This window comes from Roseateles subflavus (genome assembly GCF_030285365.1).
Lineage (GTDB): Bacteria > Pseudomonadota > Gammaproteobacteria > Burkholderiales > Burkholderiaceae_C > Roseateles_B > Roseateles_B subflavus.
The window spans coordinates 338,302-452,583 of the sequence record NZ_JASVDS010000002.1 but is presented as its reverse complement, the minus strand read 5'-3'; the positions used below and the strand labels follow the sequence as shown (position 1 = coordinate 452,583).

Genomic DNA, 114,282 nt, shown 5'->3' with positions numbered 1-114,282 from the left:
GAAGGCCAGGCCGCCGGCACGGTAGTGCAGGTCGTGGGCCGATAGGCGGGCATCGGCGCGGTTCAGACCGTAGGTCCACAGGGCCAGCACGCCCTGCGACGGCAGCTCGGCCGCCAGCGCGGCCCCCTGCGGATCGTCCACGTTGATCACCGCCGCCTGCAGGCCGCTCCAGCCGAAGAGCTCGCGCTTGGCCTCCCAGTAGGCGGCCATGGTGCCGTGGTAGTCGAGGTGGTCCTGCGTGAAGTTGGTGAACAGGGCCACGCGGACCTGCGTGCCGTCCAGGCGGTGTTCCTTGATGCCGATGGACGAGGCCTCGATGGCGCAGGCGCCGAAGCCCTCGTCGCGCATGCGGGCGAAGGCCTGCTGCAGCATCACGGGGTCCGGGGTGGTCAGGCCGGTGTACTCGATGGCCGCGGCCTGCGCGGTGCCGGGAATGGGCGGCACGCCCACGCCCAGGGTGCCGATGACGCCGCAGCGCTGGCCCAGCAGGGTCAGGGCTTGCGCGGTCCACCAGGCCGTGGAGGTCTTGCCGTTGGTGCCGGTCGTGGCGACCACCGGCAGCGTCTGGCTCGGCTGGCCGTAGTACTGCGCGGCGATGGCGCCGGTGCGGCTCTTCAGGCCGGGCAGCGAGGCCACGCGGGCGTCCACGAAGCCGAAGGCCTCGACGCCGTCGTCCTCCACGAGGCAGGTCGCGGCGCCGGCGGCCAGCGCGGCGGCCACGTAGGCACGGCCGTCACGCGCGTAGCCGGGCCAGGCGATGAAGGCGTCGCCGGGCTGCACGAGGCGGCTGTCGGTGCGCAGCGCGCCCGTGGTCCATTCCTGGAGCCAGCGGGCGGCAGCCTCGGGGGATTTGAGTCGGGTCAGCATGGCTCAGAAACTTTCTTCCACGGCCTCGAGCTTCTGGCTCGCGACGATCTGTGTCTTGACGTCCAGGTCCGGCGGCACGCCCATCAGGCGCAGGGTCTGGGCCACGACCTGGCTGAAGACCGGGGCGGCCACGGCCCCCCCGAAATAGACGCCGTTGCTCGGCTCGTCCACCATCACCGCGACCACGATGCGCGGCTTGCTGATGGGGGCCAGGCCGACGAACCAGGAGCGGTACTTGTGGCCGGCGTAGCCCTTGCCTTCCTGCTTGTGCGCAGTGCCGGACTTGCCGCCGATGCTGTAGCCCGGAACCATCGCCGCCGGGGCCGTGCCACCGGGCGCAGCCGCGGTCTGCAGCATGGCGCGCACCTGCTGGGCGATCTCGGGGCGGAAGACGCGCAGGCCGCTCACGGGCTCGCTGCTGGGGCGCTTCATGATGGTCACGGGGATGACCTCGCCGTCGCGGGCGAAGGTGGTGTAGGCGCGGGCCAGCTGGAACAGCGAGGCCGAGAGGCCGTAGCCGTAGCTCATGGTGGCCTGCTCGATGGGACGCCAGCTCTTGTAGGGCCGCAGCTTGCCGGTCATCGCGCCGGGGAACTCCAGCTGCGGACGCTGGCCCAGGCCGATGGCCGTGAACATCTCGTGCATCTCGCGCGCGGGCATCTGCATGGCGATCTTGGCCGTGCCGACGTTGCTCGACTTCTGGATCACCTGCGCGACGGTGAGGTCGCCGTAGGGGTGCACGTCGGTCGGCGACCAGCCGGCGATCATCACGGCGCCACGAGCGGTGTTGATGACGGTGTCCGGGCGCACGCGGCCGGTCTCCAGGGCCAGGCCGATGGTGAAGGGCTTCATCGTCGAGCCGGGCTCGAAGACATCGGTCAGCGCGCGGTTGCGCAGCTGCTCGCCCAGCAGGTTCTGGCGGTCGCCGGGGTTGTAGCTGGGCCAGTTGGCCAGGGCCAGGACCTCGCCGGTCTGCACGTCCAGCACCACCACCGAGCCGGCCTTGGCGCGGTGCTCGGCCACGGCGTCGCGGATGCGCTGGTAGGCGAAGAACTGCACCTTGGCGTCGATGGAGAGCTGGATGTCCCGGCCATTGCTGGCGGGCACGCGCTCACCCATGTCCTCGACCACGCGGCCCAGGCGGTCCTTCACCACGGCCCGGCTGCCGTCGCGGCCCTGCAGGTCCTTCTGGAAGGCCAGCTCGATGCCCTCCTGGCCCCGCTCTTCCAGGTTGGTGAAGCCCACGATGTGCGCGGCGGACTCGCCTTCCGGGTACTGGCGCTTGTACTCGCGGTCCTGGAAGACGCCCTTGAGGTTGAGCGCCTTGATCTTCGCGGCGGTGTCGTCGTCGGCCTGGCGGCGCAGGAAGACGAAGCGGTTCGACGGATCCAGGCGCTTGTCCAGCTCCTGCGGGCTGACCTTGAGGATGCGGGCGAGCTCGCGGCGCTTCTCGGGGTCGGTGTCGACGTCCTTGGGGAAGGCCCAGATGGAGGGCACGGCCACGCTGGAGGCCAGCACCTGGCCGCTGCGGTCCTTGATCTGGCCGCGGCTGGCGGGCAGCTCCAGCGTGTGGGCGTAGCGGGCCTCGCCCTGGCGCTGGAAGAAGTCCTGGGCGATCAGCTGCACGTAGACGGCACGGCCCAGCAGGCCGGCGAAGGCCAGGCCCACGAGCGCGACGATGAAGCGCGAGCGCCACGGCGGCGTCTTGGCCGCCAGCAGCGGGCTGGTGGCGTAGTTGACGCCGCGTGGGCTCAGCGCATTGCCGCCCGTGCGCTTGCCGCTCATGGCTGCACTCCGGCGGCGGCCGAGGCGGCACGCCCGCCCAGCTCGACCGTCTGGGTGATGGCGGGCGAGACGGCGCGCATCTTCAGGCGCTCGCGGGCGACCTGCTCGACACGCAGGTTCGTGGCCTGCGCATGACGCTCGGCCAGCAGGCGCTGGTGGTCGGCCTCGAGCTTGCGGCCCTCGTTCTGGGAGCGGTCGACCTCGGTGAAGAGGCGGCGCGCCTCATAGCTGCTGCGCACCAGGTAGTAGCCCGAAACCATCACCGCAGCCAACAGCACCAGCGTGATGCGAGACCACATCAGCGGCCTCCCTTGCGCTTGCCGGACTTGGGTGCCGCCGCCGGTGCCTCGACCAGCGGCGCATCGGTGCGCTCGGCGACCCGCAGGATGGCGGAGCGCGAGCGCGGATTGGCGCGGACCTCGGCCTCGCTGGGCTTGATGCGGCCCAGGGCCTTGAGCGCCAGCGGCTTGGGCGCGGCGAACATGGCGCGGCGGTCGACGACGTCCTTGCTGTGCTGGGCGATGAAGTTCTTGACGATGCGATCTTCCAGCGAATGGAAGCTGATCACCGCCAGGCGACCGCCCGGGCGCAGCAGGCGCAGGGCCGAGCTCAGCCCCTGCTCGAGCTCCTCAAGCTCGGCGTTGACGAGTATCCGTAGAGCCTGAAATGTGCGCGTTGCAGGGTCCTGGCCCGGTTCGCGGGTTTTGACCGCACCAGCCACGACTTTGGAAAGCTCGGCGGTTGTTCGAACAGGGCTCCCGCCTTCCCGGCGAGCCACAAGCGCCTTTGCAATCGGGAGAGCAAACCGTTCTTCGCCATAGTCGCGTATCACCTCAGCAATCTGGCGCTCGTCGGCACGGGCCAGGAAATCCGCGGCACTCTCGCCGCGGGTCGTGTCCATGCGCATGTCCAGCGGGCCGTCGAAACGGAAGCTGAACCCGCGCTCGGGGTTGTCGATCTGCGGGCTGGAGACGCCCAGGTCAAGCATCAGGCCGTCGATGGCGTGCACGCCGATGCGGTCCAGCTCGTCGGCCATCTGCGCGAAAGGCGCGTGGCAGATGCAAAAACGCGGGTCCTCGACCCGCGTCTCGCCTGAGGTGGCGGCCGCGATGGCCTCGGGGTCCCGGTCGATGGCGATGAGCCTGCCCTGCGGCCCCAGCCGGCTCAGCAGCAGGCGCGAGTGCCCGCCGCGGCCGAAGGTGCCGTCCACATAGACGCCGTCCGGCCGGTGCAGCACGCCTTCCACGGTCTCGTGCAGCAGCACGGTGGTGTGGGTGAACGGGGCGGGGGAAGTGGTGGCGCTCATATCAGAAGCTGAAGTCCTTGAGCGCGTCCGGCAGCTCGGACTGCATGACCTGGGCTTCGTGCGCGGCATAGGCCGCGGCGTCCCAGAGCTCGAAATGGCTGCCCATGCCCAGCAGCATCACGTCCTTCTGGAGGCTGGCGCTGGCACGGAGTTCAGGGGCGATCAGCACGCGGGCGGCGCTGTCGATCTCGACGTCCTGGGCGTTGCCCAGGAAGACACGCTTCCAGCCGGCCGCCGACATGGGCAGCGCAGCGATGCGGTCACGGAAGGTTTCCCAGGCAGGACGGGGGAAGACCATCAGGCAGCCCTCGGGGTGCTTGGTGACGGTCAGCTGGCCATTGCACAGGCCCTGCAGCAGCTCGCGGTGGCGTGTAGGGACGGTCAAGCGCCCCTTGGCGTCCATCGCCAAGGCACTCGCCCCTTGAAACACGTAATTCGCCACAGCGACCCACAATCTGACAATTTCTCCCACTTTACTAACCGACTTTCGGAAGGTCAAGGAAAATCGGAGAAAAGTTCAATGAAATCAATCACTTACAGTTGATTTCATCACTCGGCGCTGGAAAAAAAGTCGTTCAAAAATAAGGACTTGCGAATCGCAGTAAAAGTGCTGGATGAACTGCGGACGCCCGGATCGGGGACTTTCCCGCAGTCGCCCCGGCCCGCCACCCCCGGGGCCCGGCCGCGGTCAAACGCTGCCCTTACACTCGCGCCAGCCCCTTACGCAAACGCTTTCATACCGCTTCGCCATGGCTCGACCTCCCGCATCGCCCTCGGCCCGCAAGGCCGGCCCCGTCACGCTCGGCATGGTGGCCGAGGCCAGCGGCGTGTCGCCCAGCACGGTCTCGCGCATCCTCAATGGCACGGCCGTGGTGAGCGCGGAGAAGAAGGCCGCCGTGGACCGGGCCATCGCCGAGCTGGGCTTCGTGCCCAACCCCATCGCCCGGGGCCTCGCGGGCGGGCGCACGATGAGCATCGGCGTGATCACGCAGTTCATCGACAGCCCCTTCTTCGGCGTCGCCATGCGCGGGATCGAGGAAACGCTCAGCGAGGCGCACTACAGCGCCCTCTTCGTCAGCGGCCACTGGGACGTCGAAGTGGAGCAGCGCTGCATCGACACCCTGATGGGCCGCCGCGTGGACGGCATGATCATCCTCAACGGGCGCGTCGGCGACGCCGCCCTGCGGCAGCTGGCCAAGCAGGTGCCGACCGTCGTCACGGGGCGCAGCATCAAGGCCCCGAACGTCTACGCCATGGACTATGACCACCGCGAGGGCGCGCGCCTGGCCACCCAGCACCTGATCGCCCGCGGTCACCGGGACATCGCCCACATCGGCGGCGATCAGAGCCACTCCGACGCGCGCGAGCGCCTGGCCGGCTACCAGACGGCCCTGGAGGCGGCCGGCATTCCCTTCCGTCCGGCGCTGGTGGAGTGCGGCAACTATCTGGAGGAAGGCGGCCGGCAGGCCGCCGAGCGCCTGCTGGCCAGCCCGCAGCGCTTCACCGCCCTCTTCGCGGCGAACGACCAGATGGCCATGGGCGCCGCCGTGGCGCTGCACAAGGCCGGCCTGCGCGTCCCGCAGGACGTCTCGCTGGTCGGCTTCGACGACCTGGCCCTGGCCATGCACATGACGCCGCCGCTCACCACGGTGCACCAGGCCAGCCTGGAGCTGGGCCGCCTCACCGCCCAGGCCCTGCTCGAGATGCTCGCCGGCGGCAAGCCCACGCTGAAGCTGCCCGAGCCGCGCCTCGTGGAGCGCGACTCCGTGGCCGCCGTGGCACGCAGCATCGGCCGCTGAGCCGGCGCCGGCCCCACCACGGGCCCCGGCGGTGAATTCGCCGCCAGAAATCGGTTTCATCTCCCCCCTGATGGCGCACGCCGACCCGCTGTTGCTTTGCTGCAGGGCAGCAGCGCCGTATTAGGGTGATGCCTAGGTCACATCGCTTGGCGGCTGGCGCTACTATTTGAAAGCGCTTTCAGTGCTGCAGGGTGAGAAGCGCCCCTGCCGCCACACCTAAAACCACAGGAGACAGCCCCATGACCCGCGATCCGCGCCGCCGACACCCCCTCCCCTTGAGCCGGCTGGCCGCAGCCTGCGCCGTTCTCATCGCCCCGACCCTGCACGCCCAGCAGGCCGATCCTGCCCGGAAGGACGACAGCGCCAAGCTGGACGTCGTCGTGGTCACCGGCATCCGCAAGAGCCTGGACAGCTCCCTGGACCTGAAGCGCAAGGCGCAGGGCGTGGTGGACGGCATCGTGGCCGAGGACATCGGCAAGTTCCCTGACACCAACCTGGCCGAGTCGATGCAGCGCATCGCCGGCGTGTCCATCGACCGCGCCAATGGCGAGGGCTCGCGCGTGACGGTGCGGGGCGTGGGCCCCGACTTCAATCTGGTGCTGCTCAACGGCCGCCAGATGCCGGCCGCCAACCTGGCGGACACCACCGCCTCCAACGCCCGTTCCTTCGACTTCGCCAACCTCGCCTCCGAAGGCGTGGCGGCCCTCGAGGTGTACAAGACCGGCCGTTCGGAGAACCCGACCGGCGGCATCGGCGCCACCATCAACATCAAGACGGCCCGGCCGCTGGACAACCCCAAGACGATCGCCAGCCTGGGCGCCAAGCTGGTCAGCGACGCCTCCAACCAGCGCCTGCCGGGCCTGATCGCGGGCGCGCAGACCACGCCGGAGCTGTCGGGCATCTACAGCCAGGTCTTCGCGGACGGCACCTTCGGCATCGCCCTCACCGGCAGCCTGCAGAAGCGCAACTCGGGCTACAACCAGGCCGGCGTGGCCGCGGGCTGGTACTCCAAGCCCGGCAACATCGCCAACGCCAACGACTGGACGGCCCTGCCCCTGCCCACCGAGCCCGGCGCCAGCAAGATCACCAACCGGCCCAAGCTGACGGACCTGTACGAGGTGCCGCAGAACCTCATGTACAGCATGAACGGCATCGAGCGCACCCGCACCAACGGGCAGCTGGTGCTGCAGTACCGTCCGATGAAGGACCTGACGCTGACGCTGGACAAGACCTATTCCGAGAACAAGATCCACACCAAGCGCAGCGAGCTCTCGGCCTGGTTCAACTTCGCCTACGACAAGACCACCTGGGCGGACGGCCCCATCGCCTCGCCGCTGATCTTCTCGGAGCTCTACACCAACGGCCCGGCCGATGTGGCCATGGGCGGCGCCTACTTCGGCACCAAGAACAAGAACGACTCCACCGGCTTCAATACCGTCTGGCGGGCCTCGGACCGCCTGAAGATGGAGTTCGACGCGCACCATTCCGTGGCCACCGCCGGCGCGGACAGCCCCTACGGCACGAACAACGCGCTGGGCGTGTCCATGCAGAACCGCGCCAGCGACCGCGTGGACTTCTCGAACAAGTTCCCGGTGCTGGGCATCGGCCTCTCCGGCAACCCGGCGGACAGCGCCAGCCTGATGCAGGTCACCGGCTCGTCCTTCCGCAATGCCTACATGCGCAACGCGATCGACCAGGCGCAGGTCAAGGGCAGGTACACCCTGTCGGACGCCTCCAACCTGGACTTCGGCGTGGGTCTGACCAAGGTGAACAACCGCACCGCCTTCGCCAACGTCCAGCAGAACGACTGGGGCGGCCACAACAAGCCTTCTGACTACGCCGACAGCCTCTGGCAGGCCGACACCATCCAGCCCTACTTCGGCCGCGCCATGGGTTCGGCGGACCGCTCGGCCATGGTGAACAACTTCTTCGTCTGGGACTTCAACGCCGTGCGTGACGCCGCCGTGAAGGCCGATGGCAGCGACAAGTGGTTCAAGTCCTCGGACAACTTCGACGACGACCGCCGCACCCAGGAGCGCAGCACCAGCGCCTTTGTGCAGTACAGCACCGACTTCGACTGGGGCGTGCCGATGGGCGTGGCCCTGGGCCTGCGCTACGAGCGCACCAAGGTCGACTCCCAGGCCCTGGTGCCCATCGCCACGGGCATCCAGTGGGTCTCCGCCAACGAGTTCGCCATCCTGAAGGGCGCGCCGGGCTTCACGAGCCTCTCCGGCAAGTACAGCTACCTGCTGCCCAGCATCGACTGGGAGGCCGAGCTGAGCAGCCAGTGGAAGGTGCGCGCCAGCTTCGGCGAGTCCATCGGCCGCCCGGGCTGGGACAAGATCCAGGGCGGGCAGACGCTCAACGAGTACCGCGCCGCCGGCGGTTCCGGCAACCAGGGCAATCCGGGCCTGAAGCCGCTGCTGTCCAAGAACCTGGACCTCTCGGCCGAGTACTACTACGCCAAGAGCAGCTACGCCGCGATCGGCATCTTCCGCAAGAACATCAGCAACTACATCGGCACCAGCGTGGTCCCGATGACGCCGTTCAGCCTGACCTCGCCCATCAACGGGGCGCTGTTCAAGGAAGCGGCCGCCTCCTGCGGCGGCGCGGACCTGACCTGCGTGCGCAACTACCTGCTGAACACGTACAACGGCCGCAACGGCATCGTGAAGACCGGCGTGGACGGCTCGGGCAATGCGGTCGGCACGATCGCGGGGCAGGCGGGCGATCCGGCGGCCGTGTTCAACATCAGCGTGCCGACGAACCAGCGCAGCGACCACATCAACGGCGTGGAGCTCAATGTGCAGCACGCCTTCGGCCGCAGCGGCTTCGGCATGGCGGCCAACTACACCTATGTGCGCTCGGGCCTGAAGTTCCAGAACGACGACCTGAAGGACCAGAACGCGCTGGTGGGCCTCAGCAACTCCGCCAACCTGGTGGGCTTCTACGAGGACGACCGCTACAGCGTGCGCATGGCCTACAACTGGCGCGGCGAGTTCCTCAACAGCACCAATGCGGCGGTGAACGGCGGCTCCGGCCCCTCGTACACCGAACCCTACGGCCAGTGGGACCTCAGCGTGGGCTTCAAGTACAGCCCGCAGCTGAGCTTCCAGTTCGAGGCGATCAACCTGAACGACGGCGTGATCCGCACGCACGGCCGCACGAACCTCGAAGTGCAGTCGGTGACGCAGACCGGCCGCCGCTTCATGGTCGGCGCGCGCTACACGTTCTGAGCGCCCCGGTGAGCGGGGCTGCCCCACGGCGGCCCCCTCGCTCAGGGATCCTGCCCATCCCGGCGGGATCCCGGTCTCTCTACCATCGGCCCAGCCCGACCCGAACACCCCCATGCGCCCCGCCCTGCTCGACAACATCAGCCACCAGGCCCTGCACCTGGACCCCGCGCCGTCAGCGGCCTTCGGCGACGACCTGGCCGCCGTGCCCACGGTCCCGGCGGAGTTCCGCCTGCTGCAGGGCTGCTTCCCCATCGTCTTCCAGGCCGGCAGCGGCGAGCTGCCCTTCCAGCCCGTGGCGCTGATGAGCCTCAGCGGCGCCGGCAATCTCTTTCTCGGTCCCGAGGGCTGGGAGGCGCCGCACCTGCCCTGGGCGATGGAGCGCCAGCCCCTGATGGTGGGCCGCGACGCCACGCAATGGGTCGTGCACATCGACCTCGACAGCCCCCGCCTGAGCGAGCGCGGCGGCGAGCCCCTCTTCCTGCCCCAGGGCGGCCTCTCGCCGCTGCTGGAGCGCCGCATCGGCGTGCTGCAGGCCCTGCACGACGGGCTGCAGACGCTGCCCGCCTTCATCGCGCGCTTGCTGCGCCTGGAGCTGCTCGAGCCGATGGCGCTCGACCTGCCCCTGCCGGCGGGCGGCACGCGCCGCATCGGCGGCTTCCATGTGATCCACGAGGAGCGCCTGGCCGCCCTGCCCGGCGACGTCGTGGCGGAGCTGCACGAGCGCGGCGAATGGCTGCCGCTGGCCATGGCCGTGGCCTCGCTGTCTCGCTTCGGCGATCTCGTGCAGCGCGAGCAGCGCCTTGGCTGAGAGGCCCGCGATGCGCGAGCTGCCCTGCCATCCCGGCCAGGTCCCGTCCGCGCTGACCGGCACCGGCCCGGACGGCGACACGCCCTGCGTGCTGCGCGGCCTGGTCTCGCACTGGCCCCTCGTGCAGGCGAGCCGCCGCAGCCCTCGTGATGCGGCTGCGCTGCTGCGTCGCCACTGGCGCGACGCCACCGTGGGCATCTACCGCCTGGCCCCGGAGACCGGCGGCCGGATCGCCTACACGCCCGATGTCCAGGGCTTCAACTTCAGCCGCGCCCTGGTGCCCTTCGGCGCCGTGCTGGACGAGCTGATGGCCGCCCTGGACGACCCGGCGCCCTCCACCGTCTACATGGGCTCGACCACCGTCGAGACCTGCCTGCCGGGACTGCTGGCGTCGCATCCGCTGGCCATCGAGGCCGAGGAGCCGCCGCTGGCAAGCCTGTGGCTGGGCAACCGCGTCACGGTGCCCGCGCACCAGGACTGGCCCCGCAACATCGCCTGCTGCGTCAGCGGCCGCCGCCGCTTCACGCTCTATCCGCCCGAGGCCGTGGGTGATCTCTACATCGGCCCGCTGGACCTCACGCCGGCCGGCCAGCCCGTCAGCCTCGTCGATGCCGCCGCGCCGGACCTGCAGCGCTTCCCGCGCTTCGCCGCCGCACAGGCCCGCGCGCAAGAGGTGACCCTCGAGGCCGGCGACGCGATCTACATCCCCAGCCAGTGGTGGCACCAGGTGGAGGCGCTGGACCCCTTCAGCGGCCTGCTCAACTACTGGTGGCGCCGCACGCCGCCCTGGCAGGACGCGCCCACGAGCGCGCTGTGGCTGGCCCTGGCCACGGTGCGCGACCTGCCGCCGGCCGAGCGCGAGGCCTGGCGCGCGCTCTTCGACCACTACGTCTTCGAGGCCGGCGAGCACACCGCCGCCCATCTGCCCCCGCCGGCGCGGGGCGCGCTCGGTCCGCTGGACGAGGCCGCCCATCGCCGCCTGCGCGCCCTGCTGCTGAACAAGCTCAATCGTTGAGCCCCCACCACCCGACGAGGCCCTGCATGACCCCCTTCCACACCTCACAGCCCGTCCGCCGCGTCGTCATCGCCGGGGGCGGCACCGCCGGCTGGATGGTCGCCGCGCTGATGGGCAAGCTGCTCGGGCGCCAGGTGCAGATCCGCCTGGTGGAGTCCGAGGAGATCGGCACTGTCGGCGTCGGCGAAGCCACGATCCCGGCCCTGCATGCCTACCACGAGCTGCTGGGCATCGACGAGGCCGAGTTCATGGCCGCCACCCAGGCCACCTTCAAGCTGGGCATCCAGTTCGAGGGCTGGAAGACGCCCGGCGAGTCCTACCTCCACGCCTTCGGTCGCACCGGCCAGGACCACTGGAGCGCCGGCTTCCAGCACTTCTGGCTCAAGGGCCAGCGTCAGGGCCTCGCCCGCCCCTACGGCGAGTACTGCCTGGAGCTGCGCGCCGCCGAGGCGCAGCGCTTCGCCCATCTGCCGCGCAATGGCCTGAACTACGCCTACCACCTCGACGCCTCGCGCTACGCCCGCTTCCTGCGCGCCATCGCGCAGCAGCACGGCGTGCAGCGCATCGAGGGCAAGATCGCCGAGGTGCTGACGCAGGGCCCCGACGGCGCCCTGAGCGCGCTGCGCATGCAGGACGGCAGCCTCGTCGAGGGCGATCTGTTCGTTGACTGCACCGGCTTCCGGTCCCTCCTGCTGGGTGAGACGCTGGGCGTGGCCTACGAGGACTGGACCCACTGGCTGCCCTGCGACCGCGCCGTGGCCGTGCAGACCGCCGCGGTGCGCGAGGCGCCGCCCTACACGCGCTCCATCGCCCATGACTTCGGCTGGCAGTGGCGCATCCCCCTGCAGCACCGCGTGGGCAACGGCCTCGTCTACAGCAGCCGCCTGCTGGACGATGCCGACGCGCCGGACGTCCTGCGCCGCCACGTGGAGGGCGAGCTGCTGATCCAGCCGCGCGTGCTGCGCTTCACGCCGGGCCAGCGCCTGCGCACCTGGGAGAAGAACTGCGTCGCCGTGGGCCTCGCGAGCGGCTTCATCGAGCCGCTGGAGTCCACCAGCATCCACCTGATCCAGCGCGCAGCCATCCGCCTGCTGCAGATGTTCCCGGCCGGCGGCATCCGGGCCTGCGACATCGAGGAGTTCAACGGCCAGACGCAGAAGGACCTGGCGCACATCCGGGACTTCATCGTCCTGCACTACCACCTCAACGCCCGCGAAGGCTCGGCGCTGTGGACGCACTGCCGCGAGATGGCGGTGCCGCCGAGCCTGCGCCATCGCCTCGACCTCTTCGCGCAGACGGGGCGCGTGTTCCGGCCGGCCGACGAGCTCTTCGCGGAGAACTCCTGGATCCAGGTGATGATGGGCCAGGGCCTGGTGCCGCAGGCCTACCACCCGGTGGCCGACCTCATGGGCGACGCCGAGCTGCGGCAGTTCCTGGGCGGCCTGCACGAGCAGGTGGCGCACACCGTGCAATCGCTGCCCGCGCACGAGGCCTACGTGCGACGCTTCTGCGCGGCGGCCCAGGCGAAGGTGGCGCAGGCCGTGGCCTGAGGCCCGCCTGCCGCCCCGCGATGCCTCCCCCGAAGCGGGTCGGCGCCATTGACATCGCCCCAGGGCTTCCCTATAGTTTGAAAGCGCTTTCACGATTCATGCACAGCAACGGCATCGATCGCGAGGCGCGGCCCTCCGGCCCACGATTCCCAGGCGCCTCGACGCGCCCAAGACAACGACGAGAGACAACGTGGATGCACAACGACGCGCCGGCCTCGGGCTGGCCCTGGGCCTGTGGGCCGGGGCCGGACGGGCCGCGGCACCGCAGCGACTGACCGTCGCCGCCTATCCCAAGCTGGACGCCATCGTCCGCGCCGCCGTGCCGGCCTGGACGGCGCGGCACCCGGGCGTGGAGGTGGAGGTCATCAGCCGCGAGATGAACGACCACCACACGGCCATGATCACGGCGCTGTCCACCGGCAGCCATCTGCCGGACCTCATGGCGCTGGAGGTCGGCTACGTGGGCCGCTTCGCCCAGGGCCGCGGGCTCTTCGACCTGCGTCAGGCGCCCTGCCAGGCGGAGCGCCTGCGCGAGCGCTTCGTGCCCTACACCTGGGGCCAGGCCAGCAACCGTCGCGGCGAGCTCGTCGCCCTGCCCTCGGACATCGGCCCCGGCACCCTGCTCTACCGCCAGGACCTGCTGGCCCGCGCCGGCTTGAAGGCCGAGGACCTCAACGGCAGCTGGGCCGGCTACGTGGCCGCCGGGCGCGAGATCCGCCGCCAGACCGGGGCCTACCTGCTGGCCCATGCACGGGACATGAAGGACATCCTGATCCGCACCGGCGTGCAGGACGGCGAGGGCCTCTACTTCAGCCAGGACAACCGCGTGCTGGTCAACACGCCGCGCTTCCAGCGGGCCTTCGAGCTGGCCCGCCAGGTGCGCGCCGAGGGGCTGGATGCCAAGGTCTACAACTGGTCCAGCGACTGGACCGAGGGCTTCCGCCGCGGGCTGATCGCGACACAGATGATCGGCGCCTGGCTCGTGGGCTTCATGGGCTCCTGGCTGGCGCCCAAGACGCGCGGCCTGTGGCGCGCGGCCCAGCTGCCCGAAGGCGCCTTCGCGGCCTACGGCGGCAGCTTCTACGCCCTGCCCGCCAAGGGCGACCCGGCGCGCCGCGCCCTGGCCTGGGACTTCATGCAAGACCTGACCCTCAACAAGACCCTGCTGCTGGACGCCTTCCAGACGCACGACATCTTCCCCGCGCTGGTCGACACCTTCGAGGACCCCTTCTTCGACGAGCCGGTGGCCTTCCTGGGCGGCCAGCGGGCCCGGCACCTGTGGCGCGAGGCCGCCCGCCGGATCACGCCCGTGGCCGTCCACCGCCAGGACGCCTTCGCCGACGAGGTCATCAACACCGAGCTGGACAAGGTGCTCACCCGCGGCAAGGACATCGCGAGCGCCCTGGGCGACGCCGAGCGCCTGCTGCAGACGAGGGCCGCCCGATGAGCCGCCTGCGCATCCGCCCGCAGCACGCGCCCTATGTGCTCCTCGTGCCCTTCCTCGTGCTGTTCGCCGTCTTCGGCCTCTTCCCACTGCTGTTCTCGCTGTGGCTGGCACTGAACCGCTGGGAACCCACCAGCGGCCTCGCGGCCATGGAGTGGGTCGGCCTGGACAACTTCGCCTTCGCGCTGAAGGACGCCTGGTTCTGGAAGTCCCTGGGCAACACCGTGTGGCTGGGCGTGGCGAGTGCGCTGCCCCAGCATCTGGTGGCCCTGCCTCTGGCCTGCGGCCTGCAGGCGCTCGGCCAGCGCTGGCGCAACGCGCTGATGGGCGCCTACTTCCTGCCCTACATCACCTCGACGGTCGCCATCGCCATCCTGTTCAGCGCCCTGTTCTCGACGGACTACGGCCTGATCAACAGCGGCCTGGCCACGCTGCGCCAGCTCCCGGGCCTCGGCCTGCTGCTGCCCGCGCAGGCCATCGACTGGCTCAACGACCCGGACCGCCTGCGCCCCGCCATCGCCCTGGTCGTGTTCTGGCGCTACGTGGGCTTCCACACCGTGCTGTACCTCGCCGCCCTGCAGACCATTCCCAAGGACCTGTACGAGGCCGCGATGATGGACGGCGCCGGCCGCTGGCAGCGCTTCCTGCACATCACCCTGCCGGGCCTGCGCAGCATGATGCTCTTCGGCTTCACGCTCTCCGTCGTGGGCAGCCTGCAGCTCTTCGAGGAGCCCTTCGTGCTGACCAACGGCCGCGGCGGCAATGACCAGGCGGGCATGAGCAGCGCGGTCTACCTCTACCGCCTGGCCTTCGACTTCAACGACTTCGGCGCCGCGGCGGCGATGTCGTGGCTGCTGTTCGCGATCCTCGCGGCGGCCACGGCGGCCCTGCACCGCGCCTTCGGAAAGGAGCGCGCGTGATGAGCCCCCGCCCCGCCCTGCCGAGCTCACGCTGGCTCGCCTACGCCCTCGTCGGGGCCGGCGCCCTGCTGATGCTGGCACCCTTCTACGTGATGTTCGTCTTCGCCACGCAGTCCCGGACGGACATCTTCAGCGTCCCCCCGCCCCTGTGGTTCGGCGACGACCTGCTCGCCAATCTGCGCCTGCTGGGCGAGCGCATCCCCTTCTGGCGCAGCGTGGGCTGGAGCCTCTACGTGGCGCTGATGTCCACGGCGCTCACGCTGCTCTTCTGCGCCATGGGCGGCTATGCCTTCGCGATGTTCGAGTTCCGCTTCAAGCGCCCGCTCTTCGCCCTGGTGCTGGGCACCATGCTGCTGCCCAGCTTCATGAGCATGATCCCCAGCTTCATGGTGATGGACCTGCTGGGCTGGATCGACGAGCCGCGGGCGCTGTACCTGCCCGGCGCGGCCAACGCCTTCGGCATCTTCCTGATGCGCCAGTACGCCCGCAGCGCCGTGCCCAAGGAGCTGATCGAGGCCGCCCGCATGGACGGCTGCGGCGAGCTGGGCATCTTCGTCCGCATCGTGCTGCCGCTGCTGAAGCCGGCCCTCGGGACGCTGGGGCTCATCGCCTTCATCGGCAGCTGGAACAACTTCGTGGGCCCGCTGATCGTGCTGCGCAGCCCCGAGCACTTCACCCTGCCGCTGGCCCTGCGCCTGCTGCAGAACCCCGTGGACACCGAGTGGGGCGCGCTCATCGCCGGTGCCGCCGTGGCCACGCTGCCCCTCATCGCCCTCTTCATGCTGGCCTCACGCCAACTCATCGCCGGCCTGACCGCCGGTGCCGTCAAGTGAGCCCGCGCCTTCCTCACCCGTTCTCCTTCCGCCGACCTGCCCCATGACCGACCCGACCACCGCCCTGCACTTCCCGCCCGACTTCGTCTGGGGCGTCTCCACCAGCGCCTTCCAGATCGAAGGCGCCGCCGATGCCGACGGCAAGGGCCCCAGCATCTGGGACACCTTCTGCCGCCAGAGCGGCGCCATCGCCGATGCCAGCGACGGCCGCGTGGCCTGCGAGCACTACCAGCGCTGGGCCGACGACCTCGACCTCATCCAGGGCCTGGGCGTCAATGCCTACCGCTTCAGCGTGAGCTGGCCCCGCGTGCAGCCCACGGGCCAGGGCGCCTGGAACGAGGCCGGCCTGGCCTTCTACGACCGCCTGGTGGACGGCATGCTCGCCCGCGGTCTGCAGCCGCACCTGACCCTCAACCACTGGGACCTGCCCCAGGCCCTGCAGGACCAGGGCGGCTGGGGCAGCCGCGAGACGGTGGACCGCTTCGTCGACTACGCCCTGGGCATCCAGCGCCGCCTGGGCGACCGCCTGGCTTCGCTGTGCACGCACAACGAGCCCTGGGTCGTGGCGGTGCTGGGCCACCAGAACGGCGTCTTCGCGCCAGGCCTCAAGGACGAGGCGCTCGCGCTGCAGGTCTCCCACCACCTGCTGCTGAGTCATGGCCGGGCCGTGAAGGCACTGCGGGCCGCGGGCGCCAGGGAGAAGCTGGGCATCGTGCTCAACCTCGCCCCCACCCACCCCGCCACGCCCTCCGCCGCCGATCGCGCCAAGGCCATCGTCGAGGACGGACGCCTGCTGCGCTGGTACATGGACCCGCTGTGCCAGGGCCGCTACCCGGTCGACATCTGGCTGGACCTGGGCGAGAAGGCGCCGAAGATGCAGGACGGCGACCTGGCCGAGATCCGCCAGCCGATCGACTTCCTCGGCGTCAACTACTACTCCCGCTCGGTGCAGAGCGCCGACAAGCCCTGGGACCCGAAGGCGGCCGGCAAGGAGGTCAACGAGATGGGCTGGGAGGTCTATCCTGAAGGCCTGACCGAGCTCCTGCTGCGCCTGCACCGCGACTACCCGCAGGTGCCCAGCCTGTGGGTGACCGAGAACGGCGGCGCCTTCCCCGACCCCTGGGTGGACGGCCGCGTGCAGGACGAGGCCCGCACGCGCTACCTGCAGCGCCACATCGCCGCCGTGCAGGCGGCACGCCAGGAGGGCGTGCCGGTCGATGCCTACATGGTCTGGAGCCTGCTGGACAACTTCGAGTGGTCCTCGGGCTATGCCAAGCGCTTCGGCATCGTGCACGTGGACTACGAGACCCAGCAGCGCACGCTCAAGGACAGCGCCCGCTGGTACCGCCAGTTCCTGGCCGCGCAAGCCAAGGGGGCCTGAGGTGGCACGACTGAGCCTGCAAGGCATCCACAAGCGCTACGGCGAGCAGGACGTCATCCGCGGCATCGACCTGGACATCGAGGACGGCGAGTTCCTCGTCTTCGTCGGCCCCTCCGGCTGCGGCAAGAGCACGACACTGCGCATGATCGCGGGCCTGGAGGACATCTCCGCGGGCTCGCTGCTGATCGACGGCCAGCGGGCCAACGAGCTGCCGCCGGCCGAACGCGGCGCGGCCATGGTGTTCCAGAGCTATGCGCTGTATCCGCACATGAGCGTGGCCGAGAACATGGGCTTCGCCCTCAAGATGGCCGGCGTTCCGAAGGCCGAGCGCGAGGCGCAGGTCCGCCGCACGGCCGAGACCCTCAAGCTGACCGAGCTGCTGGACCGCCGCCCGGCGCAGCTCTCGGGCGGCCAGCGCCAGCGCGTGGCCATCGGGCGCGCCATCGTGCGCAAGCCCAAGGTCTTCCTCTTCGACGAGCCGCTGTCCAACCTCGACGCCGCCCTGCGCCTGGAGATGCGCATCGAGCTGGCGCGCCTGCATCGGCAGCTGGGCGCGACGATGATCTACGTGACCCACGACCAGACCGAGGCCATGACGCTGGGGGACCGCATTGCCGTCTTCCACCAGGGCCGCATCGAGCAGCTGGGCACACCGCTGGCGCTGTACGAGGACCCGGCGACCGAGTTCGTGGCGAGCTTCATCGGTTCGCCGTCGATCAACTTCGTGGACCGCCCGCCCGAAGGCGCCACGCCCGCGCACCGGGCCCTGTGGTCGGGCTGGGCCCCGGCCCTGCCCGACACGGTCCGCCGCCTGGGCGTGCGCCCCGAGCACCTGCAGCTGGCGCCCGCGGGCGAGGGCGTGCCGGCCCAGCTGGAGTTTGCCGAGCACCTGGGGGATACGCACCTGCTCTATGCGCGCGTCGAGGGCCTGGAGAAGCCGCTGACGCTCAAGCGTTCCGGCGCGGCCCCGGCCCTGCAGGCGGGCGACCGCCTCGGCCTCGTCGCCTCGGCGGCACGGGTGCTGGGTTTCGACGGGCAGGGCCAGCGCGTTCGCCCCTGAACGGGCCGCGCGAGGGGCGCACACCACGCGGCATCCCTAACACGCAGGACCCATGTCCGCCCGTGACGGCCGGGGCTCGGCGATGATGGTGACCTCGCCCTCACGCCCGGACCCTTGCCCATGCGCCACCTCCCGCTCCGCCGTCATCCGCTGCTGGCCCTTGCGCGGGCGCTGCCCCTGCTGCTGGCGGCGGTGGCCGCCGCGCCCGCCCGGGCTCAGGACGGCTGCATCGGCAACTTCATCGACACCCAGCGTCGCTACCCCAGCAACGAGGCGCCGCCCTCCACCCAGGTCCAGGCCCTGCCGGAGGGCGTGCCGCTGGGTCCGGTGCGCTACCGCCCGCGCGGCACGGACACCTCCCGCACGCTGGACACCTACCTGGGCAGCTTCTGCACGACCGGCTTCCTCGTGCTGCACCAGGGGCAGCGGGTCTTCGAGCGCTACCTCCAGGGCACCGGGCCGGGCACGCGGCTGCTGTCGGCGTCGATGTCCAAGACGCTCCTGTCGCTGCTGGTGGGCATCGCCGTGTCCGAGGGCCGGCTCTCGTTGCAGGAGCGCGTCGCGGACGTGCTGCCCGACTTCAGGGACAGCGCCTTCGCAGCGGCCACGGTCGAGGACCTGCTTCGGATGAGCGCGGGCGCCGAGCTGCTGAACTCCTACGATCCCGGCGCGGCGTCCGACAACCAGGCCATCAACCCCATCCTCGAACCGCGCACCGACATGCGGGCCTACCTCCGCCAGAAGACGGCCCTGGACCCCCGGGGCAAGGTCTTCAACTACAACGGCGCGGTCAGCACCGTGCTGGGCTTCGTGCTCAGCGCGCGCACCGGCATGAGCAACACGGCATACCTCGCCCAGCGCCTGTGGGAGCCCCTGGGTGCCGAGGCGCCGGGCGGCTGGATCAAGAACCGCTGGGGCCAGGAAGGCGTGCAGGGCCAGTTCGTGGCCACGCTGCGGGACTACGCCCGCGTGGGCCTGCTCCTCATGAACCTCGGCCGTGTGGGGGACCGCCAGGTGGTGCCGCAGGCCTGGATCGAGCAGATGGTGGCCCTGCGCCCGGACAAGCCGCAGCCGGCTCAGGCGCCCTTCTACGGGCTGCATGTCTGGATCCCGCAGGCCGCGGGGGGGCGCTCCTTCGCCTGGGGCACCAACGGCCAGAACATCTTCGTGGATCCGCTGGCGAAGGTCGTCATCGTCCACACCGGCAACAGCCCCGCCGCGGAATTCAATGGCAATGCCCACCTGTTCCCCCTGCGCGACGCCATCACCGGCGCCCTGGCTGTCCGGGCGCCCTGAGCCTCCGCCGGGTGTCCTCCGCGTGCCGCCGTCCGCCGTCCGCTCTCAGGCATCAGGCATCAGCGCATCAGGCATCAGCGCATCAGCGATCAGGGTTGCTTCTGGTAGACCCGCACATGCTCGATCTCGTAGCGCAGTGGGAAGATGCCGTCGTCGACCGGGCCGCCCAGGTCGCCCCCGATGGCGAGGTTGAGGATGAGGAACTGCGGTGCATCGAAGGGCCACTGGGCGGGGCCGGTGCCGAGCTTGTCGTAGCGGGCATGCTCCACGCCATCGACGCCGAAGCGCAGGCCCTGCGGCGTCCAGAGCATCTGGTAGTCGTGGAAGGCGCTGCAGGCCGTCGGCACTTGCACGGCGCCCCCCTTGCCGTTGCCACCGGAGCCACTGCTCGTATGCACCGTGCTGAACACGTTGGTCGGATCGCGGCCGACCTGCTCCATGATGTCCAGCTCGCCCTGGGCCGGCCAGGTGCCCTCCGCCCCCAGCATCCAGATGGCGGGCCAGCTGCCGCGGCCGCAGGGGAGCTTGGCACGGATCTCGAAGAAGCCGTAGGTCCATTGGGCCGTGCCCGCGGTGAGCAGGCGCGCGGAGCTGTAGCGCTGGCCGCCCCAGTCCGGCTGGTCCGAGCGGCTCTCCAGCCGGGCCGTGATGACCAGGCGGCCGTCCCTCACCTCGCTGTTGGCCGGGCGCGCCGCGCTGTAGTACTGCAGCTCGTGGTTGAACCAGCCGCTGGCATTGCGGCCTGTGTCATAGGACCAGCGCCGGGCATCGGGCAGTCCCGGCTGGTCGAATTCGTCGGACCAGACCAGCACGTGGTCGGCGGGGCGAGCCAGGGGGCTGGGTGCGGGGGTCGGCATGGGGGTGGGGATGGGCGTCGGGACCGGTGTCGAGGGTATCGAGGGTGCCGGGGTCGGCGTGGCAGCGGGCGCGCCACCTCCCCCGCAGGCCGCCAGGGCCAGACCCGCGATGGCCGGCCAGCGTCGCAGCGCCCGGGCCGCCATTCCGGGGCGGCGGGGCGTCGGGGAGCCGGCGGGGGATTCGGGCACGCAGGCCATCGCGGCCATCGTTGCCATCGGGGCCATCGGGGCCATCGGGGCGGTCGGGGCGGTCGAGGCGGGAGGGGAAGACCGGGCGGACGGGCCGGACAGATCGGACAGATCGGCCGGGGCGAACAGCGCGGACAACGCGGCCCTGCACGCCGCGAGGAAGGGGGTCGGCAGGGGCAGGACGCGTGGGGATGCGGGCATGGCAGGTCTCCATCCGGCACGGGTGGATCCATGCCGCCATTCTGATTTGAAAGCGGTTTCATTATCGGAAAGCGATCGCATGGCGAGCTGAGTAGAAACACCAAGCCCGTTCGAACGCAGCGGCCTTGCAGCTTGAAAGCGGTTTCATAGACAATGCCCCACATCGACATGCACCGCATCAGGAGACCTTCATGAGCCAGGCCCATCCGACGCAGGCCCTCTTTCCGCGCTTGCTGGGAGACATCGGCGGCACCCACGCGCGCTTCGCCTGGATGGACAAGCCCGGTGCGCCGTTGAGCCATGTGCAGACCTACCGCTGCGCCGAGCACCCGACGCTGGGCGACGCCATCCAGCGCTACCTGAACGACCGGGACCCGGCGCGCCCCGCCGCCTGCGCCCTGGGCATCGCCAACCCGGTGACCGGGGACGAAGTGCGCATGACCAACCACCACTGGGCCTTCTCGATCACGGCGCTGCAGAAGGAGCTGGCCCTGCAGCGGCTGGAGGTCATCAACGACTTCACGGCACTGGCGCTGTCCCTGCCGAGCCTGGGCGGTGCCGACCTGCAGGACCTGGGCGGCGTGCGGCCCGCCCCCGAGGTCCTGGCTCAGCCCCAGGCCCCGCTGGCCCTGCTGGGCGCAGGCACGGGCCTGGGCGTCTCGGGCCTGATCCCGTCGGCCCAGGGGCTCGTCCCGCTGGCCGGCGAGGGCGGGCACGCCACGCTGTGCGCCATGGACGACGAGGAGGACGCCGTGCTGGCCCTGCTGCGGCGCAGCTTCGGCCATGTCTCCGCCGAGCGGGCGCTGTCGGGACCCGGCCTGCTCAACCTCTACCGCGCCAGCGCCCGGTGGCTGGGCCTGCCGGAGGCGGCGGGCATGCAGCCGGAGCAGGTGCTGCCGCGCGCGCGAGCGGGCGACGCGGTGTGCCAGCGCGCGGTGGATCTGTTCTGCCGCTTCCTCGGCAGCACCGCCGGCAATCTGGCGCTCACCCTGGGCGCGACGGGCGGCGTCTACATCGGCGGCGGCATCGCACCGCGCATGCTGCCGGAGCTGCGGGCCTCGCGCTTCCGGGAGCGCTTCGAGGGCAAGGGCCGCCTGCAGGCACTGCTGGCGCCCATCCCCTGCTTCGTGATCAGCAGCCCCACCTCCCCCGCGCTGCTGGGGGCCGCCCGGGCGCTGGACCGCCGGCACTGAGGGCGTGCCCGCCATCCCCGGTGGACGCGACTTCCGTGGAATTCCCCACGGCACTTTTGACACAAACAAGACAGCCGCCGCCTCGGAAGACGGGTTGCCCGGCGAAGCCGTGCACAATCCCCGCTGGTAGCTGGCGCCGGCCTCGCCGGGGGCGGCTGCCTGCCACCGGCCGGCGCACCGGCACCGGCCTCAGACGGCCCAGGAGTCCTTGTTGAGTCGAAAGAACACCAGCTCGCTGTTCGTGGCCCTTGCCATCGGCGTCTGCACCGGCCTGCTGCTGCCGGCGCTGATCATCGGCGGGCTGCTGATCGGGCTGCGCGAGCCGCAGGTGGCCCAGCAGACGCAGGAGCGGGACCTCCAGGCCAAGATCGACGTGCTCGCCAGCAGCCTGCCCGAGCTGCTCTGGAACCTCGACCAGGTTGCCGCCCGCGAAGTGGTGGCGGCCATCATGAAGTCCCCCGAGGTCGTCCGGGTGGCGGTGAGCGACGCCACGCAGGGCGTCCCCTTCATCGAGATGCGGCTGCCCGAGCGCCAGATGGGGCAGCTGATCAAGGGAGAGCGCGACATCTTCCGCGGCAGCACCCGCATCGGCCATCTCGAGATCGAGATCGACAATCATCTCGTGGCCGCCGCCCTCACCCGCCAGCGCTGGCTCTATGCCGCCACGGTGGGCGGCCAGCTGCTCATCTCGGTGGCCCTGGTGCTGCTGGCCCTCAACTCCCGGGTGATGCGTCCGCTGCGGGCGCTGGGCCGCTTCGCCAACGACATGGCCCAGGGCCGCTTCAGCACCGAGCTGGAAGGCGGCCGCAACGACGAGATCGGCCGCCTGGGCAAGCACCTGCAGGACATGCGCGATGCGCTGCAGCACCAGTTCGAGGCGCAGCGCCAGCTCATCGAGCGCCTGCGCGGCATGGCCGAGACGGTGCCCGGCGTGGTCTACCAGCTGCGGCGCAACCCGGACGGGCGCTTCAGCTTCGCCTATGTCAGCGAGGCGGTGAAGGACTACTTCCGCGTCCCCGCGCAGCTGCTGCTGAGCGAGGCCGAGGCCCTCTTCGAGCGCATCCACCCCGACGACCGCGAGGCCGTGCGCGAGGCGCTCACCGCCTCGGCCCGGCACCTGAGCCCCTGGCAGCAGGAGTTCCGTACCGACAACGCCGACGGCAGCGAGCGCTGGCTCTACGGCAACGCCATCGCACAGCTGGAGGACGGCGGCTCGGTGCTGTGGCACGGCTTCCTGACAGACATCTCCCGCCAGCGCCGCGACGCCCTGGAGCTGGACCGCTACCGTCACCACCTCGAGGAGCTGGTCGAGGCCCGCACCCTGGCGCTGGCCACCGCCACGCAGGCCGCCGAGGCCGCCAACCTGGCCAAGAGCGCCTTCCTGGCCAACATGAGCCATGAGATCCGCACGCCGATGAACGCGATCATCGGCCTGACCTACCTGGCCCGCCGCGACTCGACCGAACCGCAGCAGCAGGACCGGCTCAAGAAGGTGGCCGACGCCGCCGAGCACCTGCTCAGCGTGATCAACAACGTGCTGGACATCTCGAAGATCGAGGCCGGCAAGCTGCACCTGGAAGCCGGCATGTTCTCGGTCAACCAGCTGCTGGACAACATCTCCAGCATGATGGCGCAGCGGGCGGCCGAGAAGCATCTGCAGGTGCAGCAGGACGTGCCGGACGAATTGCTGGACCGCGTGCTGATGGGGGATTCGCAGCGCATCACCGAGATCCTGATCAACTTCGCCGGCAACGCCATCAAGTTCACCGACCACGGCTTCGTGCGCCTCAACGCCCGGCTGCTGCAGGAGACGCCGGACCACCTGCGACTGCGCTTCGAGGTCGCGGACAGCGGCATCGGCATCAGCGAGGAGGCGCAGGCGCGGCTGTTCCAGGACTTCGAGCAGGCCGACAGCTCCACCACGCGGCGCTATGGCGGCACGGGCCTGGGCCTGGCCATCTCCCGGCGCCTGGCCCGGCTCATGGGCGGCGAGGTCGGCGTGCAGAGCCGCCTGGGCGAGGGCAGCCTGTTCTGGCTGGAGCTGGAGCTGCCGCTGTCGGACCAGCCGCTGGCGGCCGCGGGCCTGCAGCGCGGCCAGGCGGCGCGCGAACTGCTGGCGCCCTACCAGGGCCGCCGCATCCTGCTGGCCGAGGACAACGTCGTCAATCAGGAAGTCGCCGTGGCGCTGCTGCAGAGCGCGGGCCTGGAGGTGGACGTGGCCGGCGACGGCGTCGAGGCCTGCGAGATGGTGCAGCAGGGCGACTACGGCCTCGTGCTGATGGACGTGCAGATGCCCGCCATGGACGGCCTGGATGCGACCCGCGCCATCCGCTCGACGGAGAAGGGCCGCCACCTGCCCATCCTCGCCATGACGGCCAATGCCTTTGCCGAGGAGCGCCAGCGCTGCCTGGATGCCGGCATGAACGACCACGTGGCCAAGCCCGTGGTCGCCGAGCAGCTCTTCCTGACGCTGCGCCGCTGGCTGCATGCCAGCGCGGAGTCCCGCACACCGGGCTGAGCCGCTGCCGGGCAGAGCGTTCCCGACGGGTGAGCGGCGCTCAGGCGCGCGGCGCCGGCGCCCGCCCCGTCACTGCGATTCCTTGATCAGCCGGCCGGAGCCGGGCTGCACGGGCCGGGCGTTCATGGGGTAGAGCTTGCCGAAGATGCTGAGCTGGTTGGCCGAGAGCTGCACCGGCTGGCGCATGACCATCCACAGCACGCCTTCCGAGCAGGGCGGCGTCGTCAGCGACCCCATGTAGGTGTAGTAGGCGCGGTCCTCGGGCAGGAGCTGGTTCAGGTCCATCTGGCCGGGCGCCGCGAGCGCCTCGCCCTTCTCCAGGGGCAGGTTGTTCCAGACCGTCTGCACGAGCGGCTGGTCGCGGCCGCGCTCCAGCAGCACGGCCACGACGGCCAGGCGGCCGTCCGGGTCCTTGTGCACCAGGTGGGCGACCATGTCGAACTGCCGGCCGTTGATGCGTTCCTCGCTCGGCCGGTGGAAGTGGAACTGCAGCAGCTCGTAGCGCCGGCCCATCACCTGCAGGCTGTTGCCCGGTGCGAGGTTGACCTGGATGGTGTGGCCGTTGTCCAGCACCGCGAAGCCGCTGGGCTGGTAGTCGAACTGGATCTTCTCGAGGTCCACGCGGATGCCGTCGCGGATGTCGATGGGGCTCTGGCGCTTGCCGGTGGCGCAGGTGCGGAACTCGGGCTTGAGCTCGCCCCAGCGCTCAGGGCCGCCCTCGCCGTCATAGGCCCAGTGGATCTCGCCGCCGTGGCCCTTGGCATCGGCGTGCCTGGTGGTCTTGGCGTCCGCCCGGGGCTCCCCTTTCCCCTCGGCCCTGGCCTCGCCCTTTGCCTCCGGCCGCGCGGCGGCGGGCGCGGGGTCCGGCCTGGTCGCCAGGCGTTCCGCCAGGCGCTGCCGGAGCATGCCGAGGTTCTCGCCGCTGCCCTTCTCCGCGGCGCCATCGTCCCGGACGGTCTCCTTGCCGAGGCTCTTCTCCGTCGCCGGCTTCTCGGCCCGCTCGGACTTGTCCGACTTGTCGGCCGCGGGGCGCGCCGGTGCCGGATGCGGCCAGGCCAGGCCCAGGGCGGCGGCCATCAGCCAGGCCAGGGCCGGACGCTGGAACGGCGCCAGGGAGGGTCGGGACAGGGAACGGGCTCGGTGGTGCATGGAAGGCTCCTGCGCAGGTACGGCCCCGCCCGGCGAGGGCCGGGCTCGGGTCTCTGGATGCGCCTGTCTCTACATCGGCCGGCCGGGCGCAGTCTTGAGCGCCAGGCTCGCCGCCTGGTCCGTCGGCGTCGTCAGACCTCGCGCTTGACCCACAGCCAGGCCACGAGCCCGATGCCCATCATGCTGGCCGAGGCCAGGGCCAGCGCCAGCGTCGAGTGCATCACCAGCGGCACGAGCACGCCGGCCACGAGGCCGTTCGCGGCGCTGCTGATGCAGGCCTGCAGCGACGACGCCATGCCGCGGCGCTCGGGCACCTGGTCCAGGACCATGAGCGTCACGACGGGCACCATCAGCGCCCAGCCCAGCGCGAAGAGGCCGATCACCGGCAGCGCCCACCAGGCGCTCGGCGGCAGCACGAGATTCAGCGCCACGTTCAGCACTGCCATCGCCAGCATGACGAAGAAGCCGCGCCGGATCTGCGCCCGGGGCTTGACCTTGCCGGCCAGCCGGCCGCTGAACCACGCGCCGCCCATGATCCCGCCGATGCTGAAGCAGAAGAACAGGAAGAACTGCGTGGGCGCCAGGCCGAGGTGCTCGCCCAGGAAGACCGGGGCGGCGAGCACATAGAGGAACATGCCGTTGAAGGGGATGCCGCTGGCCAGCGTCAGCAGCAGGAAGCGCCGGCTGCCGCACAGCTGCGCGTAGCCGCGCATCAGGTCCCGCGGGTGGAAGGGCTGTGCGAGGTCCCGGTGCAGGGTCTCGGGCAGCAGCCGCCAGTTCGCCACGAACAGCGCCGTCCCGACCAGCACGAGGAACCAGAAGATCGAGTGCCAGTCGGCATGCACGAAGAGGAAGCCGCCGACCATGGGCGCCACCGCTGGCGCCACGCCGAAGAAGAGCGTCACCTGCGACATCACCCGCTGCGCCTCGGAAGGCGGGAACATGTCGCGGATGATGGCCCGCGAGACCACCACGCCCGCACCGGCCGACATGCCCTGCACGGTGCGGAAGAAGATCAGCTGCCCGATGCTGCCCGAGAGCGCGCAGCCCAGGGACGCCAGCGTGAAGACCGCCGTGCCCACCAGCACCACCGGCCGCCGGCCGAAGCTGTCGGAGAGCGCGCCGTGGAAGAGATTCATCACCGCGAAGCCCAGCAGATAGGCGGACAGCGTCTGCTGCATCTGCACCGGCGTGGCATCCAGGGCCCGCGCGATGCCGGCGAAGGCCGGGAGGTAGGTGTCGATGGAGAACGGGCCCACGGTGCCCAGGCAGGCCAGCAGGACGGCCAGGGTCCAGCGCGGACCGCGCCAGAGGGCGCCGGCATCAGGATTCATCAGGAATGTGCGGTGTGCGCCCGGCCTGCGCGCAGGGGCGAGGCGGGACAGGGAAGGGAGAACCTCAGTGTAGCGGCCGGGGCCCGAATCGCCCGGTCTCCTGCCCTACACTGCGCCGCGCTTGCGTGAATCCTCAACATGCCCGAACCCTACGCCATTGGCATCATCGGACTGGGAGTCATGGGTCAGCGAATGCTGGACCGACTCCAGGGTCATCCCCGTTTCCAGCCGCTGTATGCCTGGGACCCCGATCCCGAGACGCGGGCCGCCATCCGCGCCCGCCATTCCCATCTCCACGTGCCGGACGAGCCCGAGCGGCTCCTGACGCAGCCCGGCCTGCGTGGCGTCTACATCGCCAGCCCCCCGCAGTCCCACCTCGGCTGGGCCGAGCGCGCCTTCGCGCTGGGGCTGACCGTGCTGTGCGAGAAGCCGCTGGCCGTCGACGCCGAGGCCGCGGCCCGCACACTGCAGGTCCTGCGCCAGGGCCAGCATCGCGCGGCCGTCAATTTCTCGCTCGCCTCCAGCAGCGGCCTTGCACAGCTGCAGTCCTGCTTCGGCGCGGCCTCGCGGCATCCCATGGGCGAGCTGCAGTCGGTGCAGCTCACGCTGCGCTTCGCCGAATGGCCTCGCCCCTGGCAGAAGAACGCCGGTGTGTGGCTGTCGGGGCGCGCGGAAGGCGGCTTCAGCCGGGAGGTGCTGTCGCATTTCATCTTCGTGCTGCAGCGGGTGCTGGGCGCCGCTGAGGTGGTCCACAGCGAGCTGCTCTACCCCTCGGACCCGGCGGCTGCCGAGATCGGCCTGCGGGCCCGGCTGTTCGCGGCGGGCGTGCCCATCGACATCGATGCCGCGGTGCTGGGCCAGGAGAGCGACGTCAACGAGATGCGCTGGCGGGCCCGCGGCGGCGAGATCTGCCTGAGCGACTGGTTCCGCCGCATCCGCCTGCGCAAGGATGAGGACTGGCGGGAACTCAGCGAGCGCGACCTGCGCCCGGACCTTGCCGAGGCCGATCTGCTGGAGCACTGGGGTGCCCTGCTGGACGGTCGTTCGCACGCCCTGCCCGGCTTTGCCGAGGCCCTCGCCGTGCAGCAGACCATCGAGGCGCTGCTGCAGGAGGGTCGCCGGACCGCGCACGGGCGCGCGGGCGCCGAAGTGCAGGAATAAGGGTGAAGCAGATCGATAGGCCGGATTCTGTGCAGGACCTGACCCTTGCGGGCCCGGTCCCGTGACCGCCATTCCTCTGGGCCGGACATCACTGCCCGGCTCGGTGCCACCTACCCGCCAGCTCTGCGAGCCGCATCATCGCTGGCCTACTTGGTGTTGCTGCGCGTAGAGATTGCCCGTTTCACCCAGACCGGCCCCCCGAAGGCGACCGGCCTGACTCGTCTCTGTTGCTCTGATCCTCGGCTTTCGCCGGGCAGCCGTTAGCTGCTACGCCGCTCTTTGCAGTCCGGACCTTCCTCCAGTGCCGTGTTTCCACGCTCGCACCAGCGGCGGTCTGACCTGCTTCACGGGGCGCATTATCCCCGAAGCGTGGGCCCCCCGGCCCGCGCGTCGCATCGGACCCGGGCCCCGGCCGTCGCCGCAAGGCCCGGCCAGGACGCCCGCGGGCGCAGCGGCGCCCTCACGCGAGGGCGCGGCCCCTCAGGTGCGCGGCAAGATGGCGTAGCGCGGGTCGTAGTTGAAATGGCGCGTGTAGCGCGACCACGGGCCGACCACGCGCCAGGCCGCCGCCTGGTCCGGGTGCCCATTGGCCAGCGCGATGGCCGCCACGGCGATCGCGCCATAGCCCTCCACCGTCACCTGGTACGAGCCGGCCGGACCGCTGCCAGGGAAGCCCTTGGTACTGTCCGCGGGCATGCTGGAGGGATAGTCGCCCTCAGCCAGGTAGCTGAAGCCGTCGTAGAGGTCATCCAGCGTCTGGTAGAAGGTGCCGTCCGTCTTGGTCTGCGGGAAGACATAGTCCGCGATGTGACGGGGATGGGACGAGTTCGCGATCACGATGGCCTGCCGCACCACCCAGTTCGCGAGCGGCTGCGCAGCCGTGAAGCCGAGCTCCACCGCATGGCAGACGGACAGCGTGATGAAGTTCTGCATCCACGGCGCCGTCGCGCCGCCGCCCCAGTCGTCCGGCGGCATGCCCACGGAGGCGATGAACTGGTCCCGCGTGTAGCCGCCAAAGCCGTCCCAGTAGGCCAGCGCGTTCGGCCGAGGCTGTGCCGGACCGCTGGTGAACCAGGCCTTGTAGTTGGCATTCCAGGTGGTCCGGATGGGGTGGCTGTCCAGGGTGCTCGGGATGTCGTAGAGGCCGTAGCGCTGCGCCACGGCGTCGGTGAGGCTCTGCTCCAGCAGCAGCCGCTCGGGACTGCCGTCCAGGGCCGCCCACCAGGCCCGCGCCCGGTTGCGGAACTGCCAGCCCCAGCCGCGCACCTGCACGCCGTTGATGATCAGGGCCTTGCTCGAGGCGCCGTTGGCCACCGAGTTGTAGGAGAGGCCGGGATTCACCACGAACTGCGACCACGCCGCCAGCTGCAGCAGCTTCTCGTGCCAGAAGGCCTGCCCGCTGCTGAGGTACATCCACCAGAAGACGCCGGGCGTATGGGCCACGTCATGCACCCAGCCGTCCCGCGCGCTGTCCGAAGCGCCGTCGACCTTGAAGCGATCGGCCACGGCAGCCTGCGTCCAGTAGCGGTTGCTGTCATAGAGGAAGACCGTGGGCCGACCGAGCTTGGAGAGGATGCGCCCCTGCCCCGAGGTGCTGCCGTAGATGGGCTTGAGGCTGTCGCCCTCTCGGAAGTAGAAGGCCCAGGAACCGGCCAGCTCGGCCTGGCGCTCGCAGATGGCCTGCATGGAGGCCTGGCCGGAATACATGGAGACGGTGTCCCACTTGGGCATCAGGCCGAGGTCCGGCCGACCGCCCGCGGCCGCCATCGCGATCTCCCAGTAGCCCCGTGCCCCGAGGCCCTGGGGTCGGGCGGCGTAGTCCCTGGCATAACTCGTCAGGGCCGTGGGCTCCATGACGAGGCTGCTGTCGTAGTTGGGCATGGCCTTGGTCCTGGCCAGGTAGGCCACGCCGTGCCGGAGGTTGGCGCGCGGGATGTCCGCGCCGCCCCAGTAGGCGCGGGACTGCCAGGTGCCCAGGTAGAGATTGGCCGCCTCGGACAGCCGCACCTGCGGGCTGGATTGGCCCGTGCCGAAGCTGACGATGACGGGCTTCTCGTCCTTCAGCTTGGTGACGTCCGCCACTTCGACGATGTGGCGCACGTGGTATCGGCCGATCGTGGGCCAGAACTGCACATGGAACATCGGGCGCACGGCCCGCGTGGCATTGCTGCCGCGGTCGAACGCCTTGGTCTTGTGGTCGCACAGCAGGACCGTCGTGCAGACCGGCCCCTGCGTCCAGTAGCGGCTCTGCACGCCGCCCGCGGCCGTCTCGGCGGCCAGGCCGGCGTCGGTGAGCGTGGCGAGGATCTCCCGCGCGGACACCTTCGCGGGCGCCGGGTCCGCCTGACCGAAGGCCAGCTGGATCGTCGCGTCGAAGTCGTAGCGGCTCAGCATGTCGGCAATGGGCACGGGCGTCTGGGCGCGCACCTCCTGGTTGCCGAACGAGATCGTGCGCTCGGCCGTGCCGAGGGTCGGCAGGATCACGGAGATCACGGCGAACTTCACCGATCCATCCGCATGGCGGGTCTTCACGTCCGCCTGCGAGGGCATCACCACGCCGTCAAGGAGCACCACCGGCACGCCGGGGATCTCTCCGGCCACGAACGGGCGCCCGAACTGCAGCGGGTACTGGGTCTCGCTGCCCGAGGGCAGGCTCACCTTCATCTGGTTGTCCGCTGCCGCAGGGAGGGTGCCGTCGATGCTGCTGCCGCTGCCGGGGGCCGTGGTCGGCGAGCTGCCGGGGGTCTGGGACGAGCCGGTCGAGGGCGCGGCATCACCGCCGCCGCACGCCGTCAGGTGCAAGCCACCCAGCATGCCCAACGCCGACCCCAGCAGAAACTGCCGGCGCACAACGGTCAAGTCTTGATCCTTGGAATCCTTCATCTCACGACCCTTCCAGTTCGAGCGGTACGGCGGCTGACCCCAAGGCCTGGGGCTGACTCGAGCGCGATTGTGGAACTGTCCAGCGATCAGAGGGGTAAGCACCTGTCCGCAAAGATGCCATTCTGACCGCCCCGCCTTACCCGCAGTTACTTAGAACATCTTTTCATAAGCGCGGCGCTACCATTGACGCCTTGCACAGGAGCGATCATGCCTTTCGACAACGTTTTGGCCACCATCGGCAACACCCCGCATATCCGCATCAACCGGCTGTTCGGCGAGGCCCAGGTCTGGGTGAAGTCCGAGCGCAGCAATCCGGGCGGCTCCATCAAGGACCGCATCGCGCTGTCCATGGTCGAGGACGCCGAGGCGAAGGGCCTGCTCAGGCCCGGCGCCACCATCATCGAGCCCACCTCCGGCAACACCGGCGTGGGTCTGGCCATGGTCGCGGCGGTGAAGGGCTACAAGCTGGTGCTGGTGATGCCGGACAGCATGTCCATCGAGCGCCGCCGCCTGATGCTGGCCTATGGCGCCACCTTCGACCTGACCCCGCGCGAGAAGGGCATGAAGGGCGCCATCGCCCGCGCCGAGGAACTGGCCGCCGCGACGCCCGGCGCCTGGATCCCGCAGCAGTTCAAGAACCCCGCCAACGTGGACGTCCACGTGCGCACGACGGCCCAGGAGATCTTGCGTGACTTCCCCGGCGGCCTCGACGTGCTGATCACCGGCGTCGGCACCGGCGGGCACATCAGCGGCACGGCGCAGGTGCTCAAGAAGGCCTGGCCGCAGCTGCAGGTGTTTGCCGTGGAGCCGAGCCAGTCGCCCGTCATCAGCGGCGGTTCGCCGAGCCCGCACCCGATCCAGGGCATCGGCGCCGGCTTCATCCCCGACAACCTCCACACGGCACTGCTCGACGGCGTGATCCAGGTCGAGGCCGAGGACGCCCGCGAGTACGCCCGCCGCTCGGCGCGCGAGGAAGGCCTGCTGGTGGGCATCTCCAGCGGCGCCACGCTGGCCGCCATCGCGAAGAAGCTGCCCGAGCTGCCGGCCGGCAGCCGCGTGCTGGGCTTCAACTACGACACCGGCGAGCGCTATCTCTCGGTGGACGGCTTCCTGCCGGCCTGATCGCAGCCGGCACGCGGCCTCCGCCGCCCCAAGAGAAAGGCCCCTCGCGAGGGGCCTTTCTTCATGGGCGCAAGACCTGGCCCGCCGGGCTCACTCCTCCATGCCGTCCTGGCTGGGCACCTCGTTGTCCTTGGCGGCCTGGCGCTTGAGCTGGGCCTCCAGCGGTGCCAGCGAATCCACCAGCGCCTCCACCGGCTTGGGCGAAGCGAGGCGCATCACCGGCGGCGGCAGCACGCTGAGGTAGGCCGGACCGAACCAGTACTGCTGCTCCCAGCGCTTGCCCACCATCAGGGCGAGGCTCACCACGAGCAGGCTGCCCAGGCCCGCGGCCAGCAGGCGCCGGGCCCGCGGCCACACGAACGAGGCATGCCACCACAGCAGGCCCACGAGGCCGACCGGGAAGACCAGCGCGTCCACCACCAGCAGACGCGGCCACGACAGCGCATACGCCAGCACGGGCAGGCCCATGCCCAGCAGATGCAGGGTCACGAGCACGATCAGCACCCGCCGCAGATGCGGCAGGAAGGCGAACCAGCGGTGGAAGAGCATGCTGACCAGCGCCCACACGGCGGACCACACCAGCACCAGCGCGAAGGGCGCGAGCATCGCCGGCGCGTACTGAACCCAGGGCGCGCCGGGGTCGGAGCCCAGCCACTGGTCGAGCCACAGCAGCACGGCCCACAGCAGGGCAAGACCTGGCACCAGCAGATGGCGCAGCGGGCTGCGGGCGAAGTCCGGATGCGCCAGCGGCTTCTCGGGGGCCAGCGTGCTGCGCAGCGTGCGCAGGCGCAGGCGGGTGTTGCCCAGCTGCCAGACGGTCTCGTCCGGCAGGGCCTGGGGTTCCCCGGCGGCCAGGCGGCGCGTGCCCAGCCAGCCGCCGTTGAGGCTCGGGAGCAGGCGCAGCTGCGGGCCTTCCTCGCCCCAGCTCAGCTCCGCGTGCTCGCCCGCGAGGTGGGCGTCGTCCAGCACCAGCTCGCAGGCCGGCGAACGGCCGATGCGCAGGGGCCAGCCCTGCACCTTGTGGACCGAACGCACCTGGCCGTCGCGGTCCAGGACTTCGATCACTGCGGCCTGGTCCATGCGAAGCCTTTCAGGTAGTGACGGGTGAGGGTCTGGGCATTGGCGAAGCTCACGCCCTTGGCGTCGAAGCGGCCGAGGGCGCCCTCGGTGTTCGCGTCGACCGTGGTGACGAGCACGCTGAGGTCGTGCAGCCCGGGCAGCTTGCGGTAGGCCCGCAGGCACACGACGGCGCGCAGCGGCAGGCCCTGCTGCTCCACGAAATCTTCGCGGCAGTAGGGGGCCGTGCGGTCGCGGTCGTCGCGGCCCAGACGCTCGTTGCGGAAGCTGTTGCCGTACTGGCGCGCAAAGCGCAGCGAGCCGAGCTTGCTGCCGTCATAGGCCTCGTGGGCCATGTCGAGGTAGCCCGTCTGCATGCCGCCGTTGAGGTAGATGGCGTGCTCCATGCGGCACTGCGAGCGCTGGAACTCCAGGCCCTTGGTGTCCGCGCCGGTGCCGCGGCCCCAGCAGCGCATGTATTGCTCCTGCGGCACGGGCAGCTGGTAGCGCGCATGGCCGGCATCGCGCCAGGGCTGCTTGACGAAGGCCTGCACGAGCTCGTCCTGGTAGGCCATCAGCTGCGCGGTGAGCTGGGGCCACACGGGCTTGTCGAGGGGCTTGGCGTCGCGGCTGCGGGCCAGCAGCGCGGCGGCGTACTGCCCCGGGACCAGGAAGCTCATCTGCTGAGCGAAGAACATCGCCGAGACATTGATCCCCACCACGCGGCCGTCCTCGTCCACCACCGGGCCGCCGCTCATGCCGGAGTTGATGGAGCCGGAGTAGTAGATCAGCGGGTCGAAGCTGCGCTCGACCAGGCCGTTGTAGTTGCCCTCGACGACGGCGAAGGCGACGTCGTGCGGGTTGCCCATCGAGTAGATGCGGTCCCCCTTCGACAGCGGCTGGTCCGGGGCACGGAAGCGCAGCACGCCGTCCGGCTTGAAGTCCTTGATGCGCAGCAGGGCGAGGTCGCGCCGCACGTCGATGTCGAGCAGCTCGATGGCACCGCCCTCGCCTTCCGTCGTGGCGTAGCGCAGGCGGTAGCGGTCCGGCTCGAGGGCGAACTGGCTGATCACGTGGTAGTTCGTGATGACGTGGCCCTCATCGCTCACCACGAAGGCGGAGCCCACCGAGGCCTGGCTGTCCTGGCTCTTGAGCAGCGTGCGGATCTGCATCAGCTGGCCCTTCGCGCGCTCGTACACGCGGCGCGCGACCGCAGAGACCGGCGGCGGCTTCTTGGCCTCGTCCTGCGGCGCAGAGGCGGGTGGGCGGGCGGGGGGCGCGGGCGGGGTCTGCGCCCGGACGGCCGGCACGGCGCCCAGCGCCAGGGCCAGCGCCGACGCGAACGCCAGGGCCCGGCTGCGGAGCGGGCGCTGGGGGCTTCGGGACATTGGATTCAAGGACACTCCCTTGCAGTACTTTGCCGCGATGCTAGCCGCATTGCAGGCCGGTCGACGGACGAGGCGGGCGAAACACCGCCGGGTCGGCGTAGAAGGCGGGATCGGCATTGCCGGCCCACCAGCCGGGCACGCCCAGCACCGGCAGCGGGGCAAAGGGCTTGCCGGCCCAGTCCGCCGCGCCCAGCGACAGCGGATCCCGCAGCAGCACGTGGGCGCAGATGGGCTTGCGCGGCTGCATCAGCTTCTCCATCAGCGCATGGCCGACCACCTGCAACCGGGCCTCGGCCCACAGCGGTCGCAGTGCGATGAACAGGCGGGGCCAGTCGCGCGCCCGCAGCGCCTCGCACAGCGCTGGCGGCGCCTCGAGCCAGGCACCGTTCTCGTCGAACAGCGTCAGCGCATCGCGCAGGGCGCCGCGCTGGCGCTCACCCGGGCGCACCGCAGCCGGGGCCTCGTCCAGGCCCGCCTGGTGCAGGGCGTTGAGCCGGACCTTGAGCGCCGGCCAGCGCAGCCACACGAGGCCGTTGAGCGCATCGTGCCAGTGGTCCCGCGTGGGGACGGTGGCCGTGCGGGCGATGAAGGCCTCGTAGCCCTCACCCGGCGGCAGCGCCGCCTGCGGGACGAAGCGCAAGACCTGACCCTGCAGGGCCGGCTGCCGGTCGGCCGGAAGGGCCGCGGCCAGCCGGTTGAGCGCGGCGGCCACTGTCAGGCCTGCGCGCAGATGCTGCTGCAGCGCGAGCCCGGCGACCCGGTCGTCCTGCAGCCAGGGTGCCGCCCAGTCGGGACCCGGGCCCCGGGCGCTCGGCGCGCTCAGGACCGCCTCAGACCAGCTGCCAGGCCAGGGCCTCGCCACCGCGCAGCGGCTTGAGCAGGGCATCGCCGAAGGGCACGCTCTCGGGCAGCGTCCAGGCCTGCTTGCGCAGCGTGACGGTGCCGGTGTTGCGCGGCAGGCCGTAGAAGGCCGGGCCGTTGAAGCTGGCGAAGGCCTCGAACTTGTCGAGCGCGCCCATCGCCTCGAAGGCATCGAGGTAGAGCTCCAGCGCCGAGAGCGCCGTGAAGCAGCCGGCGCCGCAGACGGAGTTCTCCTTCATCTGCGAGGCATGCGGCGCGCTGTCCGTGCCCAGGAAGAATTTCGTGCTGCCCGAGGTCGCGGCCTGGATGAGGGCCAGGCGATGCTCCTCGCGCTTGAGCACGGGCAGGCAGTAGTAGTGCGGGCGCAGGCCGCCGGTGAAGATGGCGTTGCGGTTGTAGAGCAGGTGCTGCGGCGTGAGCGTCGCGGCCACGTGCTCGTCGCTGGCCATCACGTAGGCGGCCGCTTCCTTGGTGGTGATGTGCTCGAAGACGATCTTCAGCTCAGGGAAGTCCTTGCGCAGCGGCGTCATCACGCGGTCGATGAACACGGCCTCGCGGTCGAAGACGTCGATGTCCGCATCCGTCACCTCGCCGTGCACCAGGAAGCGGATGCCCTCGCGCTGCATGGCCTCCAGGGTCTTGTAGCACTTGCGCAGGTCCGTCACGCCCGCGTCGCTGTTGGTCGTGGCGCCGGCCGGGTAGAGCTTCAGCGCGACCACGCCCGCGGCCTTGGCGGCGGCGATTTCCTCGGGCGGCGTGTTGTCCGTGAGGTAGAGCGTCATCAGCGGCTCGAAGCTCACCCCCGCCGGCACGGCGGCCAGGATGCGCTCGCGGTAGGCCGCCGCCTGCGCGGCGGTGGTCACCGGCGGACGCAGGTTCGGCATGATGATCGCGCGACCGAACTGGCGGGCCGTGTAGGGCACCACGCTCTGCATGGCGGCGCCGTCGCGCACGTGCAGATGCCAGTCGTCGGGGCGGGTGATGGTGAGTTCGGTGAGGGGGGCGGGGGTGCTCATGGGGCGGTATTGTCCCAAAAGCAGACGCCAAGGCGCAGAGAACGCGGCCGGCGTCGCCTATTTCGCCTTGAGCACGACGAGGGTCTGGTCCCCACGGACGAGATAGCGCTGCCCGGGCGTCACGTTGTACGGCACCCCTTGGATGATGACCTGGCAATCTCCCCCGCAGGCAAACTCTTCCATCCTTTCCGTGGCCACGCGCTGCGACGCGGTCTGCTTGGGTCCCTTGCTGGTGTCGACCCAGTAGGACAAGGTGAAACTCACCCGACCGCTCTGGGTCTTGATGGCAAAGCAGTCGCCGCAGAGGGAGTGGAGTTCGAATCCACCGGACACCTTCTCCTGTGCACCGGCCTGCGGCACGGCGGCAGCCATGGCCAGCACGGCGGCTCCGGTGTTCAACAAGGCCTTGGCGGCTCGTCCATTGCGTCGCTCCATCTTCGTCCCCTTGGGTGTTTCGATTGAATCACTCGCCTGGATGGGCGGACGACCGCGCGGCCGACTGATCGGTGCGCCCCAGCAGATAGCCGGCGATCGTTCCGAACAAGCCCAGCGCCGGAGAGATCTGCTCTGTCCGGTACCCGGCAGCGATCAGGAACATGGTGCCCACGACGATCAGGGTGATCGTGAACGTTCGGGTAATGATTTCGGTCTTTTCCTTGACGATGCTGCGCAGCAGCAGGAACTGGATCAGGGAAATGATGATGCCGAACATGACGATCAGGACCGACAAGCGGAACTCCCTGCTGGTCATCTGGCTCTCGATCGCGTTCTCGGAGGCCGACGCCGGCTGCGGATCCACGCCTCGGATCACCGAGGCCCGGTTGAGCGGAACGGTCCCGGATGTGTCGGGCGCGATGACATCCGACGTGGCCTTCGCGGGCGCGCCGGCCTGCGCCCACGCGAGGGAGCCCGCACTGCATGCCAACCCAAGCAGAACCAACAGTCGGATCACAGCAGCGGCAAAGTGCATCTGACGTCCTCTGGCAAACATCCACGGGCGCACCACCATCCCGCGGGCAAGACCCCTGCGCAGCGCCCAACGATGGGGTGGGCAGAGCGTAGCCGGCGCCAGGACCGGACAGAAGGGCCGTCCAGGCCCGGATACCGCACTGACACTCAGCTCGACCTCTCGCGATGCTGCGCCAGGGTCAGGTCTCGACTCGGCAGTCCGCCAGCGGCAGGATGTGGCTTTCCCATGCGCAGCCCTTCCGGTCTCCCGCCGGCACGAGCCCCCCCGCAGCGGGCATGCAGGCAGACGGCGCGCGCCTGCAGGGTGCACCGGCTTCCGCCCTGGCCGCCGTCCCCCGGCGATCCTCCTGTCCCGTGAAGGTGCGTTGCCGCCGCCAATTGAAGTTCGTATGCTGCCCGCCCAAGCCGGTGTCAGTGGGCGCGACGCCGGGCTCGCGTTTGATCCCCCATCGCGCCCCAGCCTCAGGACATCACGCCCCATGAAGCACCCGCTCCGCCTCGCGCTCGGCCTCATCCCCGCCCTGCTGCTCTGCGGCGCTGTGCTCGCGCAGCAGGCGCTGACCCCGGCACAGGCCGAGCTGCGCGCCCTCTACCAGGAGCTGGTCGAGATCAACACCACGGACTCGGTGGGCAGCTGCACCCGGGCCGTGGAGGCGATGGCGGTGCACCTGAAATCGGCGGGCTACACCGACGCCGACCTGCAGATCCTCGCGCCCCCCGGCAAGCCTCAGAAGGGCAACCTCGTGCTGAGGCTGAAGGGCAATGGCAGCAAGCGCCCCCTGCTGATGGTGGCCCACGTGGATGTGGTGGAGGCGCGCCGCGAGGACTGGACGCGCGACCCCTTCAAGCTGGTCGAGGAGGACGGCTACTTCTACGCCCGCGGCGCATCGGACAACAAGTCCAATGCCGCGGTCTACGTCGCCAACATGATGGCCTTCAAGCGTGAGCGCTGGGTGCCCAACCGCGACCTCATCCTCGCGCTGACCTGCGACGAGGAAGTCATTCCCTCCAACTACAACGGCGTCGAGTTCCTGCTGAAGCACCACCGCCCGCTGATCGACGCCGAGCTGGCCTTCGACGAAGGCGGCGGTGGCAGCCTGGACAGCCAGGGCCGGCCGGACTTCCAGGGCCTGAAGGTGGCCGAGAAGATCTACCAGACCTTCGAGATGGTGGCCACGGACCGTGGCGGCCACAGCTCCGTGCCGCGCCGTGACAACCCCATCTTCGATGTGGCCGAGGGCCTGAGCCGCCTGGCGGCCTACCCCTGGCCGGTGACGCTGACGCCTGCCACGCGGGCCTACTACGAGGGCATGGCCAGGATCGCCAAGGGCCCGGAGGCCGCGGACTACCAGGGCGTCCTGAAGGAGCCGATGGACCCCGGGGCGCTCGCGCGCCTGCAGAAGATCGACTACCAGCGCGCGATGCTCAGCAACACCTGCGGCGTGACGATGATCAATGGCGGGCATGCGCAGAACGCCCTGCCCCAGCGCGTGGTGGTGACCGTGAACTGCCGCATCCTGCCGGGTCAGAAGGTGGCCGAGGTGCAGGCCACGCTCCAGAAGCTCATGGGCGACCAGGTCAAGGTCAAGCCGGCACACGAGGCGGTCGAAGCACCGGCCTCGCCGATCCGCGCGGACCTGCTGGCCGCCTTCACCGAGGTGAACGCCGAGCTCTTCCCCGGCGTGCCGGTGCTCATCACCATGTCCGTCGCGACGCAGGATGCGCGTTTCCTCAACAAGGCCGGCATCTGGACCTACGGCCTGAGTGGCTCCTTCCGCAACTCGTCAGGCACGCACGGCTTGAATGAGCGCATGCGGGCGGCGGCGCTGTATGAGGGGTATGCGTTTGTGGGGAAGTTGGTGCGGAGGATGCAGTGAGGGGTTCTGGAGGGGGCATGCCGGATGGGTGCCTACGGCCAGGAGTGGTCGGCCGCGACTGACTGCTTCTGAGCATTTCGATGCAGCATCTCGCTATGCTTCCGGGACATCACCTTCCTGGCCCTGAAATGCAGCTCGACGCTGATGGATTTGCCCTTGTTCCGAAGCTTTTGAGCGAAACAGAGTGCAACGGCGTTGCCCAAGCTCTTTCATCCGCCGATTCGAGAGGCGTCGGTTCGAGGCGGTTGTTGGAAGAGGATTGGTGTGCTGATCTCGCGCACAAGGTCATGATTCATCCTGAGATTCGCGGGTCCCTGCCGGCCAATGCTCGGGCAGTTCAGTGCACGTTTTTTGAGAAGTCTGCTGAAAAGAATTGGCTGGTGCCGATTCACCAGGACCTGAGCATCCCCGTTGCGCGTCGGGTAGGTCACCCGGGGTTGTCGGGCTGGAGTGAAAAGGAAGGCGCGGTGTTCGTACAGCCGCCGGACACGGTCCTTCGGCAACTCCTCGCAGTTCGCGTTCACATCGACCGCTGCTCCGAGGACGATGGGCCTCTCCGACTCGTCCCAGCCTCGCATGAGCTTGGTCGTGTCGATCCCGGCCGCGCTGCGATCTTGGGGCGGAGACAAGGCATCGTCGTGCCCGCGGAGCGGGGCGATGCACTGGTCATGCGCCCCTTGGTCCTGCACGCTTCCTCAAAGTCGTCAGGTACAAGCCGACGAAGAGTGTTGCATTTCCTGTTTGGCCCTGAAGCGCTACCGTTTGACCTTGCCTGGTGAGGGCGCCGCTCTTGCGTCGCCGTTCGGCCAGGAGCGGTCATCTACGAACGACCGGATTCAGTTAGGCTGGGCGACCCGCATACAAAAGGCATGTCCGCATGTACCCAATTCCCCAGCTAGCCTTGCAGATCGAAGCAGAGTGGGCTCCCGAGCTTGGCGAGCACTTCGGCCGGCTCACTGATCAGGTGCTGGAGAAGGTCAGACCGTGGTTTGATTTCCCTGAGGGACTGCTGCGAATCGAACTGATGGATGGTTCGGCCGTGCAGTTCAATCGTGCGTTTCACATCGTCAACGAAGCCAAACGCGCAATTGCCGTGTTTACGGAACATTGCGGTCACCATGTCTTCCCGCACTACGAGGCAAAGATCTATCGGGACGGGAGACTTGTCTATGCGCAAGCGGCCTGACCAGTCGTACTGCATCACCTTGAGCGTCCGCTCTCTAGGAGCCTGCTAGCCCTATTCCATTTCCGCTCCGGGTCGTCTGCTGCCCTCCAAAAAAACCAATGCACTTCCCGCCAGCCTAGCCCTGACAGGCGCCAAAAACGCAAAAGGGCGGCCCGTCAGGACCGCCCTTCTCGATCAGCGCATAGCCCCGATCACTTCTTCGCGGCGTACTCTTCCATCGGCTTGTCATTGGGGTTCGCCCAGGCCGCCTTGGTGGCTTCATTCAGCGGCATGCCGATCTTCGCGCCTGCGGGCGGGATGGGCTGCAGGAACCACTTGTCGTAGGTCTTGGCCAGCTCGCCGGACTTGATCATGCCCTTGATGCTGTCGTCCACGGCCTTCTTGAAGGCGGGGTCGTCCTTGCGCATCATGATGGCGATGGGCTCGACGGACAGCACCTCGCCGACGATCTTGTAGTCGGCCGGGGCCTTGGAGGTGGCGATGTTCTTGGCCAGGATGGAGCCGTCCATCACGAAGGCGTCGGCGCGGCCGGACTCCAGCAGCAGGAAGCTGTCCGCGTGGTCCTTGCCGAAGACTTCCTTGAAGTCCACGCCCGTGGCGCGCTCATGCTTGCGCAGGGTCTGGACCGAGGTGGTGCCGGTGGTCGTGGCCACGTGCTTGCCGTTGAGCTGCGCGATGGAGGTGATGCCCGAGTTGGCCTTCACGGCGATGCGCACTTCCTCGACGTAGGTCGTCACGGCAAAGGCGACGTCCTTCTGGCGGGTGGCGTTGTTGGTGGTGGAGCCGCACTCCAGGTCCACATTGCCGTTCTGCACCAGCGGGATGCGGTTCTGCGAGGTCACGGGCTGGTACTTGATCTCCAGCTTGGCCAGGCCCAGCTGCTTCTTCACGTCTTCCAGCACGTGGTGGCAGACGTCGATGTGGAAGCCCACGTACTTGCCGTCGCCGATGGTGTAGGACAGGCCCGAGGACTCGCGCACGCCCATGGTGACGGCGCCGGCGTCCTTGATCTTCTTCAGCGTGTCCTCGGCATGGACGGCCGTGGCGGCCATCAGGGCCAGGCTCAGCAGCGTCAGGGTCTTCTTCATCGGGTTCACTCCTTGATGACAGGGGATGGGATGGCGCAGCCAGCGTGGCGCGCGCGTGACGAGCTTGTACCGCAAAAACAGGGACACGGCAGCGGGGCCGCGCCCAGGCCTCAGCCGGCCCGGGCGAGGTCCTGCTGCTCCTTGAGGTAGTTCCACAGGGCCAGCGCCGCCGGCTTGCTGCGCTTGGCGATGGCGGGGCGCTCGCGGTAGATGCGCAGGTCCATGCTCAGCTCGAACTGCCCCTCGGGCGCCGCCCGCACGAGGCGGCCGGACTTGAGCTCACGGGCGACCGAGCTTGCGGGCAGGAAGGCCAGGCCGTGGCCCTCGATGGCCATGGCCTTGAGGCTCTCGGCCATGTCGGTCTCGTAGAGCGCATCCAGGTTCAGCGGCGTCGGCGAGGCCTTGACGATCAGCTCCACCAGGCGGCCGAGGTAGGCGCCCGCGGCGTAGCTGAGGAAGGGGATCTTCTGGCCCGGATGCCCGGGCAGGCTGAACAGCGGCCGGCCCTGCGCATCGGAGCGGGCATAGGCGGCGAGCGTCTCGTGGCCCAGCGAGGCCATCTCGTAGCGTTCCGGGTCCAGCTGCAAGGGCTGGCTCGCGTGGTGATACACCACCAGCAGGTCGCAGTTGCCTTCGCTGAGCTGCAGCGTGGCGTCGTGCACGTTCAGGGCATTGAGCCGGCTCTTGACCGCGCCGAAGCGCTGGCGCAGCTCCATCAGCCAGTGCGGGAAGAAGCTGAAGGCGAGCGAGTGCGGCACGGCGAACTCGATCATGTCCTGGCCGGCCGACTGGTGGCTGCGCAGCATGTTGCGCGTGGCCTGCAGGTTGCCCAGCACCTCCATCGCCTGCCCGAGCAGGGTCTCGCCCGCCGCGGTGAGGCGCGTGGGGTAGGAGGAGCGATCCACCAGGTCCACGCCCGCCCAGGCCTCCAGCGCCTGGATGCGGCGCGAGAAGGCGGGCTGGGTCACGTGCCGCAGCTGGGCCGAGCGCGAGAAGCTGCGCGTCTCGGCCAGGCTGACGAAGTCTTCAAGCCATTTGGTTTCCACGGGGGCAGTGTAGCGAAGGGGTCCGGCGGTGGGCGCGGGGGGATCAATGGGCGGCCTGCTGCAGCGCCCACATGCGGGCGTAGCGGCCCTGCTGCGCCAGCAGATCGGCATGCGTGCCGCGCTCGATGATGCGGCCCTGCTCCATCACGAGGATCTCGTGGGCATCGACGATGGTGGAGAGCCGGTGCGCAATGACGAGCACCGTCTTGTTCTGCGCCGCGGCCTCCAGCTCGGCCTGGATGGCGCGCTCGTTGCTGGAGTCCAGCGCCGAGGTGGCCTCGTCGAAGATCAGGATGGGCGGGTTCTTCAGCAGCGTGCGGGCGATGGCCACGCGCTGCTTCTCGCCGCCGGAGAGCTTGAGCCCGCGCTCGCCCACGGTGGTGTCGTAGCCCTTGGGTGTGGCGGCGATGAAACCGTGGATGTGGGCCGCCTTCGCCGCCGCCTCGATCTCGGCCTGCGTGGCACCGGGCCGGCCGTAGCCGATGTTGTAGGCGACGCTGTCGTTGAAGAGCACCGTGTCCTGCGGGACGATGCCGATGGCGCGGCGCACCGAGCCCTGCTGCACGGCGCGGATGTCCTGCCCGTCAATGCGGATGCAGCCGCCGTCGACGTCGTAGAAGCGGTACAGCAGCCGCGCGAGCGTGCTCTTGCCCGAGCCGCTGGGGCCCACCACCGCGACCTTCTTGCCGGCCGGGATCTCGAAGCTGATGCCGTGCAGGATGGGCCGCTCGGGATCGTAGGCGAAGCGCACGTCCTCGAAGCGCACCGCGCCGTGCGGCACGTCCAGCGCGGGCGCATCCGGCGCATCCGCCACCTCGCGCTCGCGGGAGAGCAGCTGGAACATTTTCTCCAGGTCGGTCAGGCTCTGCTTGATCTCGCGGTAGATCACGCCCAGGAAGTTCAGCGGGATGTAGAGCTGGATCATGAAGGCGTTGACCATCACGAGGTCCCCGAGGCTCATGTGCCCTGCCACCACGCCCTGCGTGGCGCGCCACAGCATGGCCACGAGCGCGAACGCGATGATCAGCTGCTGGCCCGTGTTGAGCATGGACAGCGTGCTCTGCGACTTCAGCTGCGCACGGCGCAGCTTCTCCAGGCTCTCGTTGTAGCGGCGGGCCTCGAAGTCCTCGTTGTTGAAGTACTTGACGGTCTCGTAGTTCAGCAGCGAATCAATGGCCTTGCTGTGCGCCACCGAGTCGAGCTCGTTGAGCTGCTTGCGGAACTGCGTGCGCCACTCCGTCACGTAGACGGTGAAGGCGATGTAGATGACGAGCGCGGCGATGGTGATGAGCGCGAACACGGCATCGAACTTCACGCCCAGCAGGGCCAGCACCAGCACCACCTCGATCAGCGTGGGCAGGATGCTGTAGAGCGAGTAGGAGATCAGCGAGTGCACGGCGCGGGTGCCACGCTCGATGTCGCGCGTCATGCCGCCGGTCTGGCGCTCCAGGTGGAAGCGCAGGGAGAGGTCGTGCAGGTGCCGGAAGACCTGCAGCGAGATGGCGCGCGAGGTGCCCTCGGTGGCCTTGGCAAACACCAGTTCGCGCAGCTCGGTGAACAACGAGGTCGAGAGCCGCAGCAGGCCGTAGGCCAGCAGCAGGCCGACGGGCACCACCAGCATCGATTCCGGCGAGCCGGGCTTGAGGCTCAGGCTGTCGACCAGCTCCTTGAGCAGCAGGGGCACACCCACGTTCGCCAGCTTGGCGGCCAGCATGAAGCTGAGCGCGAGCCCCACCCGCCAGCGGTAGTGCCACAGATAGGGCATCAGCTTGGCCACCGTGCCCCAGTCCCCCGTGACGGCGGTGTTCAGCGCCGGCGCGCGGCCCGCGGACGAGCCTGCGTGCGAGGGAGAGGCAGAAGTCGTGACAGAAGGATGACGGCGCATGGTGATAGGGAGAGAATGGGCCGCATTGTCACTGTTGTCCCGATCGCCCACCATGCCCGACACCCAAAGCCCCCTGGCCCCCGCCCCCAGCGCCGCTCCCGCCCCTGATGCCCGCGTCTGGCCCCGCGAGCTGGTGCTGCGCGTGATGCCCATGCCCGCGGACGCCAACCACAACGGCGACGTGTTCGGCGGCTGGATCATGGCCCAGGTGGACATCGCCGGCTCCATCCTGCCGGCGCGCCTCTCGCGCGGCCGCATCGCCACCGTGGCGGTGAAGGAGTTCCTGTTCAAGCAGCCCGTGTCCATCGGGGACCTGCTCTCCTTCTACGCCCAGGTCGTGCGCGTGGGGCGGACCTCCGTCACCGTGCAGGTCGAGGTGATCGCCGAGCGCAACCCGGCCAGCCCGCACGTGGTCAAGGTGACCGAGGCGCAGCTGACCTACGTCGCCATCGACAAGGACGGCAAGTCGCGCCCCTTCAGCATCGAGGACTGAGCCCGCCCGCCCCATGCAGGACACGCTGCTGATCGTCGGCGGCGGCGCGCTGGGCAGCGCCGTGGCCGCCTGCCTGGCCGAGCGCCCCGACTGGCGCGGCCGCATCACCGTGCTGGAACGGGATCCCACCTATGAGCGGGCCTCGTCGGCCCGTTCGGCGGCGTCGATCCGCCAGCAGTTCTCCACGCCCCTGAACATCGCCCTCTCCCTGCACGGACTGGAGGTGCTGCGCGCCGCCGGGCCGCAGGCGGCGCTGGTCGAGCAGGGCTATCTCTATCTGATTCCGCCCACGGGCGTCGCACAGCAGGAGGCGCTGCATGCGGTCCAGCGCGCGCAAGGGGCCGACGTCGCACTGCTGAGCCCGGCCGAGCTGCAGCGCCGTTTCCCCTGGCTGGCCACGCAAGACCTGGCCCTCGGCAGCTGGGGCCGCAGCGGCGAAGGCTGGTTCGACGGCTGGGGCCTGCTGCAGTCGCTGAAGCAGCGGGCGCAGGCCGCGGGGGTGCGCTACGTCAAGGACGAGGCGATCCGCTTCGAGACGAACGGCACCGGGCAGATCACCGGTGTGTGCACGGCCGGCGGTGACCGGCTCCGGGCCGACCGCCTCGTGCTGGCCGGCGGCGCCTGGTCCGCCCCGCTGGCGGCCACGGCGGGCATCGCGCTGCCGGTGAGCGCCCGCCGGCGCAGCGTCTATGCCTTCCGCACGCCGGAGCCCGCCGCCGGCTGCCCGCTGGTCATCGACCCCTCCGGCCTGTGGTTCCGTCCCGAGGGCCCCGGGCAGTTCCTCTGCGGCGGCCCCCCGCTGGGCGACGACGCGCCGGACCTGCCGCTGGACCCGGAGGCCGACCTCTTCGAGGAACGCCTGTGGCCGGCGCTGGCCGAGCGGGTGCCAGGTTTTGCCACCCTGCGCCAGGAGCGCAGCTGGGCGGGCTACTACGAGATGAACGACATCGATCACAACGGTCTCGTCGGCCCCTGGCCCGGGCAGGAGCGGCTGCTGATGGCCTGCGGATTCTCCGGGCACGGGCTGCAGCACGCGCCGGGCATCGGGCGCGGGCTGGCCGAATGGATCGCCGCCGGGCGCTACGAGACCCTGGACCTCTCGCCGCTGGGCGCGGACCGGCTGCAGCGCGGCGAGCCCTACCGTGAGCTCAACGTGATCTGAACGTCGACACGATCACGGCAGCTCGCGGTAGGCCGCCAGCTCGCCCCGCTGCCAGGCCTGCCGCTGGGTGCCGGCAAAGCGCTGGAAGGTGGCGCAGGGCATGCGGTCCCGGGCGCCGAAGGCCCGCGCCATCCGCCGCTCGACGGCGCTGAGCTCCCGCGCCACGGCCCGCGTCTGCTCGTCCAGCGTGCCGAGCCGCTTGACGATCTCCACCGCCGCCAGCGACACCCGCAGATCCTGGGGCGATGCGATCACGGTCCGGGCCAGCGTCTGGCAGACCTGCTGCCGGGCGGGAGCCTCCATGGCGGACTTCGTGCAGTGCGACAGCAGCAGCGTCTCGAGCCGGGGGCGCGGCATGTCCATCATGAGCTTCGTGTAGATGACGCCCTGGACCGAATCGTCCAGCGCAGCGAACTCAGGCACCTCCGCCAGCCAGCCGAACGGGGACCGGGGAATCGGCAGCGCAGGCCGCTGGCTCATCTGGAAGTAGCCCTCCTCGAGCGCCCCGGCCTGATCGGCCATGTGCGCCTCATACAGCCGCGCGACCTGCGCCTCCAGCGAGCCCGGATCCCGGAACTGCCAGCCTTCCGCCGAAAGGCTGTCACAGCCGGACCCCGCCCGCCGGGCCTTCGGCACCCCGAAGCAGGCCGCGTAGGCCAGGCCGTAGACGCGGGCGTCCCGGCCCTCGACGGCCCGCTTCACCAGCGGCGACAGGGCCAGCACGTAGGCCGACTCCCCCACCCGGTCCGCCTCGTCCTGGCACCGCGCGTTCGCCGCGCAGCCGGGGACGCCCTGCTGGAACTGCCGGACCGCCATCTGCCGACGGTCCCACGCCCCGAGGAACTGCCCGAAGGCCTGCCCCAGCTCACCCTTCGCCCCCTGCAGCTGGGTCGCTGCGCGCCGCGCGGCCTCGGCGAACGCCGTGTCCAGATCCTGCGGGGCGACTTGGGCGGCCGGGTCGGCGTCCCCGCCGTCCTCCCGGGCGCACAGCAGCCCTTGCGCTGGGCGCCCCGGAGAGGACGCGGCGCTGGCGGGCGCCGGCGCCGGGGCGGCGTCGGCCACAGGGGCCACAGGGGCCAGCGGCGCCTCGCGGCTGGGCGGCGACGGGAGCGGCGCCGGCGGAGAGTCCGCCGGCGCCAGCAGCAGGGCCAGCAGCAGGGCCAGCAGCGCCACGCCGCCGGCCAGGACGGCCCGCAGCGTGCGTGCCGGCGGGCGGCGGACGGGTTCCGGGAATCCAGATGTCTTCATGGCTCAGCACCCGGCCGCCTGCAGTGGCACCCTCGGCCGTGGCGGCATGTCAAGGGCGCGGGCCGGCGGCCCGGCAGGCTCGGCGGCCGGCCAGGGGCGCAAGGCGCCGTCGCGCAGCTCGTAGCAGGTCTCCAGCAGCGCCAGCACCTGCGGCCGGTGCGTGATCACCACGACGCAGCATGGCAAGGCACGGATCCTCGCCATGATCTCCAGCTCGGTGTCCACGTCCAGGTGGCTGGTGGCCTCGTCCAGGATCAGGATGTCCGCGCGCTTGTACAGCGCCCGCGCGATGAGCAGGCGCTGCCGCTGCCCGCCGGACAGCGTGCGCGCCGACTCGCCGATCACGGTCCGGTAGCCCATGGGCATCCGGACGATGTCGTCATGGAGGGCCGCCATCCGCGCCGCCCACTCGACACGAGCGGCGTCCACGTCGGCATCGAAGAAGGCGATGTTCTCCTGGAGCGTGCCGGCCAGCAGCGTGTCGTCCTGCGTGACCGCGGCGACCTGCGTGCGCCAGGCCCGGGCCATGCCCTCGTCCATGACGACGTCGTTCAGACGGATGACGCCGTCGGTGGGCCGCACCAGCCCGAGCATCAGCCGGGCCAGCGTGGACTTGCCCGCACCGCTTGCGCCCTTGAGGCCGATGCACTGCTTCGGCGCCAGCACCAGGTCGAGATCGCGCAGCACCGGCTGCCCGTCCCGCGCATACCGGTAGCCGACGCCTTGCAGCTGGAGGCTCGCCAGCGGCGCCAGGGGAGCCCGCGTGGCCGGCCCCGGTTCGGGCGCCTCCAGCAGGATGTCGGACAGGCGCTCGCCATGCACGGCCAGCATGCGGAAGCCCAGGATGGCGTCGATCACCGCCACCAGGCGGTTGCCGAAGGTGGCCGCGTAGGCGGAGAAGGCCATGAGGAAGCCCAGCGTCATCTGCCCGGCCAGCACGGACGTCGCGCCGAAGTAGAAGATGAACAGGCCCTGCACGCCGAAGATCAGCACGACGCCGCCGTGATAGACGAGCGTGAAGTTCTCGGTCCGGAGGTCCCGGTTCTGCACCGCCTGGCGCAGGTTCTGCCAGCGGGAGATGCGGTCCGCCTCCCGGGAGAACAGCTTGATGGGCATCATCGAGCGGACGATCTCCAGAAGGAACTGGCTCTCGCGGCTGGCCAGCATCAGCCGCTCGCGCGCGGCGGCCTCGAAATAGGGGTAGGTCAGCGCCTTGAGCGCCAGGTACACGAGGATGGGGACAACGACGACGACCGACAGCGAGGGGCTCAGGCCGATCATCATCGCGAACGCCGCCGCGAGCACGACCACATCGAACAGAGAGCCCAGCGCGATGCCGGTCAGCACCGACTGGATGGTCCCGGCGCTGCCAAGCCGGCTGAGCACCTCGCCGGAGCCCCGCGCATCGAAGAAGCGCATCGGCAGCCGGACCAGGTGATTCAGGATCCGGCTCATCCAGCCCAGGGACAGCTCCTGGCTCCAGCGCATCAGCAGCCAGCCCCGCAGCAGACTGGTGGCGGTCTGTGTCAGCAGCAGCGCGGCAAAGCAGGCCGTGAGCGGCAGCAGGAGCTCCGTCGCATGGCCGCCGATGACGTCGTCGATGACGAACTTGCTGAACAGCGGGGACCCCAGCGCCAGCAGCTCCAGGATCAGCGTCAGGAACAGCAGCTGCCCGACGGCGCCCCACGCACCGGCCACCGGCCCCAGCAGCGCGAGCACCGAGGGCGGACGCGCCGCCTGGCCGCCTCGCTGGAAGGACTCGCCGGGCCACAGCTCCAGCGCCATGCCCGAGAAATGCGGCGACAGCGCCGCCAGGCTCAGGCGGCGCAGTCCGACCGCCGGATCGAAGATCGTGGCCACACGCTCGCCCCGCAAGGTCCGGGAGACCTTCAGCAGCACGACGAAGTGGCTCAGGTCCCAGTGCAGGATGCAGGGCACGCGCAGCCGGTCCAGCGCCTCCAGCGGCACGCGCAGCGGCCGGCTGGAGAGGCCGATTCCGGCGGACACCGTGATGAGCGTGGCCATGGTCAGGCCCCGAGAATGCCCGCCGGCAAGCTGGCGCAGCAGGGGCAGGCCCAGGGCCTTCCCGTGATGACTCGCGACCGTGGCGAGGCAGGCGAGACCGCACTCCCCGGTCTCTGACTGGAACACATGCTTCAAGGAAATCGCCCGTGGAAAGCGCAGGGAACAGGCCGGCGCGGGCGGGGTTCGATCCCCCGCCCCACCGGCCTCCCGAGGATCAGCGGACCACCTTCTGCAGGCGGATGCGGATGCCGTCGGTGAACAGCTCGCCGGACTTCTGCTCGAGAATCTTCTCCAGCAGCCCGCTGTCGAGATGGGCCTCCCGGTGGAGCCAGTGGGACTGGTACTTCAGCTGGCCACCCAGGGCCTTCGAGGCCTTCTTCAGGCGCTTCTCGTTGGGGGCGGTCAGCACGATCTCGTGGTCGCTCACGGACGTCAGCGCCGCGAAGTAGTAGCCCTTCTGCGCATCGCCGGTCTCGACGAACAGCAGCTGCTGCGCGCCCACCTGCCGGACGTAGGCCCGCACGGAAGGCAGGCCCTCGGCGGCCTCGGGCTGCCATTGCAGGGTCGCGAATTCGCCGTTGCTGACCTCGACGTTCAGCACCTGCGCGCGGATGCCGCCCACGTCATCCGCCTGCACCCGCCACAGGCCGGCCAGGGACGCCGACACCGGCAGCGCCTGCCCCAGCGGGGCGGGTGTGCGAGGCCCGCAGCCGGCCAGGCAGACCAGCAGCCAGCCGACCAGCATCAGACCGACGGAGCGCCAGCCCTTGAATGGAGTCACGTTCCGCATGGCATCAGCCTCCCAGCCCCTTCATGCACACACGGAAGGCCTCCTTGCGAATCTCCTCATCGCTCGGGATGAAGCCCCGGGCCACGAAGGGAATCCGGCCGTCCTTCTTGGCCCGGTTGACCTCGGCGACGGTCTCGTCCGCCACGGCATCGCAGATCTCCTTCTTCTTGGGCTGCGGCAGGTCGCGCACGCCACCGTCCCCGGCGGACGAGGAGCCGCCGCCGCCGCCCCCGCTGGTCAGGAAGAAGTAGCCCAGCGGCAGGAAGTTGCTGCTGAACTCGACCTGGTAGGTTCTGGACCCATTGATCGTGACCTTCGGCAGGCACGGCGTCACCTCGTCGCCGTCCTCGCAGTCGCCACCGCTGATGTATCGCGTGTCGTCGAAACTCAGCTCCTGCATGCCCCAGTACGTCGAATGCCTCTTGTTTTCACTGCTCATCGTCAGTCCTCCCTGTAGTGAATGGATGAAGTCCGCGGATCGGTCACGAGGACCGTCCCGCCTTGAACATGAGGGTCACACGCGCCGCGGTGCAGATCCGCGAGACCCCGCGCGCCGCGTGCAGGATGGATCCATCGAAGATCACCGCCCGCCCTGGCCGCGGCAGGACGGCATGGACGATGTCCCCCTCGGCATTGAAGAAGACCGTCTCGCCGGCCCAGTCCGGCTGCCAGCGCGGGTTCAGGTAGATGACCACCGTCTTCTGGCCCGGCGCCGGGGAGTCCACATGCGGGTAGCCCTCCACGCCGTAGGTGTGGGCGTTGGCGTAGCAGCGCAGCAGCGCATGGCCGGGCAGGCAGCGGCGCTGCACCGTGTCCCAGAGAGCCGCCACTGCCCGGAGGGCCGGGTCGGCGGCCAGCCGCTGCGTCTGGTCCTGCTGGTTGTTCTTGCGGGTCTTCAGGAAATCATGGTTCCAGTGCGAGAGCGGATTCACGCCATTCACCGAGCGCCAGCCGTAGGTCCAGCGCACATCCTCCTCGAAGAAGGTCTGCACCGCGTCGATCTGGGCCGCCTCGAACAGGTCGTCATGGCGCTGGATGGACAGCTCGTCGCCCTGGGGCAGGACGGGCACTTGGGGATCCCTGGCATTCATCGCAGCTTTCTCTTCAGCAGATCAAGGACATTCATGGCCTGCCCCGGCATCTCCACCCGGAGCTTCGACCAGGGCGGGTGCCCCGCGCACCCCGAAGGGTCGCCCGGCCCACGGCCCGCCATCAGGGCGATCACGACGCATTGCGCGTCTCCCGGCGCCTGGCCCTCGGCCAGCCCGTCACAGGCCGTGTGGCCCCCGCTCCCGCGCCGGACGGCGCCCCGGTGGATCACCCGCCCCTCGCCCACCTTGCGAAGCGAGCCGCCCTCGACCCCCGCGACCCGGGCCAGATCGCCCACCGCAACGCCCCCCGCCTCGGCGACCGGCACACGCAGGGCCACGACGCCCTGACCGTCCGCCGCCAGGCCGGACTGGTACACGGACGACTCCAGCGCCACCGGGATCCGCAGGCCCCCCAGCACCGCCGCCAATGCGCTCCAGGGGAGCAGCACGATGAGCAGCAGCCACCGCCGGGACAAGGGCTGGGTCAGGCGAAGATCGCCCGTGGCACCGGATCGGTGGGCCACTGCTTCAGGACGGTAGGCAACAGGTTCCAAGACGCTGGGAAGGCAAGTTCAATGCAAGGGACACAGGCAGGCACGGGCCGCAGGGCCTCGACGCTGCACGCGCCACAGCGGCACGGTTCAATGACCAAGGAGACCGCCGCCACGACAGGGCGCAGGGTCGGATTCAGGCAGGAGGAATGGATCAGGCCAGCATGGGGGAGTCTCGGGCATCGCGCGGACCGCGAATGCCTTGCAGTGGGACGGCTGGCTGGCAGAGGTGGCGTCCTGGAGCGCTTCAGAAGAAGCGGGACGGCCACTGGCTGGCTGGGTTAGCAATTGTCAAGAAATGGGCGCCCTTGAGCAAGGGCAGCGTCCGCTCCGCGTGCGCATAGCGGTCGGTGAGGCGCCCCAACCGGGCACGTGCAGCCACGGGGACGACGTCAGGCCTCAGGTGACCACGCCCGGCGTTCCCGGAGCAGCCGCTGGCACAGGGCCTGCGCCCAGACCTCGTAGCCTGCCGGGCCGGGGTGGAAGCCATCCTCGGCCATGTGCTGTGCCGCAGCGGCGCCGTGCAGATGGGCCGGCAAGGCCTGCAGGCCGCGGTCTCGACGGCCGATCAGATGGCGCGCGAGGCGCCGGTTCAGGCGCTGCGACTGCGCCCCCAGCATCCAGCGCAGGGGTTGGGGCAGCAGCGGGAAGGCATGCATGGGCGGCACGGCGCTGTGCAGGCTGTAGCGTACGCCGCAGCGCTCGGCGGCCATCGCATGGATGGCGTCGAGGTCCTGCAGGCAGTGGCTCGCGCGGCGCTGACCGACGACGTCGTTGACGCCCAGGGCCGTCACCAGCACGTCGGCCGGCTCCAGCGGGGCCTCGGCCAGGTGGCGGCGCGCATCGGCGCTGTCATGCCCCGTGCAGGCCACGAGCTGCCAGTGCACGCGGCCACCCAGGGCCTCGGCCAGATGAGCCGCCAGCCGCCCGGCGAGGGCCAGGTCTTGCGTGGGCGCCCCGACGCCCGCGCCGGAGGAATCGCCCACGATCAGCAGACGCAGCGCCAAGGCGCCCTGCCCGGCCTGCCCGGCGCGCGCGCCCGCGGCCTCGGGCAGCTTCAGCGCGCGGCGACGCACCTGCCGGCCCTGCCACAGCAGCACCGGCGCGAGCAGCAGCCTGGCTGCGCCGAGCATCAGTCGAACTGGGAGAAGTCGGGCTGGCGCTTCTGGAAGAAGGCCTGGAAGGCTTCCGTGGCCTCGGGGGAGCGCAGGCGGGCACCGAAGATCTCGGCCTCCGTCTTGATCGTCTCCTGCAGCTGCTCGATGCTGTGGCGGCGCATCAGGCGCTTGCTCTCGCGCACCGCGCTGGGGGCCAGGCTGTTGAAGCGCTCGGCCACGCGGCGGGCGTGGTTGACCACCTCGCCGGCGGGCAGCACGGCGTTGGCGATGCCGCATTCCACGGCGTCAGCGCCGGTGAACGGATCGCCCAGCAGCAGCTTCTCGGCCGACTTCACATGCCCCATGAGGCGCGGCACGACCAGGCTGGAACCGAACTCCGGCACCAGGCCCAGGCTCACGAAGGGCATCGCGAGGCGGGCGTCATCGGCCACGTAGACGAAGTCGCAATGCAGCAGCAGCGTGGTGCCGATGCCGATGGCCGCGCCGTTCACCGCGGCGATCACGGGCTTCTCGCAGCCCAGCAGCGCGCGCATGAACTGGAACACCGGCGCGTCCTCGTCCCGCGGCGGGCTGCCCATGAAGTCCTCGATGTCGTTGCCCGAGGTGAAGATCTGGGGCTGGCCCTGGATCAGCACGGCGCGCACGGCCTTGTCGCCGTTGGCGGCGATCAGGGCGTCGGCCATGGCCTGGTACATCGCGCGGGTCAGCGCATTCTTCTTCTCGGGGCGTGCGATCTCGAGGGTCAGCACGCCGTTGACGGTGGCGGTCTTGATGGTCACGGCTTCTCTCCAGGCAAATTCCTTGGGGGCGGATGATGCCAGAGCGGCGGGGCGGCCCTGGCGCGTCGGGAGCTCAGGCAGCGGCAGGCCGCAGGCGCTCCCAGTGGTGGGCGATGTGCATGAGGTGGGCGCGCTGGTACTCGGGCTTGCTCAGTGCACCGTAGGCGAAGTGGGGCTTGAGCGGGCCGGTCCAGGCGGCGAAGGCGTCCATGGCATCGAGCAGGCGCTGCACGCCCTGCTTGAGCGTGGCCTCGGCGTCGAGCGCGGGCGCGCCGGGGATGGGCTCGTCGCGGTCGTGGCTCATCTTGCCGCGGGCATCGAACAGCGCGAACGCCGTCTTGCCGAGCGAGGCCTGGAACCAGGCCGGCTTGGGCTGCGGGTAGCCGCTCATCGAGTACTCGATGCTCTGGGCCAGATGGACGAGCAGCTGCGGCACGGTCCAGGCGCCGTCATGGCGCATGGGATGGAAGCGCAGCTCCAGCACGGCCTTCTGCACCTCCGCCCAGGCCTGGAAGCCCTCGGGCAACCGGCCCTCGCAGGCGCTCAGGAGCCCCGTGCTCGACAGCAGGGCCGCACTCAGCAGGAGGCGGCGGGACGGTTCGGTGGCCTGGGGGTCAGGTCTTGTGTCCATGGTCAGGCTCCTTGCAGCCAGTGGCTCACGCGGGGCCAGAGCTTGGCCTCGAAGCGCGCGCGGAAGAATCCGAAATGCCCGATGCGGCGCTCGCCCACGTCCTTCGGGGCGATGCGCTGCAGCTCGGGCCGGGCGCCGGCGTAGAAGCCGTGCAGGCTCTCGGTGTTGCGGCGGGACATGAACTCGTCGTCGGTGAACGAGAGGGACAGCATCGGCAGCTGGAGCGCCGCGTACTGCCGGCGCAGCGCGTCGCCGCCCTCGCCCATCATGTAGTCCCGGTCCAGGCACCAGCGGCGCCACTGCGCCATGACGCCGCGCGGCAGGTCACCGACCTTGCGCAGGCGGCGGCCCGGGAAATAGCCGAACAGCGGCAGGCTCAGCGGCACCACCACGTACCACAGCCACCAGACATAGCGGCGCAGGCCCGCCGAGTTCTCGCGCCAGTAGCCGCTGCCGGTCCCCACGGTCACGGCCTTGGCCACGCGCTCGCGGTTGGGCAGCAGGCCGAGAATCTGGCCGCCCAGGCTGTGACCCAGCCAGTGCAGGGGCCGCTCGGGGCCCAGCAGGCGGGACAACTCGTCCACCGCCGCGGCGGCGTCCTGCTCGGCCCAGGTGCGGATGTCGGCGTCCAGGCCCTTGAGCGAATGGCGCATGCCGTCCGGCCGGGAGGCCCCCATGCCGCGGTAGTCGAAGCTCATCACGAGCCAGCCCTGCGCGGCCATCCAGCGGGCGAAGTCGGCGTAGTAGCGCTGCTCGACGCCCATGGCCGGCGCGATCAGCAGGCCGGCGCGCGCGGTGGCCGGATCGCCATAGAGATGGCCGCTCAAGGCAAAGCCGTCACGGGACTGGAAGTGCAGCATGGCGGGGCTCCTCATCGTTTCGGACCTGCAATGAAAAACGCGGCCCGCAGGCCGCGTTGCTCAGGCGTCGATCAGACGCGTTCCAGGATGCCGGCGGCACCTTGGCCGGCGCCCACGCACATCGTCACCATGCCGTACTTGCCGCCGGTGCGGCGCAGGCCGTGGATGACCGACGCGGCGCGGATGGCACCGGTGGCGCCCAGCGGGTGGCCCAGGGCGATGGCGCCGCCGTTGGGGTTGACCTTGGCGCGGTCCAGGACGATGCCCTTGCTGTCCAGGTCGTTCAGCACGGCCAGGGACTGCGCAGCGAAGGCTTCGTTCAGCTCGACCCAGTCCAGGTCGGCGGCGGTGATGCCGGCGAGCTTCAGGGCGGCGGGGATCGCCTCGATCGGGCCGATGCCCATGATCTCGGGCGGCACGCCGCGCACGGTGAAGGACACGAAGCGGGCCAGCGGGGTCAGGCCGAAGCGCTTGACGGCGGCTTCAGAAGCCACGATCAGGGCGCCGGCGCCGTCGGAGGTCTGCGAGCTGTTGCCGGCAGTGACGCTGCCCATGCCCGTGGCCTTGCCGGTCGGGTCCTTGGGGGCGGCGAACACGGGCTTGAGCTTGCCCAGGCCTTCCAGCGAGGTGTCCTTGCGGGGGCCTTCGTCGATGTCGACGAGGCGCTTCTTCAGGGTGATCTCGCCGGTGGCCAGGTTGGGCACGCGCTCGAGGATCTCGAAGGGCGTCATCTCGGCCTTGAAGTGGCCGGCCTCGATGGCGGCCAGGGCGCGGCGGTGGGACTCCAGCGCGAAGGCATCCTGGTCTTCGCGGCTGACCTTCCACTGCTGGGCGACCTTCTCGGCGGTCAGGCCCATGCCGTAGGCGATGCCGATGTTGGCGTCGCGCTCGAAGATGGCGGGGGACAGCGAGGGCTTGTTGCCGCCCATCGGGACCATGGACATGGACTCGACACCGGCGGCGATCATCACCTCGGCCTCGCCCACGCGAATGCGGTCGGCGGCCATCTGCAGGGCGGTGATGCCCGAGGCGCAGTAGCGGTTGACCGTCACACCGCCCACGGAGTTGGGCAGGCCGGCCAGCACGGCGCCGACGCGGGCGATGTTCATGCCCTGCTCGCCTTCGGGGAAGGAGCAGCCCACGATGGCGTCTTCGATGGCGGCGGGATCCAGGGTCGGGACCTGGGCCAGGGCGGCCTGCATGGCGCGCACCAGCATCTCGTCCGGACGGGTGTTCTTGTAGTAGCCGCGGCCGGACTTGCCGATGGGCAGGCGCGTGGCGGCGCAGATGTAGGCTTCTTGCACTTGCTTGGCCATGATTTCAACCTTTCAGTTCTTGGCGGGCGCTGGGGCGTTCTTGGGAACCCAGGCCCAGACAAATTCACATTCCACCGGGTTCAGCCCGGCCTCGTCGGTCACCGTCACCTGCACGCTCACCTCGCCCTTGGGCTCGGTCTGCATCAGCTGGCGCTGCTGCTCGGTCAGCACGGCGCGGGCGCTGAGGCCGCCCGTCGCGCGCTTCTTGAAGGCCACATGCATGGACTTGCACAGCGGCAGGCAGTCGTCGCGCACGTTCATGCCGACCACCATGCCCGTCGCCGTCTCGGCCAGCAGGCCCATGGCGGCGGCGTGTACGCCGCCGATGTGGTTCTGCACGGGGCGGCGGTTGGCGATGGCGATCTGCGCCACCTCGTGGTCCAGCTGCACGAAGTCCAGCTTGGCGGTGCCGGTGAACGGCACCGCACGGCGCAGCACCGCATTGCGCGCCAGGGGGCGCAGGGCGGCGGGCAGCGCGTCCAGCTTGGACAGGGTGCGGGCGAGGCGGTTGGCGCTCATGTGACGAGGCTTTCGGCGTTCTCGGTGGGGAGCGCCTTAGTTGCGAACCGGCTTGCCGGTTTGCAGCATGCCCATGATCCGCTCTTGCGTCTTGGGGTTCTCCAGCAGGGCGCAGAAGTGCTTGCGTTCCAGGGTCATCAGGTATTCCTCGTCGACCACGGTGCCGGCTTCCACTTCGCCACCGCAGACCACGTCGGCGATCAGGCTCGCCAGCAGGTAGTCGTGGTCGCTGATGAAGGCGCCGTCACGCATATTGGCCAGCTGGCCCTTGATGGTGGCGATGCCCGAACGGCCGGCCACGGGAATGCGCGACTTCAGCGGGGCGCGGTAGCCGGCGTCGAACAGCGCCTTGACCTGCGCGCTGGCCACGAACAGCAGCTCGTCCTTGTTCGGGACGATCAGGTCGGAGTCCAGCAGGAAGCCGTTCTTGCGGGCTTCGACGGCCGAGGTGGCGACCTTGGCGGTGGCCGCGGTCGTGAAACCGTCCTTCAGGAAGGCGAAGAGGTCCACGCCGGAGTTGCCGGCCGCGGCCATCTCAGCGGCACGGCGGGCGATGTAGGTCAGGCCGCCACCGCCCGGGATCAGACCCACGCCGACTTCCACCAGACCGACATACGACTCCATGTGTGCCACGCGACGGGCGCAGTGCACAGCCAGCTCGCAGCCGCCGCCCAGGGCCAGGCCGCGCATCGCGGCGACCACCGGCACTTGGGCGTAGCGCACGCGCAGCATCATGTCCTGCAGCTTCTTCTCTTCCGGGGCGATGCCCTTGGCGCCCTTGGTCATGAAGACGGGCATCAGGGACTCGAGGTTCGCGCCGGCGGAGAACACATCGTCCGGCGACCAGATCACCAGGCCCTTGTACTTGGCTTCGGCGATCTCGACGGCCTTGAGCAGGCCCTCGGTCACGGTCGGGGAGATCAGGTGCAGCTTGGCGGTGATCGAGGCGATCAGCACTTCGCCGTCCAGGCTCCAGACGCGCACTTCCTCGTTCTTGAACTCTTCCGTGCCGGCCTTCAGGGGCTCGACAGCCCCCTCGCCCACCAGGGACTCGGGGAAGGCCTGGCGCTCGTACACCGGCAGCTTGGCGCGGGGCTTGAACTTGCCTTCGGCAGCACTCCAGGAACCGTTGGCGCTGTGCACGCCACCGTTCTCGGCCACGGGGCCCTCGAACACCCAGGCGGGCAGCGGGGCGCTGGCCAGGGTCTTGCCGGCCTCGATGTCTTCCTTGATCCACTGGGCGACCTGCGTCCAGCCGGCGGCCTGCCACAGCTCGAACGGCCCCTGTTGCGAACCGAAGCCCCAGCGCATGGCGAAGTCGATCTCGCGGGCGGTGTCGGCCACGGTGGCCAGGTGCACGGCCACGTAGTGGAAGCTGTCACGCAGGATGGACCACAGGAACTGGGCCTGCGGGTTGGTGGACTCGCGCAGCAGCTTGATGCGGTCGGCTGCGGGCTTCTTCAGCATGCGGGCCACGATCTCGTCGGCCTTCTTGCCGCCGGCGACGTACTCGCCCGTGGCGAAGTCCAGGCGCTGGATGTCCTTGCCCACCTTCTTGTAGAAACCGCCGCCGGCCTTCTGGCCCAGGGCGCCCTTCTCGATCAGGCCGGCCAGCACCTTCGGGGTGGCGTAGGTCGCGTAGAAGGGGTCGTCCTTCAGGTTGTCCTGCATCGTCTTCACGACGTGGGCCATGGTGTCCAGGCCCACGACGTCGGCGGTGCGGAAGGTGCCGGAGCTGGCACGGCCGAGCTTCTTGCCGGTCAGGTCGTCGACCACGTCCACGGACAGGCCGAACTTCTCGGCCTCGATCATCGTGGCCATCATGCCGGCGATGCCGACGCGGTTGGCGACGAAGTTGGGCGTGTCATTGGCGCGCACGACGCCCTTGCCCACGGCGGTGGTGACGAAGCCTTCCAGCTGGTCGATCACTTCCGGACGGGTCGTCGGGGTGTTGATCAGCTCCACCAGGTACATGTAGCGCGGCGGGTTGAAGAAATGGATGCCGCAGAAGCGCGGCTTGATCTCTTCGGGCAGCACTTCGGAGAGCTTGGTGATGCTCAGGCCGGAGGTGTTGGACGCGACGATGGCGTGCGGGGCGATGAAGGGAGCGATCTTGGTGTACAGATCCAGCTTCCAGTCCATGCGCTCGGCGATGGCCTCGATGATGAGGTCGCAGTCCTTGAGCAGTTCCAGGTGCTCTTCGTAGTTGGCCTGCTGGATCAGCGCCGCATCTTCGGGCACGCCCAGGGGCGACGGCTTGAGCTTCTTCAGGCCGTCGACGGCCTTGGTCACGATGCCGTTCTTCGGGCCTTCCTTGGCCGGCAGGTCGAACAGCACCACGGGCACCTTGACGTTGACCAGGTGTGCAGCGATCTGCGCGCCCATCACGCCAGCGCCGAGGACGGCGACTTTGCGAACTTGGAATCGACTCACGGAATTACTCCTCTTTCAATTCAGAGATGGGCGCGCTCGCCTGAGCACGCCCGCTTGAGGCCTTACTCGACCCGGACCCAGACCTGGGTGCGGTAGAAGAAGCCGACGTAGCCACGCATTTCCAGCTTCTTGCCGCCCTCGATCGGCTTCAGCCGGGTCCGGTAGGTCTTGCCATTGTTGGGATCCAGGATCTCGCCGCCGCTCCACAGCGCCTTGTCATCGGCGTCCTGCTTGACGCCGCGGATGATCTGCAGGCCCGTCACCGGCTTGTCCTTGCGATCGTCCTTGCAGAGATCGCACTTGGAGTCCAGGTGCTTGGGGTCGAAGATCTTCTCGATGCTGCCCACCAGCACGCCGTTGCTTTCGCTGATGCGTACCAGGGACTTCTCGGTCTTGCCGTCGTCGTCGATCGTCTTCCACAGGCCGACCGGGGAGGTCTGGGCCAGTGCGGGGGCGGCAGCCAGCAGGGTGGCTGCGAAGGTGCCGACAAGGGTGGCGGCCAAGGTGCGTTGCATGGGGCGAGTCTCCTGTGTTGTTGTGACGGTCGCGCGGCGCCTCCTCGGGGCCGCGCGCCGCGGATGCTCAGCATCGCAGACGCCGGGGCGTGCTGCAATGCCGGCTCCTGGCTTCAGTCCTGCCTCAGAACAGGGCTTCGTCCATCGCCATCAGCGGCTGCAGACCGGCACGGGCGGTGCGGATCAGCGAAGCCGTCTCGGGCAGCAGCTTGGCGAAGTAGAAGCGGGCGGTGTGCAGCTTGGCGGTGTAGAACGGGTCGCCGCTGCCCTGCTTCTCCAGCGCGATCTTGGCCGCGCGGGCGAAGAAGTAGGCGAAGCACAGGTGGCCCACGACGCGCAGGTAGTCCACCGCGGCGGCACCGACTTCATCGGGGTTCTGGAAGGCCTTCATGCCGATCTCGGTGGTCAGCTTGGTGACCTTGTCGCCCAGGTCGGCCAGCGGGTTGATGAACTCCTGCATGGCTTCGCTGGTGCCCTCTTCCTCGACGAAGGTGGCGATCTTCTTGCCGAACTTCTTCAGCGTGGCGCCGTTGTTGCCCAGCACCTTGCGGCCCAGCAGGTCCAGCGACTGGATGGTGTTGGTGCCTTCGTAGATCATGTTGATCCGCGCGTCGCGCACGAACTGCTCCATGCCCCACTCGTGGATGAAGCCGTGGCCGCCGTAGACCTGCATGCAGTGCGAGGTGGCGATCCAGCCGTTGTCGGTCAGGAAGGCCTTGATGATGGGGGTCAGCAGGGCGACTTCGGCCTCGCATTCCTTGCGCTCGTCCTCATCGTCCGAGGAGAGGGCCTTGTCCAGCTGCAGCGCGACGTAGGTCGACAGCGCGCGGCCGCCTTCGGCATAGGCGCGGGCGGTCAGCAGCATCTTGCGCACATCGGGGTGCACGATGATGGGGTCGGCAGCCTTGTCCGGGGCCTTCACGCCCGACAGCGAACGCATCTGGATGCGGTCCTTGGCGTAGGTGACGGCGTTCTGGTAGGCCACTTCGGTCAGGCCCAGGGACTGGTTGCCCACGCCCAGACGGGCGGCGTTCATCATCACGAACATCGCGGCCAGGCCCTTGTTGGGCTCGCCCACCATCGTGCCGATGGCGTTCTCCAGCACCATCTGGCAGGTGGAGTTGGCGTGGATGCCCATCTTGTGCTCGAGGCCGGCGCAGAAGATGCCGTTGCGGGCGCCCAGGGTGCCATCGGCGTTCACCAGGAACTTCGGCACGATGAACAGCGAGATGCCCTTGGAACCGGCGGGTGCGTCCGGCAGGCGGGCCAGCACCAGGTGGACGATGTTCTCGGCCAGGTCGTGCTCGCCGGCCGAGATGAAGATCTTGGCGCCGGTGATCTTGTAGGTGCCGTCGGCCTGGGGCTCGGCCTTGGTGCGCAGCAGGCCGAGGTCGGTGCCGCAGTGCGGCTCGGTCAGGCACATCGTGCCGGTCCACTCGCCGCTGGTCAGCTTGGTCAGGTAGGTGGCCTTCTGCTCGGGCGTGCCGTGGGCATGCAGGGCCTCGTAGGCGCCGTGGCTCAGGCCGGGGTACATGGTCCAGGCCTGGTTGGCCGAGTTCATCATCTCGTACATGCCCTGGTTCACCAGCACCGGCAGGCCTTGGCCGCCGTAGGCCGGGTCGCAGGACAGCGCGGGCCAGCCGCCTTCCACGTACTGCTTGTAGGCTTCCTTGAAGCCCTTGGGCGGGGTGACCTCGTGCGTGGTCTTGTCCAGCTTGCAGCCCTCGGCGTCGCCGCTCAGGTTCAGCGGGGCGATGACTTCGGCGCAGAACTTGCCGCCCTCTTCCAGCACCGCGTTGATGGTGTCGGCATCGATGTCGGCGTGGGCGGGGAGCATCTTCAGCTCTTCAACCACATTCAGCATTTCGTGCATCACGAACTGCATGTCGCGCAGGGGAGGGGTATAGGTGGGCATGGTCGACTCCAGTGGGGACTTGTGGTGAGAGATCAGGCTCGCTTGCGCGAGGCGGCAACGCCGCGGGACTTGGACCCCGTTTGCGGGGCGGGTGCTGACGGGCCCTGCCCCGCGCCGGCGCGGTCGACTTGCTGACCAGCCGGCGTGATGCAGGACACGATGACGCGATCGAAGCCCTTGCCGGCGCGCTCCAGCGCACCCGGGCTGCGCATGAAGCGCGCGTCGTGGTGAAGGGACAGGATCAGGCCGTGCAGCTCGAAGAGGATCTGCAGGGCATCGGTGTCGGCGGCCAGATGGCCTTCGTCCTTGGCCAGGAGGATGGCCTTGTGCAGGGCGGCGTGCCAGGCCTTGACCATCGAGACCAGGGCATCGCGCACCGGGCCGGGACGGTCGTCGAATTCAACAGCGCCCGAGATGTAGATGCAGCCCGAATCGATTTCCACCGACACGCGGCGCACCCAGCGCTCGTACAGGGCGCGCAGGCGCGGCAGGCCGCGCGGTTCGCGGATCGCCGTGAAGAAGACTTCTTCCTCGAATTTGGCGTGATACTCGCGGACGACGGCGATCTGCAGTTCCTCGCGCGAGCCGAAATGGGCGAACACCCCGGACTTGCTCATCTTCGTCACGTCGGCCAGGGCGCCGATGGACAGGCCCTCCAGCCCCATGTGCGAGGCCAGGCCCAGGGCCGCTTCCAGAATGGCGGCGCGCGTCTGCTGCCCTTTTTGCAGGGAGCGGACGGCACGGCGCGGAGCCCGGGTCTCGGGCTTGCTGGCGGGCGTGGAGGCGGTCGGCACAGTGGTCTTTCGTGAGCGCTTGAGGCGTCAATAATAAAACGAACGATCGTTCTATTTTTGCCCAAAAGACCGCGAACTGCACAAGGCCCGCACGGGGCTTTCTAGGGGCAGGCGCCTAGAAGCGCACAGTCCGGGCCGCAAACCAAGGGTGAACCCTGATATTTGCTGCGGTGCAGCAGGCGAAACACCCCCTGCCCCGGCCCGGCGACGCCGCACCGAGGTGCCGGCAGGAGGGCGGTCAAGATGCGGGCAGGGCAAATCGCGAGCCTGCCAGTCTGCGAGGGCGGGATGACAGGGGCTTGACGGGGTCGTCCGCAGCCAACACCGCTGCCCCGAAGGGCCGCAAAGGCCCATGAATCCGGGCTTCCCGGCCCCTGACGCCTTGAGTCCCCTGGCGCACCTGCAGTACGCTGCAGACTTGGAGGTCAGCACTGTGGATGTTCTGCAACTGGATGTCTCGGGACGACCGCAAGCCTGGATCAGCACCCGGGACGCGGCCGCGATCTACGCCAACGATGGTGTCGCCTGGACCCTGGGCGAGCCGTGCCAGGTCCTGCGCGGCGGGCTGCAGCGCCGCACGGGGCTGCAGTCGCGCATCGAGGTCCACCCCATCATCGCGGTGCGCGGCGCCGTGCCCTCCCGGGCCTGGCGGCACGAGCCGGCCCTCTCCAATCCCAAGCTCTTCGCCCGTGACCGGTACCTGTGCGCCTACTGCGGCCGCGCGTTCCACCTCGACGACCTCACGCGCGAACACATCGTGCCGAGCTCCCGGGGCGGGTGCGACAGCTGGATGAACTGCATCACGGCCTGCCGCAGCTGCAACGGCCGCAAGGCGGACCGCCTGCCCGAAGAGGCGCACATGAGCCTGCTCTACCTGCCCTATGTGCCCAGCCTGCACGAGGACATGATCCTGCGCGGCCGCCGCATCCTGGTCGACCAGATGGAGTTCCTGCTGGCCAGCGTGCCGCGCAGCAGTCGCTTGCACGGGTGAGGCCCCGAGCGCGGGCCGCCATGCCGCCGATGGCGGGAGGTAGCATGCGTCGATGAGCCCTGGAAACGAAGCACGGACGCTGGAGCAACTCCTGCTGGAGGCGGCCGAGACCCTCTTTCCCGACGCCGATCCGCCGCCGAGGCTGGACCTCCATGCGAAAGACGGCAGCGGCGACACGGCGCTTCATGTCTGCCTGTGGCGTGGCGATGAGGTCGCCGCCCGTGCACTCATCGCCCATGGGGCCGACGTCAACGCCATCGGGGACATGGGTGAGACGCCCTTGCATGTGGCCATGCGCCAGGCGGGTCCCAGGACGCTGGCGGCACTGATGGCCGCAGGCTCGCGGAGGGACGTCGTCTCCGAGTTCCGACAGACCCCCCAGGATGTTGCCGTGGAAACGGGCCGCCTCGCGGTCTACGAAGAAGCCCTGGCCCTCGCGCTGGCACCGCCCCGACGCCGCCGGCCCGGCTAGCCGTTACAGAACGTACACAGAACGCACACAGGCCACCGGTGTCCGGGCAAACGGCGGCAGCTCCGGCTCGGTAAAGTTGCGTCATGCCGTCAACGCGCCAGCCCGCGCTGCGTTGCTGCGGCAGACCACTGCCGGAGAATCAAGACATGAACAAGACCTTCGCCCTTTGCGCCAGCGTGCTGGCCGTGAGCCTGCTCGGCGCCTGCGCCTCCAGCAATCCGGACGTCGTGCGCCGCAGTGACGCGCAGCGCATGTCCACCGTCATCGACGCCACCGTGCTGAGCGTGCGCCCCGTGACCGTGGACGGCAACCAGAGCGGCGCCGGCGCCGTCACCGGCGGCGTGATCGGCGCCGTTGCGGGGTCGTCGGTCGGCGGTCGCCGCGAAGGCCAGATCGTGGGCGTGCTGGGCGCCGTGGCCGGTGCCGTGGTCGGCAACGCCATCGAGCGCAATGCCACCCGCGAAGATGCCGTCGAGATCCTCGTCCAGCTGCGCAACGGCGAACGCCGCTCCGTCATCCAGGGCAAGGGCCAGGAGAACTTCCTGGCCGGCGATCCCGTCATCCTGACGACGACCGGCGGCAAGACCCGCGTGAGCCGCGCTCCCGTGGTGTCGCAGCCGGCCCACGCGCCGTCGAACTGAGGGCCGAGGGGCTGGGCCGGGGCCCCAATCGGAGGGGGCCGTGTGACGGCCCCCCCGCCTCGGGGACGCCCTTCGGGGGGGGCTGCCAGGCCGCCGGGGAGCAGCGATGCTTCGGGCCATAGCAAACGTCTGAGTCCCCGACATGCCCAGCCTCAGCCTCGACTTCTACTTCGCCCCCTACCAGGCACGCCCGAGCAGCCACCCGGAATTCCATGAGATGCCGGCCTCGCTGGACGGCCTGGAGGTGCGCGACAGCACGCTGGCGGAATGGCTCGAGGTCGGCACCGGCTTCGACGAGCTGACGCCCCTGGAAAGCCTGGACACTGACTGGCTGGACCAGCTCCCGCCGAACTGAGCGGGGCCCGCACCGCCCGCCCCCCCGCTTCCGGGACCGCCCCTTCGCCGTCGCCACGCCCGCCGCCCAGCGCCTGCCAAAGCGCCCGCCCGTGCTCGCGGCCAACGACGGCGCCCCCTGCTGGATCGACGGCGCCCGGCCTTTCGTTGGCCGTTGACGCCCTCGCGGCCCCGGCATCCCCCCGCCTCATCACATCGGCAGCGCCGCATCCGCAGGCCGCCGCACGCCGTCCTGGCGGCATTCCTAACGTCAAGAAATCTGACACTTGGCTGATCCCAAACGCCCTCGACGGGCGCAAAGCCCATGGACAGGGCCCTGGCCCGGCTTTTGCATGACGACGGCGCCGCCCTCGTCGGGGGCATGTCACAAGATGTACGACATTCAATCCACCTCACCCATGAGTTATTGAACATGAAACAAAAAGTGTTGGCGCTCATCGCCGGCCTCGCCTTCAGCGCTCTGTCCCACGCCTCCATCATCACGTTCACCGGCGGTACCGTGCATCGCCACTCGGGCGGCGATGTCGTCACCAACAACACGAGCAACTACAACGACGTGGCCCGCTACGAGGAGGCAGGCTTCCGCGTGGACTTCGTCGGTGGCAACGGCTTCGCGTCCAACATCGGGAACTACTACGGCGTCGGCAAGGACGTGATCCACGGCCACTGGGCCAGCGGTCACTTCGGTGGCCTGACCCGCATCGTGTTCACCAAGATCGACGGTTCCGCCTTCGACCTGAACTACTTCGTCCTCACTTCCAACACGGCGTTCGGCGGCGGCAGGGCGGACGGCACCGAACGCGCCTATGTGCATGCCTCGATGGATGGCGTGACCGCCAGCTACTCGCAGCTGCTGCCCAGCGAAGACTGGGGCTTCCCGGCCACACAGGTGTTCCTGGGCAACCAGTTCGACGGCATCAAGTCCTTCTGGTTTGATGTGAGCTCGCCGGTGGACTGCTTCGGCATGGACAGCTTCTACATCGACCAGCCCGCCCCCGGCGTGCCGGAACCCAGCTCCATCGCCCTGGCCGGCCTCGCCCTGCTGGCCCTTGGCGCCAAGCGCCGCCGCGCCTGAGTTCCCTGACGCCCCGATCCGTGAGAGTTCGGGGCGCCAGCCGGCGGGGCATCCTCGCCTCCCGGCCCGCACGGGCGTGTCCCGCCCGTGCGTTCGTCGGTCTCCTGCTCATGCGCTACCCTGCGCCCCATGAGCAAATCCTCCGTCGACGCCAACTACCGCTTCATCGCGGCCTACCAGGAAGTCAACGCCCGCGTGGCGCAACGCCAGCAGGTGCTGGCGCTGTACGTCAGCCTCGTGGTGAGCCTGCTGGCAGCCCTCGTGGCCCTGCGCCCGGCGCCCGGGCAGACGGCGGCTCCGATCGAATGGCTGATCCTCGGCTTCCCGGTGGCCTCGCTGTGCCTGGCCTTCCTGAATGCCAAGGCCGAACGCGCGATCACCAATCTGCGGCATTTCCTGGCGCAGCTGGAGCAGCTGGACGACGCGCACCAGCGCCTGCCCAGCTACAACACCGACCCGCACTGGTCGGCCGGCGCCAACCGCGCGCGCCGCTACCACGACTACACCGCCGCCGTGCTCGCCACCTTCGGCAACGGCGCGGGCCTGGGCGCCGCGCTGGACATCTACGGCCAGCGCCTGCAGGGCCACACCTGGGCGGTGGCCCTCGCCGGCGGCCTGGCCGGCCTGTCGCTGCTCATCCTGGTGCTCACGCCGCGGTGGAGCTACCGGCCCGCCACGGCCTGAGCGGCCTCGTCAGACGGCCGCCAGTGCCTGCGCGAGGTCACGGCGCAGATCGCCCACGTCCTCCACGCCCACGGACAGCCGCACCAGCGAATCCGTGATGCCTTGCGGCTCGCGGATCTCGCGCGGGATGGAGGCATGCGTCATGAGGGCCGGCAGCGAGATGAGGCTCTCCACCCCGCCCAGACTCTCGGCCAGGGCGAAGAGCTGCACGCGCTCCAGGAAGCGGCGGGCGCCCGCGAGGTCGGAGGCCAGGTCGATGCTGATCATGCCGCCGCCGCCTCGCGCCTGCCGCTGTGCCAGCGCATGTTGCGGGTAGGTGGGCAGGCCGGGGTAGTGCACCTGCGCGACCTGCGGCTGCTCGCTCAGCCACTGAGCCAGCTCCTGGGCGCTGGCGTTGTGCCGCTCCATGCGCAGGGCCAGGGTCTTCAGGCCGCGCAGCGCGAGAAAGCTGTCGAAAGGTCCGGCAATCGCGCCCACGGCGTTGTGCAGAAAGCCCAGCTGTTCGCGCACGGCGGCCTGGCGCGCCTCGCCGCCGACCACCACCACGCCGCCGATCACGTCGCTGTGCCCGTTGAGGTACTTGGTGGCCGAGTGCAGCACGAGGTCGAAGCCCAGTTCCAGCGGGCGCTGGGCCCAGGGGCTGGCAAAGGTGTTGTCCGCGACGGCCAGCGCACCATGCTGGCGTGCGATGGCGGCGACGGCGGCGAGATCGGTGAGTTTGAGCAGCGGGTTGCTGGGCGTCTCGATCCAGATCAGCCGGGTGTCGGGGCGCAGCGCGGCCTGCACGGCATCGGGATTGCGGGTGTCCACGTAGCTCACCTGCAGGCCGGCGCTGTGCTTGCGCACGCGTTCGAAGAGCCGGTAGCTGCCGCCGTAGAGGTCGTCGCCGGCCACGATGTGGGAGCCCGCGGGCAGGGTGTCCAGCACCGTGGCCATGGCAGCAAGCCCCGAAGCGAAGGCATAGGCCTGCGCCCCGCTCTCCAGGTCCGCCACGGCGCGCTCATAGGCCTGGCGCGTGGGGTTGTGGGTGCGGCCGTACTCGTAGCCGCTGTGCACGCCCGGGCTTTGCTGGCGGTAGGTCGAGCTGACAGAGATGGCGGGCATCACCGCACCGGTGACGGGGTCCGGCGACTGGCCGCCGTGGATGACGCGCGTGGCGAAGGCCAGGCGCTCGTCGCGTTGATCGGCTTGTCGTGCATCGTGGCTCATCACGCCACCTCCTTGCGCAGATGGTTCAAGAGGTCGAAACGGGTCACCAGGCCGTGGAAGCCGCCCTCGTCGGCGATCACCGCCACCAGGCCCTGGCGCAGCTGGGCCTGCAGCGCGGCCAGGCCGGCCGAGGGCGCGAGGGTCTGCACCTGCGGGTTCATGGCCGAGGCCACGAGGGCCGTGAAGGCCCCGCGGTCGTCCGACACCCGCGCCAGCAGGTCCGACTCGTCCAGCAGGCCCACGAGGCGGCCGGCGTCCAGCACTGGCAGCTGGGAGATGTCGGCCTGGCGCATGCGCGCGAAGGCGGTGGCCAGGGTGTCCGCCGGGCTCACGCTGACCACCGCGCCTTGCGACGCCGGTCGGGCGATGAGGTCGCGCAGATCGCCGAGGCTGGGGCGCTTGAGCAGGCCCTGGTCGAACATCCAGTGGTCGTTGTAGACCTTGGAGAGGTAGCGGGTCCCGGTGTCGCAGACGAAGGTCACCACGCGCTTGGCCTCGGTCTGGGCACGGCAGTAGCGCAGGGCGGCGGCCAGCAGCGTGCCGGTGGAGGAGCCGGCCAGGATGCCCTCGGCACGGTAGAGCTCGCGGGCCGTGGCGAAGCTCTCGGCATCGCTGATGCTGTAGGCCTGGCGCACGCGGCTGAGGTCGGAGATGGGCGGGATGAAGTCCTCGCCGATGCCTTCCACGGCCCAGGAGCCGGCCTCGCCGAAGGCGCCGGTGTCGATGTAGTCCTTGAGGATGGAGCCCTGCGGGTCCGCCAGCACCATCTCCAGGCCCGGTTGCACGCGCTGGAAGAAGCGCGACAGGCCGGTGAGCGTGCCGCCCGAGCCCACGCCACAGACGACGGCATCCACGTCATGGCCGGTCTGCTGCCAGATCTCCGGCGCCGTGGTGGTCTCATGCGCCAGCGGATTGGCCGGGTTGTTGAACTGATCCGCATACCAGGCGCCGGGGATCTCCTGCACGAGGCGGGCCGCCACATCCTGGTAGTAGGCCGGGTGGCCCTTGAGCACGTCGGAGCGGGTGATATGCACCTGGGCGCCCAGGGCTCGGAGCTGCAGCACCTTCTCGGCGGACATCTTGTCAGGCACCACCAGCGCGACCTGGTAGCCCTTGGCGCGGGCCACCAGGGCCAGACCCAGGCCGGTGTTGCCCGCGGTGGCCTCCACCACGGTGCCGCCCGGCTGCAGCAGGCCCTGGCGCTCGGCGGTCTCGATCATGGCCAGGCCGATGCGGTCCTTGATGGAGCCGCCGGGATTGTGGGACTCCAGTTTGAGGAAGAGCTGGCAGGGGCCGGTATCGAGCCGGTTGACCGGCAGCAGCGGCGTGTTGCCGATCAGGTCCAGCACGGCGGGGCGGGGCTCCAGGGGAAGTCGGGCAGTCATGGGGGTTCTCTTGTGGGCAGCGAGGGTCAGGTCTTGCCTTCGCCGGACCGGCGCTGCGGTACGGCGCCGGGGTGAGCGCGCACCTTAAGGCTCCATTCGCGACGCACGAAGCACGGAAAACGCATGAGCTTCTGCACCCGTTGCTGCAGATCCGGCAGCCCCGCGGACGCTGCTGGAAATCAAGCAAGCACATGCAAAAGCCGTCCTTGGGAAGCCAGCGGGTGATCCCTAGCATTCCCTCATTCGATCGATCCGCATCGATGCCAACAGGCCGCACCCGGCCTCTGACATACCAAGGAGTACCGCATGTCTGTCTCTCGTTCCCTGACCCGCCGCCACCTCGGCCATTCCCTGCTTGCATTGAGCGCGCTCTTCCTGGGCGTCAGCACGGCCCATGCCGACCAGCTGGCCGACATCAAGAAGAAGGGCGAGCTGGTGGTGGGCGTGCTGGGCACCGACGAGCCCAACAGCTTCATCGACCCCAAGACCCGCGAGATCGTGGGCTACGAGGTGGACCTGGCCCACGCCATCGCGGCCAGACTGGGCGTGAAGCTGAGCATCAAGCAGCTGGCCGTCGCCGCGCGCATCCCCGAGCTGCAGCAGGGCCGCGTGGACCTGCTGGCCGCCTCGCTGACGCACAACAAGGAGCGCGAGGCCGTCATCGACTTCTCGCTGACGACCTTCGTGACCGGCCAGAAGGTGCTGGTCAAGAGCAACAGCGGCATCGCCACTGTGGCGGCGCTGGCCGGCAAGAAGGTGGTCACGATCAAGGGCGGCACGCAGGAGCCCAACATCCGCAAGGCAGTGCCCAATGTCGAGGTGGTGACCTTCGAGACCGGCCCGCAGGCCTTCCAGGCCCTGCAGCAAGGCAAGGGCGTGGCCTTTGTGAATGACGAGGTCTCCCTGCTGGACCAACATGCCAAGCTGGGCGCGGCGCAGTCCCAGTACAAGATCCTGGACCAGAACCTGAACGTGGAGCCCCTGGCTCTGGGCATCAAGAAGGGCGAGACGCAGTTCAAGGCCCTGGTCGACGGCGTACTGCGTGATCTGGAGAAGAGCGGCGAGGCCGAGAAGCTCTTCGTGAAGTGGTACGGCCCCGAGACCCGGCTGAAGTTCCCCAAGCGCAGCTTCAAGATCGACAGCGACAAGGTGGAGAGCTGAGCCCCGGCGGGCTCCGCCACCTCCGCTCCTGACCGGCCTGCCTGCGCACCGGCGCGGCAGGCCGCGCCCTGTCTCCTGTCCGACCGACCATGCCTTCCCTTGATTTCAGCCTGCTGCTGCAGGGCGAGTACCTCGTCTGGCTGCGCAGCGGCTTCGAGCTGTCGCTCCTGCTCACCGGCCTCACCCTGCTGAGTGCCCTGCCCCTGGGCCTGCTCATCGCCCTGCTGCGCCAGGCACCCTGGTCCGCCTTGCGGGCACTGGGCCAGGCCTACGTCGAGATCGTGCGCAGCGTGCCGCTGCTGGTTCACCTGCTCTTCTGGTATTTCGGCGTGCCCGAGCTGCTGCCCGAGGGCCTGAAGGCCTGGCTCTACGAACACCAGATCGAGACCCTCAGTGCGTGGATGGGCCTCACCGTCTACACCGCCGCCTATGTGGCCGAGGACCTGCGCTCGGGCCTGCGCGCCGTGCCGGCCACCCAGTTCGAGGCGGCCCGCGCGCTGGGCCTGCCCTATCGGAGTGCCCTGCGCCTGGTGGTGCTGCCGCAGGCCCTGCGCATCGCCGTCGGCCCCTTGCTCTCGCAGACGCTCAACCTCTGGAAGAACACCAGCATCGCCACCGTGATCGGCACGGCCGAGCTGATGTACCAGGCCCAGCGCATGGAGACCGCCAGCTTCCGCGGCTTCGAGACCTTCGCGCTGGTGACGGTGGCCTATCTCTCGGTCTCGCTGCTGCTGACGGCGCTGGCCCATGAAGTCCAGCGCCGCTGGCCCGCCCGGAGCCTGCGCTGATGGCTGACCTGATCGACACCTACTGGCTCTACTTCCTCGTCGGCCAGTACCCGCACGGCCCGCTGGGCGGCCTGGCGCTGACCCTCATCCTGGCCTCCCTGGGCCTGCTGCTGGCCTTGCCCCTGGGCGTGGCCCTGGGGGTGGCGCGCCTGAGCCCGCGGCGCTGGCTGCGCGGGCCCGTCACGGGCCTGGTCTACGTGGTGCGCGGCACGCCCCTGCTGATGGTCGTGTTCTGGGCCTACTTCGCGCTGCCCGCAGTGACCGGCCAGAAGACGGACCAGTTCAGCACCATGCTCTGCGCCCTGGTGCTCTTCGACGCGGTCTACCTGGCCGAGATCGTCCGCTCCGGCCTGCTGGCCCTGCCGGCCGGCCAGCTGGAGGCGGCGCAGTCGCTGGGCATGAGCCGTGGCCAGGCCCTGCGCTGGGTGCTGCTGCCCCAGGCCCTGCGCCACATGCTGCCCTCGCTGGTCAGCCAGTTCGTCTCGACCATCAAGGAGACCTCGCTGGGCACCATCATCGGCCTCTCGGAACTGTCCTACATCGCCAACCAGATCAACGCCCAGGTCCTCGTCAAGCCCGTCGAGATCTACCTCACCCTGGGCGGCACCTACTTCCTCCTGTGCTTCGGCCTGACGCGCCTGGCCTATGCGCTCGAAAGGCGCCTCGCCCCATGACCCCGCCCCTCATCGAATTCCAGCAGGTGCACAAGCGCTACGGCGATCAGCCCGCGCTGGTGGACATCAACGAGCAGATCCACGCCGGCGAGGTGCTGGTGGTCTGCGGCCCCTCCGGCTCGGGCAAGAGCACGCTGATCCGCACCATCAACCGGCTGGAGCCCATCCAGTCCGGCCGCATCCTGTTGAAGGGTCAGGACGTGCACCGCCCGGGGCTGGACCTCAACGCCTTGCGCGCCGGCATCGGCTTCGTGTTCCAGCAGTTCAACCTTTTCCCGCATCTCAAGGTGCTGGAGAACTGCACGCTCGCGCCCCAGCGCCTGCTGGGGCTGGGTGCGGACGAGGCCCGCGATCGCGCCACGCAGCTGCTGCAGCGCGTGGGCCTGGGGCACAAGCTGGACGCACGGCCGGACCAGCTCTCGGGCGGCCAGCAGCAGCGCGTGGCCATCGCCCGGGCCCTGGCCATGCAGCCGCCCGTCCTGCTCTTCGACGAGCCCACCAGCGCCCTGGATCCGGAGATGGTCGGCGAGGTGCTGGCCGTCATGCAGGACCTGGCCCGCGACGGCATGACCATGGTCTGCGTGACCCACGAGATGGGCTTCGCGGCCGAGGTGGCCGACCGGCTGTGGTTCATGGACGCCGGCCGGGTGCTGGAGCGCGCCACGCCGCAGGCCTTCTTCTCTGACCCGCAGCATCCGCGGGCCCGGCAGTTCCTGCGCGAGATCCGTGCGCCGGGGATGGCCGGCCGCTAGCGTCGCAGCCCGATCAGGCGGCGCGCAACCTGAACTTGCTCACCGCCGCCAGCAGCCCGTCCGCCTGGGCCTTCAGGGACTCGGCCGCCGCGGCGGACTCCTCGACCAGCGCCGCGTTCTGCTGGGTCATGCTGTCCATCTGCACGATGGCGGTGTTCACCTCGCCCACGCTCTGCGTCTGGGCCTGCACCGTGGCGGCGATGTCGCCGATCAGCTGGCGCACGTTCTGCACGGATTGCACGACCTGATCCATGGTGCTGCCGGCCTCGCCCACCAGGTGGCCACCGCGGTCCACCTGCTCCACGGAGCTGGAGATCAGGGCCTTGATCTCGCGCGCGGCCTGGGCCGAGCGCTGGGCCAGGGTGCGGACCTCGGCCGCCACCACGGCAAAGCCCCGGCCCTGTTCGCCGGCACGGGCCGCCTCCACGGCGGCGTTCAGCGCCAGGATGTTGGTCTGGAAGGCAATGCCATCGATCACGCCGATGATGTCGCCGATCTTGCGCGAGGACGTCTGGATGCCGTTCATGGTCTCCACGACCCGGGCCACCACGCTGCCCCCTTGTGACGCCACCTCGGCGGCCGCCTGCGCCAGCTGGTGCGCCTGCTGGGCCGAGGCGGCGCTCTGGCGCACGGTCTCCGCCACCTGCTGCATGGCGGCGGAGGTCTGCTCGATGCTGGCCGCGGCCTGCTCGGTCCTGGCCGACAGATCATGCCCGCCGGTCGAGACCTCCTGGGCTGCGACAGCCACGGCGTCGGCCCCGCGCCGCACGCTGCTGACCGAGGCGTTGAGGGCCTCCTGCATGCGGGCCAGGGCGCGCAGCAGGTCGCCCAGCTCGTCGCGGCGGTCCGAGTTCACCGGCAGGCTGAGGTCGCCATCGGCAATGCGATCCGCGGTGGCCGCGGCATGGGCCAGGGGCGCGGTCAGGGAACGGGTCAGCAGCACGGCCACGAAGGCGCCCAGGAGCAGGGCCACGACAATCATCAGGCCGATGCCCCAGCGCACCGAGCGGTAGTCCTGGTGGCTGCGCTGCGAGGCCGCCGCCCCGCCGTTGGTGTTGCTCTCGGTGAGCTTGACCATGGCATCGGTGGTCGCGCGGAAGGCCTGGCGGGAATCGCCCCGGAGGTAGGCGCGTGCGTCGTCGATGCGCCCGTCCTTGAGCAGGCCCAGCAGCTGCGGCTGGCTGGCCTGGTAGCGCTGTACCGCGGCCTTCAGGGCCGCGAAAGCCTGGCGCTCCGAGTCCTCGCCCAGCGTGCTCTCGTAGGCCTGCATCAGCTTGGGCAGGACCTCCCACTGCTTGGCGATGCGGGCGGATTCGTCCTTCATGGACTTGTCATCACCGCCCAACAGCATCTGCAGCTCGGCCCGCCGCATCTGGTTCAGGGCCTCGTTGATGCCGGCCAGCTGCTGGGTGCTGGGCAGCCAGTCCTCGGCCAGGGCCGTCACGCTGTCATGGACCCGGCTCACCCGGTCCAGGGCATAGAGCCCCATGGCCAGCACCAGCGCTAGCAGCACGGCAAAACCAGCCGCCAGACGCACCCCCACACGCAGATTCGACAAACGCATCGTGAGCACTCCTTGGGGCCTCGCGGGGCCCGTCGAGAACCATGGCCGCCAGGCTTGCGCCCCCGGGGGCAGCAAGCCGCCGCCGCCCGGGGCTTCCGGGGGGCAGCCGGTGGCACCTTAACAGCAGCCCTCCGCCCTGGGAAGCCGGTGCGGCACCGGCTGTGCAAGCCAGGCGACAACGGATTTCACGCCCCGTTTCACATGCTTTGCATTTTTTCTTGGAGGACAGCACCGGCCTGCCTCGCAAAAATGAAAAACGCATAACAAGAAGGCCCGCCATGAATTTCCAGCAACTCCGTTCCGTCCGCGAAGCCCAGCGCCGCGGTTTCAATCTCACCGAGGTGGCCGCAGCGCTGCACACCTCCCAGCCCGGTGTCAGCCGCCAGATCCGGGAGCTGGAGGACGAGCTGGGCATCGAGATCTTCATGCGCGCCGGCAAGCGGCTGACGGGGCTGACGGCCCCGGGTCGCAACGTGCTGCCCATCGTCGAGCGTCTGCTGCAGGAGGCCGACAACCTGCGCCGTGCGGGGGACGACTTCGCCCGCGCCGGCCGTGGCGTGCTGCGCATCGCCGCCACCCACAGCCAGGCCCGCTACGCCCTGCCTCCGGTGGTGCGGGACTTCCGCGTGAACCACCCCGAGGTCGAGCTGACGCTGCAGCAGGGCTCGCCGCAGCAGGTCGCCCGGCTGCTGCTGGACGGCGAGGCCGACATCGGCATTGCCACCGAGGCACTCGCCCAGTACGAGGACCTCGTCGCCCTGCCCTGCTACCGCTGGACCCACACCGTCGTCACGCCCCTGAACCACCCGCTGGCCGAGGCGCAGCGCCGGGGTGAGACGCTCACGCTCGAGCGCCTCGCCGAGTACCCCATCGTCACCTACGAGACCGGCTACACCGGCCGCTCGCACATCGACCAGGCCTTCAAGGCCGCCGGCGTGCCGCTGCACGTGGTGCTGGCGGCCATGGACGCCGACGTGATCAAGACCTATGTGGAGCTGGGCCTGGGCGTGGGCATCGTCGCCGCCATCGCCTATGACGACGAGCGCGACCGCCACCTCTCGGCCATCGACGCCCGCCACCTCTTCGCGGACAACATGACCCGCCTGGCCGTCCGCCGCGACGCCTACCTGCGCGACTACGCCTACGCCTTCGTCGAGACCTTCGCGCCGCCCTGGACCCGTGAGGCGGTGCTGGAGGCGCGGGAGGGGCAGACCTCGCTCGCCGGTCTTTGAGTCCGGTCACCGGGCCCCGTCCCTGAGCCCCCGTGCAGGCCGCCGGGCACCGGCGACTTCATGAGCTGATGCAGTTTTGTTCGTTCCGGCGCCCCCGCCGCCGGCCTAAGCTGAAGCCACTCTCGCCACCCGTGCGGCCCCTCGCCCACGACGCCTGAACCCCGAACCCAGGAGCTCCCATGAGCATCACCGCCATCAATGTGCGCAACCAGTTCCGCGGCACCGTCAAGGAGATCATCGAAGGCCCCGTGGTCTCCGAGGTCGACGTGCAGACCGTGGGCGGGCAGATCGTCACCTCCGTCATCACCACCCGCTCGGTCAAGGACCTCGGCCTGACCGTGGGCAAGGAGGTGGTGGCGCTGGTCAAGTCGACCGAAGTCTCCATCGCCACCCTCTGAGGAGCCCGCCATGGCCTACCGCGCGCCCCGCCTGCTCATCATTCCCGGCCTGCACGACAGCGGCCCGGCCCACTGGCAGACCTGGCTGCAGGCGCAGTACCGCGACGCGCGCCGGGTGGTCCAGCGCGACTTCAGCCGGCCGGATCTCCCGCGCTGGGCCGACCGCATCCAGCGCACGCTCGAGAGCGCGGCCCACGAGCAGGCCGGCGGCGAATGGATCGCCGTGGCGCACAGCTTCGGCTGTCTCGCCCTGGCCCGCCACCTCGCCGACCACCCGGACTCGCCCATCCGCCAGGCGCTGTTCGTGGCGCCCGCCGAGCCCGACAAGTTCGGCCTCGCCGAATCGCTGCCGCACCACCGCCTGCACGTGCCCAGCAGCCTCATCGCCAGCCAGGACGACCCCTGGATGAGCGCCGCCAGTGCCCTGCGCTGGGCCAGCCGCTGGGGCGCCAGCTTCAGCAACCTGGGCGCGGTCGGCCACATCAACACCGAGTCGGGCTTCGGCCCCTTCCCGCTGGCCAAGCGCTGGGTGGAGGCCGCTCGGGCCCGGGCGGCGCGGGAGCACCGGCCCGCGCATGCAGGGATCCAGGAGTGGCACTTCGCCGTCTAGCCGCCGGCGCAGCCACGCCGCTCACGGGCCGGGACGGCGCCGGCCACAAGGACGGCGCGGCGCCGGGCCCACAGTCGCGCCGCATGAAGCGGCCCAGGAGCGGCAAGGCGTCACGGTCACGGACGGTCCGAGCGGGTCGCGGCGACGACACGGCCCCAAGGCCGCGACATCCAGGGAGAATCCAGCCCAGCCGGCCCGTGCGCCTCAGCGCCAAGGGCCCGGCCGCTGCCCCCTCTCCACCACGCCATGCCGCCTTCACGCCCGCCCTGCCCGCTGCGCCCGGCCGCTCGCCTGGCGACGATCGCCTGGATCGCGGGCCTCGCACTGCCGCTGCCGGCGCTTGCGGCGGGCGGCCATCACGCGGTGGACGACGCCAGCATCGCCGACCCCGGTCAATGCGCGCTCGAGGCCTGGGGCGAGCATTCGCGCGACCATCGGCTCCAGCACGCCGGTGGCGCCTGCCGTGCCGGCGCCCTCGAGCTGGGCCTCAACCTCGACCGCAGCATCAGCCCCGGCGAGGCGGCGGTGCGCAGCCTCGGGCTGCAGCTCAAGGCGGCAGGCGACCTGCAGCCGGGGCTGAGCGTCGGTGCCACCTGGACCACCACCTGGCAGAGCGGCACCCCACGCCTGGCCGGCCACACCGCCCTGCTGCTGCTCACCTGGCAGCCCCGCGACGACCTGGCCCTGCACCTGAACCTGGGCCGAGAGTTCCCCACGCAGGACCCCGCCCTGACGCGCCACGGGCTGGCGCTCGAATGGCAGCTCACGCCGCGATGGCAGGCGCTGGCCGAGCGCTGGCAGGACGCCCTCGGTCCGCAGCAACGGCTGGGACTGCGGTACACGCTCAGCGAGCGCCTCACGCTGGATCTCAGCCGGGCCCGGGGCGATCATGGCAGGCACCCGGTCTGGTGGACGCTGGGGCTGAACTGGGCACTCACGCACGGGCAGCGCTGAGCGCCGCGGCCCGTCCCCGCCGGCCGCCTCGCTCAGCCCAGCAGGCGGCGCGCGATGAGGTCCTTCATGATCTCGTTCGTGCCGCCGTAGATCTTCTGCACGCGGGCGTCGGCATACATCCGGGCGATCGGGTACTCGGCCATGTAGCCATAGCCCCCGAAGAGCTGCAGGCATTCGTCCATCACCCGGCACTGCTGCTCGGTCGTCCACCACTTGGCCATGTAGGCGGCCTCGTCGTCGAGCGTGCCGTCGAGCAGGCGCTGCACGCAGTCGTTGACGAAGCTGCGCACGACGTGGGCCAGGGTCGCGCATTCCGCCAGCTTGAAGCGCGTGTTCTGGAAGCTGGCGACGGACTGCCCGAAGGCCTGGCGCTGGCTGGTGTACTCGACGGTGAGCTCCACCGCGCGCTCGATGGTAGCGGCGGCGGGCACCGCGAGCAGCAGGCGCTCGTAGGGCAGCTGGCTCATCAGCTGGCGGAAGCCCTGCCCTTCCACGCCGCCCAGCAGATGTGAAGCCGGCACGCGCACGCCCTGGAAGGACAGCTCCGCCGTGTCGGACGCATGCTGGCCCAGCTTCTCCAGGCGCCGTCCGACGCTGAAGCCGGGCAGGTCCTGCGTCTCCAGCACGAGGAGCGACACCCCACGGCTGCCGGCCTCGCCGGTGCGCACGGCCACGACCAGCAGGTTCGCGGAGAAGCCGTTGGTGATGAAGGTCTTGGCGCCGTCCAGGACGTAGTCGTCGCCGTCCCGGCGGGCCCGCGTGCGCATCGCCTTGAGGTCGGAGCCGCAGCCCGGCTCGGTCATGGCGATGCCCGCCAGCAGCGCGCCGCTCGCCAGCCCCGGCAGCCAGCGCCGCTTCTGGGCCTCGGTCCCGTAGTCGAGGAGGTAGTGCGCCGCGATGGTGTGCACGGCCGTGTTGGCCGGCATCTCGGCCCGCGCCAGCTCGTCCTGCACGACCAGCTGGTAGGCCAGGTTCGCCCCCGCGCCGCCCCAGGCCTCGTCGAGCTCGGGCAGCAGGAAGCCGAGCGCCCCGAAGGGCTGCCAGACCTCGCGCGGGATGAAGCCCTGGCGCCGCCAGCCCTCGAGCTGCGGCGCCATCTCCGCCGTCACGTAGCGGCGCACCTGTTCGCGAAAGGCGTCGATCTGCTCGTCCATCCAGGGGTGGCGATGCAGGCGGGGCAGCAAGGAAGTGTTCATGGCGGGCGTCCGGTGAGCTCAGGGGTGTCTGGCGAGTGCGCGCACTCAGGCGGCCGAGCGGTCCGGCGCTTCGTACAGCGTGACCACGCAGGCGCCGCCGAGCCCGAGGTTGTGCTGCAGCGCCAGCCGCGCCCCCTCGACCTGCCGCGCCCCCGCCCGGCCCCGCAGCTGCTGGACGAGCTCCGTGCACTGCGCCAGCCCGGTGGCGCCGAGCGGATGGCCCTTGCTGAGCAGCCCGCCGGACGGGTTGGTGACCACACGGCCGCCGTAGGTGTTGTCGCCATCAACAACAAAGGCCTCCGCACCGCCCACGGGGCACAGGCCCAGGGCCTCGTAGGTGATGAGCTCGTTGTGCGCGAAGCAGTCGTGCAGCTCGACGACGTCCACGTCCGCCGGCCCGATGCCCGCGGCTTCGTAGACCCGGCTGGCGGCGCGGCGGGCCATGCTGAAGCCGACCAGCTCGCGCATGTCCCGGGACTCGAAGGTCTCGGGGCCGTCCGTGGTCATGGCCTGGGCGCGGATCCGCACCGCGCCGCGGAGGCCCTGCCGTGCGGCGAAGGCCTCGGAGCAGAGCAGCGCCGCGGCGGCCCCGCAGGTCGGCGGGCAGGCCATCAGGCGGGTCATCACGCCGGGCCACATCACGGGGGCGTTCAGCACGTCCTCCTCGCTGACCACCGTCCGGAAGAGCGCCAGCGGGTTGTTGGCGGCGTGCCGGCTCGCCTTGGCGCGGATCTTGGCGAAGGTGCTCAGCTGCGTGCCGAACTGCTGCATGTGCGCCAGGCCCGCGCCGCCGAAGTAGCGCAGCGCCAGCGGGATCTCGGCGTGACCGACGAGCTCGTCCGTGGTCTGGTCGAAGCGGTCGAAGGGGCTGGGGCGGTCCTTGAACACCGCGCCCAGCGCCCCGGGACTCATCTGCTCGAAGCCCAGCGCGAGCACGCACTCGGCCGCTCCGCTCTCCACCGCCTGGCGGGCCAGGAACAGCGCCGTGGAGCCGGTGGAGCAGTTGTTGTTCACGTTGATGACGGGAATGCCGCTCATCCCGACCTCGTACAGCGCACGCTGCCCGGCCGTGCTGTCGGCATAGACATAGCCCACATAGGCCTGCTGCACCTGCGCAAAGTCGAGGCCGGCGTCCTGCAACGCGAGGCGCGTGGCCTCGGCCGCCATCTGCGGATAGGGTGCGCTGGCACCGGGCTTGGTGAAGGGGATCATGCCGACCCCGGCGACAAGTACCTTGCGATTCATGGACGCGACTCCTCGGGCGATGGCGGGCCGGCGCCCCACGGGCCGGCCGCATCGCCATGCTAGACAGCGGCGCGCCCGGACCCAATGGCAAAAGGCGGCGCGGCGATGTCATTTCACCTCGCCCCGCGCGGCGAGGGGGGCCGGGCCCGGCGCTACAGTACGCCGCTGTGAATGCCCGCCCTGCCCCCCCGCCAGCCCCGGCGCTGACCGTGGGCATCGAGTTCGCGCTGAACCTGCTCTCGGGCCTGCGGCGGCGGGGCATCGACGGCAGCGAGCTGCTCCTCGAGGCCGGCATCGCCCCGGAGGCCCTGCACCAGCCGGGCGCGCGCATCGCCACGCTCCAGCTCGCCACGCTGCTGCGCACGCTGATCGAGCGCCACGACGACGAGGTGCTGGGCATGCTGTCCCGTCCCTCCAAGCGCGGCTCCTTCGCGCTGCAGGTCCGCGCCGGCATCGGAGCGTCCACGCTGGCGCAGGCCATCCGCCGCATCGCCCACGTGTTCGGGCTGCTGCACGACGACCTGAGCCTCGAGCTCATCCAGGACGCGGGGCTGAAGGGCGTCCGGCTGCAGTTCCACAACGCCGAGGTGGCCGCCAATCCGCATCTGCACGAGCTGGTGCTGCGCGTCTACTGGCGCCTGTTTGCCTGGCTCGTCGGCGGGCAGCTGCCGGTCGTGCGCTTCGACTTCGCCTACGGCCGCCCGCCCTACTCCGACGGCTACGGCCCCATCTTCCCGGCGCCCTGGCGCTTCGACATGCCGCACAGCGCGATGTGGTTCGAGGGCGAGCGCCTGCAGCTGCCCGTGTGCCGCGACGAGGCCGCCCTGCGCCGCTTCATGGCCGACGTCCCCGTGCAGGTCATCCTGCCGCGCCGCGATGCCGGCACCAGCGGCCGTGTGCGCTCGCACCTGCAGCGCACCCAGCCCCTGTGGCCCGACCTCGACCGGACCGCCGCGGCCCTGCATGTCTCCGTCAGCACCCTGCAGCGCCGCCTGGCCGCCGAGGGCAGCAGCTTTCAGGCGCTCAAGGACCAGCTGCGGCGTGAGGTCGCCATCTACCGCCTGCACACGAGCGACGTGCCCCTGAGCAAGCTCGCGGCGGAGCTCGGCTTCTCGGACACCGCGGCGTTCCAGCGGGCGTTCAAGGGCTGGACGGGGATGGCGGCCGGCGGGTATCGGCGCGCCAAGGGGTGACGCCCGGCCGCCCCTGCGCGTGAGGCTCCGGCGCGATGTCGCCGGGTGCCGTCAGTCGCTGAGGGCCGCGGTCAGCGGCGTCAGGGGCGCCGACCACGGCGCGGGCGCTGGCGCTGCGGGCGGGTCCCCCGTCTCCACATACGCCTTCACCGCCCGCAGGATGGCCTGGCCGCCGCGGGACCCCGGCGAGAGGCTGGCGCTCCGGGCATGGCCGGGACTGCTGTAGTTGATGACGCCCGGCAGGTCCCCGGTCTCGGCCAGCAGGCCCCAGTCCCTGACGCGTCGCGTGACCACGATCTCGCAGCCGCCGGCGGCCGCCTTGGGCACGAGGACCTGTCTGACGAAGTCGCGTGCCAGGGTGGACGACCGCAGCCTGCCCACCAGGTCATCGCTCAGGCCGAAGCACTCGGAGTGGTAGGGCACGAGCTCGAGGGCCGCCACCTGGCGAGCCACGGCCCGCCGGGCCGCGATCACATCCTTGCCGAACCAGTCGACCGCAGCCTTCTTGATGACGGCGCGCAGCTTGCCGCTCCACCAGGTGAAGCCATCCTGCCAGGCGTAGGCGGGATCGAGGTGCAGGAAGGGGTAGTCCCCGGCATTGCCCTCGCCCTTGAGCTGCTCCAGCAGCGCGTCGCGGTACGCCGGAATGCCCTGCGCGTGGTAGTCCGAGGGCGTCAGGCCCGGGTTCAGCAGCAGGATGACGACCCGCGCCTGCATCAGGTTCCCGACGTAGGGCTCGGGGATCAGGCTGAGGTGAAGCCGGGTGTCCTCGCCGGAGCCGAGGGCGGGATCCCGCTGGTAGGACTCCCACGAGAAACCGGCGGGAGTCATCAGCCGGTCCGGCTCCTTCTCGCGGGACAGGCTCGTGAAATCTTCCTCGAGCGTGAAGCGATCGCCCGGGCGCAGGCCACGCCGCCAGGCACAGAACAGAGGATGCAAGGGAGTCCTTTCGAGAGAGGCAGGTGCAGGGCGCGCGTCACCGGCCGCGCGGCCCGCCGCTCATCGCCAGCCCGCCGCCCTGTCTTCATGCCGTCCCGTGTCCGGCCAGCCGCTGACGACGCCCGCGCCATTCTGGGGGATGAGCCCGTGTCGCTTCAGCAGGGTTCTCACGGTGTTGCGGGTGACGCCCAGCTCGCGGGCGGTCTGGACCTGGTTGGACTGCGCATGCGCGAAGGCCGTGCGGATCAGGGCGGCCTCCACCGCTTCGTAGAGCGCCGGCCGGCCGTCGTCCAGCAGGTCGCGGAAGGCATCGGCCAGGCGCTGCAGGGCATCTGCCGCGGTCGACGCCGTCGCCAGGTCTGCGCCGCCGGCGCGCGCGTCGTGCGGGCCCGCATCGGCGGCGATCCACCCGCTGCCCACCGCGCCGGCACCCTGCCCCAGCGGACTCATGCGCAGATCGTCCAGCTCGACCTGCGCGCCGCGCGCCACGATCAGCGCGTAGTGGATGACATTCTCCAGTTCGCGGATGTTGCCCGGCCAGCTGTAGTGCACCAGCGCGGTGGCGGCCGCCGGGCTCAGGGGGACGTCGGGCCGGCCCTGGCGCTGGCAGTACTGGTGGATGAAGTGCTGCGCCAGCGGCAGGATGTCCCCGGGGCGCTGGCGCAGCGCCGGCAGCACGAGCGTGGCCACGCTCAGGCGGTAGTAGAGGTCCGCGCGGAAGTGCTGGGCCTCCACCGCGCGCGCGAGGTCGATGTTGGTGGCCGCCACCAGGCGCACGTCCAGCGGGATGGCCTTGCGGGACCCGAGGCGCACCACCTGCCGCTCCTGCAGCACCCGCAGCAGCTTGACCTGCAGCGCGAGCGGCAGGTCGCCGATCTCGTCCAGGAAGAGCGTGCCGCCATTGGCCGCCTCGAACCAGCCTGCCCGGGCGCCGGTGGCCCCCGTGTAGGCCCCGCTCTCATGGCCGAAGAGCTCGGCGTCGATGAGGGACTCGCTGAAGGCCCCGCAGTTCACGGCCACGAACGGCCCATGGCGCCCGCTGCAATGGTGCAGGTGGCGGGCGACCAGCTCCTTGCCCGTGCCGGTCTCGCCGATGATCAGCGCCGTGGCATCGCTGCAGGCCACGCGCTCGACCTGGGCGAGCAGCTGCAGCGAGGCCGGATCATGGAACACCAGGGCCTTGGCACGGATGGACAGCGGGGCCGACGGGCTTTGTGGCAGGGTCAGGACTCGCTCCATGGCATTGGCTTTCCGAAGGTGGGGATGGCAAGGCACGCACCTTACGGGCGATGGGCGCCCGTGCCAACGTCCAAATGTGTTGCCCCATATGCGGGCAGCGCCGGTTCGCGCCAGGCAAAAAAAAGCCGGCACAGGGCCGGCATCTCAAAGGAAGCGCACATCGACGCCGGCCCGACAGAGCCGGTGGCATGGGCCTCCTACCCCATGAAGTTCGGACTTCGCTGGTCCAGGAGCACCAGCGTCATGATCGAGCGCCTTTGCGATGGGTGGAACGACGCGTGTCGCGCATCGATATGTGCCCGCTGCACAAGGCCTCCCCCCCCTTCAAGGCCGTGCCGCCGAGGCCTTGTCCATGCTCGCCTGGATGTTGCGCGCCAGGTCGGTGCCGGGGGGCACCTGGTCCAGCACGCGCTGCCACAGCCGCCGGGCCTCCTGTGGCCGACCGCTCTCCAGCGCGATGCCGCCCGCCAGGGCCAGCGCCTGCAGATGATCCGGATCGGCCTGCAGCGCCTGCTGCACCAGGGCCGCGGCCTCGCCCAAGCCGGCAGCGTGGTGAGACTCGGGCCTGGGCCTGGCGCGGGCCGGGGTGCGACGAGGCGCCCTCGACCGCCCCTGCCCGGTCCGATCAGGGCATCAGCCGATACCCCACTGCCGTCTCGGTCAGGAGGTGCTTCGGGCTCGCCGGCTGCGCCTCCAGCTTCTGCCGCAGGTTGCCCATGTAGACGCGCAGGTAGTGGCTGCTGTCGGTGTGGCTGGGGCCCCAGACGGCCTTGAGCAGCTGACCATGCGTCAGGACCTTGCCCGCGTTGGCCACCAGGTGCGTCAGCAGTCGGTACTCGGTCGGCGTGAGGTGCACGGGCTGGCCGGCGCGCTGCACGCGGCGGTGCAGCAGGTCCACCTCCACTTCGCCGAAGCGGAAGACAGTCAGCGCGGCGTCCTGGGCGCGTGTGGTCGTGGCCAGTCGGCGCTGGCAGACCCGCACCCGCGCCATCAGCTCGCCGATGCCGAAAGGCTTGCTGAGGTAGTCGTCGGCGCCTGCATCGAGGGCCGCGATCTTGTCGGCCTCGTTGCTGCGCGCCGAAAGCACGATGACCGTGACGTGGGACCAGCCGCGCAGGTCGCGCAGGTAGTTCACGCCATCACCGTCCGGCAGGCCGAGGTCCAGGATCACGAGATCCGGATGCCGCGTGCCGGCGTCGATCAGCCCCTGGCGCAGGGTCTCGGCCTCATGGACGGCCCAGCCCTCGGTCTCCAGGGCCAGGCGCACGAAGCGGCGGATGCTGGGCTCGTCCTCGACGATCAGGGCAACGGGATGCGGTTCACTCATGGTTCTCAGGCAGGTCGGCTTCCATGGCCTCCAGCGAAGGCGGCGTGCCACGGGGCAGGGCTATTTTGAAGGCGGCGCCGCCCAGGGCACTGCGCTCGGCCCAGATGCGGCCGCCATGGGCCTCGACGATGGCGCGGCAGATGGCCAGGCCCAGGCCCACGCCGGGCGTGCTGGACTCCTTCTCGCCGCGGCTGAACTTGTTGAACAGGGGCTCCTCGCGGCCCGCGGGCAGGCCGGGGCCGTCGTCCTCCACGCTCAGCACGACCTCGTCCGGCTCGGGCACGGCCCCCAGCAGGATCTGCGAACCCGGCGGCGTGTACTTCACGGCGTTCTCCAGCAGGTTGCAGAGCACGCGCTCCATCAGCGCGGCGTCCAGGTGCAGCAGGGGCAGACCGGGTGGCAGGCGCATCTGCAGGCGGTGCTGGGCGAGGCTGTCGCCCAGGATCTGCAGCGAGGTGCCGACGACCTCTTCCAGCGGCTGCCATTGCCGGTTGAGGCGCAGGCTGCCGCTTTCAAGCCGCGCCATGTCCAGCAGGTTGTTGACCATGGCGCCCACCCGGCGGGACTGCTGCTGCAGGGTCAGGCTCAGCTCGCGCGCCTGGGCTGGAAGGCCGGGCAGCGTCTCCAGGGTCTGGGAGAGACCGTAGAGCACCGCCAGCGGCGTGCGCAGGTCATGCGAGAGCGCCGAGAGCAGCGAATTGCGCAGGCGCTCGGACTCGATCTGCACCAGGGCCTGCTGGGCCACCTCCACGTAATGCACGCGCTCCAGGGCCTGGCCGATGATGCGACCGCAGGTGGCCAGCTGGGCGCTCAGCTCGGGCTGCAGCACGGTGCCCAGGGCGCGGGGCCGCAGCGCCATCACGCCGCGCAGGCGCATGGGGGCTTCCAGCGGCAGGTAGTGCCAGGGGCTGCCCGGCAGGGTGTCGGTCGAAAGGCCGGCGGCCTGGCGGTGGTCCAGGGCCCAGCGGGCCGTGCCGGCATCGGGCCGGTCCGCTTCGCTCAAGGCCGCCTCGCGGGGCGAGGGTTGCAGCTGCTCGTGGAGGTCCAGGGGGTAGATCAAGACCTGACCCTGCACCTCGCGTGCCAGCGTGCGCTCGGCCACCTCCAGCACCTGCTCGGTCTGCAGGGCGCCGGCCAGGTCGCTGGTCAGCTCGAAGAGCAGGCGCGCGCGGCGCTCTCGCTCCGAGGCCACCAGGGCCTGGTAGCGCAGGCCGGCCGTGAGCTGGCCGGTCAGCAGGCCGACGGCCAGCATCACGGCGAAGGTCAGCAGGTACTGCACGTCCGAGACCGCGAAGCTCAGCTTGGGCTCGACGAAGAAGAAGTCGAACAGGCCCACGCTCAGGAAGCTGGCCAGGACCGCAGGCCCTCGGCCCTGCTTCCAACCGACCCACAGCACGGCCAGCAGGAAGACCATCACGATATTGGTCTGCGCGAAGGCCCACTGCAGCGGCCAGCAGAGCACGGCCGCCCCGATGCAGGCGGCGGCGGTGAGGCCGTAGCGGCGCCAGCGCTGCAGGGCGGGCTCCGCCTGCGCGACGGAGGCGACCGGCGGTTCAGCGCGTGCCGGCGTGCGTCGCGCAACCGTCAGCACGTCCAGGTCCGGGCTCATGGCTTCCAGGGCGCGGGCCAGCGTTTGACGGCCCAGCCCACGCTGCCAGGCTTGCTGGGGCTGGGCGCGCCCCAGCACCAGCGTGGACAGGTTGTGCCGGCGCGCATGGTCCTGCAAGGCCTGGGCGATGGACTGGGCGCTCAGCACCGAGGTCTCGGCCCCCAGCTCGTGGGCCAGGCGCACGGTGCGCAGAATGCGCTCGCGCTGCGCGTCCGGCAGGCGGCTCAGTGGCGGCGTCTCCACATAGACGGCATGCCAGCTGACGTTGAGCTGCTGCGCCAGGCGGGCCGCCTCGCGCACGACGCCATCATCCGAGGGGTCCGGGCCAATGGCGCACAGCAGCGCCGCCTCCGTCTTCCAGACCTCGCTGACGCGCTGGTTGCTGCGCCAGGCCTGCACATCGTCCTCGACCCGGTCCGCCGTGCGCCGCAGCGCCAGCTCGCGCAGGGCCATCAGATTGCCCTTGCGGAAGAAGTGCTGGGCGGCCCGCTCGGCCTGCGCCCCCATGTAGACCTTGCCGGCGGCGAGCCGCGCCAGCAGCTCGTCGGCCGGCGTGTCCACCATCACGACCTCGTGGGCCGCGTCGAAGAAGGTATCCGGCAGCGTCTCCTGCACGCGCACGCCGGTGATGCCGCCGACGATGTCGTTGAGGCTTTCCAGATGCTGGACGTTGAGCGTGGAGTAGACGCTGATGCCGTTGGCCAGCAGCTCCTCCACGTCCTGCCAGCGCTTGGGGTGGCGCGAGCCCGGCACGTTGGAGTGGGCCAGCTCGTCCACCAGCACCAGGGCGGGCTTGCGCGCGAGGGCGGCGTCCAGGTCGAACTCCGGCAGCGTCCTGCCGCGGTACTCGACGGCCTTGAGGGGCAGCTGCGGCAGCCCCTCCAGCAGGGCCTGCGTTTCGGCCCGGCCATGGGTGACGACGATGCCCGCCAGCACGTCCACGCCGTCTGCCTGCAGCTTGCGCGCGGCGGCCAGCATGGCGTAGGTCTTGCCCACGCCAGCCGAGGAGCCGAAGTAGACGCGCAGCCGGCCACGCCGGGCCTCACGGTCCTGTTGGTCGATCTGCGCGAGCAGCGCGTCGGGGTCGGGGCGTTGCTCGCTCATCAGAGCCACCCTGCGCGCCGGAAGCGCCACCACAGCAGGCCGCAGACGCTGACGATCAGCCCCAGCGCCGCCGGGTAGCCCCAGGCCCACTTGAGCTCCGGCATCTGCTCGAAGTTCATGCCCCAGATGCCCGCGAAGGCCGTGGCCACGGCAAAGATGCCGGCCCAGGCCGCCAGGCGTTTGGTGACGGCGCTGTCGTCGATGGCGACCATGGAGAGGTTGGCCTGGATGGCCGTGGCCAGGGTGTCGCGTACGGACTCGATGGCGGCGTGAATGCGCGCCAGGTGGTCCGCCACGTCGCGGAAGTACTCGGTCGTGCGGCTGCACAGCAGGGGCACGCGCCCGCCGTGCAGCTTGGACAGCATTTCCAGCATCGGGGCCACCGCACGACGCAGGCGCATCAGCCGGCGCTTGAGCTCGTAGAGGCGCTTGATGTTGTCCAGCTGCGCGCCGGGCGTGAAGATGCTCTGCTCGATCTCCTCCAGCTCGGACTCCAGCTGGTCCACGATGGGGAAGTAGCGGTCCACCACGGCATCCATCAGGGCATAGAGCACGAAGCTCGGGCCCTGCATCAACAGGTGCGGCTCGCGCTCGCAGCGCTCGCGCACGCCCAGGAAGTGCAGGCGGCTGCCGCTGCGCACCGAGATCACGAAGTTCGGCCCGCAGAACACCGCCACCTCGCCGATGCTGAGGTCCGCATCGACCCAGTCCACGAGGTGCATCACCGCGAAGACCAGATCGCCGTACTCCTCGACCTTGGGTCGCTGATGCCCATGCGTCGCGTCCTCGACGGCCAGCTCGTGCAGATGGAACAGGCGCTGAAAGGGCTGCAGCTCTTCGGCCGTGGTATCGCGCAAGGCGATCCAGACAAAGGTGTCGGGGTCCGACAGATGCCGGCCCAGCGTGGCTTCGTCGTAGGGCGAGAAGTCCTCGACCTTCACCCCTGAGCGGTAGGCGGCGCAGTTGATCAGCATGGCTGCATTGTCAGGCTGTGAGGGCCGTCCGGCGCATCGATGGGGCGTCCTTCATCCCGCGCCCGGCGTCAGAAGGTCTTGCCCACGCTGAGCACCAGCCCCGCCTTGCCGACGCGCCTTGCGTCCTGGCCTGCAGCGTTGCCCACCTGGTACAGCGCCTTCTTGGCGTCGGTGGCGATGAGGGCCGCGGTCCAGTTCAGCCCCAGCATCTCCTTGGCCAGCGAGAGCTTGAGGTCGGTGTAGGACAGATCGCCGTAGTGGCGCACCTCGGTGCGGCCCACATGGGCGCCGAGGGTCAGGCCTTGCCCCAGGTCCAGCGTGTAGTTCAGGTCCAGGTACAGCGTGCCCTTGGACGACCCGTTCGCGTCCAGGGCGCTGAAGTAGGCGTAGCCGGCGGTGTCTCCGTTCAGGCCGAAGTAGTCGGTGAGGGCGTAGGACAGCTTGCCGCTGAAGGCGCCCAGGCTCAGGCCGGCGTAGAGCTCCAGGTTGTCGTAGCGCTTGTCCGTGGCGACGCCCGGGGCGCTGTTGAGGCGCGCGCCGGGGTAGACGTAGGCCAGCGCGCCCAGGTCCAGCGTGCCCTCGCCCATCACCGGCAGCTTCACGCCGCCGTAGAGGTCCAGCTCCAGGCCCGCGCCGTTGTTGTAGCTGTTGCCGGAGACGTTGGACGCCCAGGTGCCGGCGTACCAGCCGCTCTTGTGGGCATAGTCAAAGCCGCCCTGCACGGCGGGGAGCGCCCAGGTCTGGCTGAGGCCGCGGAAGCGGTAGTCGTTGACCAGGCTCAGGTTGCCGGTGAGGCTGTGCTCGGGCGTCGCAACGGCGTCGGGGCCCTGCGCCAGGCAGGTGAGAGAGGTGGAGAGCAGAAGTGCGAAGGTCAGAGGGGAAAGCTGGTTCATGTCAGGTCAGGCGTCAGCGCGGCGGCCAGCGACGCAAGGCCGCTGGCACCGCAAGGGGTTCAGAAGAAGTGGGTTCGACGAAGGACGCGGGTGTGGGGGCTGAGTCAGCCTGCCCTGGCACGGTCCAGGGCCAGGTTGAGCTTCAGCACGTTGACGCGAGGTTCGCCCAGCACGCGCAGGTCCGTAGGCACGGTATGGGCCTCGATCAGGCGCTGCACGTCCTTGACGGACAGGCCGCGCTCACGGGCCACGCGCGGCGCCTGGTAGCGGGCCGCGGCCAGGCTGATGTGCGGGTCCAGGCCGCTGGCCGAAGCGGTGACGAGGTCCACCGGCACTTGCGCGGTGTTGCCCGGGTCCGCGGCCCGCAGCGCCTCGATGCGCGCCTGGACGGCCGCCTCCAGCGCCGGGTTCAGCGGCCCCTGGTTGGCGCCGGCCGAGTTGGCCGCGTTGTGGCTCATCGGCCCGGTCGCCGAGGGCCGGCCCCAGAAGTACTGGGGGCTGGTGAAGGACTGGCCGATCAGCTCGGAGCCGATCAGCTGCCCCTTCTCCTCGATGAGCGAGCCGTTGGCTTCCTTGGGCATCGTCACCTGGGCGATGCCCGTCACGGCCAGGGGGTAGAGCAGCCCGGTCACGGCCGACAGCAGCAGCAGGCTCACCAGGGCAGGACGCAGATGTTGTTTCATGATGGATCTCCTCAGACCAGGTGCAGGCCGACCAGGATCAGGTCGATGGCCTTGATGCCGATGAAGGGCACGACGAGGCCGCCCAGGCCGTAGATGGCAAGGTTGCGGCGCAGCAGGGCCGCGGCACCGATGGCGCGGTAGCGGACGCCCTTCAGGGCCAGGGGAATGAGGGCGATGATGATCAGCGCATTGAAGATCACCGCCGAGAGGATGGCCGAGGCCGGGCTGTGCAGCTGCATCACGTTGAGCGCCTGCAGCTGCGGGTACACGCCCACGAACATGGCCGGGATGATGGCGAAGTACTTGGCGACGTCATTCGCGATGGAGAAGGTCGTCAGCGAGCCACGTGTCATCAGCAGTTGCTTGCCCGTCTCCACGATCTCCAGCAGCTTGGTGGGATTCGAGTCCAGGTCCACCATATTGCCGGCCTCCTTGGCCGCCTGCGTGCCGCTGTTCATGGCCACGGCCACGTCGGCCTGCGCGAGTGCGGGCGCGTCGTTGGTGCCGTCGCCGGTCATGGCCACGAGCCGGCCTTCGCTCTGGTAGTCGCGGATCATCTTCAGCTTGGCCTCGGGGGTGGCCTCGGCGAGGAAGTCGTCCACGCCGGCCTCGGCAGCGATGGCCGCGGCGGTGAGCTTGTTGTCGCCGGTGATCATCACCGTCCTGATGCCCATGCGGCGCAGCTCGGCGAAGCGCTCCTTGATGCCGCCCTTGACGATGTCCTTGAGCTCGACGACGCCCAGCACGCGGGAGCCATCACTCACGATCAGGGGCGTGCTGCCGAGACGGGCCACGTCGTCCACCGCCTGCTGCACCTCGGCGGGATAGCGCGCGCCCTGCGCCTCGACATGGCGGCGGATGGCATCGGCCGCCCCCTTGCGGATGCTGCGCAAGGGGGAGCTGGCGGTCTGCAGGTCGATGCCGCTCATGCGGGTCTGGGCCGTGAAGGGCACGAAGTGGGCGCCCAGGCTGGCGAGCGCGCGCTCGCGCAGACCGTAGCGCTGCTTGGCCAGCACGACGATGCTGCGCCCTTCCGGCGTCTCGTCCGCCAGCGAGGCCAGTTGGGCGGCGTCAGCCAGTTGCATCTCGGTCACGCCAGGCGCCGGCAGGAAGCGGCTGGCCTGACGGTTGCCCAGGGTGATGGTGCCGGTCTTGTCCAGCATCAGCACATCCACATCGCCCGCGGCCTCGACGGCGCGGCCCGAGGTGGCGATGACATTGGCCTGCATCATGCGGCTCATGCCCGCCACGCCGATGGCCGAGAGCAGCGCGCCGATGGTCGTCGGGATCAGGCACACCAGCAGGGCCACCAGCGCGGTGATCGACACCACCGTGCCGCTGCCCGCGGCTTCGACGCTGAAGAGGGAGAACGGCAGCAGGGTCACGGTCACGACCAGGAAGACCAGGGTCAGCGCCACCAGCAGGATGGTCAGCGCGATCTCGTTGGGCGTCTTCTGGCGCTTGGCGCCTTCCACCATGGCGATCATGCGGTCCAGGAAGGACTCGCCCGGGTTGACCGCGATGCGCAGCACCAGCCAATCGGAGAGCACGCGGGTGCCGCCGGTCACCGAGGCGAAGTCGCCGCCGGATTCGCGGATCACCGGCGCCGACTCGCCCGTGATGGCGCTCTCGTCCACCGAGGCCACGCCCTCGATCACCTCGCCGTCCAGCGGGATCAGGTCGCCCGCCTCCACCAGCACCACATGGCCCTTGCGCAGCTCATCGGACTGGACGGGGTGCCAGGAGGAGCCGTGCTGCGGCTTCTCCAGCTTCTTGGCCCAGGCCTTGGTCTTGAGCCCGCGCAGCGAAGCGGCCTGGGCCTTGGAGCGGCCCTCGGCCATGGCCTCGGCGAAGTTGGCAAAGAGCACGGTGAACCACAGCCACAGGGCGATGGCGAGCATGAAGCCCGACCCTTCGCCGCCGGCCACGGCCGGATCGCCCAGGCTGGCGAGCCACAGCCCGGTGGTCAGCAGGCTGCCCACGTAGACCACGAACATCACCGGGTTGCGCCACTGGATGCGGGGGTCCAGCTTGGCGATGGACTGGGCCAGCGCCTGCTTCACCAGGGCCGGGTGCAGCAGGGAAGCGCTGCTCGTGGATGCAGTTGTTGCAGTAGTCGAATGGCTCATGATGATTCCTCAGGCGGTCCAGAGCATCAGCTGCTCGACGATGGGGCCCAAGGCCAGGGCAGGCACGTAGTTGAGGAGGCCGACCAGCAGCACGACGCCGATCAGCAGGGACACGAAGAGCGGGCCGTGCGTGGGCAGGGTGCCGCTGCCGGTGGGGATGCGCTTCTTGGCCGCCAGGCTGCCCGCGAGGGCCAGCACCGGCACGATGACGCCGAAGCGGCCCAGCCACATCGCGAGGCCCAGCAGGGTGTTGTAGAAGGGCGTGTTGGCCGAGAGGCCGGCGAAGGCGGAGCCGTTGTTGTTGCCGGCCGAGGTCAGCGCATAGAGGACCTCGGAGAAGCCGTGGGCGCCCGGGTTGGCGATGCCGGCCTTGCCGTCCGCCGCGAGCACCGCCAGCGCCGTGCCCATGAGCACGACCAGGGGCGTGACGAGGATGGCGATGGACACCATCTTCATCTCGTGGCTCTCGATCTTCTTGCCGAGGTACTCAGGCGTGCGGCCGATCATCAACCCGGCGATGAAGACCGCCAGGAGGGCGAAGACCAGCATGCCGTACAGCCCCGTGCCGACGCCGCCGAAGACCACCTCGCCCAGCTGCATCATCACCAGGGGGACCATGCCGCCGATGGGCGTCAGCGAGTCGTGCATGGTGTTCACGGCGCCGCAGGAGGCGGCCGTCGTGACCACGGCGAAGAGGCTGCTGGCGTTGATGCCGAAGCGCGTCTCCTTGCCTTCCATGTTGCCGCCCGACTGCTCCATCGTGAGCCGCTGGTCCACCTGCAGGGCCTGCAGGCGCGGATTGCCGGCCTGCTCAGCGGCGGTTTCGACGGCCACGCCGGCGACGAACAGCACACTCATCGCGGCCAGGATCGCCAGGCCCTGGCGCCAGTCCCCGACCAGCTGGCCGAAGCTGAAGCACAGCGCGGCGGGGATCAGGAAGATGGCCAGCATCTGCGCGAAGTTGCTCAGCGGCGTGGGGTTCTCGAAGGGATGGGCCGAGTTGGCGTTGAAGAAGCCCCCACCGTTGGTGCCCAGCATCTTGATGGCCAGCTGAGAGGCCACCGGCCCCATGGCCAGTTGCTGGGTCGAGGACTCGGCGGTCTCGGTCAGCGGCTCGCCCTTCTCGTTCTTGAGGGGCTGGCCGTCAGCGCCCAGGCGCGGGGCGTCGTAGTGATTGACCTCCAGCGTGTGGGCGTCCTGGTAGGCGTCCAGGTTCTGGATCACGCCCTGGCTCACGAAGAAGAGCGCGAAGACGAAGGACAGCGGCAGCAGCAGCCACAGCGTGATGCGGGTCAGGTCTTGCCAGACGTTGCCCACATCACCGCTGAGCTTGCGCGTGAAGCCGCGGATCAGCGCGAAGACCACGGCGATGCCGCTGGCGGCCGACAGGAAGTTCTGCACCGTCAGCGCCAGCATCTGGGTCAGGTAGCTCATGGTGGACTCGCCGCCGTAGCCCTGCCAGTTGGTGTTGGTGACGAAGCTGATGGCGGTGTTGAACGCGGAGTCCGGGCTGATGGCGCCCATGCCCTGCGGGTTCAGCGGCAGCAGGTGCTGCAGGCGCTGCAGGCCGTAGACCGCCAGCACGCCCAGCAGGCTGAAGACCAGCAGCCCGATGGCGTAGTGCCGCCAATGCATGCTTTCATCGGGCTTCACGCCAGCCAGGCGCAGCAGGCCGCCTTCGATGCGCAGCATCCAGCGCGGCAGCCGTCCCTCGGCCAGGGCCGAGAGCCAGCGCGACAGCGGCCAGGCCGCCGCCAGGAGGACGCCCAGGTAGAGCGCCAGTTGGGTCCAGGCAGAGGGGCTCATTCAGAACTCCTCTGCGCGCAGCAGCGCATAGACCAGGTAGACAAACAGCGCCGCGGCCAGCAGGCCGCTGATCCAGTACAGCGCGCTCATGGCTTCGTCTCCAGCCGATGACTGGCCAGGGCGAGGCCGGCGGCCAGCGCGAACAGCGCCAGGCTCAGGCCCAAAAACACTCCATCCATAGACACTCTCAACAGGGGGTTGTGTGATGTCAGGAGCGTAGGTGGGGGGGCGTCAAGGCGGTGTAGAAGGTCGGTCGGACGGTATCAAGACGGCGTAAAGACGCAGCGTGACGGCGCGGGCGACGGCGGTCATCCCCCTCGGTGGCGGCGTGCGTGAACCCGCCACCAGGCGAGTCGTTCACTCCTCTGGCGTCACGGCCACTGGAGCTCGCGCAAAGACTGTGCGGACCACGCGCGAAACAGCCCGGCTTCAGCCCCCGAGGCCCCCGCCGGCGCCCCCTCCAACGGCTCGCAAGCATGAATGGCGAGCAGCTGCCAAGCGAGGGGCGCCGACGCCGAACGACTGATCGCCCGCCGCCGCAGGATGGCGGCGCCGCCACAGCCGGCACTGGAGACCAGGTCCGTCAAGAAGCAGGCACGCCCCTGAAAGGACCAGGCGTAGGGCGAGGCAATGGCACCCGATCTTGCAATCGGCACGGCGTGAGGCGCGTGCGACAGGCTCTCCGGAAACCCCACCATCGAGATCACATCGCCGATGGCAATGTCCTCGCCAAAATCTGCCATGTGCGTCTCATCGAATGCGAGGATGACGGCAGCTGCTGGCAAATCCCTGCTCGCAATCGGCAACGCTGCCACAGGCGTCGGCCCGGCCTGATCATGAACCGCATGCCACAGCGGCCGCCCCTCCGACAGGAGCGGTAGTGAACAGCGCGCCCGCAGATGGGCATCGTGCGCATTCATGGCCACCTCGATATCGACGCGATCTGCCACGGGCGCCCCGCGACTCCCCGCAAACGCCGATTGCGTGCTGACGAGGAACAGCGCGTCGCCCTTCCGATAAAAGAAGGCACTGTTTCTGCAGAGGCGCTGTGGGCCCCGGAATGCCTCCAGCGGCGTCACGGCAAGCCACATGGGATCGATGGAGGCAACATCGGGCGTCGCGGGCGTCATCCGCAGACCTCGCTGCAGAACCGCATGGTGCCGGGCGACCTCGCGCTCGAATGCGGCCAGGACGATGTCTGACATCTCCGAATGCAGCATGAGCGTCCGTGCGGTTTCCGCGTGGGCATCGAATGAAGCGGACAGCCTCAGCAGCCCGGCTGCCGAGAGGGAGTCCATGACGGCAGGCAGCAAGGCATCCAATGCCACCATGCCGCCCTTCAGTTCGCAGATCCGCTCGGTGGCTTCTTGAAGGTTTTTCAAAGCACGCTCCAGACAGGCAAAAAAAAACGCGGCCGAGCCGCGCTTTCGTCGATGCAGCCAGAGGGCCTGGCCGCATCCTGGGGTGAGCGATGGTCAGCTCACGCAGCGAATGCGTGAGGCCTGCGGACCCTTCTGGCCCTGCGTCACCTCGAACTCCACGCGCTGGTTCTCGTTGAGCGTCTTGAAGCCGCCCCCCTGAATTTCCTTGAAGTGAGCAAAGAGGTCCTTGCCACCATCATCCGGCGTGATGAAGCCAAAACCCTTGCCTTCATTGAACCACTTCACAGTTCCAGTTTGAGTCGTCATTTTGATTTCCTTTTAAATTGCAAAGCACGAAATTGCACTCAGCGAAGAGACGCCAAGAAAATCTTCATGGGGATTCAACTGGGGCCCTGGCAAAAAGCCGGACCAAGTGGAAAGTCCTAAGAGCGGACGGTCTTGTGCATATCAGCGAAGCCATAGTAGCCCTAAAAGCGCGGGCTGTGCAAGTTCATTTTTTCAGCCCCATGAACCACCTGCAAAGGGGGATTCAGCTGCAGTTTCAAGCCCCCAATGGGGCACCCTCACGATAACTTGCGATTTCGTGAGGGCAGGCCATCTGCCGCATGGAAGGGCAGTGTCCCTGTCATTTTGGGCATGGCTCGCCAGTGCCTTGCCGAGGCGAATGCCCACGGCCACCAGGCGGCCCGCACCGGCACTCAGCGCCGAGTCACGGCCATGCGCAATGGAGAATTGAAACCTGGGGCTTCTGGCTTAAGGTCAGTACCGACCGCCGCCGAAGCCGCCGTTTCCATAGCCCACGTCTTGGCGTTTGCTGGCGCGGAATTCAGACGGGCCGGCCGACTTGCCTGCGCCGCGATCCTCACGCGGGCGAGCCAGGTTCACCACGATGGAACGCCCCCCCACGGAAAGGCCGTTCAGACCTGCGATGGCCGCTTGCGCACACTGGGCCGTTGCCATTTGAACAAAGCCGAAGCCTTTGGATTGACCGGTTTCCGGGTCCATCAACACTTTGGCAGAGGCAACCTCACCATACTCGCCGAAGTTGCTCTTGAGCGTCTCGTCCGTGACGGAGTAAGGGAGATTTCCGACGTAAATTTTGCTGGTCATTTGAATACCTTTTGGATGGTTGAGTCACATCATCTCGATGTGTGCGAGCAGAGTTTGAATCTGCTGACCGACCTGACAAATCGCAATGATTTGTGATCGCGCATCAGAATGCCGCAGCGGTGGGCATTGGCGTTTGAAACCACCCTTGGGTGACCGCGATGATTTTGGCGGCTTCTCGGGAAGAGAAAGTCTTGTCGAGGGCGAGCGTTCTGGGTGAGCCGTCGCCACCTTGAATCCGCCGTACCGCAACAGCGGCTCTGAAGCGGCCGCAGTCGGTTGATGGTGTCGAGGGCAAGACGACGTACTGGCCCATGGGAATGGCTGTTGAAATGGGGATCAATCCGTTGGAGAGACGCAGGCCTTGTTGACGGCCTGAGTGAGCTGCTTGGCTCAGTTGACCGAAGCTCTGCGGCCAAAGGGGCGACTGGCGTCGCACGAACCGGACTGGAGGAATCGCTCGCCGCTGAGGGGCGCGGCGCTGTCCGGTATCCGGCAAATGTACACCGGATCGGTCAAAACTGGAAATTTCCTGGATTCACGAAACCTCTGCCCATTGGAAGCGACGGCCGGCGTGCAAGCGGCGGCAACTGGCCGCGGCAACAGACCAAAGCCTGAGGCAAGTGCACATCCGCTGAGCGCGAAGAGACTCGGCTGCCGGCGCTGCCGTGCCCCCGACAGGCGAGCACCCCAGCGCCGCGCCCGGGACGAACGTAGCGGACAGGCCTCACCGCACTGGAGGAAACACCGACGCATTCCCGGTCGCAGATCCGGTCTCCCTCTGCCAGGGGACGTCCCAGGGCCGTCACGAGCAGCCGTCTCGAACGCGGCGCATCAGGCCGGATGAAGCACGACGACGGCCGGGGCCTGGCCACGGCTTCTGGACGTCATCTCGCCCGCGAGGTCGTCCGCGGGCAGACCGGGGCCAGCGCAGGATCAGTGGCGAAGCCCGGCCAGTTCAAGGTCGTTCAACTGGTAGCCCTCCCCTCGCACCGTGGTGATCAGGGCGGGATGGGTCTTGCTGCGCAAGGCGTGGACGAAGACCTCGATCGTGTTGCTGCCGAGCTCCTGTCCCCAGCGGTACATCGCCGCCTCGATCCGGTCGCGCGCCACCACGGCGCCCCTGTGGCGCACGAGCACGTGCAACAACTCGTACTCCCGCCACGTCAGGCTCAGCACCTGGTCCTGCCACACGACGCGGCGGTCCATGGCGTCCAGGACCAAGGGCCCGACGCGCACGCATTGAGCGAGATTGCCCGCCTGTCCCAGTCGCAGGCGACAGAGCTGCTCCTGCAAGCGCTCGGCGCGCATCGGTCGGAGCTGATAGGCACCAAAGGCGTGCGTGCCACCACCGACCAGGCGCTGCAGGGCGCCTGCGTCACAGACCAGCAGGGCCGTGGGCGGCCCCAGGCTCCGGGGCAAGGCCCGAGCGGCATGGTCCTCCACCACATGCAGCATGGCGTCGCCCCCGAGCAGCGCGGGCGGCTCGATGCCGCCGGTTCGGACATGCCACCGCAGCTGGTCGCAGACCTGGCGGCAGACCTGCACGATGGCGGGATCCCGTGCGTGCACGAGCACTTGAGTGAGGGGTACTGCTGCATTCACGAGCCGCAGCCTCCGCGGCTGGGCTTAAGACCGGATGAAGTTGTTGCCAACCATTGCCGCACCCTTCATCTGAACTTCAGGAAGTCCCCTCAGGCTGCTCGATCTGCCGCAAGGCTGGTGCGGCGCGCACGAAACGCCGGGCCGGCACCGGGCAGCAGTCCAGGCCCGTTACAAATGTTCACGCGCTTAATGCGCCGTAGCGGGGCCTTGCACACACTGCGCCGCATGAACACGCCCGAGGTCCTTTCCCGTCAGCCCCCCAGATTCAGGGACAGCATCGCCACGCCGGTGGGCCGAGATCGCTGGCTCTACCTGGCGCTGGCGCTGCTCGTCGGCGGTGCGTGGGCGACCGTGCGCCACTGGCAGCTGACGGCAGCGTCCACCCTGGGCTACTGGCTCGGCGTCTCGGGCGGCGTGGCCATGCTGCTGCTGTTCGCCTATCCCTTGCGAAAGCGCTGGCGGCGGCTGCAGCGCTGGGGGGCTGCGCGCGACTGGTTCGCCGTCCACATGGTGCTGGGCATCGCCGGGCCCGTGCTGATCCTGCTGCACTGCGCCTTCACCATTGGTTCCCTGAACGCCGGCGTGGCGCTTTACAGCATGTTGATCGTGGCCGGCAGCGGCGTGGTGGGTCGATTCCTGTACCTGCGCACCCACCGCGGACTCAGCGGCGGTCTTCAGGGTCTGCAATCGGTGCGAGACGAACTGGGGTTGAACCGGGACGAGGCACACCGTGCCCTTGCCTTCGCCCCGGTGGCTGAAGCCATGATCAGCCGCTTCGAGGCTCGCGTCAGCCCCGCGGCATTGGAGCGTGCCGGCTGGCTCCAGGCCTTCGTCGTCCTCCCCTGGGTGCGATGGCGTACGGAGACACAGTGCCTGCACGCCCTGCACACGGCCCTGCGGCTTCGGTCGCGCGAACGCGACTGGGGCCCCGGCCGCCGTCACCAGGAATGGCTGACGCTGCGCGGCACCGTGCAGGCGCTGTTCCGCACGGGCCTGCGCGTCGCCCAGTACGAGCGCGCCGTGCGTCTTTTCGCGCTCTGGCACGTGCTGCATGTGCCCTTCGTTTACGTGATGGTGCTGTGCGCGATCGTGCACATCGTCGCCGTCCACGTGTACTGACGGTATGGCGCATGAAGCACAGCACACGCTTCCATCCAGCCCAGCGCGGGGGTTGGCATGAGCATCGATCCCCGGCTGGATCGAGCGATGCGCCGGGTACTGGGGCTGGTACTGGGGCTGGTACTGGGCCCGTTGCTGACTTCGTCGGCGGGTGCCCAAAGCATGGAGTCGGTGCTGTCTCCCGGCGTACTCAGCCAAGCCCATGCCAAATGGGACGACAGCTGCCGCAGCTGCCACACGCCCTTCGATCGCAAGGCGCAGGAGAAGCTCTGCGTCGACTGCCACAAGGACGTCGGCCGGGACCTGGGCGATCACGCCGGGCTGCATGGCCGGCAGAAGCCCCAGCCGTGCCGCAGCTGCCACACCGAGCACAAGGGGCGTGAGATGAACATCGCGCCGCTGGACCAGGCCAAGTTTGACCATGCACGAACCGACTATGTCCTGCGCGGGGGGCATCGATCCGTCGACTGCGTCAAGTGCCATGCCGTTGGCCGCAAGTACAGCGCCGCCCCTCAGGACTGCCAGTCCTGCCACCGCAAGGACGATGTGCACAAGGGTGGCCTGGGCGTGAAGTGCCAGAACTGCCACGAGGAGAAGAGCTGGAAGGAGACGCGCTTCGACCACAGCGTGACCCGCTTTCCACTCAAGGGCGCCCACGGGCCGGCGCGGTGCGAGTCCTGCCACAAGACCCGCGAGTACAAGGACACACCGAGTGCCTGTGTGGCCTGTCATCGCAAGGACGACAAGCACAAGGCCCAGTTCGGCGACAAGTGCGAGACCTGCCACACGGAACAGCGCTGGCGCGACATCACCTTCAAGCACGATGCCGACACCCGCTACCCGCTGCGGGAGAAGCACCGCGAGCTGCGCTGCGGCAGCTGCCACACCGGTCATCTGTACAAGGACAAGCCGGGCACGGGCTGCGTGGATTGCCACCGCAAGGATGACAAGCACAAGGCCACGCTGGGCACCGACTGCGCGCAATGCCACGCCGAGAAAGGCTGGCGCAGCGTGCAGCGCTTCGACCACGACCGCACGGCTTTCCCGCTGCTCGGCAAGCATGGGCAGGCCGGCTGCAAGGACTGCCACCAGAGCCTCGTCTACCGCGAGGTCACCTCGACCTGCGTGGGCTGCCATCGCAAGGACGACAGGCATGAGGCCACGCTGGGCGAGCGCTGTGCCGACTGCCACACCGAGAGCAACTGGCAGGCTCCGCGCTTTGATCACAACCGGGCCCGTTTCTCCCTGCGCGGTGCGCATGCGGCCGCCAGCCTCGCCTGCAAGAGCTGCCATGCCGACGTTCGCAGCTACCGCAAGACCCCCAGCGACTGCGTGGCTTGCCACCGCAAGGACGACAAGCACGAGACCCAGTTGGGTGAGCGCTGCGACAGTTGTCATGACGAGACGCGCTGGAAGCCGGCACGCTTTGATCACAACAAGGCCCGCTTCAGCCTGGCGGGCGCCCATGGCTCCGTCGAATGCAAGGCATGCCACCAGAGCCTGCGCTTCCGTGACGCCTCGCGCGACTGCCTGAGCTGCCATCGCAAGGACGACCGCCACAAGGCCAGCCTGGGCGCGGCTTGCGAGAGTTGCCACAACGTGCGCGCCTGGCGCCTCTGGCGCTTTGACCACGATCGGCAGACGGACTACCCCCTGGGCGCCGCACACGCCAAGCTACCTTGCTCGACCTGCCACAAGGACCCGGCGCCCCCAGGACGCAAGGTGGCGGCATTGGCCCGCGCCTGCGTGAGCTGCCATCTCAAGGACGACGTCCACGAACGGGGCTTCGGACCGCGGTGCGAGCAGTGCCATCAGCCCAGCCGTTGGTCCGTCGTGAGTCCAGGAACTGCCGGAGCGCGCCCATGAGTCAGTCTCACCCTGTCGTCGGGCTGATGCGGCGAATGCGCCTGCTGATGCTGATCCTGCTTGCAGGGCTGGCCTTCTGGGCGCTCAGCGCCAGTGGCGCCCCCCGCGAGTTTGACCACCTGCGGACAGGCTTCGCACTGACGGGCACCCACCAGAACCAGCGCTGCGAAAGCTGCCACATCGGCGGCGTGTTCAAGGGCACGCCCAAAGAGTGCGACGCCTGCCATACGAGCGGCGCGCGCTTTGCCAAGACCAACACGGTCAAGCCGGCGACCCACATCCCGACATCGCAATCGTGCGACACCTGCCACAACACGCGCAGCTTCAGCGGCGCCAAGATGGATCACAAGGGCGTCACGGGCGGCGCTTGTGCCAGCTGCCACAACGGCGCACTGGCCGCAGGCAAGCCGGCAGACCACCTGAGCACGACAGCCTCCTGCGACAGCTGCCACCGGACCAGTGCTTGGAAGCCCGCGTCCGGCTTCAATCACGCGGGTGTGGCGGCCGGCAGCTGCGCCTCGTGCCACAACGGCCAGAAGGCCACAGGCAAGCCGGCCACCCATGTGCCCTACACCGCCGTGGCCGCCACGGCCAATTTGGCGTGTGACAGCTGCCACAAGGCCGGCTTCACGTCGTGGACGCCGGCCAAGGTGCACGCCAATGCCAGCATCACGTCCCAGTGCTCGGCCTGCCACCTCAGCATGCGGCCCTCCAACGCACTGCATAGCGGGCAGACGGTCTGCGAAAGCTGCCACAAGAGCACCAGCAGCTGGAACTCAGGCAAGGTCGACCACGCGGGCTTCAACGCCTCGACGGACTGCGCCAGCTGTCACAACGGCAGCGCCGCGACCGGCAAGCCTTCGGCCCACATCCCCGCCGGGGCGACCAACTGCATCAGCTGCCACAGCACCAGCAGCTGGAAGCCGACGAAGTGGAATCACACCCAAGTCACCGTCACCAATCAGTGCAGCAGCTGCCACAGTGGGGCCTTCCCTCCTGCGGACGGCAAGCCTGCGACCCACACGCCCTACCAGCTGGTCGGCAGCCTCGCCTCGCTCAACTGCGACAGCTGTCACAAGGCCGGCTTTGTCGCCTGGGCGCCGGCCAAGTTGCATGCCAACGTGAGCGTGACGAGCCAGTGCGCAACGTGCCACCTTGCCGTGCGCCCAAGCACAGCAATCCACAGCGGGCAGACCGTTTGCGAGAGTTGCCACACGAGTACCAGCAGCTGGAGCGCCGGCAAGGTTGACCACAGCACCTTCAACGCGGCCACCCATTGCGCCAGCTGCCACAACGGCAGCGCCGCCACCGGCAAGCCCTCGGCCCACATCCCCGTCGGGGCTACCAACTGCTTCAGCTGCCACAGCACCGCCGGCTGGAAGCCCAGCAAGTGGAGCCACACGCAGCTCACGGTTGCCAACCAGTGCAGCAGCTGCCACAGCGGGGCCTTCCCGCCCGCGGACGGCAAGCCGGCGACGCACACGCCCTACCAGCTCGTCGGCACGCTGGCTGCGCTCAATTGCGACAGCTGCCACAAGGCCGGCTTTGCAGCGTGGGCGCCCGCGAAGCTTCATGCCAGCGTCAGCGTGAGCAGCCAATGTGCGACCTGCCATTTGCCCATTCGCCCCAGTACCACCCTCCACAGCGGGCAGACCACCTGCGAGAACTGCCACAAGAGCACGAGCAGTTGGAGCGCCGGCAAGGTTGACCACAGCACCTTCAACGCGGCCACCAACTGCGCCAGCTGCCACAACGGCAGCGCCGCCACCGGCAAGCCTTCGGCCCACATCCCCGTCGGGGCCACCAACTGCATCAGCTGCCACAGCACCACCGGCTGGAAGCCGAGCAAGTGGAACCACACCCAGGTCACGGTGACCAACCAGTGCAGCAGCTGCCACAGCGGCGCCTTCCCGCCCGCGGACGGCAAGCCGGCGACCCACACGCCCTACCAGCTCGTTGGCACGCTGGCTGCGCTCAATTGCGACAGCTGCCACAAGGCCGGCTTTGCCAGCTGGACGCCAGCCCGCCTGCATGCCAGCGCGACCGTGACCAGCCAGTGCTCGACCTGTCACCTCTCGATCCGCCCGGCCACCCCCGTGCACACCGGCCAAACCGTCTGCGAGAACTGCCACAAGAGCACCAGCAGTTGGACGGGCGCGAAGGTGGACCACAGCGGCTTCACGGTCGCCACCAACTGCAGCAGCTGCCACAACGGCAGCGCTGCCACCGGCAAGCCCGCGGCCCACATCCCCGTCGGGGCCACCAACTGCATCAGCTGCCACACCACCAGCAGCTGGAAGCCGACCAAGTGGAACCACACCCAGGTCACGGTGACCAACCAGTGCAGCAGCTGTCACAGCGGGGCCTTCCCGCCCGCGGACGGCAAGCCGGCGACCCACACGCCCTACCAGCTCGTCGGCACGCTGGCTGCGCTCAATTGCGACAGCTGCCACAAGGCCGGCTTTGCCAGCTGGACACCGGCCCGCCTGCATGCCAGCGCGACCGTGACCAGCCAGTGCTCGACCTGCCACCTCTCGATCCGCCCCGTCACCCCCGTGCACACCGGCCAAACCGTCTGCGAGAACTGCCACAAGAGCACCAGCAGTTGGACGGGCGCGAAGGTGGACCACAGCGGCTTCACGGTCGCCACCAACTGCAGCAGCTGCCACAACGGCAGCGCCGCCACCGGCAAGCCTTCGGCCCACATCCCCGTCGGGGCCACCAACTGCATCAGCTGCCACACCACCAGCAGCTGGAAGCCGACCAAGTGGAACCACACCCAGGTCACGGTGACCAACCAGTGCAGCAGCTGTCACAGCGGGGCCTTCCCGCCCGCGGACGGCAAGCCGGCGACCCACACGCCCTACCAGCTGGTCGGCACGCTGGCTGCGCTCAATTGCGACAACTGCCACAAGGCCGGCTTTGCCAGCTGGACACCGGCCCGCCTGCATGCCAGCGCGACCGTGACCAGCCAGTGCTCGACCTGCCACCTCTCGATCCGCCCCGTCACCCCCGTGCACAGCGGCCAGACCGTCTGCGAGAACTGCCACCGGAGCACCATCACCTGGACCGGAGCCAAGGTCGACCACAGCGGCTTCACGGTCGCCACCAACTGCAGCAGCTGCCACAACGGCAGCGCTGCCACCGGCAAGCCCGCGGCCCACATCCCCGTCGGCGCCACCAACTGCATCGCCTGCCACAACACGAGCGGCTGGCGGCCGACGAAGTGGAACCACACCCAGGTGACCGTGGTGAACCAGTGCAGCAGCTGCCACAGCGGCGCCTTCCCGCCGGCTGACAGCAAGCCGGCCGGCCACATCCCCTACCAGCTGCTCGCCGGCGTCGCCATCAGCAACTGCGACAGCTGCCACAAGGGCGGCTATGCCAGCTGGGCCAATGGCCGCTTCCATGCCAATGTCAGCGTCAGCGGCCAGTGCAAGACCTGCCACTCGGGTGCCTACACCTCGCAAGGCGCCACGGCCAAGCCGAGCAACCACATTCCCGAGTCGCAGCTGCTCAACGGCAGCGCCATGGAGTGCAGTGCCTGCCATACCAGCACCACCAGCTGGGCCCAGAAGATGAACCACAACGGCAGCCAGGGCAGCGGCGCGGGCTGGTGCAAGGCCTGCCATGCCAGCGGCACCAACTACCTGGGCAGCCTGGAGCGCAAGTCCCTGACGCACCGAACCAAGACGCCCGTGCCCACCGACTGCTCCGAATCCGGCTGCCACCGCCCTCTGGGCAACAAGGGCGCCACCTACACCAAATGGGATTGAAGGCTGACGACGTGACCCAGACTGCCCCCAGCTCTTTTCTCGCCCCACTCACGGCGGCCTGCCTCAGCCTCGTTTCGGGTGCGCTGCATGCCCAGGTTCTGGATGAGGCCGAGCTGCGCCCCAGCGGCAACGATGCTGTACTTGTTCTGCGCTTCGTCACGCCTGTGCAGTTCATCCGAAACGTGGCCGGTCGCAGCGGTGACCTGGGTCAGGTCTACTACGACATCCTCCCCACCCGGGACACGTTGAACCTCATCGTCGCGGAGCGCCGCCTGCTCGATCGCCAAGGGGCGCCGCTGGTCATCGTGACCGACGAGGCCGCAGGCACGCTGGAGCGCAGCCGTAAGCTGGTGCTGCGATTCAATCAGGGTGTCGCTTACCTCGTCCGGCCTGGCGCCAATGCGCGCAGTCTCGAGCTGGTGCTGAAGGACCAGGGCTCACGGCTGCTCGTTCCCGGCATGGCCACCGCCCCCGAACGCACAATCGCACCGACCGGCCCGTCGCTGGTGCTGCAGACCCTGGCGCCAAATGAAGAAGCGCGCCCCATTCCTGCAGCGCTGCAGAACTACAACGTGCAGATTCGGCCGATGCCGGGGCGCACGGAACGCGAAGTCGTGGTGACGGGGCTGCGGGACGTGGCGGAAGGTGAAGCCCTGCGGCAGGCCGTGCTTGCCCGCTTCCCGGGCGCGCGCGTCGACCCGGGGCAGGTCTTGCATGGCGCCGGCAACGTGAGCATGCCGCCGGCCACACCCGCCGCGTCCGCCGCACGATCGACCCGTGAGCCCACCGCGCTGCCCGCCGCTGCCGCCGGCGAGTCTCTGCCGGCCTCCGTCGCCACGCTGAGTCAGGCCCGGCAGCTGATGGAACAGGGGGAGCACACGCAGGCCATCGCGAAGCTGGAAGACCTCCTCGCCCTGCCGCCGCACGCCCAGACGGCCGAAGCCCAGGAACTGATTGCCCAGGCGCGGTGGCGTCAGGGCGACCCCGAGCGCGCACGTGCCGAGTTCGAGCTCTACCTCAAGCTCTACCCCCAAGGCCCCGGCGCCCTGCGCGCCCGTGAGGCCCTGCTGACGCTTGCGCCGCCGCCCATGGAGGCCGTCCAGGCCTCGGCCACCTCGGACAAGGGCGTCACGACCACGCTCAGTGGCTCACTCTCGACCTTCTACTACGGCGGTCAGTCCAAGATCCGCACGCAGGACTTCCAGGATTCGCCCCTCAGCGGCCTGCCCGAGCTGGTCAACGACGCGACGCTGTCAGGCACGGACCAGCGACAGATCATCAGCAGCGTTGACATCATCTGGCGCCGCCGGGATGCGGACAGCGACTTGCGCATCGTGCTGCGCGACACCTACACCTCGGATCAACTGCGCAGCGACCGCAGCAAGAACAAGCTTTCCGCGCTGTATGCCGACTACAAGCTGCTGTCGCAAGGCCTGCAGTTCAAGGTCGGCCGTCAGTCACCAAGCGGTGGTGGCGTCATGGGTCGATTCGACGGCTTGCAGGTCGGCTATCGCCTGGCCCCCAAGTGGCGTGTCAATGCCGTCGCAGGCCGGCCAACGGACCCACTGCTGGATGCCAAGCGCTCCTTCTGGGGCGGCTCCATCGAGGCGGACGATCTGGGCAAGGGAGTGGGCGGCAGTGTCTACGCGATCGAGCAACGCGTTGACGGGCAGCTGGACCGCCGCGGCCTGGGCACTGAACTGCGAGTGCTCGCCGGCCCGGTCACCGCGATGAGCACGCTGGACTACGACCCCACCTATCGAAGACTCAACATCGCCTCGGTGCAGGCCACCTGGCAGGGGGCGGACAACACGGTCGTGAATGCGCTGTACGACCGCCGCGCCACCCCCATGCTGATGCTGGGCAACAGCCTGTTCTTCCAGAATCCGGTGCTCCAGGTCCAGGCCCGGACGCTGTACGAGCTGATGCAGACGCAGTCCCTGGACCTGCTGCGTCAGCAGGTACGGGATACGACGGCCTTCAGCACGCAGGGCATGCTCAGCGTGACGCACCCCTTGAATGCCAACTGGCAGCTGGGTGCCGACATCCGCCTGACCAACGTCGGCGCCCTGCCGCCGGTGGCGGACATCCTGCCCAACGGCCAGCCCGGCACGGGCAACGTCTGGAGCCTCGGCAGCCAGCTGATCGGCACCAATCTCTACTCGGCCCGCGACACCCACGTGCTGCTGCTGACGCTGCTCAAGGGGCCGACCTACAGCGGCCAGCTGCTGTCCTACAACAACTCGTCGGCCATCGGCGAGAGCTGGCTGCTGGAGCCGTCCATTCGCTTCTATGCACAGCAGGATGATGGCGGCAATCGCACGCAGCGCTGGGCGCCCGGGCTGCGGGCCAGCAAGCGCGCCACGGGCAAGCTCGTGGTCGAGGGGGAGCTCAGCATGGAGTTCAGCAAGTCGGACGGCCCGAGCCGCCACGAGTCCTCGAACCGCAGCTTCTACTACCTGGGTCTGCGCTATGACCTCTGAGCCAGGCCTCCTGGCGCGCGCCCGCGAACTGCGCTGCGAGCGTGGCGGGCGCGCCGTCTGTGCACCGCAGAGCTTCAGCGTGCGTGCAGGCCAGGCGCTGTGGCTGCGCGGACGCAATGGGAGCGGCAAGACCAGCCTCCTGCGCGTGCTGGCCGGACTGGCGGCACCCGCCGGCGGCGACCTCTGGCGCGCCCCCCACACCGGCATCCTCTACGCAGGCCACCAGAACGCGGTAAAGGACGACCTGAGCCTGTTCGAGAACCTGCAGTTCCTGGCGCAGCTCGGTCAGCTGCACGCTGCCGACGCCGACGTGCAGGCGGCGCTGCGTCACTGGGGTCTGTGGGCTTCGCGGCATCGGCCTGCCCGGATGCTGTCCCAGGGCTTGCGTCGACGGCTGAGCCTGGCGCGGCTGAGCCTGGCAGACCAGCGGGCCCTGTGGGTGCTGGACGAGCCGTTTGATGCCTTGGACGACGACGGCGTGGCCGTGCTGGTCGCTCAGCTGTATGCGCATCATGTGCGCGGCGGAGCGACGGTGCTGAGCAGTCATCTGAGCTGGCCTTCGGGGGCAGCCGAACCCGATCAGCACTGGCTGCATCCCCCGGGGGCACAGGCGTGAAGCGCACAACCACGCTCCTGCCGGCAGCGGCGGCACCCCACCGCCCCGTACCGCGGTTATCCCCGCTGCACCTGATCCTGCGGCGCGATGCCCGCCTGCTGTGGCGTCGGCCCGCCGATGCCGCGCTGGCCCTGGGCTTCTTCGCACTGGCCGCTGCGCTGCAGCCCCTCGGTCTGAGCCCGGACCCGACCCTGCTGAAGCAGATTGCTCCAGGTGTCCTGTGGGTGGCCGCCCTCCTGTCCGCCCTGTTGCCGCTGCCCACGCTGTTCGCCGGGGATCAGGCCGACGGCACGCTGGAGCAGGTCCTGCTCTCGCGGCTGCCCCTGTGGCACTACGCCCTGGCACGGGTGTGCTTCCACTGGCTTGCCAGCGGCGCACCGCTGGTGCTCATCGCCCCGGTGCTCGGAGCCCTCTATGGCCTGCCGGCCGACGAACTGCTGATGCTGTCAGCCGGGCTGCTGCTGGGGACGCCCGTCCTCAGCCTCGTCGGCGGGCTGGCCGCGGCCCTCACGCTCGGCCTGCGCTCGGCGGGCACGCTGATCCTGCTGATCGTCCTGCCGCTGATGGTGCCCGTCCTGGTCTTCGGCACAACGGCCGTGCAGGCCCTGCAGGCGGGGCAGTCGGCCTCCCCCCATCTCTCGCTGCTGGGCGCGGACCTCATCGTCAGCGCGATGGGCCTGCCCTGGCTGATCGGTCGCGCCCTGCTGATCGCCCAGGATTGAACGCCGCAGGAGTTGTTCCCATGTCCCACGTCCATTCCCTGGCCCGCAACACCGCCCCGCCCCCGGCGCCGCGACGCCGCCTCTTCACCCTGGCCGCACCGGCCCGGTTCTACCGCTTCACCCGCGCCTGCTCGCCCTGGCTGTGGGCCAGCGCCCTGGTCCTGGCCCTGCTCGGCCTGTGGATGGGATTCGTCGTCGCGCCCACCGATGCGGTGCAGAGCGAGGCCTACCGCATTCTGTTCATCCATGTGCCGACCGCCTGGCTCTCCATGGTGATGTATGTCGCGATGGCCTTCTGGGCCGTCATCGGATGGGCCTGGCGCGTGCGCATGGCCTCCATGCTGGCGCGGGCCATCGCCCCGACTGGCGCCTTGATGACCGCCCTGGCGCTGTGGACCGGCGCCTGCTGGGGCAAGCCGACCTGGGGCACCTGGTGGGTCTGGGACGCGCGGCTGACGAGCGAGCTGATCCTGCTCTTCCTCTACCTCGGCTACCTCGCCCTGACCGAGGCGATCGAAGATCCCCGCCGCTCGGACCAGGCCGGCGCGCTGCTCGCGCTGGTCGGCGCGATCAACGTGCCCATCATCTACTTCTCGGTCCGCTGGTGGAACACGCTCCACCAGGGCGCCAGCATCCGGGCCGATGCCGCCCCCTCCATGGCCAGCACCATGCTGGCCGCCCTGCTGCTGATGACGCTGGCGGCCTGGGCCTATGCCTTCGCCATCGTCTTCGCCAGGGCCCGGGCCCTCGCGCTGGAGCGCGAAAACGACCATGAGTGGGTGGCCCAGCTGCGCCGCCAGGAGTATTGAGAATGGACATGCATGCACTGATGCAATGGCTGTCGCTGAAGGGCTACGGGCTCTACGTCTGGCCTGCCTACGGCCTGAGCCTGCTGGCGATCGCCGTCGAAATGGCGCGGGTCCGCCGCCGGCTGAGCCGTGCGCTGAGCCCGCTGGGCGACACCGAGCCCACGCAGCAGGAGCTCGCATGAAGGCACGGGATCGACGACTGCTCATCGCCGGCGGCGTGCTCACGGGTCTGGCGGTGGCCGTGGCCCTGGTGATGAACGCCTTTCGCAGCAATCTGGTCTTTTTCTACACGCCGACGCAGGTCCAGACGGGCGAGGCCCCACAAGGCCGCGTGTTCCGAGTCGGGGGCCTCGTGGAGGTCGGCAGCGTGCAGCGCGACGGCGTGAAGGTCCGCTTCAAGGTGAGCGACACCCGCCATGGCCTGCCCGTGGAGTACGACGGCCTGCTGCCCGATCTCTTCAAGGAGGGCAAGGGCGTCGTCGCGCAAGGCCGCATCCAGGCGGGCGTGTTCCGCGCCCAGGAGGTGCTGGCCAAGCACGACGAGAACTACATGCCACCTGAAGCCGCCGAAGCGCTCGCCAGGGCACAGCGCGGCGGCACGCTCAAGACGGGAGGCCGCGAGTGACGGCAGAACTGGGACATCTCGCGTTGTGGCTGGCGCTCGCTGCCAGTCTCGTGCAGGGCAGCCTGCCCCTGCTGGGCCTCGCCCGCGACCGCGACGACTGGCAGGCGCTGGTGAGGCCCCTGGCCCACGGCATCGCGACGCTGGTCGGCCTGGCCTTTCTGGCGCTGACCGCCTGCTTTGTGAGGGATGACTTCTCCGTGCTGTACGTGGCCGAGCATGCCAACACCGCGCTGCCGCTGGCCTACAAGATCGCCGGCGTGTGGGGCGGGCACGAGGGATCGCTGCTGCTGTGGCTGCTGATGCTGCAGGTCTGGACGGTTGCGGTCGCCCGTTTCAGTGCCCACCTGCCGCCAGCCTTGGTGCTGCGCCTGCTGGTCGTGCTCTCCTGGGTGGGGACGGGCTTCCTGCTGTTCATGCTGCTCACCTCGAATCCCTTCGAGCGACTCTGGCCCGTGCCACCAGATGGCAATGACTTGAACCCGCTGCTGCAGGACCCCGGCATGGTGATTCACCCGCCCATGCTCTACATGGGCTACGTGGGCTTCTCCGTCGCCTTCGCCTTCGCGATCGCCGCCTTGCTGAGTGGCGAGCTCGATGCGCGCTGGGCACGCTGGACCCGGCCCTGGACGACCGTCGCCTGGGCCTTCCTGACGCTCGGCATTGCCCTGGGCAGCGGGTGGGCGTACTACGAGCTCGGCTGGGGCGGCTGGTGGTTCTGGGACCCGGTCGAGAACGCCTCCTTCATGCCCTGGCTCGTGGGCACGGCGCTGATCCACTCCCTGGCCGTCACCGAGAAGCGCGGCGCCTTCAAGTCCTGGACGGTGCTGCTGGCCATCCTCGGCTTCTCGCTCTCCCTGCTGGGCACCTTCCTCGTTCGCTCCGGGGTGCTGAGTTCCGTGCACGCCTTCGCCTCCGATCCGCGCCGCGGGCTCTTCATTCTCATGTTCCTCGGCGTGACCGTCGGTGGCGCCCTGGCGCTGTATGCATGGCGCGCACCCAAGGTCGGCCTGGGTGGTCGCTTCGCGCTGCTGTCTCGCGAGACACTGCTGCTGCTCAACAACGTCATGCTGCTCGTCGCGACCGCCGCCGTGATGCTGGGCACGCTGTATCCCCTGGTGCTGGACGCCCTCGGCCTGGGCAAGATCTCGGTCGGCGTCCCCTACTTCGAGACCGTCTTCGTGCCGCTGATGGCGCCGCTGCTGTTCCTCGTCAGCGTCGGCCCGGTCGCGCAATGGAAGAAGACAGAGCTGCCGCAGCTGACCCATCGCCTGCGCTGGGCCCTCGCCGTTGCGGTGGTGGCCGGCCTCCTGGCCAGCTGGCGGTCGGGAGAGATGCACTGGCAAGCCGCCCTGGGACTGGCCCTGGCCTTCTGGATCCTGCTGGGCACCCTGGTGGAGCTCCGGCCCGCAGGGGGCGCGTGGCGCAGCCTACGCCAGCGCAGCCGTGCGCAATGGGGCATGAGCCTGGCCCATGCAGGGCTCGCCGTGTTCATCATCGGCGTCGTCATGGTGAAGACCTACGAAGAGGAGCGCGACGTCCGCGCCCGCAGTGGCGACCTCATCACCCTGCGCCAGCACCAGTTCCGCTTCGTCGGCGTCCGGGACGTCCAGGGGCCCAACTACGTCGCCGCGCAGGCCGAGGTGGCGGTCCTTCGCGAGGGTCAGGTCTTGACCGTTCTGCACCCGGAAAAGCGTGTCTACCGCGTCCAGCGCAATCCCATGACGGAAGCGGCGATCGCACCCGGCCTGCTGGGTGACCTGTACGTGGCGCTCGGCGAGGAGCTGGACGACGGCAGCTGGACGCTGCGCGTCTACTTCAAGCCGTTTGTCGACTGGATCTGGGGAGGCTGTGCGCTCATGGCGCTGGGCGGCCTGCTCGCTGCCAGTGACGCCCGCTACCGCCGCAAGGCGCCTCAGGCCGCCGCCTCGACGTCGCCATCGCTCACCCTCCAGGGAGCGCAGGCATGAGCGCCCGCGCCCGAATCCCCCAGGCCGGTGCCGTGAGCTGGCGCGTCGTGCTCCCGCTCGCGCTCTTTGCCATCCTGCTGGTCTTCCTCGCCCGAGGTCTGTCAAGGGATCCGCGAGAAGTGCCCAGCCCGCTCGTCGGCAAGCCGGCGCCGACGCTGGACCTGCCGCGCCTGGACGACCCCGGCCAACGGGTGCAGGCCACCGCCCTGCGCGGGCGCGTCTGGCTGCTCAACGTCTGGGCCAGCTGGTGCACGGCCTGCCGGGAAGAGCACCCCACGTTGATGAACTATGCCCGTCGTGGACGTGTCCCGATCTACGGACTTGACTACAAGGACAGCCCCGCGGAGGGCCAGGCCTGGCTGCGCCAGTTTGGCAACCCCTATGTGGCGTCCGCCTTTGATGCCCAGGGCCGAGCCGGCATCGACTGGGGTGTCTACGGCGTCCCGGAGACCTTCGTGATCGACGCGCAGGGTCTGGTGCGATACAAGCATGTCGGGCCCCTGACCGAGGCCGTCATCGCCGAGCGCATCGAGCCGCTGCTCAAGAACCTGGAGCAGGCCCGATGAAGCTGATCTCTCGGAGAACCGGGCCCGTGGCGCACCTCGCCGCCCTCGTCCTGCTGGTCATGGCGGTCGTCATCGACGCCGGCGCCCTCGAGGCCCGCGATGCGGCGGACGACCCCGCCCTCGAGGCACGCATGATGCACGTCGCCTCGGCGCTGCGCTGCCTGGTATGCCAGAACCAGACCATCGCCGACTCCCACGCCGGTCTGGCGGTTGACCTGCGCCGCGAGATCCGCGAGCAGCTCGCTGCCGGCCGCAGCGAGGCCGAAGTGCTGACGTTCATGACCGATCGCTACGGCGACTTTGTGCTCTATCGCCCGCCCGTGGATGCCCGCACCTGGCTGCTGTGGTTCGGCCCGACGGCCTTGCTCGGCACCGCGGCCGGCGGCCTGTGGTGGCACCTGCGGGGGCGCTCACGCCGGCCGGACACGGATTTCGAGGCCGACCCGGACGAGCTCCCGAGAGCCCCGGCGATCGACAACCCCGCGACGCCCCCGCGACGCGCCAGCAAGGAGTGACCCCATGAGCCACGTGCAGCCATTGCGTGCACAGATCGAGCAGCTCGACCAGCTGCACCGGGACGGCGTCCTGTCTGATGAGCTGCACCGCAGCTCGCGCCTGCAGCTGGAGCAGGCCCTGGTGGCCGCCGTCCTGCAGTCCGGCACGCCCGCGCCCGAACGCTTCGAGACCCCCTCTCCCACGCCTGCACGTCGCACGTCCCCCATCGGCCGCATGACAGCGGTGAGCGTGGCAGCGTTCGTCCTCCTCGTCGGAGGTGCCGGCTATGCCTGGAAGGGATCGCCGGGCGCTGGGTCTGCGGCCACATCCGCGGCATCAGCCAGCCCCGAGACCGCCTCAGGTGCCCCCGCCGCGGGTCCACAGACCGCTCCGCACGCACTGGGCAATGAGCAAATGCTGGACATGATCCAGACCCTGGCCAAGCGGCTCGAATCCCGGCCCCAGGACCCAGAGGGCTGGGCCATGCTGGCCCGCTCCTACGCCACGCTCGGACGGCAGGCGGACGCCCTGCCCGCCTACGCCAAGGCCGTCGCGTTGAGTCCTGGCGATGCAGCGCTGATGGCCGACTACGCGGATGCTTTGGCGCTGCAGCAGGGTCGTACCCTCGCCGGGGTGCCCATGGATTGGGTGCGCAAGGCGCTGGCGGCCGACCCGCAGCAGCCCAAGGCGCTGCTCCTGGCCGGCACCGAGGCCTACGACCGCAAGGCATACGCGGAGGCTGCCAGCCTCTTCGAGCGCGCGCTGCGCAGCGCAGCGCCCGGCAGCAGCCTCGTGGATCAAGCCCGCAACGGCCTCGAGGACGCGCGGCAGGCCGGTGGCCTGCCGGCTGGCGCGACACCGGCGCCTCAGGCCGCCGCTGGCGCGCGCATCCAGGGGCGGTTGACGCTGGCGCCGGCCCTGGCCGCGCAGGTGAAGCCGGACGACACAGTCTTCGTCTTCGCGCGCCCCGCCCAAGGTGCGCGCATGCCCCTGGCGGTGCTCAAGCGCAAGGCCTCCGAGCTGCCCTTCGACTTCGTGCTGGATGACTCGCTGGCCATGAGCCCGCAGGCTCGCCTTTCTGGTGCGTCGCAAGTGGTGGTCAGCGCCCGCATCAGCCGCAGCGGCCTGGCCCAGCCTCAGCCCGGAGACCTGGAGGCCCAGGCCTCGCCCCCCCTGGCGCTGGGCAGCACCGGCGTCACGCTGCAGATCAGCCAGACCGTGCGCTGAGGTCGGCCGGGGCGCCCCGCCTCAGGCCTGCCCGTGCTTGGTCTCGAACTCGATGCCCATCTGCTGCAGCAGCGGGATGGGCAGGACACCGCCCGCGCAGACGATCACGGCATCGTT

General features: G+C 69.6%; 103 protein-coding genes and 1 other RNA gene (2 of these 104 cut by a window edge). 48 read left to right on the top strand and 56 right to left on the bottom strand.

Going from position 1 to position 114,282, the window contains the following annotated elements:
- The 5 genes in view from QRD43_RS07825 to mraZ are tightly spaced (at most 3 nt apart) and all read right to left on the bottom strand, a layout consistent with a single transcriptional unit that may run on beyond the window.
- Positions 1-867 carry the 5' portion of a UDP-N-acetylmuramoyl-L-alanyl-D-glutamate--2,6-diaminopimelate ligase gene (locus QRD43_RS07825; protein WP_285981927.1) on the bottom strand. The gene continues 645 nt to the left of window position 1, outside the view, so the window shows 867 of its 1,512 coding nt (coding positions 1-867); the start codon lies at positions 865-867; the stop codon falls past the left edge of the window.
- A 3-nt stretch (positions 868-870) separates the two neighbouring features.
- Entirely contained in the window at positions 871-2,652 is a 1,782-nt protein-coding gene (locus QRD43_RS07820; protein ID WP_285981926.1) for a peptidoglycan D,D-transpeptidase FtsI family protein, read from the bottom strand.
- On the bottom strand, positions 2,649-2,951 hold the full coding sequence (ftsL, locus tag QRD43_RS07815) for a cell division protein FtsL (protein ID WP_285981925.1): 303 nt from the start codon (positions 2,949-2,951) through the stop codon (positions 2,649-2,651). The genes QRD43_RS07820 and ftsL overlap by 4 nt, the downstream gene beginning before the upstream one ends.
- Positions 2,951-3,958: a 16S rRNA (cytosine(1402)-N(4))-methyltransferase RsmH gene (rsmH, locus tag QRD43_RS07810; protein ID WP_285981924.1), complete on the bottom strand. Its 1,008-nt coding sequence runs from the start codon at positions 3,956-3,958 to the stop codon at positions 2,951-2,953. The genes ftsL and rsmH overlap by 1 nt, the downstream gene beginning before the upstream one ends.
- Before the next feature lies 1 nt (position 3,959).
- Entirely contained in the window at positions 3,960-4,388 is a 429-nt protein-coding gene (gene mraZ, locus QRD43_RS07805; protein WP_285981923.1) for a division/cell wall cluster transcriptional repressor MraZ, read from the bottom strand.
- Between the two features lie 319 nt (positions 4,389-4,707).
- Between mraZ and QRD43_RS07800 the strand changes: the two genes are divergently transcribed.
- The 11 genes from QRD43_RS07800 to QRD43_RS07750 all read left to right on the top strand — a co-directional run bounded on the left by QRD43_RS07800 (position 4,708) and on the right by QRD43_RS07750 (position 19,300).
- Positions 4,708-5,757, top strand: a complete 1,050-nt coding sequence (locus tag QRD43_RS07800) for a LacI family DNA-binding transcriptional regulator (RefSeq protein WP_285981922.1) — start codon at positions 4,708-4,710, stop codon at positions 5,755-5,757.
- Between the two features lie 239 nt (positions 5,758-5,996).
- Complete coding sequence (locus tag QRD43_RS07795; RefSeq protein ID WP_285981921.1) at positions 5,997-8,993, top strand: TonB-dependent receptor; 2,997 nt, start codon at positions 5,997-5,999, stop codon at positions 8,991-8,993.
- A gap of 112 nt (positions 8,994-9,105) precedes the next feature.
- Entirely contained in the window at positions 9,106-9,801 is a 696-nt protein-coding gene (locus tag QRD43_RS07790; protein WP_285981920.1) for a SapC family protein, read from the top strand.
- 10 nt (positions 9,802-9,811) lie between these two features.
- Positions 9,812-10,816 (top strand): cupin-like domain-containing protein, encoded by a 1,005-nt coding sequence (locus QRD43_RS07785; RefSeq protein WP_285981919.1) that lies wholly within the window; start codon positions 9,812-9,814, stop codon positions 10,814-10,816.
- Positions 10,817-10,842: 26 nt separating this feature from the next.
- A complete protein-coding gene (locus QRD43_RS07780) occupies positions 10,843-12,366 on the top strand; it encodes a tryptophan halogenase family protein (RefSeq protein WP_285981918.1) in 1,524 nt (507 codons plus the stop codon).
- A gap of 190 nt (positions 12,367-12,556) precedes the next feature.
- The gene (locus QRD43_RS07775) at positions 12,557-13,813 is read left to right on the top strand and encodes an ABC transporter substrate-binding protein (RefSeq protein WP_285981917.1); all 1,257 of its coding nucleotides are present in this window, start codon (positions 12,557-12,559) and stop codon (positions 13,811-13,813) included.
- Positions 13,810-14,730 carry a carbohydrate ABC transporter permease gene (locus QRD43_RS07770; RefSeq protein WP_285981916.1) on the top strand — a complete coding sequence of 307 codons (921 nt, stop codon included), beginning with the start codon at positions 13,810-13,812 and terminating at the stop codon, positions 14,728-14,730. Before QRD43_RS07775 ends, QRD43_RS07770 begins: the two co-directional genes overlap by 4 nt.
- Positions 14,730-15,563, top strand: coding sequence for a carbohydrate ABC transporter permease (locus QRD43_RS07765; RefSeq protein WP_285981915.1), 834 nt, complete (start codon positions 14,730-14,732; stop codon positions 15,561-15,563). The genes QRD43_RS07770 and QRD43_RS07765 overlap by 1 nt, the downstream gene beginning before the upstream one ends.
- A gap of 43 nt (positions 15,564-15,606) precedes the next feature.
- Positions 15,607-16,944 carry a GH1 family beta-glucosidase gene (locus QRD43_RS07760; RefSeq protein WP_285981914.1) on the top strand — a complete coding sequence of 446 codons (1,338 nt, stop codon included), beginning with the start codon at positions 15,607-15,609 and terminating at the stop codon, positions 16,942-16,944.
- Between the two features lies 1 nt (position 16,945).
- On the top strand, positions 16,946-18,004 hold the full coding sequence (locus QRD43_RS07755) for an ABC transporter ATP-binding protein (protein ID WP_285981913.1): 1,059 nt from the start codon (positions 16,946-16,948) through the stop codon (positions 18,002-18,004).
- A gap of 120 nt (positions 18,005-18,124) precedes the next feature.
- Positions 18,125-19,300 (top strand): serine hydrolase domain-containing protein, encoded by a 1,176-nt coding sequence (locus tag QRD43_RS07750; protein ID WP_285981912.1) that lies wholly within the window; start codon positions 18,125-18,127, stop codon positions 19,298-19,300.
- Positions 19,301-19,389: 89 nt separating this feature from the next.
- Here QRD43_RS07750 and QRD43_RS07745 read toward each other — a convergent pair whose 3' ends face one another.
- A complete protein-coding gene (locus QRD43_RS07745; protein ID WP_285981911.1) occupies positions 19,390-20,547 on the bottom strand; it encodes a glycoside hydrolase family 16 protein in 1,158 nt (385 codons plus the stop codon).
- A gap of 191 nt (positions 20,548-20,738) precedes the next feature.
- Between QRD43_RS07745 and glk the strand changes: the two genes are divergently transcribed.
- Positions 20,739-21,740: a glucokinase gene (gene glk, locus QRD43_RS07740; protein ID WP_285981910.1), complete on the top strand. Its 1,002-nt coding sequence runs from the start codon at positions 20,739-20,741 to the stop codon at positions 21,738-21,740.
- Between the two features lie 211 nt (positions 21,741-21,951).
- The gene (locus tag QRD43_RS07735; protein WP_285981909.1) at positions 21,952-24,258 is read left to right on the top strand and encodes a response regulator; all 2,307 of its coding nucleotides are present in this window, start codon (positions 21,952-21,954) and stop codon (positions 24,256-24,258) included.
- Positions 24,259-24,327: 69 nt separating this feature from the next.
- On the opposite strand, the gene QRD43_RS07730 is transcribed toward QRD43_RS07735, so the two are convergent.
- Entirely contained in the window at positions 24,328-25,407 is a 1,080-nt protein-coding gene (locus QRD43_RS07730; protein WP_285981908.1) for a carbonic anhydrase, read from the bottom strand.
- Between the two features lie 131 nt (positions 25,408-25,538).
- Positions 25,539-26,741: a multidrug effflux MFS transporter gene (locus QRD43_RS07725; RefSeq protein WP_285981907.1), complete on the bottom strand. Its 1,203-nt coding sequence runs from the start codon at positions 26,739-26,741 to the stop codon at positions 25,539-25,541.
- 138 nt (positions 26,742-26,879) lie between these two features.
- On the opposite strand from QRD43_RS07725, the gene QRD43_RS07720 reads away from it, so the two are divergent.
- Positions 26,880-27,902, top strand: coding sequence for a Gfo/Idh/MocA family protein (locus tag QRD43_RS07720; protein WP_285981906.1), 1,023 nt, complete (start codon positions 26,880-26,882; stop codon positions 27,900-27,902).
- On the opposite strand, the gene rnpB is transcribed toward QRD43_RS07720, so the two are convergent.
- Together rnpB and QRD43_RS07710 are read right to left on the bottom strand one after the other, a co-directional pair.
- Positions 27,903-28,248, bottom strand: an RNA gene (rnpB, locus tag QRD43_RS07715) — RNase P RNA component class A.
- A 134-nt stretch (positions 28,249-28,382) separates the two neighbouring features.
- Positions 28,383-30,761 carry a hypothetical protein gene (locus QRD43_RS07710; protein ID WP_285981905.1) on the bottom strand — a complete coding sequence of 793 codons (2,379 nt, stop codon included), beginning with the start codon at positions 30,759-30,761 and terminating at the stop codon, positions 28,383-28,385.
- 231 nt (positions 30,762-30,992) lie between these two features.
- Here QRD43_RS07710 and cysK point away from each other — a divergent pair, with 231 nt between their 5' ends.
- A complete protein-coding gene (gene cysK / locus QRD43_RS07705; protein WP_285981904.1) occupies positions 30,993-31,907 on the top strand; it encodes a cysteine synthase A in 915 nt (304 codons plus the stop codon).
- 90 nt (positions 31,908-31,997) lie between these two features.
- Here cysK and QRD43_RS07700 read toward each other — a convergent pair whose 3' ends face one another.
- The 6 genes from QRD43_RS07700 to QRD43_RS07675 are packed head-to-tail and all read right to left on the bottom strand — an operon-like array spanning position 31,998 to position 37,198.
- On the bottom strand, positions 31,998-32,987 hold the full coding sequence (locus QRD43_RS07700) for an FHA domain-containing protein (RefSeq protein ID WP_285981903.1): 990 nt from the start codon (positions 32,985-32,987) through the stop codon (positions 31,998-32,000).
- Positions 32,969-34,351: a S1 family peptidase gene (locus QRD43_RS07695; protein ID WP_285981902.1), complete on the bottom strand. Its 1,383-nt coding sequence runs from the start codon at positions 34,349-34,351 to the stop codon at positions 32,969-32,971. The genes QRD43_RS07700 and QRD43_RS07695 overlap by 19 nt, the downstream gene beginning before the upstream one ends.
- Before the next feature lie 40 nt (positions 34,352-34,391).
- Positions 34,392-35,174: a DUF3025 domain-containing protein gene (locus tag QRD43_RS07690; protein WP_434063860.1), complete on the bottom strand. Its 783-nt coding sequence runs from the start codon at positions 35,172-35,174 to the stop codon at positions 34,392-34,394.
- Positions 35,175-35,181: 7 nt separating this feature from the next.
- The gene (gene pyrC / locus QRD43_RS07685; RefSeq protein WP_285981900.1) at positions 35,182-36,228 is read right to left on the bottom strand and encodes a dihydroorotase; all 1,047 of its coding nucleotides are present in this window, start codon (positions 36,226-36,228) and stop codon (positions 35,182-35,184) included.
- 57 nt (positions 36,229-36,285) lie between these two features.
- Complete coding sequence (locus tag QRD43_RS07680; protein WP_285981899.1) at positions 36,286-36,663, bottom strand: hypothetical protein; 378 nt, start codon at positions 36,661-36,663, stop codon at positions 36,286-36,288.
- A 28-nt stretch (positions 36,664-36,691) separates the two neighbouring features.
- Positions 36,692-37,198, bottom strand: coding sequence for a hypothetical protein (locus QRD43_RS07675; RefSeq protein ID WP_285981898.1), 507 nt, complete (start codon positions 37,196-37,198; stop codon positions 36,692-36,694).
- A gap of 478 nt (positions 37,199-37,676) precedes the next feature.
- Between QRD43_RS07675 and QRD43_RS07670 the strand changes: the two genes are divergently transcribed.
- The 3 genes from QRD43_RS07670 (at position 37,677) to QRD43_RS07660 (ending at position 40,260) form a co-directional block, all read left to right on the top strand.
- Positions 37,677-39,074: a M20/M25/M40 family metallo-hydrolase gene (locus QRD43_RS07670; RefSeq protein ID WP_285981897.1), complete on the top strand. Its 1,398-nt coding sequence runs from the start codon at positions 37,677-37,679 to the stop codon at positions 39,072-39,074.
- A gap of 80 nt (positions 39,075-39,154) precedes the next feature.
- Entirely contained in the window at positions 39,155-39,853 is a 699-nt protein-coding gene (locus tag QRD43_RS07665) for a phytanoyl-CoA dioxygenase family protein (protein ID WP_285981896.1), read from the top strand.
- A 98-nt stretch (positions 39,854-39,951) separates the two neighbouring features.
- Positions 39,952-40,260 (top strand): hypothetical protein, encoded by a 309-nt coding sequence (locus QRD43_RS07660; protein ID WP_285981895.1) that lies wholly within the window; start codon positions 39,952-39,954, stop codon positions 40,258-40,260.
- A 191-nt stretch (positions 40,261-40,451) separates the two neighbouring features.
- Here the strand turns inward: QRD43_RS07660 and QRD43_RS07655 are convergent, their stop codons facing one another.
- The 3 genes from QRD43_RS07655 to QRD43_RS07645 all read right to left on the bottom strand — a co-directional run bounded on the left by QRD43_RS07655 (position 40,452) and on the right by QRD43_RS07645 (position 44,279).
- Positions 40,452-41,312 carry an amino acid ABC transporter substrate-binding protein gene (locus QRD43_RS07655; protein ID WP_434063859.1) on the bottom strand — a complete coding sequence of 287 codons (861 nt, stop codon included), beginning with the start codon at positions 41,310-41,312 and terminating at the stop codon, positions 40,452-40,454.
- A 146-nt stretch (positions 41,313-41,458) separates the two neighbouring features.
- Positions 41,459-42,394, bottom strand: a complete 936-nt coding sequence (locus QRD43_RS07650) for a LysR substrate-binding domain-containing protein (protein WP_285981893.1) — start codon at positions 42,392-42,394, stop codon at positions 41,459-41,461.
- Positions 42,395-42,437: 43 nt separating this feature from the next.
- Positions 42,438-44,279, bottom strand: coding sequence for an ABCB family ABC transporter ATP-binding protein/permease (locus tag QRD43_RS07645; RefSeq protein WP_285981892.1), 1,842 nt, complete (start codon positions 44,277-44,279; stop codon positions 42,438-42,440).
- 52 nt (positions 44,280-44,331) lie between these two features.
- On the opposite strand from QRD43_RS07645, the gene QRD43_RS07640 reads away from it, so the two are divergent.
- Both QRD43_RS07640 and QRD43_RS07635 read left to right on the top strand, forming a co-directional pair.
- Entirely contained in the window at positions 44,332-44,772 is a 441-nt protein-coding gene (locus QRD43_RS07640; protein WP_434063840.1) for an acyl-CoA thioesterase, read from the top strand.
- A 13-nt stretch (positions 44,773-44,785) separates the two neighbouring features.
- Positions 44,786-45,934 (top strand): NAD(P)/FAD-dependent oxidoreductase, encoded by a 1,149-nt coding sequence (locus tag QRD43_RS07635; RefSeq protein ID WP_285981891.1) that lies wholly within the window; start codon positions 44,786-44,788, stop codon positions 45,932-45,934.
- 12 nt (positions 45,935-45,946) lie between these two features.
- On the opposite strand, the gene QRD43_RS07630 is transcribed toward QRD43_RS07635, so the two are convergent.
- The 16 genes from QRD43_RS07630 to QRD43_RS07555 form a co-directional block, all read right to left on the bottom strand.
- A complete protein-coding gene (locus QRD43_RS07630; RefSeq protein WP_285981890.1) occupies positions 45,947-47,182 on the bottom strand; it encodes a hypothetical protein in 1,236 nt (411 codons plus the stop codon).
- Positions 47,183-47,185: 3 nt separating this feature from the next.
- Entirely contained in the window at positions 47,186-49,333 is a 2,148-nt protein-coding gene (locus QRD43_RS07625; RefSeq protein ID WP_285982496.1) for a peptidase domain-containing ABC transporter, read from the bottom strand.
- An 88-nt stretch (positions 49,334-49,421) separates the two neighbouring features.
- Positions 49,422-49,997 (bottom strand): hypothetical protein, encoded by a 576-nt coding sequence (locus QRD43_RS07620; protein ID WP_285981889.1) that lies wholly within the window; start codon positions 49,995-49,997, stop codon positions 49,422-49,424.
- A gap of 4 nt (positions 49,998-50,001) precedes the next feature.
- Positions 50,002-50,436: a hypothetical protein gene (locus QRD43_RS07615; RefSeq protein ID WP_285981888.1), complete on the bottom strand. Its 435-nt coding sequence runs from the start codon at positions 50,434-50,436 to the stop codon at positions 50,002-50,004.
- 43 nt (positions 50,437-50,479) lie between these two features.
- Positions 50,480-51,067 (bottom strand): 2OG-Fe(II) oxygenase, encoded by a 588-nt coding sequence (locus QRD43_RS07610; RefSeq protein ID WP_285981887.1) that lies wholly within the window; start codon positions 51,065-51,067, stop codon positions 50,480-50,482.
- Between the two features lie 17 nt (positions 51,068-51,084).
- The gene (locus QRD43_RS07605) at positions 51,085-51,564 is read right to left on the bottom strand and encodes a hypothetical protein (protein WP_285981886.1); all 480 of its coding nucleotides are present in this window, start codon (positions 51,562-51,564) and stop codon (positions 51,085-51,087) included.
- Between the two features lie 467 nt (positions 51,565-52,031).
- On the bottom strand, positions 52,032-52,772 hold the full coding sequence (locus QRD43_RS07600; RefSeq protein ID WP_285981885.1) for an SGNH/GDSL hydrolase family protein: 741 nt from the start codon (positions 52,770-52,772) through the stop codon (positions 52,032-52,034).
- Positions 52,772-53,536, bottom strand: coding sequence for an enoyl-CoA hydratase (locus QRD43_RS07595; protein ID WP_285981884.1), 765 nt, complete (start codon positions 53,534-53,536; stop codon positions 52,772-52,774). The genes QRD43_RS07600 and QRD43_RS07595 overlap by 1 nt, the downstream gene beginning before the upstream one ends.
- 73 nt (positions 53,537-53,609) lie before the next feature.
- Positions 53,610-54,167, bottom strand: coding sequence for a DUF1569 domain-containing protein (locus QRD43_RS07590; protein ID WP_285981883.1), 558 nt, complete (start codon positions 54,165-54,167; stop codon positions 53,610-53,612).
- Between the two features lie 2 nt (positions 54,168-54,169).
- Entirely contained in the window at positions 54,170-55,027 is an 858-nt protein-coding gene (locus QRD43_RS07585) for an alpha/beta hydrolase family protein (RefSeq protein ID WP_285981882.1), read from the bottom strand.
- Positions 55,028-55,098: 71 nt separating this feature from the next.
- The gene (locus QRD43_RS07580) at positions 55,099-56,343 is read right to left on the bottom strand and encodes an acetyl-CoA C-acyltransferase (RefSeq protein ID WP_285981881.1); all 1,245 of its coding nucleotides are present in this window, start codon (positions 56,341-56,343) and stop codon (positions 55,099-55,101) included.
- Between the two features lie 12 nt (positions 56,344-56,355).
- Positions 56,356-56,862: a DUF4442 domain-containing protein gene (locus tag QRD43_RS07575; protein WP_285981880.1), complete on the bottom strand. Its 507-nt coding sequence runs from the start codon at positions 56,860-56,862 to the stop codon at positions 56,356-56,358.
- Positions 56,863-56,898: 36 nt separating this feature from the next.
- Complete coding sequence (locus tag QRD43_RS07570) at positions 56,899-59,295, bottom strand: 3-hydroxyacyl-CoA dehydrogenase/enoyl-CoA hydratase family protein (RefSeq protein WP_285981879.1); 2,397 nt, start codon at positions 59,293-59,295, stop codon at positions 56,899-56,901.
- A gap of 62 nt (positions 59,296-59,357) precedes the next feature.
- Positions 59,358-59,810 (bottom strand): DUF2147 domain-containing protein, encoded by a 453-nt coding sequence (locus QRD43_RS07565; RefSeq protein WP_285981878.1) that lies wholly within the window; start codon positions 59,808-59,810, stop codon positions 59,358-59,360.
- 124 nt (positions 59,811-59,934) lie between these two features.
- Positions 59,935-61,725, bottom strand: a complete 1,791-nt coding sequence (locus QRD43_RS07560; protein ID WP_285981877.1) for an acyl-CoA dehydrogenase C-terminal domain-containing protein — start codon at positions 61,723-61,725, stop codon at positions 59,935-59,937.
- Positions 61,726-61,757: 32 nt separating this feature from the next.
- Positions 61,758-62,519 (bottom strand): TetR/AcrR family transcriptional regulator, encoded by a 762-nt coding sequence (locus QRD43_RS07555; RefSeq protein WP_285981876.1) that lies wholly within the window; start codon positions 62,517-62,519, stop codon positions 61,758-61,760.
- A gap of 433 nt (positions 62,520-62,952) precedes the next feature.
- On the opposite strand from QRD43_RS07555, the gene QRD43_RS07550 reads away from it, so the two are divergent.
- The 6 genes from QRD43_RS07550 (at position 62,953) to QRD43_RS07525 (ending at position 66,736) form a co-directional block, all read left to right on the top strand.
- Positions 62,953-63,510, top strand: a complete 558-nt coding sequence (locus tag QRD43_RS07550; RefSeq protein ID WP_285981875.1) for an HNH endonuclease — start codon at positions 62,953-62,955, stop codon at positions 63,508-63,510.
- 52 nt (positions 63,511-63,562) lie between these two features.
- Positions 63,563-63,982, top strand: coding sequence for an ankyrin repeat domain-containing protein (locus tag QRD43_RS07545; protein ID WP_285981874.1), 420 nt, complete (start codon positions 63,563-63,565; stop codon positions 63,980-63,982).
- A 146-nt stretch (positions 63,983-64,128) separates the two neighbouring features.
- Positions 64,129-64,623, top strand: coding sequence for an outer membrane lipoprotein (locus tag QRD43_RS07540; RefSeq protein ID WP_285981873.1), 495 nt, complete (start codon positions 64,129-64,131; stop codon positions 64,621-64,623).
- 142 nt (positions 64,624-64,765) lie between these two features.
- Positions 64,766-64,978: a hypothetical protein gene (locus tag QRD43_RS07535; RefSeq protein WP_285981872.1), complete on the top strand. Its 213-nt coding sequence runs from the start codon at positions 64,766-64,768 to the stop codon at positions 64,976-64,978.
- Between the two features lie 411 nt (positions 64,979-65,389).
- Positions 65,390-66,052, top strand: coding sequence for a PEP-CTERM sorting domain-containing protein (locus QRD43_RS07530; protein WP_285981871.1), 663 nt, complete (start codon positions 65,390-65,392; stop codon positions 66,050-66,052).
- Positions 66,053-66,181: 129 nt separating this feature from the next.
- Positions 66,182-66,736, top strand: coding sequence for a hypothetical protein (locus tag QRD43_RS07525; protein WP_285981870.1), 555 nt, complete (start codon positions 66,182-66,184; stop codon positions 66,734-66,736).
- A 9-nt stretch (positions 66,737-66,745) separates the two neighbouring features.
- Here the strand turns inward: QRD43_RS07525 and QRD43_RS07520 are convergent, their stop codons facing one another.
- Both QRD43_RS07520 and QRD43_RS07515 read right to left on the bottom strand, forming a co-directional pair.
- Positions 66,746-67,945 carry a trans-sulfuration enzyme family protein gene (locus QRD43_RS07520; protein WP_285981869.1) on the bottom strand — a complete coding sequence of 400 codons (1,200 nt, stop codon included), beginning with the start codon at positions 67,943-67,945 and terminating at the stop codon, positions 66,746-66,748.
- The gene (locus tag QRD43_RS07515) at positions 67,945-69,330 is read right to left on the bottom strand and encodes a pyridoxal-phosphate dependent enzyme (RefSeq protein WP_285981868.1); all 1,386 of its coding nucleotides are present in this window, start codon (positions 69,328-69,330) and stop codon (positions 67,945-67,947) included. Before QRD43_RS07515 ends, QRD43_RS07520 begins: the two co-directional genes overlap by 1 nt.
- 306 nt (positions 69,331-69,636) lie before the next feature.
- Between QRD43_RS07515 and QRD43_RS07510 the strand changes: the two genes are divergently transcribed.
- From QRD43_RS07510 to QRD43_RS07495, 4 genes are all read left to right on the top strand, one after another.
- Positions 69,637-70,491: an ABC transporter substrate-binding protein gene (locus QRD43_RS07510; protein WP_285981867.1), complete on the top strand. Its 855-nt coding sequence runs from the start codon at positions 69,637-69,639 to the stop codon at positions 70,489-70,491.
- An 89-nt stretch (positions 70,492-70,580) separates the two neighbouring features.
- On the top strand, positions 70,581-71,279 hold the full coding sequence (locus QRD43_RS07505) for an amino acid ABC transporter permease (protein WP_285981866.1): 699 nt from the start codon (positions 70,581-70,583) through the stop codon (positions 71,277-71,279).
- Positions 71,279-71,953 (top strand): amino acid ABC transporter permease, encoded by a 675-nt coding sequence (locus QRD43_RS07500; RefSeq protein WP_285981865.1) that lies wholly within the window; start codon positions 71,279-71,281, stop codon positions 71,951-71,953. The genes QRD43_RS07505 and QRD43_RS07500 overlap by 1 nt, the downstream gene beginning before the upstream one ends.
- Positions 71,950-72,705: an amino acid ABC transporter ATP-binding protein gene (locus tag QRD43_RS07495; protein ID WP_285981864.1), complete on the top strand. Its 756-nt coding sequence runs from the start codon at positions 71,950-71,952 to the stop codon at positions 72,703-72,705. The genes QRD43_RS07500 and QRD43_RS07495 overlap by 4 nt, the downstream gene beginning before the upstream one ends.
- Positions 72,706-72,718: 13 nt before the next feature.
- Here QRD43_RS07495 and QRD43_RS07490 read toward each other — a convergent pair whose 3' ends face one another.
- On the bottom strand, positions 72,719-74,269 hold the full coding sequence (locus QRD43_RS07490) for a methyl-accepting chemotaxis protein (RefSeq protein ID WP_285981863.1): 1,551 nt from the start codon (positions 74,267-74,269) through the stop codon (positions 72,719-72,721).
- A gap of 278 nt (positions 74,270-74,547) precedes the next feature.
- Between QRD43_RS07490 and QRD43_RS07485 the strand changes: the two genes are divergently transcribed.
- The 4 genes from QRD43_RS07485 to QRD43_RS07470 all read left to right on the top strand — a co-directional run bounded on the left by QRD43_RS07485 (position 74,548) and on the right by QRD43_RS07470 (position 77,463).
- Complete coding sequence (locus QRD43_RS07485; protein ID WP_285981862.1) at positions 74,548-75,501, top strand: CysB family HTH-type transcriptional regulator; 954 nt, start codon at positions 74,548-74,550, stop codon at positions 75,499-75,501.
- A 179-nt stretch (positions 75,502-75,680) separates the two neighbouring features.
- Positions 75,681-75,899, top strand: coding sequence for a TOBE domain-containing protein (locus tag QRD43_RS07480; protein ID WP_285981861.1), 219 nt, complete (start codon positions 75,681-75,683; stop codon positions 75,897-75,899).
- A gap of 10 nt (positions 75,900-75,909) precedes the next feature.
- Positions 75,910-76,509 (top strand): RBBP9/YdeN family alpha/beta hydrolase, encoded by a 600-nt coding sequence (locus QRD43_RS07475; protein ID WP_285981860.1) that lies wholly within the window; start codon positions 75,910-75,912, stop codon positions 76,507-76,509.
- Between the two features lie 246 nt (positions 76,510-76,755).
- Positions 76,756-77,463, top strand: a complete 708-nt coding sequence (locus tag QRD43_RS07470) for a PA4824 family protein (protein WP_285981859.1) — start codon at positions 76,756-76,758, stop codon at positions 77,461-77,463.
- A 32-nt stretch (positions 77,464-77,495) separates the two neighbouring features.
- Here QRD43_RS07470 and QRD43_RS07465 read toward each other — a convergent pair whose 3' ends face one another.
- A complete protein-coding gene (locus QRD43_RS07465) occupies positions 77,496-78,659 on the bottom strand; it encodes an acyl-CoA dehydrogenase family protein (RefSeq protein ID WP_434063839.1) in 1,164 nt (387 codons plus the stop codon).
- Between the two features lie 45 nt (positions 78,660-78,704).
- A complete protein-coding gene (locus QRD43_RS07460) occupies positions 78,705-79,904 on the bottom strand; it encodes a lipid-transfer protein (protein ID WP_285981858.1) in 1,200 nt (399 codons plus the stop codon).
- 209 nt (positions 79,905-80,113) lie between these two features.
- On the opposite strand from QRD43_RS07460, the gene QRD43_RS07455 reads away from it, so the two are divergent.
- The gene (locus tag QRD43_RS07455; RefSeq protein ID WP_285981857.1) at positions 80,114-81,097 is read left to right on the top strand and encodes an AraC family transcriptional regulator; all 984 of its coding nucleotides are present in this window, start codon (positions 80,114-80,116) and stop codon (positions 81,095-81,097) included.
- 51 nt (positions 81,098-81,148) lie between these two features.
- Here QRD43_RS07455 and QRD43_RS07450 read toward each other — a convergent pair whose 3' ends face one another.
- From QRD43_RS07450 to QRD43_RS07375, 15 genes are all read right to left on the bottom strand, one after another.
- A complete protein-coding gene (locus QRD43_RS07450; RefSeq protein WP_285981856.1) occupies positions 81,149-82,036 on the bottom strand; it encodes a hypothetical protein in 888 nt (295 codons plus the stop codon).
- 60 nt (positions 82,037-82,096) lie between these two features.
- The gene (locus QRD43_RS07445) at positions 82,097-83,275 is read right to left on the bottom strand and encodes a sigma-54 interaction domain-containing protein (RefSeq protein ID WP_285981855.1); all 1,179 of its coding nucleotides are present in this window, start codon (positions 83,273-83,275) and stop codon (positions 82,097-82,099) included.
- A gap of 324 nt (positions 83,276-83,599) precedes the next feature.
- Entirely contained in the window at positions 83,600-83,815 is a 216-nt protein-coding gene (locus QRD43_RS07440; protein ID WP_285981854.1) for a tetratricopeptide repeat protein, read from the bottom strand.
- An 85-nt stretch (positions 83,816-83,900) separates the two neighbouring features.
- On the bottom strand, positions 83,901-84,602 hold the full coding sequence (gene kdpE / locus QRD43_RS07435) for a two-component system response regulator KdpE (protein ID WP_285981853.1): 702 nt from the start codon (positions 84,600-84,602) through the stop codon (positions 83,901-83,903).
- Complete coding sequence (locus QRD43_RS07430) at positions 84,595-87,315, bottom strand: DUF4118 domain-containing protein (RefSeq protein ID WP_285981852.1); 2,721 nt, start codon at positions 87,313-87,315, stop codon at positions 84,595-84,597. Before QRD43_RS07430 ends, kdpE begins: the two co-directional genes overlap by 8 nt.
- Positions 87,315-88,289, bottom strand: coding sequence for a magnesium and cobalt transport protein CorA (locus tag QRD43_RS07425; RefSeq protein ID WP_285981851.1), 975 nt, complete (start codon positions 88,287-88,289; stop codon positions 87,315-87,317). The genes QRD43_RS07430 and QRD43_RS07425 overlap by 1 nt, the downstream gene beginning before the upstream one ends.
- Before the next feature lie 68 nt (positions 88,290-88,357).
- Entirely contained in the window at positions 88,358-89,182 is an 825-nt protein-coding gene (locus QRD43_RS07420) for a TorF family putative porin (RefSeq protein WP_285981850.1), read from the bottom strand.
- Positions 89,183-89,286: 104 nt separating this feature from the next.
- On the bottom strand, positions 89,287-89,865 hold the full coding sequence (gene kdpC, locus QRD43_RS07415; RefSeq protein WP_285981849.1) for a potassium-transporting ATPase subunit KdpC: 579 nt from the start codon (positions 89,863-89,865) through the stop codon (positions 89,287-89,289).
- Positions 89,866-89,876: 11 nt separating this feature from the next.
- Positions 89,877-91,994: a potassium-transporting ATPase subunit KdpB gene (kdpB, locus tag QRD43_RS07410; protein WP_285981848.1), complete on the bottom strand. Its 2,118-nt coding sequence runs from the start codon at positions 91,992-91,994 to the stop codon at positions 89,877-89,879.
- Positions 91,995-92,003: 9 nt separating this feature from the next.
- Positions 92,004-93,800 carry a potassium-transporting ATPase subunit KdpA gene (kdpA, locus tag QRD43_RS07405; RefSeq protein ID WP_285981847.1) on the bottom strand — a complete coding sequence of 599 codons (1,797 nt, stop codon included), beginning with the start codon at positions 93,798-93,800 and terminating at the stop codon, positions 92,004-92,006.
- The gene (kdpF, locus tag QRD43_RS07400; protein WP_285981846.1) at positions 93,801-93,890 is read right to left on the bottom strand and encodes a K(+)-transporting ATPase subunit F; all 90 of its coding nucleotides are present in this window, start codon (positions 93,888-93,890) and stop codon (positions 93,801-93,803) included.
- Between the two features lie 281 nt (positions 93,891-94,171).
- Entirely contained in the window at positions 94,172-95,182 is a 1,011-nt protein-coding gene (locus QRD43_RS07395; protein WP_285981845.1) for a serine protease, read from the bottom strand.
- 93 nt (positions 95,183-95,275) lie between these two features.
- A complete protein-coding gene (gene cspE, locus QRD43_RS07390) occupies positions 95,276-95,488 on the bottom strand; it encodes a transcription antiterminator/RNA stability regulator CspE (protein WP_285981844.1) in 213 nt (70 codons plus the stop codon).
- Between the two features lie 453 nt (positions 95,489-95,941).
- Positions 95,942-96,292 (bottom strand): RNA-binding regulator, encoded by a 351-nt coding sequence (rbp, locus tag QRD43_RS07385; RefSeq protein WP_285981843.1) that lies wholly within the window; start codon positions 96,290-96,292, stop codon positions 95,942-95,944.
- 933 nt (positions 96,293-97,225) lie between these two features.
- Positions 97,226-97,894, bottom strand: coding sequence for a winged helix-turn-helix domain-containing protein (locus QRD43_RS07375; protein WP_285981841.1), 669 nt, complete (start codon positions 97,892-97,894; stop codon positions 97,226-97,228).
- Between the two features lie 225 nt (positions 97,895-98,119).
- Here QRD43_RS07375 and QRD43_RS07370 point away from each other — a divergent pair, with 225 nt between their 5' ends.
- Genes QRD43_RS07370 through QRD43_RS07310 form a run of 13 tightly spaced genes read left to right on the top strand, consistent with a single transcriptional unit; the run spans position 98,120 to position 114,165 of the window.
- Positions 98,120-99,013 carry a hypothetical protein gene (locus QRD43_RS07370; protein ID WP_285981840.1) on the top strand — a complete coding sequence of 298 codons (894 nt, stop codon included), beginning with the start codon at positions 98,120-98,122 and terminating at the stop codon, positions 99,011-99,013.
- Positions 99,014-99,070: 57 nt separating this feature from the next.
- The gene (locus QRD43_RS07365; RefSeq protein ID WP_285981839.1) at positions 99,071-100,879 is read left to right on the top strand and encodes a cytochrome c3 family protein; all 1,809 of its coding nucleotides are present in this window, start codon (positions 99,071-99,073) and stop codon (positions 100,877-100,879) included.
- Complete coding sequence (locus QRD43_RS07360; RefSeq protein WP_285981838.1) at positions 100,876-104,655, top strand: cytochrome c3 family protein; 3,780 nt, start codon at positions 100,876-100,878, stop codon at positions 104,653-104,655. Before QRD43_RS07365 ends, QRD43_RS07360 begins: the two co-directional genes overlap by 4 nt.
- Before the next feature lie 11 nt (positions 104,656-104,666).
- Positions 104,667-107,138 (top strand): tetratricopeptide repeat protein, encoded by a 2,472-nt coding sequence (locus QRD43_RS07355; RefSeq protein ID WP_285981837.1) that lies wholly within the window; start codon positions 104,667-104,669, stop codon positions 107,136-107,138.
- The gene (gene ccmA / locus QRD43_RS07350; RefSeq protein WP_285981836.1) at positions 107,128-107,754 is read left to right on the top strand and encodes a heme ABC exporter ATP-binding protein CcmA; all 627 of its coding nucleotides are present in this window, start codon (positions 107,128-107,130) and stop codon (positions 107,752-107,754) included. Before QRD43_RS07355 ends, ccmA begins: the two co-directional genes overlap by 11 nt.
- The gene (ccmB, locus tag QRD43_RS07345) at positions 107,751-108,476 is read left to right on the top strand and encodes a heme exporter protein CcmB (protein WP_285981835.1); all 726 of its coding nucleotides are present in this window, start codon (positions 107,751-107,753) and stop codon (positions 108,474-108,476) included. The genes ccmA and ccmB overlap by 4 nt, the downstream gene beginning before the upstream one ends.
- 20 nt (positions 108,477-108,496) lie before the next feature.
- Positions 108,497-109,285, top strand: coding sequence for a heme ABC transporter permease CcmC (gene ccmC, locus QRD43_RS07340; RefSeq protein WP_285981834.1), 789 nt, complete (start codon positions 108,497-108,499; stop codon positions 109,283-109,285).
- Positions 109,286-109,287: 2 nt separating this feature from the next.
- A complete protein-coding gene (gene ccmD / locus QRD43_RS07335; protein ID WP_285981833.1) occupies positions 109,288-109,467 on the top strand; it encodes a heme exporter protein CcmD in 180 nt (59 codons plus the stop codon).
- The gene (gene ccmE / locus QRD43_RS07330) at positions 109,464-109,910 is read left to right on the top strand and encodes a cytochrome c maturation protein CcmE (RefSeq protein ID WP_285981832.1); all 447 of its coding nucleotides are present in this window, start codon (positions 109,464-109,466) and stop codon (positions 109,908-109,910) included. The genes ccmD and ccmE overlap by 4 nt, the downstream gene beginning before the upstream one ends.
- The gene (locus tag QRD43_RS07325; RefSeq protein WP_285981831.1) at positions 109,907-111,877 is read left to right on the top strand and encodes a heme lyase CcmF/NrfE family subunit; all 1,971 of its coding nucleotides are present in this window, start codon (positions 109,907-109,909) and stop codon (positions 111,875-111,877) included. Before ccmE ends, QRD43_RS07325 begins: the two co-directional genes overlap by 4 nt.
- Entirely contained in the window at positions 111,874-112,443 is a 570-nt protein-coding gene (locus QRD43_RS07320) for a DsbE family thiol:disulfide interchange protein (protein WP_285981830.1), read from the top strand. Before QRD43_RS07325 ends, QRD43_RS07320 begins: the two co-directional genes overlap by 4 nt.
- The gene (locus QRD43_RS07315) at positions 112,440-112,958 is read left to right on the top strand and encodes a cytochrome c-type biogenesis protein (protein ID WP_434063838.1); all 519 of its coding nucleotides are present in this window, start codon (positions 112,440-112,442) and stop codon (positions 112,956-112,958) included. Before QRD43_RS07320 ends, QRD43_RS07315 begins: the two co-directional genes overlap by 4 nt.
- Positions 112,959-112,962: 4 nt before the next feature.
- Positions 112,963-114,165 carry a tetratricopeptide repeat protein gene (locus tag QRD43_RS07310; RefSeq protein WP_285981829.1) on the top strand — a complete coding sequence of 401 codons (1,203 nt, stop codon included), beginning with the start codon at positions 112,963-112,965 and terminating at the stop codon, positions 114,163-114,165.
- A gap of 21 nt (positions 114,166-114,186) precedes the next feature.
- Here the strand turns inward: QRD43_RS07310 and QRD43_RS07305 are convergent, their stop codons facing one another.
- Positions 114,187-114,282 carry the final stretch of an NAD(P)-binding domain-containing protein gene (locus tag QRD43_RS07305; RefSeq protein ID WP_285981828.1) on the bottom strand. The gene runs 1,200 nt beyond the window's last position, so the window shows 96 of its 1,296 coding nt (coding positions 1,201-1,296); the start codon falls outside the window, past its right edge; its stop codon occupies positions 114,187-114,189.

Coding starts and splice junctions, on each gene's coding strand:
- QRD43_RS07820 (WP_285981926.1), bottom strand. CDS start 2,652: ATGAGCGGCAAGCGCACGGGCGGCAATGCGCTGAGCCCACGCGGCGTC.
- ftsL (WP_285981925.1), bottom strand. CDS start 2,951: ATGTGGTCTCGCATCACGCTGGTGCTGTTGGCTGCGGTGATGGTTTCG.
- rsmH (WP_285981924.1), bottom strand. CDS start 3,958: ATGAGCGCCACCACTTCCCCCGCCCCGTTCACCCACACCACCGTGCTG.
- QRD43_RS07800 (WP_285981922.1), top strand. CDS start 4,708: ATGGCTCGACCTCCCGCATCGCCCTCGGCCCGCAAGGCCGGCCCCGTC.
- QRD43_RS07795 (WP_285981921.1), top strand. CDS start 5,997: ATGACCCGCGATCCGCGCCGCCGACACCCCCTCCCCTTGAGCCGGCTG.
- QRD43_RS07790 (WP_285981920.1), top strand. CDS start 9,106: ATGCGCCCCGCCCTGCTCGACAACATCAGCCACCAGGCCCTGCACCTG.
- QRD43_RS07785 (WP_285981919.1), top strand. CDS start 9,812: ATGCGCGAGCTGCCCTGCCATCCCGGCCAGGTCCCGTCCGCGCTGACC.
- QRD43_RS07780 (WP_285981918.1), top strand. CDS start 10,843: ATGACCCCCTTCCACACCTCACAGCCCGTCCGCCGCGTCGTCATCGCC.
- QRD43_RS07770 (WP_285981916.1), top strand. CDS start 13,810: ATGAGCCGCCTGCGCATCCGCCCGCAGCACGCGCCCTATGTGCTCCTC.
- QRD43_RS07765 (WP_285981915.1), top strand. CDS start 14,730: ATGAGCCCCCGCCCCGCCCTGCCGAGCTCACGCTGGCTCGCCTACGCC.
- QRD43_RS07760 (WP_285981914.1), top strand. CDS start 15,607: ATGACCGACCCGACCACCGCCCTGCACTTCCCGCCCGACTTCGTCTGG.
- QRD43_RS07750 (WP_285981912.1), top strand. CDS start 18,125: ATGCGCCACCTCCCGCTCCGCCGTCATCCGCTGCTGGCCCTTGCGCGG.
- QRD43_RS07745 (WP_285981911.1), bottom strand. CDS start 20,547: ATGCCCGCATCCCCACGCGTCCTGCCCCTGCCGACCCCCTTCCTCGCG.
- glk (WP_285981910.1), top strand. CDS start 20,739: ATGAGCCAGGCCCATCCGACGCAGGCCCTCTTTCCGCGCTTGCTGGGA.
- QRD43_RS07730 (WP_285981908.1), bottom strand. CDS start 25,407: ATGCACCACCGAGCCCGTTCCCTGTCCCGACCCTCCCTGGCGCCGTTC.
- QRD43_RS07725 (WP_285981907.1), bottom strand. CDS start 26,741: ATGAATCCTGATGCCGGCGCCCTCTGGCGCGGTCCGCGCTGGACCCTG.
- QRD43_RS07720 (WP_285981906.1), top strand. CDS start 26,880: ATGCCCGAACCCTACGCCATTGGCATCATCGGACTGGGAGTCATGGGT.
- cysK (WP_285981904.1), top strand. CDS start 30,993: ATGCCTTTCGACAACGTTTTGGCCACCATCGGCAACACCCCGCATATC.
- QRD43_RS07700 (WP_285981903.1), bottom strand. CDS start 32,987: ATGGACCAGGCCGCAGTGATCGAAGTCCTGGACCGCGACGGCCAGGTG.
- QRD43_RS07695 (WP_285981902.1), bottom strand. CDS start 34,351: ATGTCCCGAAGCCCCCAGCGCCCGCTCCGCAGCCGGGCCCTGGCGTTC.
- pyrC (WP_285981900.1), bottom strand. CDS start 36,228: ATGAGCACCCCCGCCCCCCTCACCGAACTCACCATCACCCGCCCCGAC.
- QRD43_RS07680 (WP_285981899.1), bottom strand. CDS start 36,663: ATGGAGCGACGCAATGGACGAGCCGCCAAGGCCTTGTTGAACACCGGA.
- QRD43_RS07675 (WP_285981898.1), bottom strand. CDS start 37,198: ATGCACTTTGCCGCTGCTGTGATCCGACTGTTGGTTCTGCTTGGGTTG.
- QRD43_RS07670 (WP_285981897.1), top strand. CDS start 37,677: ATGAAGCACCCGCTCCGCCTCGCGCTCGGCCTCATCCCCGCCCTGCTG.
- QRD43_RS07665 (WP_285981896.1), top strand. CDS start 39,155: ATGCAGCATCTCGCTATGCTTCCGGGACATCACCTTCCTGGCCCTGAA.
- QRD43_RS07660 (WP_285981895.1), top strand. CDS start 39,952: ATGTACCCAATTCCCCAGCTAGCCTTGCAGATCGAAGCAGAGTGGGCT.
- QRD43_RS07655 (WP_434063859.1), bottom strand. CDS start 41,312: ATGGCCGCCACGGCCGTCCATGCCGAGGACACGCTGAAGAAGATCAAG.
- QRD43_RS07645 (WP_285981892.1), bottom strand. CDS start 44,279: ATGCGCCGTCATCCTTCTGTCACGACTTCTGCCTCTCCCTCGCACGCA.
- QRD43_RS07640 (WP_434063840.1), top strand. CDS start 44,332: ATGCCCGACACCCAAAGCCCCCTGGCCCCCGCCCCCAGCGCCGCTCCC.
- QRD43_RS07635 (WP_285981891.1), top strand. CDS start 44,786: ATGCAGGACACGCTGCTGATCGTCGGCGGCGGCGCGCTGGGCAGCGCC.
- QRD43_RS07630 (WP_285981890.1), bottom strand. CDS start 47,182: ATGAAGACATCTGGATTCCCGGAACCCGTCCGCCGCCCGCCGGCACGC.
- QRD43_RS07620 (WP_285981889.1), bottom strand. CDS start 49,997: ATGCGGAACGTGACTCCATTCAAGGGCTGGCGCTCCGTCGGTCTGATG.
- QRD43_RS07615 (WP_285981888.1), bottom strand. CDS start 50,436: ATGAGCAGTGAAAACAAGAGGCATTCGACGTACTGGGGCATGCAGGAG.
- QRD43_RS07600 (WP_285981885.1), bottom strand. CDS start 52,772: ATGCTCGGCGCAGCCAGGCTGCTGCTCGCGCCGGTGCTGCTGTGGCAG.
- QRD43_RS07590 (WP_285981883.1), bottom strand. CDS start 54,167: ATGGACACAAGACCTGACCCCCAGGCCACCGAACCGTCCCGCCGCCTC.
- QRD43_RS07585 (WP_285981882.1), bottom strand. CDS start 55,027: ATGCTGCACTTCCAGTCCCGTGACGGCTTTGCCTTGAGCGGCCATCTC.
- QRD43_RS07580 (WP_285981881.1), bottom strand. CDS start 56,343: ATGGCCAAGCAAGTGCAAGAAGCCTACATCTGCGCCGCCACGCGCCTG.
- QRD43_RS07575 (WP_285981880.1), bottom strand. CDS start 56,862: ATGAGCGCCAACCGCCTCGCCCGCACCCTGTCCAAGCTGGACGCGCTG.
- QRD43_RS07565 (WP_285981878.1), bottom strand. CDS start 59,810: ATGCAACGCACCTTGGCCGCCACCCTTGTCGGCACCTTCGCAGCCACC.
- QRD43_RS07560 (WP_285981877.1), bottom strand. CDS start 61,725: ATGCCCACCTATACCCCTCCCCTGCGCGACATGCAGTTCGTGATGCAC.
- QRD43_RS07545 (WP_285981874.1), top strand. CDS start 63,563: ATGAGCCCTGGAAACGAAGCACGGACGCTGGAGCAACTCCTGCTGGAG.
- QRD43_RS07540 (WP_285981873.1), top strand. CDS start 64,129: ATGAACAAGACCTTCGCCCTTTGCGCCAGCGTGCTGGCCGTGAGCCTG.
- QRD43_RS07535 (WP_285981872.1), top strand. CDS start 64,766: ATGCCCAGCCTCAGCCTCGACTTCTACTTCGCCCCCTACCAGGCACGC.
- QRD43_RS07530 (WP_285981871.1), top strand. CDS start 65,390: ATGAAACAAAAAGTGTTGGCGCTCATCGCCGGCCTCGCCTTCAGCGCT.
- QRD43_RS07525 (WP_285981870.1), top strand. CDS start 66,182: ATGAGCAAATCCTCCGTCGACGCCAACTACCGCTTCATCGCGGCCTAC.
- QRD43_RS07520 (WP_285981869.1), bottom strand. CDS start 67,945: ATGAGCCACGATGCACGACAAGCCGATCAACGCGACGAGCGCCTGGCC.
- QRD43_RS07515 (WP_285981868.1), bottom strand. CDS start 69,330: ATGACTGCCCGACTTCCCCTGGAGCCCCGCCCCGCCGTGCTGGACCTG.
- QRD43_RS07510 (WP_285981867.1), top strand. CDS start 69,637: ATGTCTGTCTCTCGTTCCCTGACCCGCCGCCACCTCGGCCATTCCCTG.
- QRD43_RS07505 (WP_285981866.1), top strand. CDS start 70,581: ATGCCTTCCCTTGATTTCAGCCTGCTGCTGCAGGGCGAGTACCTCGTC.
- QRD43_RS07500 (WP_285981865.1), top strand. CDS start 71,279: ATGGCTGACCTGATCGACACCTACTGGCTCTACTTCCTCGTCGGCCAG.
- QRD43_RS07495 (WP_285981864.1), top strand. CDS start 71,950: ATGACCCCGCCCCTCATCGAATTCCAGCAGGTGCACAAGCGCTACGGC.
- QRD43_RS07490 (WP_285981863.1), bottom strand. CDS start 74,269: ATGCGTTTGTCGAATCTGCGTGTGGGGGTGCGTCTGGCGGCTGGTTTT.
- QRD43_RS07485 (WP_285981862.1), top strand. CDS start 74,548: ATGAATTTCCAGCAACTCCGTTCCGTCCGCGAAGCCCAGCGCCGCGGT.
- QRD43_RS07480 (WP_285981861.1), top strand. CDS start 75,681: ATGAGCATCACCGCCATCAATGTGCGCAACCAGTTCCGCGGCACCGTC.
- QRD43_RS07475 (WP_285981860.1), top strand. CDS start 75,910: ATGGCCTACCGCGCGCCCCGCCTGCTCATCATTCCCGGCCTGCACGAC.
- QRD43_RS07470 (WP_285981859.1), top strand. CDS start 76,756: ATGCCGCCTTCACGCCCGCCCTGCCCGCTGCGCCCGGCCGCTCGCCTG.
- QRD43_RS07465 (WP_434063839.1), bottom strand. CDS start 78,659: ATGAACACTTCCTTGCTGCCCCGCCTGCATCGCCACCCCTGGATGGAC.
- QRD43_RS07460 (WP_285981858.1), bottom strand. CDS start 79,904: ATGAATCGCAAGGTACTTGTCGCCGGGGTCGGCATGATCCCCTTCACC.
- QRD43_RS07445 (WP_285981855.1), bottom strand. CDS start 83,275: ATGGAGCGAGTCCTGACCCTGCCACAAAGCCCGTCGGCCCCGCTGTCC.
- kdpE (WP_285981853.1), bottom strand. CDS start 84,602: ATGAGTGAACCGCATCCCGTTGCCCTGATCGTCGAGGACGAGCCCAGC.
- QRD43_RS07430 (WP_285981852.1), bottom strand. CDS start 87,315: ATGAGCGAGCAACGCCCCGACCCCGACGCGCTGCTCGCGCAGATCGAC.
- QRD43_RS07425 (WP_285981851.1), bottom strand. CDS start 88,289: ATGCTGATCAACTGCGCCGCCTACCGCTCAGGGGTGAAGGTCGAGGAC.
- QRD43_RS07420 (WP_285981850.1), bottom strand. CDS start 89,182: ATGAACCAGCTTTCCCCTCTGACCTTCGCACTTCTGCTCTCCACCTCT.
- kdpC (WP_285981849.1), bottom strand. CDS start 89,865: ATGAAACAACATCTGCGTCCTGCCCTGGTGAGCCTGCTGCTGCTGTCG.
- kdpB (WP_285981848.1), bottom strand. CDS start 91,994: ATGAGCCATTCGACTACTGCAACAACTGCATCCACGAGCAGCGCTTCC.
- kdpA (WP_285981847.1), bottom strand. CDS start 93,800: ATGAGCCCCTCTGCCTGGACCCAACTGGCGCTCTACCTGGGCGTCCTC.
- kdpF (WP_285981846.1), bottom strand. CDS start 93,890: ATGAGCGCGCTGTACTGGATCAGCGGCCTGCTGGCCGCGGCGCTGTTT.
- cspE (WP_285981844.1), bottom strand. CDS start 95,488: ATGACGACTCAAACTGGAACTGTGAAGTGGTTCAATGAAGGCAAGGGT.
- rbp (WP_285981843.1), bottom strand. CDS start 96,292: ATGACCAGCAAAATTTACGTCGGAAATCTCCCTTACTCCGTCACGGAC.
- QRD43_RS07370 (WP_285981840.1), top strand. CDS start 98,120: ATGAACACGCCCGAGGTCCTTTCCCGTCAGCCCCCCAGATTCAGGGAC.
- QRD43_RS07365 (WP_285981839.1), top strand. CDS start 99,071: ATGAGCATCGATCCCCGGCTGGATCGAGCGATGCGCCGGGTACTGGGG.
- QRD43_RS07360 (WP_285981838.1), top strand. CDS start 100,876: ATGAGTCAGTCTCACCCTGTCGTCGGGCTGATGCGGCGAATGCGCCTG.
- ccmA (WP_285981836.1), top strand. CDS start 107,128: ATGACCTCTGAGCCAGGCCTCCTGGCGCGCGCCCGCGAACTGCGCTGC.
- ccmC (WP_285981834.1), top strand. CDS start 108,497: ATGTCCCACGTCCATTCCCTGGCCCGCAACACCGCCCCGCCCCCGGCG.
- ccmD (WP_285981833.1), top strand. CDS start 109,288: ATGGACATGCATGCACTGATGCAATGGCTGTCGCTGAAGGGCTACGGG.
- ccmE (WP_285981832.1), top strand. CDS start 109,464: ATGAAGGCACGGGATCGACGACTGCTCATCGCCGGCGGCGTGCTCACG.
- QRD43_RS07320 (WP_285981830.1), top strand. CDS start 111,874: ATGAGCGCCCGCGCCCGAATCCCCCAGGCCGGTGCCGTGAGCTGGCGC.
- QRD43_RS07315 (WP_434063838.1), top strand. CDS start 112,440: ATGAAGCTGATCTCTCGGAGAACCGGGCCCGTGGCGCACCTCGCCGCC.
- QRD43_RS07310 (WP_285981829.1), top strand. CDS start 112,963: ATGAGCCACGTGCAGCCATTGCGTGCACAGATCGAGCAGCTCGACCAG.